93 protein-coding genes (2 of these 93 only partly in view) are annotated in these 115,343 nt (G+C 53.3%); 38 read left to right on the top strand and 55 right to left on the bottom strand.

What is annotated here, in order from left to right; all coding sequences use genetic code 11:
• Positions 1 to 223, bottom strand: partial view of an MBL fold metallo-hydrolase gene (locus A6X21_RS20930; RefSeq protein ID WP_068852174.1) — the 5' end (the start) only. It extends 1,175 nt beyond the left edge of the window; the window shows 223 of its 1,398 coding nt (coding positions 1–223); its start codon is at positions 221 to 223; its stop codon lies off the left edge, out of view.
• Positions 224 to 729: 506 nt separating this feature from the next.
• On the opposite strand from A6X21_RS20930, the gene rsfS reads away from it, so the two are divergent.
• Positions 730 to 1,164 (top strand): ribosome silencing factor, encoded by a 435-nt coding sequence (gene rsfS, locus A6X21_RS20925; protein WP_083233786.1) that lies wholly within the window; start codon positions 730 to 732, stop codon positions 1,162 to 1,164.
• An 87-nt stretch (positions 1,165 to 1,251) separates the two neighbouring features.
• The gene (gene argS / locus A6X21_RS20920; protein WP_068852171.1) at positions 1,252 to 3,234 is read left to right on the top strand and encodes an arginine--tRNA ligase; all 1,983 of its coding nucleotides are present in this window, start codon (positions 1,252 to 1,254) and stop codon (positions 3,232 to 3,234) included.
• Between the two features lie 18 nt (positions 3,235 to 3,252).
• Here argS and A6X21_RS20915 read toward each other — a convergent pair whose 3' ends face one another.
• Both A6X21_RS20915 and A6X21_RS20910 read right to left on the bottom strand, forming a co-directional pair.
• Entirely contained in the window at positions 3,253 to 3,768 is a 516-nt protein-coding gene (locus A6X21_RS20915; protein ID WP_068852168.1) for a hypothetical protein, read from the bottom strand.
• A gap of 42 nt (positions 3,769 to 3,810) precedes the next feature.
• Entirely contained in the window at positions 3,811 to 6,168 is a 2,358-nt protein-coding gene (locus A6X21_RS20910; RefSeq protein WP_068852165.1) for a DUF2079 domain-containing protein, read from the bottom strand.
• 232 nt (positions 6,169 to 6,400) lie between these two features.
• Between A6X21_RS20910 and A6X21_RS20905 the strand changes: the two genes are divergently transcribed.
• Positions 6,401 to 7,153 carry a nucleoside 2-deoxyribosyltransferase gene (locus A6X21_RS20905; protein ID WP_068852162.1) on the top strand — a complete coding sequence of 251 codons (753 nt, stop codon included), beginning with the start codon at positions 6,401 to 6,403 and terminating at the stop codon, positions 7,151 to 7,153.
• Here the strand turns inward: A6X21_RS20905 and pdxA are convergent.
• The gene (pdxA, locus tag A6X21_RS20900) at positions 7,143 to 8,168 is read right to left on the bottom strand and encodes a 4-hydroxythreonine-4-phosphate dehydrogenase PdxA (RefSeq protein ID WP_068852159.1); all 1,026 of its coding nucleotides are present in this window, start codon (positions 8,166 to 8,168) and stop codon (positions 7,143 to 7,145) included. The genes A6X21_RS20905 and pdxA overlap by 11 nt on opposite strands.
• 260 nt (positions 8,169 to 8,428) lie before the next feature.
• Here pdxA and A6X21_RS20895 point away from each other — a divergent pair, with 260 nt between their 5' ends.
• From A6X21_RS20895 to A6X21_RS20875, 5 genes are all read left to right on the top strand, one after another.
• Positions 8,429 to 8,959, top strand: a complete 531-nt coding sequence (locus tag A6X21_RS20895; RefSeq protein WP_068852155.1) for a 4Fe-4S binding protein — start codon at positions 8,429 to 8,431, stop codon at positions 8,957 to 8,959.
• Between the two features lie 316 nt (positions 8,960 to 9,275).
• Positions 9,276 to 9,920: a DUF2203 domain-containing protein gene (locus A6X21_RS20890; RefSeq protein ID WP_131818475.1), complete on the top strand. Its 645-nt coding sequence runs from the start codon at positions 9,276 to 9,278 to the stop codon at positions 9,918 to 9,920.
• A 101-nt stretch (positions 9,921 to 10,021) separates the two neighbouring features.
• Complete coding sequence (locus A6X21_RS20885; protein WP_068852150.1) at positions 10,022 to 10,567, top strand: NADH-quinone oxidoreductase subunit A; 546 nt, start codon at positions 10,022 to 10,024, stop codon at positions 10,565 to 10,567.
• Between the two features lie 30 nt (positions 10,568 to 10,597).
• The gene (locus A6X21_RS20880; protein ID WP_068852147.1) at positions 10,598 to 11,119 is read left to right on the top strand and encodes an NADH-quinone oxidoreductase subunit C; all 522 of its coding nucleotides are present in this window, start codon (positions 10,598 to 10,600) and stop codon (positions 11,117 to 11,119) included.
• Between the two features lie 63 nt (positions 11,120 to 11,182).
• Complete coding sequence (locus A6X21_RS20875) at positions 11,183 to 12,433, top strand: NADH-quinone oxidoreductase subunit D (RefSeq protein ID WP_068852144.1); 1,251 nt, start codon at positions 11,183 to 11,185, stop codon at positions 12,431 to 12,433.
• Between the two features lie 378 nt (positions 12,434 to 12,811).
• Here A6X21_RS20875 and A6X21_RS20870 read toward each other — a convergent pair whose 3' ends face one another.
• The 6 genes from A6X21_RS20870 to A6X21_RS20845 all read right to left on the bottom strand — a co-directional run bounded on the left by A6X21_RS20870 (position 12,812) and on the right by A6X21_RS20845 (position 19,755).
• The gene (locus A6X21_RS20870; RefSeq protein WP_068852142.1) at positions 12,812 to 15,412 is read right to left on the bottom strand and encodes a polynucleotide kinase-phosphatase; all 2,601 of its coding nucleotides are present in this window, start codon (positions 15,410 to 15,412) and stop codon (positions 12,812 to 12,814) included.
• Positions 15,409 to 16,188, bottom strand: a complete 780-nt coding sequence (locus tag A6X21_RS20865; RefSeq protein WP_068852139.1) for a nucleotidyltransferase domain-containing protein — start codon at positions 16,186 to 16,188, stop codon at positions 15,409 to 15,411. The genes A6X21_RS20870 and A6X21_RS20865 overlap by 4 nt, the downstream gene beginning before the upstream one ends.
• Positions 16,185 to 17,135, bottom strand: coding sequence for a nucleotidyltransferase domain-containing protein (locus A6X21_RS20860; protein WP_068852136.1), 951 nt, complete (start codon positions 17,133 to 17,135; stop codon positions 16,185 to 16,187). The genes A6X21_RS20865 and A6X21_RS20860 overlap by 4 nt, the downstream gene beginning before the upstream one ends.
• Positions 17,128 to 18,525 carry a 3' terminal RNA ribose 2'-O-methyltransferase Hen1 gene (locus A6X21_RS20855; protein WP_068852133.1) on the bottom strand — a complete coding sequence of 466 codons (1,398 nt, stop codon included), beginning with the start codon at positions 18,523 to 18,525 and terminating at the stop codon, positions 17,128 to 17,130. Before A6X21_RS20855 ends, A6X21_RS20860 begins: the two co-directional genes overlap by 8 nt.
• A gap of 116 nt (positions 18,526 to 18,641) precedes the next feature.
• A complete protein-coding gene (locus A6X21_RS20850; protein WP_083233785.1) occupies positions 18,642 to 18,809 on the bottom strand; it encodes an SEC-C metal-binding domain-containing protein in 168 nt (55 codons plus the stop codon).
• A 271-nt stretch (positions 18,810 to 19,080) separates the two neighbouring features.
• Positions 19,081 to 19,755: an SOS response-associated peptidase gene (locus A6X21_RS20845; RefSeq protein ID WP_068852127.1), complete on the bottom strand. Its 675-nt coding sequence runs from the start codon at positions 19,753 to 19,755 to the stop codon at positions 19,081 to 19,083.
• Positions 19,756 to 19,872: 117 nt separating this feature from the next.
• Between A6X21_RS20845 and A6X21_RS20840 the strand changes: the two genes are divergently transcribed.
• The 3 genes from A6X21_RS20840 to A6X21_RS20830 are packed head-to-tail and all read left to right on the top strand — an operon-like array spanning position 19,873 to position 25,164.
• Positions 19,873 to 20,631 carry an ImuA family protein gene (locus tag A6X21_RS20840; RefSeq protein ID WP_068852124.1) on the top strand — a complete coding sequence of 253 codons (759 nt, stop codon included), beginning with the start codon at positions 19,873 to 19,875 and terminating at the stop codon, positions 20,629 to 20,631.
• Positions 20,546 to 22,081 carry a Y-family DNA polymerase gene (locus A6X21_RS20835; protein WP_240490350.1) on the top strand — a complete coding sequence of 512 codons (1,536 nt, stop codon included), beginning with the start codon at positions 20,546 to 20,548 and terminating at the stop codon, positions 22,079 to 22,081. The genes A6X21_RS20840 and A6X21_RS20835 overlap by 86 nt, the downstream gene beginning before the upstream one ends.
• A gap of 2 nt (positions 22,082 to 22,083) precedes the next feature.
• Complete coding sequence (locus tag A6X21_RS20830; RefSeq protein ID WP_068852121.1) at positions 22,084 to 25,164, top strand: error-prone DNA polymerase; 3,081 nt, start codon at positions 22,084 to 22,086, stop codon at positions 25,162 to 25,164.
• Between the two features lie 36 nt (positions 25,165 to 25,200).
• Here A6X21_RS20830 and A6X21_RS20825 read toward each other — a convergent pair whose 3' ends face one another.
• From A6X21_RS20825 to A6X21_RS20760, 14 genes are all read right to left on the bottom strand, one after another.
• A complete protein-coding gene (locus A6X21_RS20825) occupies positions 25,201 to 26,364 on the bottom strand; it encodes a 5-(carboxyamino)imidazole ribonucleotide synthase (RefSeq protein ID WP_068852118.1) in 1,164 nt (387 codons plus the stop codon).
• A complete protein-coding gene (gene purE, locus A6X21_RS20820; RefSeq protein ID WP_013109588.1) occupies positions 26,361 to 26,858 on the bottom strand; it encodes a 5-(carboxyamino)imidazole ribonucleotide mutase in 498 nt (165 codons plus the stop codon). Before purE ends, A6X21_RS20825 begins: the two co-directional genes overlap by 4 nt.
• Before the next feature lie 248 nt (positions 26,859 to 27,106).
• Positions 27,107 to 28,411, bottom strand: a complete 1,305-nt coding sequence (locus tag A6X21_RS20815; protein WP_068852115.1) for an aminotransferase class V-fold PLP-dependent enzyme — start codon at positions 28,409 to 28,411, stop codon at positions 27,107 to 27,109.
• A 91-nt stretch (positions 28,412 to 28,502) separates the two neighbouring features.
• Positions 28,503 to 28,931 carry an iron-sulfur cluster assembly scaffold protein gene (locus A6X21_RS20810; protein ID WP_083233784.1) on the bottom strand — a complete coding sequence of 143 codons (429 nt, stop codon included), beginning with the start codon at positions 28,929 to 28,931 and terminating at the stop codon, positions 28,503 to 28,505.
• Positions 28,932 to 29,129: 198 nt separating this feature from the next.
• Entirely contained in the window at positions 29,130 to 29,876 is a 747-nt protein-coding gene (locus tag A6X21_RS20805; protein WP_068852110.1) for a 2-phosphosulfolactate phosphatase, read from the bottom strand.
• 71 nt (positions 29,877 to 29,947) lie between these two features.
• Entirely contained in the window at positions 29,948 to 30,943 is a 996-nt protein-coding gene (gene glsA / locus A6X21_RS20800) for a glutaminase A (protein ID WP_068852376.1), read from the bottom strand.
• A 180-nt stretch (positions 30,944 to 31,123) separates the two neighbouring features.
• Entirely contained in the window at positions 31,124 to 31,903 is a 780-nt protein-coding gene (locus tag A6X21_RS20795; RefSeq protein WP_068852107.1) for a MinD/ParA family ATP-binding protein, read from the bottom strand.
• 81 nt (positions 31,904 to 31,984) lie between these two features.
• Entirely contained in the window at positions 31,985 to 32,491 is a 507-nt protein-coding gene (locus A6X21_RS20790) for an FHA domain-containing protein (RefSeq protein WP_068852104.1), read from the bottom strand.
• Positions 32,492 to 32,735: 244 nt separating this feature from the next.
• Positions 32,736 to 34,088, bottom strand: a complete 1,353-nt coding sequence (gene glmM / locus A6X21_RS20785; protein ID WP_068852101.1) for a phosphoglucosamine mutase — start codon at positions 34,086 to 34,088, stop codon at positions 32,736 to 32,738.
• A 39-nt stretch (positions 34,089 to 34,127) separates the two neighbouring features.
• Entirely contained in the window at positions 34,128 to 35,597 is a 1,470-nt protein-coding gene (locus A6X21_RS20780) for a polysaccharide biosynthesis protein (RefSeq protein WP_068852098.1), read from the bottom strand.
• Positions 35,598 to 36,070: 473 nt separating this feature from the next.
• Entirely contained in the window at positions 36,071 to 36,331 is a 261-nt protein-coding gene (locus A6X21_RS20775; RefSeq protein ID WP_131818474.1) for a hypothetical protein, read from the bottom strand.
• 29 nt (positions 36,332 to 36,360) lie between these two features.
• On the bottom strand, positions 36,361 to 36,657 hold the full coding sequence (locus tag A6X21_RS20770) for a hypothetical protein (RefSeq protein ID WP_131818473.1): 297 nt from the start codon (positions 36,655 to 36,657) through the stop codon (positions 36,361 to 36,363).
• A gap of 401 nt (positions 36,658 to 37,058) precedes the next feature.
• Positions 37,059 to 38,870, bottom strand: coding sequence for a hypothetical protein (locus A6X21_RS20765; RefSeq protein ID WP_068852088.1), 1,812 nt, complete (start codon positions 38,868 to 38,870; stop codon positions 37,059 to 37,061).
• Between the two features lie 305 nt (positions 38,871 to 39,175).
• On the bottom strand, positions 39,176 to 39,961 hold the full coding sequence (locus A6X21_RS20760; RefSeq protein WP_068852085.1) for a glycosyltransferase family 2 protein: 786 nt from the start codon (positions 39,959 to 39,961) through the stop codon (positions 39,176 to 39,178).
• 599 nt (positions 39,962 to 40,560) lie between these two features.
• Between A6X21_RS20760 and A6X21_RS20755 the strand changes: the two genes are divergently transcribed.
• Complete coding sequence (locus tag A6X21_RS20755; protein WP_068852082.1) at positions 40,561 to 41,223, top strand: hypothetical protein; 663 nt, start codon at positions 40,561 to 40,563, stop codon at positions 41,221 to 41,223.
• Here the strand turns inward: A6X21_RS20755 and A6X21_RS20750 are convergent.
• A complete protein-coding gene (locus A6X21_RS20750) occupies positions 41,208 to 42,089 on the bottom strand; it encodes a CPBP family intramembrane glutamic endopeptidase (RefSeq protein ID WP_068852079.1) in 882 nt (293 codons plus the stop codon). The genes A6X21_RS20755 and A6X21_RS20750 overlap by 16 nt on opposite strands.
• Positions 42,086 to 43,324 (bottom strand): hypothetical protein, encoded by a 1,239-nt coding sequence (locus A6X21_RS20745; protein ID WP_068852076.1) that lies wholly within the window; start codon positions 43,322 to 43,324, stop codon positions 42,086 to 42,088. Before A6X21_RS20745 ends, A6X21_RS20750 begins: the two co-directional genes overlap by 4 nt.
• 466 nt (positions 43,325 to 43,790) lie before the next feature.
• Between A6X21_RS20745 and A6X21_RS20735 the strand changes: the two genes are divergently transcribed.
• The gene (locus A6X21_RS20735; protein ID WP_013109572.1) at positions 43,791 to 44,726 is read left to right on the top strand and encodes a serine O-acetyltransferase; all 936 of its coding nucleotides are present in this window, start codon (positions 43,791 to 43,793) and stop codon (positions 44,724 to 44,726) included.
• A 60-nt stretch (positions 44,727 to 44,786) separates the two neighbouring features.
• On the opposite strand, the gene A6X21_RS20730 is transcribed toward A6X21_RS20735, so the two are convergent.
• A complete protein-coding gene (locus tag A6X21_RS20730; RefSeq protein WP_131818472.1) occupies positions 44,787 to 48,242 on the bottom strand; it encodes an FHA domain-containing protein in 3,456 nt (1,151 codons plus the stop codon).
• A gap of 284 nt (positions 48,243 to 48,526) precedes the next feature.
• Here A6X21_RS20730 and A6X21_RS20725 point away from each other — a divergent pair, with 284 nt between their 5' ends.
• The gene (locus A6X21_RS20725; protein ID WP_068852068.1) at positions 48,527 to 49,780 is read left to right on the top strand and encodes a hypothetical protein; all 1,254 of its coding nucleotides are present in this window, start codon (positions 48,527 to 48,529) and stop codon (positions 49,778 to 49,780) included.
• The gene (locus tag A6X21_RS20720; RefSeq protein ID WP_131818471.1) at positions 49,777 to 51,366 is read left to right on the top strand and encodes an OB-fold nucleic acid binding domain-containing protein; all 1,590 of its coding nucleotides are present in this window, start codon (positions 49,777 to 49,779) and stop codon (positions 51,364 to 51,366) included. Before A6X21_RS20725 ends, A6X21_RS20720 begins: the two co-directional genes overlap by 4 nt.
• 15 nt (positions 51,367 to 51,381) lie before the next feature.
• Here the strand turns inward: A6X21_RS20720 and A6X21_RS20715 are convergent, their stop codons facing one another.
• On the bottom strand, positions 51,382 to 52,695 hold the full coding sequence (locus A6X21_RS20715) for a phenylacetate--CoA ligase family protein (RefSeq protein WP_068852062.1): 1,314 nt from the start codon (positions 52,693 to 52,695) through the stop codon (positions 51,382 to 51,384).
• 309 nt (positions 52,696 to 53,004) lie between these two features.
• On the opposite strand from A6X21_RS20715, the gene A6X21_RS20710 reads away from it, so the two are divergent.
• Positions 53,005 to 54,000, top strand: coding sequence for a DUF1559 domain-containing protein (locus A6X21_RS20710; RefSeq protein WP_068852059.1), 996 nt, complete (start codon positions 53,005 to 53,007; stop codon positions 53,998 to 54,000).
• Positions 54,001 to 54,105: 105 nt separating this feature from the next.
• On the opposite strand, the gene A6X21_RS20705 is transcribed toward A6X21_RS20710, so the two are convergent.
• Both A6X21_RS20705 and A6X21_RS20700 read right to left on the bottom strand, forming a co-directional pair.
• Positions 54,106 to 54,639, bottom strand: a complete 534-nt coding sequence (locus tag A6X21_RS20705; protein WP_165603889.1) for a nitroreductase family protein — start codon at positions 54,637 to 54,639, stop codon at positions 54,106 to 54,108.
• Positions 54,640 to 54,761: 122 nt separating this feature from the next.
• Positions 54,762 to 55,586: a glutaminyl-peptide cyclotransferase gene (locus tag A6X21_RS20700; protein ID WP_083233782.1), complete on the bottom strand. Its 825-nt coding sequence runs from the start codon at positions 55,584 to 55,586 to the stop codon at positions 54,762 to 54,764.
• Positions 55,587 to 55,885: 299 nt separating this feature from the next.
• Between A6X21_RS20700 and A6X21_RS20695 the strand changes: the two genes are divergently transcribed.
• The 4 genes from A6X21_RS20695 (at position 55,886) to hemA (ending at position 59,868) form a co-directional block, all read left to right on the top strand.
• Positions 55,886 to 56,182, top strand: coding sequence for a hypothetical protein (locus A6X21_RS20695; RefSeq protein ID WP_068852053.1), 297 nt, complete (start codon positions 55,886 to 55,888; stop codon positions 56,180 to 56,182).
• A gap of 339 nt (positions 56,183 to 56,521) precedes the next feature.
• Positions 56,522 to 57,562, top strand: a complete 1,041-nt coding sequence (locus tag A6X21_RS20690; protein ID WP_068852050.1) for a PIN/TRAM domain-containing protein — start codon at positions 56,522 to 56,524, stop codon at positions 57,560 to 57,562.
• Positions 57,563 to 57,697: 135 nt separating this feature from the next.
• On the top strand, positions 57,698 to 58,594 hold the full coding sequence (ccsA, locus tag A6X21_RS20685; RefSeq protein WP_068852047.1) for a cytochrome c biogenesis protein CcsA: 897 nt from the start codon (positions 57,698 to 57,700) through the stop codon (positions 58,592 to 58,594).
• On the top strand, positions 58,591 to 59,868 hold the full coding sequence (gene hemA, locus A6X21_RS20680; RefSeq protein WP_068852044.1) for a glutamyl-tRNA reductase: 1,278 nt from the start codon (positions 58,591 to 58,593) through the stop codon (positions 59,866 to 59,868). The genes ccsA and hemA overlap by 4 nt, the downstream gene beginning before the upstream one ends.
• Before the next feature lie 126 nt (positions 59,869 to 59,994).
• On the opposite strand, the gene A6X21_RS20675 is transcribed toward hemA, so the two are convergent.
• Positions 59,995 to 60,780 carry a cytochrome c gene (locus A6X21_RS20675; protein ID WP_068852041.1) on the bottom strand — a complete coding sequence of 262 codons (786 nt, stop codon included), beginning with the start codon at positions 60,778 to 60,780 and terminating at the stop codon, positions 59,995 to 59,997.
• Between the two features lie 183 nt (positions 60,781 to 60,963).
• Here A6X21_RS20675 and A6X21_RS20670 point away from each other — a divergent pair, with 183 nt between their 5' ends.
• Complete coding sequence (locus A6X21_RS20670; RefSeq protein WP_240490348.1) at positions 60,964 to 61,989, top strand: type II secretion system F family protein; 1,026 nt, start codon at positions 60,964 to 60,966, stop codon at positions 61,987 to 61,989.
• A 37-nt stretch (positions 61,990 to 62,026) separates the two neighbouring features.
• On the opposite strand, the gene A6X21_RS20665 is transcribed toward A6X21_RS20670, so the two are convergent.
• The 5 genes from A6X21_RS20665 to A6X21_RS20645 form a co-directional block, all read right to left on the bottom strand.
• Positions 62,027 to 64,438, bottom strand: coding sequence for a transglutaminase TgpA family protein (locus A6X21_RS20665; RefSeq protein WP_068852035.1), 2,412 nt, complete (start codon positions 64,436 to 64,438; stop codon positions 62,027 to 62,029).
• Between the two features lie 232 nt (positions 64,439 to 64,670).
• Positions 64,671 to 65,573 (bottom strand): radical SAM protein, encoded by a 903-nt coding sequence (locus A6X21_RS20660; protein WP_240490347.1) that lies wholly within the window; start codon positions 65,571 to 65,573, stop codon positions 64,671 to 64,673.
• Positions 65,574 to 65,700: 127 nt separating this feature from the next.
• On the bottom strand, positions 65,701 to 66,282 hold the full coding sequence (locus tag A6X21_RS20655; RefSeq protein WP_068852367.1) for a thioredoxin family protein: 582 nt from the start codon (positions 66,280 to 66,282) through the stop codon (positions 65,701 to 65,703).
• A 138-nt stretch (positions 66,283 to 66,420) separates the two neighbouring features.
• Positions 66,421 to 66,945, bottom strand: a complete 525-nt coding sequence (coaD, locus tag A6X21_RS20650; protein ID WP_068852032.1) for a pantetheine-phosphate adenylyltransferase — start codon at positions 66,943 to 66,945, stop codon at positions 66,421 to 66,423.
• 32 nt (positions 66,946 to 66,977) lie between these two features.
• Positions 66,978 to 67,847: a hypothetical protein gene (locus A6X21_RS20645; protein WP_131818470.1), complete on the bottom strand. Its 870-nt coding sequence runs from the start codon at positions 67,845 to 67,847 to the stop codon at positions 66,978 to 66,980.
• Between the two features lie 472 nt (positions 67,848 to 68,319).
• On the opposite strand from A6X21_RS20645, the gene A6X21_RS20640 reads away from it, so the two are divergent.
• From A6X21_RS20640 to fae, 3 genes are all read left to right on the top strand, one after another.
• The gene (locus A6X21_RS20640; RefSeq protein WP_068852026.1) at positions 68,320 to 70,158 is read left to right on the top strand and encodes a hypothetical protein; all 1,839 of its coding nucleotides are present in this window, start codon (positions 68,320 to 68,322) and stop codon (positions 70,156 to 70,158) included.
• A gap of 215 nt (positions 70,159 to 70,373) precedes the next feature.
• On the top strand, positions 70,374 to 71,687 hold the full coding sequence (xylA, locus tag A6X21_RS20635; RefSeq protein WP_068852364.1) for a xylose isomerase: 1,314 nt from the start codon (positions 70,374 to 70,376) through the stop codon (positions 71,685 to 71,687).
• A 483-nt stretch (positions 71,688 to 72,170) separates the two neighbouring features.
• The gene (gene fae, locus A6X21_RS20630) at positions 72,171 to 72,668 is read left to right on the top strand and encodes a formaldehyde-activating enzyme (RefSeq protein ID WP_013109550.1); all 498 of its coding nucleotides are present in this window, start codon (positions 72,171 to 72,173) and stop codon (positions 72,666 to 72,668) included.
• A 569-nt stretch (positions 72,669 to 73,237) separates the two neighbouring features.
• Here fae and A6X21_RS20620 read toward each other — a convergent pair.
• The 4 genes from A6X21_RS20620 to A6X21_RS20605 form a co-directional block, all read right to left on the bottom strand.
• Entirely contained in the window at positions 73,238 to 73,936 is a 699-nt protein-coding gene (locus A6X21_RS20620; RefSeq protein WP_165603888.1) for a hypothetical protein, read from the bottom strand.
• Positions 73,937 to 74,148: 212 nt separating this feature from the next.
• Positions 74,149 to 75,543: a Gfo/Idh/MocA family oxidoreductase gene (locus A6X21_RS20615; protein WP_068852018.1), complete on the bottom strand. Its 1,395-nt coding sequence runs from the start codon at positions 75,541 to 75,543 to the stop codon at positions 74,149 to 74,151.
• 373 nt (positions 75,544 to 75,916) lie between these two features.
• On the bottom strand, positions 75,917 to 76,375 hold the full coding sequence (locus A6X21_RS20610) for a TraR/DksA family transcriptional regulator (protein ID WP_013109547.1): 459 nt from the start codon (positions 76,373 to 76,375) through the stop codon (positions 75,917 to 75,919).
• A 378-nt stretch (positions 76,376 to 76,753) separates the two neighbouring features.
• Positions 76,754 to 77,872 carry a glycosyltransferase gene (locus A6X21_RS20605; RefSeq protein WP_068852361.1) on the bottom strand — a complete coding sequence of 373 codons (1,119 nt, stop codon included), beginning with the start codon at positions 77,870 to 77,872 and terminating at the stop codon, positions 76,754 to 76,756.
• Positions 77,873 to 78,202: 330 nt separating this feature from the next.
• Between A6X21_RS20605 and A6X21_RS20600 the strand changes: the two genes are divergently transcribed.
• The 3 genes from A6X21_RS20600 to A6X21_RS20590 all read left to right on the top strand — a co-directional run bounded on the left by A6X21_RS20600 (position 78,203) and on the right by A6X21_RS20590 (position 81,751).
• The gene (locus A6X21_RS20600) at positions 78,203 to 79,162 is read left to right on the top strand and encodes an alpha/beta hydrolase (protein WP_165603887.1); all 960 of its coding nucleotides are present in this window, start codon (positions 78,203 to 78,205) and stop codon (positions 79,160 to 79,162) included.
• A 213-nt stretch (positions 79,163 to 79,375) separates the two neighbouring features.
• Positions 79,376 to 80,356, top strand: a complete 981-nt coding sequence (locus A6X21_RS20595; RefSeq protein ID WP_068852013.1) for a metal-dependent hydrolase — start codon at positions 79,376 to 79,378, stop codon at positions 80,354 to 80,356.
• Positions 80,357 to 80,521: 165 nt separating this feature from the next.
• Positions 80,522 to 81,751, top strand: coding sequence for a CvpA family protein (locus A6X21_RS20590; RefSeq protein ID WP_068852010.1), 1,230 nt, complete (start codon positions 80,522 to 80,524; stop codon positions 81,749 to 81,751).
• Positions 81,752 to 81,813: 62 nt separating this feature from the next.
• Here A6X21_RS20590 and A6X21_RS20585 read toward each other — a convergent pair whose 3' ends face one another.
• The 6 genes from A6X21_RS20585 to A6X21_RS20560 all read right to left on the bottom strand — a co-directional run bounded on the left by A6X21_RS20585 (position 81,814) and on the right by A6X21_RS20560 (position 88,223).
• The gene (locus A6X21_RS20585; RefSeq protein WP_131818468.1) at positions 81,814 to 83,613 is read right to left on the bottom strand and encodes a hypothetical protein; all 1,800 of its coding nucleotides are present in this window, start codon (positions 83,611 to 83,613) and stop codon (positions 81,814 to 81,816) included.
• 159 nt (positions 83,614 to 83,772) lie between these two features.
• Positions 83,773 to 85,083 carry a hypothetical protein gene (locus A6X21_RS20580; RefSeq protein ID WP_131818467.1) on the bottom strand — a complete coding sequence of 437 codons (1,311 nt, stop codon included), beginning with the start codon at positions 85,081 to 85,083 and terminating at the stop codon, positions 83,773 to 83,775.
• Between the two features lie 11 nt (positions 85,084 to 85,094).
• Positions 85,095 to 86,186 carry a prenyltransferase/squalene oxidase repeat-containing protein gene (locus tag A6X21_RS20575; protein ID WP_240490345.1) on the bottom strand — a complete coding sequence of 364 codons (1,092 nt, stop codon included), beginning with the start codon at positions 86,184 to 86,186 and terminating at the stop codon, positions 85,095 to 85,097.
• Between the two features lie 25 nt (positions 86,187 to 86,211).
• The gene (locus A6X21_RS20570; protein ID WP_068851997.1) at positions 86,212 to 86,700 is read right to left on the bottom strand and encodes a hypothetical protein; all 489 of its coding nucleotides are present in this window, start codon (positions 86,698 to 86,700) and stop codon (positions 86,212 to 86,214) included.
• A 419-nt stretch (positions 86,701 to 87,119) separates the two neighbouring features.
• The gene (locus tag A6X21_RS20565) at positions 87,120 to 87,341 is read right to left on the bottom strand and encodes a hypothetical protein (RefSeq protein ID WP_013109537.1); all 222 of its coding nucleotides are present in this window, start codon (positions 87,339 to 87,341) and stop codon (positions 87,120 to 87,122) included.
• 366 nt (positions 87,342 to 87,707) lie between these two features.
• Complete coding sequence (locus A6X21_RS20560; protein WP_068851994.1) at positions 87,708 to 88,223, bottom strand: HU family DNA-binding protein; 516 nt, start codon at positions 88,221 to 88,223, stop codon at positions 87,708 to 87,710.
• Positions 88,224 to 88,568: 345 nt separating this feature from the next.
• Here A6X21_RS20560 and nadB point away from each other — a divergent pair, with 345 nt between their 5' ends.
• From nadB to A6X21_RS20545, 3 genes are all read left to right on the top strand, one after another.
• Complete coding sequence (gene nadB, locus A6X21_RS20555; RefSeq protein WP_068851991.1) at positions 88,569 to 90,206, top strand: L-aspartate oxidase; 1,638 nt, start codon at positions 88,569 to 88,571, stop codon at positions 90,204 to 90,206.
• 255 nt (positions 90,207 to 90,461) lie between these two features.
• Positions 90,462 to 91,229, top strand: coding sequence for an FkbM family methyltransferase (locus A6X21_RS20550; RefSeq protein WP_068851988.1), 768 nt, complete (start codon positions 90,462 to 90,464; stop codon positions 91,227 to 91,229).
• Positions 91,226 to 92,416 (top strand): glycosyltransferase, encoded by a 1,191-nt coding sequence (locus A6X21_RS20545; protein ID WP_068851985.1) that lies wholly within the window; start codon positions 91,226 to 91,228, stop codon positions 92,414 to 92,416. Before A6X21_RS20550 ends, A6X21_RS20545 begins: the two co-directional genes overlap by 4 nt.
• A 56-nt stretch (positions 92,417 to 92,472) precedes the next feature.
• Here A6X21_RS20545 and dnaE read toward each other — a convergent pair whose 3' ends face one another.
• Positions 92,473 to 96,003, bottom strand: coding sequence for a DNA polymerase III subunit alpha (gene dnaE / locus A6X21_RS20540; protein WP_068852358.1), 3,531 nt, complete (start codon positions 96,001 to 96,003; stop codon positions 92,473 to 92,475).
• Between the two features lie 230 nt (positions 96,004 to 96,233).
• Positions 96,234 to 97,841, bottom strand: coding sequence for an amidophosphoribosyltransferase (locus tag A6X21_RS20535; protein WP_068851982.1), 1,608 nt, complete (start codon positions 97,839 to 97,841; stop codon positions 96,234 to 96,236).
• A 764-nt stretch (positions 97,842 to 98,605) separates the two neighbouring features.
• Here A6X21_RS20535 and A6X21_RS20525 point away from each other — a divergent pair.
• Positions 98,606 to 99,739, top strand: coding sequence for a WD40 repeat domain-containing protein (locus tag A6X21_RS20525; RefSeq protein ID WP_068851977.1), 1,134 nt, complete (start codon positions 98,606 to 98,608; stop codon positions 99,737 to 99,739).
• Positions 99,740 to 99,795: 56 nt separating this feature from the next.
• On the opposite strand, the gene A6X21_RS20520 is transcribed toward A6X21_RS20525, so the two are convergent.
• On the bottom strand, positions 99,796 to 101,202 hold the full coding sequence (locus A6X21_RS20520; protein WP_068851973.1) for a DUF1501 domain-containing protein: 1,407 nt from the start codon (positions 101,200 to 101,202) through the stop codon (positions 99,796 to 99,798).
• An 887-nt stretch (positions 101,203 to 102,089) separates the two neighbouring features.
• On the opposite strand from A6X21_RS20520, the gene A6X21_RS20515 reads away from it, so the two are divergent.
• Positions 102,090 to 103,916: a DEAD/DEAH box helicase gene (locus A6X21_RS20515; RefSeq protein WP_068851969.1), complete on the top strand. Its 1,827-nt coding sequence runs from the start codon at positions 102,090 to 102,092 to the stop codon at positions 103,914 to 103,916.
• A gap of 128 nt (positions 103,917 to 104,044) precedes the next feature.
• Here A6X21_RS20515 and A6X21_RS20510 read toward each other — a convergent pair whose 3' ends face one another.
• The 6 genes from A6X21_RS20510 to A6X21_RS20480 form a co-directional block, all read right to left on the bottom strand.
• Positions 104,045 to 104,683, bottom strand: a complete 639-nt coding sequence (locus tag A6X21_RS20510) for a hypothetical protein (protein WP_068851966.1) — start codon at positions 104,681 to 104,683, stop codon at positions 104,045 to 104,047.
• Positions 104,684 to 104,928: 245 nt separating this feature from the next.
• Complete coding sequence (locus tag A6X21_RS20505) at positions 104,929 to 105,423, bottom strand: hypothetical protein (protein ID WP_068851963.1); 495 nt, start codon at positions 105,421 to 105,423, stop codon at positions 104,929 to 104,931.
• 115 nt (positions 105,424 to 105,538) lie between these two features.
• Positions 105,539 to 105,910 carry a hypothetical protein gene (locus A6X21_RS20500; protein WP_068851960.1) on the bottom strand — a complete coding sequence of 124 codons (372 nt, stop codon included), beginning with the start codon at positions 105,908 to 105,910 and terminating at the stop codon, positions 105,539 to 105,541.
• Positions 105,907 to 106,629 carry an RNA polymerase sigma factor gene (locus tag A6X21_RS20495; protein WP_083233780.1) on the bottom strand — a complete coding sequence of 241 codons (723 nt, stop codon included), beginning with the start codon at positions 106,627 to 106,629 and terminating at the stop codon, positions 105,907 to 105,909. Before A6X21_RS20495 ends, A6X21_RS20500 begins: the two co-directional genes overlap by 4 nt.
• A 298-nt stretch (positions 106,630 to 106,927) precedes the next feature.
• Positions 106,928 to 108,592 carry a DUF4332 domain-containing protein gene (locus tag A6X21_RS20485; protein ID WP_068851954.1) on the bottom strand — a complete coding sequence of 555 codons (1,665 nt, stop codon included), beginning with the start codon at positions 108,590 to 108,592 and terminating at the stop codon, positions 106,928 to 106,930.
• Between the two features lie 125 nt (positions 108,593 to 108,717).
• A complete protein-coding gene (locus A6X21_RS20480; RefSeq protein ID WP_068851951.1) occupies positions 108,718 to 109,290 on the bottom strand; it encodes a gamma carbonic anhydrase family protein in 573 nt (190 codons plus the stop codon).
• A 169-nt stretch (positions 109,291 to 109,459) separates the two neighbouring features.
• Here A6X21_RS20480 and A6X21_RS20475 point away from each other — a divergent pair, with 169 nt between their 5' ends.
• The 6 genes from A6X21_RS20475 to A6X21_RS20445 all read left to right on the top strand — a co-directional run.
• Entirely contained in the window at positions 109,460 to 110,662 is a 1,203-nt protein-coding gene (locus A6X21_RS20475; RefSeq protein ID WP_068851948.1) for a phosphoglycerate kinase, read from the top strand.
• Between the two features lie 219 nt (positions 110,663 to 110,881).
• Complete coding sequence (locus A6X21_RS20470; RefSeq protein WP_068851944.1) at positions 110,882 to 111,706, top strand: sugar phosphate isomerase/epimerase family protein; 825 nt, start codon at positions 110,882 to 110,884, stop codon at positions 111,704 to 111,706.
• A gap of 112 nt (positions 111,707 to 111,818) precedes the next feature.
• Entirely contained in the window at positions 111,819 to 112,172 is a 354-nt protein-coding gene (locus A6X21_RS20465; protein ID WP_083233779.1) for a hypothetical protein, read from the top strand.
• 58 nt (positions 112,173 to 112,230) lie between these two features.
• Complete coding sequence (locus tag A6X21_RS20460; RefSeq protein ID WP_068852350.1) at positions 112,231 to 112,902, top strand: SRPBCC family protein; 672 nt, start codon at positions 112,231 to 112,233, stop codon at positions 112,900 to 112,902.
• A gap of 461 nt (positions 112,903 to 113,363) precedes the next feature.
• A complete protein-coding gene (locus A6X21_RS20450) occupies positions 113,364 to 114,908 on the top strand; it encodes a POT-type proton-dependent oligopeptide transporter (RefSeq protein WP_068851937.1) in 1,545 nt (514 codons plus the stop codon).
• A gap of 97 nt (positions 114,909 to 115,005) precedes the next feature.
• On the top strand, positions 115,006 to 115,343 hold the 5' portion of the coding sequence (locus tag A6X21_RS20445) for a peroxiredoxin (RefSeq protein ID WP_083233801.1). It continues 253 nt past the right edge of the window; 338 of the gene's 591 nt are visible here — the first part of the coding sequence; it begins with the start codon at positions 115,006 to 115,008; the stop codon falls past the right edge of the window.

Raw genomic sequence — 115,343 nt, 5'->3', positions numbered from 1 at the left:
TATACAAACCGGGAAGATTTCCACAGTGATCGATATGGGCGTGCGAAAGAATGACAGCATCAAGCTCTTGGGGTCGGCAATGAAAATGACTGTTCTTCGCACGGGACTCGGCGCGATGCCCCTGGAAAAGACCACAATCGAGCAAAAGTCGTCTCGTCGAAGTCTCGATCAAATGCTGGCTGCCAGTCACTTCACCAGCAGCACCAAGAACAGTCAGCTTCATAAGAGAGTTTTCAAAAGGCGAAAAGATTGAATGTTTGACAGGAGATCTCTCCCGAGCCCATGAATCATATCAATTGGTGACGCCAGGAGTGATCGTACCCGAAGTTTGACGAACCTGTTGGATTTGGACAGTGTCCTCAAGATCCTGTCGACCTGAGTTTGGCCCGCTAATCGGATTTAAAGTGTCATGCGGATTCCACGATTCAATTGCGATTTGCGCGCCATGCTTGCGGCTTGGAGCAAGCATGCTTGATGGACTCTCCACCGACATTGATCTCTGGGACAGGTGGCATCAGGTTTTCAGGTAAAAGCTTTGTTTTTAAGCCCTTTATTGGCTGTTGCTTGCATCAACATGACAGATCAGCGACGATATGAGGGCAAATGATTCACATAAGAAGCCGTTGATTATCCTGCCAGCTATCGAGAAATAACAACGATCACTCGTATCGATCTGCTGCCAGGATTGACCAATATTCTGCCTTTTCGCCTCTGCAAGAGCTTGAGTTCATGACATCCACGAAAATCTATGACGAGACCACCTATCAGCAGGAACTCGTACTACAGCAGCAGGATTCACTGAAGAATGCCTGCCATTGTGCCCGTCTGGCGGAAGAATTCCGTTGCAAAGACGTCGTACTCCTCGACCTGACCAAAATCACGCCGATTGCCGATTACTTCGTCATTGCCACTGCCACAAATCTCAGGCAGACAGCGGCACTTATCGAAGAAGTCAGGGGCATTTTCAAAAAGCGTTATCAGGCACTTCCGGCCCTCGAAGGGGGCGAAAGTCAGTCGTGGATGCTGCAGGACTTCGGTACAGTCATTCTGCATGTCTTTGTCGCTGAGGCTCGTGAACTGTATGACCTCGAAGGTCTCTGGGCTGATGCGCCGCGACTGGACTGGAAAAAGCTCCTCTCCAGTGGTGCCGTCCAGATCTCTTAAATGCCATTTTGAAGACATGAATCGTTGCCTGTCGAAAATTGCTCGATCAACAATGATGTCAGCCTCTCAGTGAAGTGAACCTTCCCCGTGAATCTGCTCCAACTCCTCCGACAGCGACTTCGCGATGCTCTGGTTCCTTTAACACCCGAGCCCGAAAACTTTGTCGACATGCTCCGGTCAGCCGGAGACACCCGCTTTGGCGACTTCCAGGCCAACTGCGCGATGCCGATGCAGAAATCGGTCGGGAAACCCGCGCGCGAAATTGCCGAGCAGATCGTGCAGGGGCTGAAGATCGATGACATCTGCGAACCTGCGACCGTTGCCGGGCCCGGGTTTATCAATCTGAAGCTGAAAGAGTCTTGGCTCGAACAAGCAGCCACAGAATGCGCCCATGATGTGCAGTTAGGACTTGAGCCAGCCTCACCTTCACGACAGTACATTGTCGACTTTTCTTCGCCGAACGTCGCGAAGCCAATGCATGTCGGCCACCTGCGCAGCACAGTCATTGGCCACGCTCTTTACAAAGTGCTGAAAAAGCTGGGGCATTCCGTCCAGAGTGACAATCACATTGGTGACTGGGGCACTCAGTTCGGCATGATCATTTTCGGGTACAAGAACTTCCGTCATGAAAAGGCGTTTGAGGCCGCTCCTGTAGCCGAACTCGCCCGGCTGTATCGACTGGTGAATCAACTTTCGGATTATCACGCCCTGAAATCGACTTTCAGCGAGATCGAAGCCCGAATTCCCACAGCGACAAAGAGCCTCGCAGAAGCTCAGGAATTGTTGTCCAATGCCGCGAAATCGGGAGTAAAAAAATCTCCGGAACTTCAGCAACAGGTAAAAAAGGCGGAAGCCGAGCTCAAAGAAGCGACAGAAGCCCTGGAGAGCGCTACCAGGAAAATCACGGCTGTCGAAGCTGATCCAGAACTCCTGAAAATCGCCGCCAAACATCCCCGCATTGCCGAAGAAGCCCGATTAGAAACGGCGAAGCTGCATGCTGGAGATCCTGAGAATCTGGCTCTCTGGAACCAGTTCCTGCCCGATTGCCTGAAGGCTCTCGAAGGACTCTACGCCCGGTTTGATCTGAAGTTTGACATGACACTCGGTGAGAGCTGGTACAATCCCATGCTCCACGGAGTGCTTGATCGACTCGAAAAAGCCAAACTGCTGACCTCCAGCCAGGGTGCTCAGTGCGTGTTCATTGAAGGATATGAAGCGCCATTCATTGTTCGCAAAAGCGACGGCGCCTTCACGTATGCCACAACCGATCTCGCCACCATTGAGTATCGTGTCGATTCTTTGCAGGCCGATGCCATTCTCTACGTGGTCGACAGTCGTCAGAGCGAGCATTTTGACATGCTCTTTGCGACAGCTCGCAAACTTGGCTACGACAACGTCGAACTGACACATGTCAAGTTTGGCACCATTCTGGGTGAAGACAAACGGCCATTCAAAACGAGATCTGGCGACACTGTTGGCCTCGAAAGCCTGCTCGATGAAGCGGTCTCGCGCGCTCGACAGATTGTCAATGCCGGGGATGACAGCAAACCGACGGGTGCTGAACTCGATGATACCACCCGGCAGGCGATTGCCGAGATTGTGGGCATTGGTGGGATCATTTACGCCGATCTGCACCACAGCCGCGAGAGCGATTACACCTTCAGTTTTGAAAAAATGCTGGCCACCAGGGGAGACACTGCCACCTACATGCAGTACGCCTATGCGCGAACTCATGGCATCTTTCGCAAGGGTGGCATCGACATCGAACAGTTGCGAAAGGGTAAACATCCGATTCGACTGACACAGCCATGCGAGCGCATGCTTGCTTTACAACTGGTTCGATTCGGTGAAGCCCTTCACGACGTGGCTGCCGAATATCGACCCAATGTGCTCACGCAGTATCTGTTCGAGACCGCCAACAGATTCAGCACGTTCTTCGACGAATGCCCGGTCCTTAAAGAGACCGACGAGTCGATCCGTCACAGCCGGTTGTTGCTATGCGATTGGACAGCCCGAGTCATGAAAGAAGGGCTTGGTCTCCTGGGAATCCGCGTTGCAGAAAAGATGTAGTCGTCGCCCCGAAGGTGATTAACGATCTGTCTCTTTTGTCGTGTGTTTTGCTGCCAGTCGCCGGTAGATCTCTGCAACCTTGGGCTTTCCTTTCGCCTCAGCTTCATCGGCCTTGCGAAGATAGTCATTCGCTGTGAACGCTGGCTTGGGAGCATCGGGCTCAACGGCTTCGGAGCTTTCTGCCGGGGACAAAGCCAGGATCTGACGATCCATCTCGTGAAGATCGATGATTCGCACACTGGCCGTCATCGAACCACCACTCAGTGAACGACCGTAGGCCGGGCCACCAAACAGCGGATTTCTGGTCACAGGCCCGCGGGAAAGGGGAAAGGTCGAGCGGGAAGGCATTGTGGTCAAACCACGGGAACTTCCACCAATCAGAGTTTGGCCACCATCCGGCACACTGATGGAGGTTGCAGCACTCGACTGCCCCACCGAAGGAAGTTGGACAGCCTGATTCTGAGCGAAACCCACCTCGGCACAGCCGATGATGATGACCGCCAACAGGCCCGCTCTTCGCAAAATGGCAACCATGAGTGGCTCCTGGGAAAGACTTTCAGGCAGTGAAAAGCTGGTTTATGGAGACTCCCATCGTCTCTTCAAAACAATAAAGTAACCATTTGTCGTGTCCGGGAGGAGTTCCCATTTCTCAGGATGCTGAGCATATTCGGGAATTTGCGAAGGCTCGTGGATCTCACTGTATGGGCCACGCGCGTCAATCACGATGTAATCGGTATCCTCAGGAACACGCAGTTCGTACCCACTCACCTTTCTCGGATATTTGCTGTAATCATACGATCGCTCATGATGAGTATAACGCGGATGGACATAATCTGTTGAGGCAACTTTTGCAGTCGCTGGAATCAGATCTGCAATCTTCGAATACGCGGCTGCCCGTTCCGTCGGACGATAAAGCTGCTGCCAAGACCAGTTCGAATTGGCATCCCAGAACGTGACTCCCCAAGGAGAAAGCGAAAACCAGAGACCGGTTTGCAATGCACAGGCCAATCCCCAGACCGCGAGTCCGTCGGGTTGCCAGCCAGCGTAATTCTCATCGGGACGGATGGGGATCGACCAGTCTCCGGACGCTGTCAGTCTTACTCGGATGCGTTGAATCCACTCGCGACCGAAAACAATCCCATAGGCACTCGCCCACAAAAGAATTGCCACCAGTGGTGCATGAAATTGATGGCGAGGATCTTGAGCAATGTTGTTCAGGCACAGCAGTCCAAACAACGGGACCCCCACCAGCAGGCGGCTGAGCGATAACAGAGGAAGAAACCCCAGTGGGGCTAAGAGAGAAATCGCAAACATCAGGGTCTGCAGGTTCAAAAGCCGCCCCAACACTCGATCGGGACGAGTCGCCATATTCCAGGCAATTTCGGTAAATGATGAGCCGAATTCCGCATAATACCGGGCGTAATGGACGCCTTCTCCATCGCGGAAGAATGGAATCGCCACCTTGACGGCAAAGAGGAGGTAAACCACAGAGCTTACCAGCAGGATCCCGCCAGCAATTCCCTGAGGGGTTTTGACCATTCTCCAGCACGACTGCTGGCAACGCTGCCAGAGACTGCTTGTTGACTCTTGAGGAGTAACTACCCCTGACTGCCAGCCCCCCGTCACCATGAGCCACAGACCCAGCGGGCCGAAAATCAGTGAATAGTCTTCTTTAACAGTCAAAGTGATCAGCAGGCATATCAGCCACCGCCATAAAGGTGCCTTTTCAAGCCGCCATAATTCCAGTTGCCAGAGTGTCAGCAACAGGAGCGGGATACCAAATGCTTCGGGCCGGAAAGTTTTGAGGTCGATTTCAATATCTAAAAATTGCATGGGGAAATACATCAGATAAGCCAGCCCCAGCCAGAACCCCGCGCGACGGCCAGCTCCTGAAACCAGGCACAATTGAAAAACGATCAAAGCACCACTGGCCAGTGCGAGCGTCTCACACATTTCCAGCAAAAGGTGCGATTTCCAGATCGAATAAAAAGGCAATAACCCCAGATGGATCACCTGCAGATGTTCACCAAGAAAAAGCCCTTGATCGAGGTAACTGCGGAAGCCTTTTCCGTGCAGAATGTTCCACAAATGCTCTTCGTACATGGCAGAATCGCCATGTGGAATTCTCAGATTGAACCAGAGAGCCCAGTTCATACTGATAAAGACCAGGCTGTAGGCCAGTGTCAAAGCCAACAACGAACGCCAACTCGATTTCTCAGCAGATGATGCGAGCGAAGCAGAATCGTTTGGCGGCACGGCCGCTTGTGCCAACTGTTCATGGCCCTGAGACTGCTCAGAACCGAGTGACCACCAGGCCCACAGGGCACAGGCCAGCGAGAGTGCCAAGGTCATGGAAGCATTCGCCTCGACCACCCCAACCAGACTTTCCCAACCCGTCAGCAGGCCAACTGTCCAGCACAATTGCCACACGAGCAGCCACGATAAACTTTGACCGAACTTTTTCCCCCAGAGTGAGTATCTGCCGGGCTGGGAATCACCTGTCGATTTTGCCAGTGGTAAACTTGTCTCTGTTCCTTGCAGATTCTGAGGCAAGAGCCAGCCACCCACCAACCAGCCCGTCACGACAAACAGACTGCTGATGATCATTGTCGAGGCAAACGGCACATCATACGAGACTTTCAAACCACTGTGATCAATGAATCTTTGCAGGCTTCCTCCCAGCGCCAGACTGATTTTCTGTGCGGTCGCCAAACTGACAAATTGACTCGCCATCTGCTGGCTGCCAAGCCAGTCCCGCAGGCACATGGCCAGGCCAATCATCCCCAAGCCCAGCCAGCCCCCTGCACTTCGCCAAGGCATACGCTGCCAAGTGGCTGCCCTGCCCGAAGATCGGGAGGAATCGACAGATCGCGCCGGTTGAGGCGAGCGTGAACCACGGTTTTTCTTCGACATTCGCTCAATTGCCTCGGCCATCGCAGGCTCTACTCTTGCTGATACAAGACCGCCCGCCAACAATCGTCATCAGTTTCAAAAACATCTCTGTTTGCACCAACAGGTGTTTTACACAGGATAACGACTTGCCACTCCAGCCAACATCACCAGATGAGAATCGCCGTTAGACTTCAACCCAGGTTTTCAATTCACGCGAGGTGTTGAGGTCATCATCCTGTATTCTCATCAGAAACAATTTGCGAAAAGTCTGTCGATGAATGTGCTCCCGCGAGTTTATTGTGCCGGCCCGCTGTTCAACGGTTGCGAACGCGAGGAAATGACCTCGATTGCCAATCGACTGAACGCCGCTGGCTATCCGGTCTATCTGCCTCATCGCGATGGCATGGAATTTCGCCTGGTACTGGATGTTTTGGTTGCTCGCGGTTACGAAAAGGCTGTCGCCGGTCAGTTTTTGCACAGCGCGATCTTTGCGCTTGATGTCTATCAACTGGTCTTTGCCTGTGACGCGGTTGTGTGGAATCTCAATGGTCGCGTTCCGGACGAAGGTGCGGTTTCGGAAGCAGCAATGGCGTGGATCCTGGGCAAGCCAATGATTGCCTTCTCGGATGATGCCCGCTCCTTGATCGAAGGACGCATCAACCCGCTACTGTATGGTCTGGTCGATTTCCAGAAAGTGACTCTCATTGACGAAATTGTCCCCGCTCTTCAAGTGGCTCTGCAAAACCATCGGGCTGCGGGCTGGATTCCTGCTGCAGAAAAGCCTTTGCACAATCTGCCACCACGAGTGAGCCGTGCGGTCTCGGATGGGGCCGCGTTGTGGAGCCTACTTGAAAACAAGCCCCTCGAGGTCAGTCAGGCACAGCACCATGTTCCTGATGAACAGCCAAAGTTTGCGGTGGGCGCTCAGCCGAGCTCGGCAGTTGATGAGATTGATAACGAACGCATCGCCGACTGTGTCATCAAACTCTTTGCTCCGGAACGAATGTCGCCGACGATCACATTTTGAGCGATTTTGTCGCCAGCCTGTTTGCCAGTCGGATGGCTGAATAGAGGCTGCCAGGATTCGCCAGACCTTTCCAGGCGATGTCCAGCGCCGTGCCGTGATCAACACTCGTGCGAACAATCGGCAAACCCAGTGTGGTATTGACTGCCGAATCAAAGGCCAGTGCCTTGACGGGGATATGTCCCTGATCGTGATACATACAGACGACTGCGTCAGAAGTGCGACGCCGCGAAGGAACAAAAGCGGTATCGGGCGGAAGAGGTCCTTCGACCAAAATCCCTTGCTGCTTCGCCAGTTCGACAGCCGGTGCAATCACGCGTTCTTCTTCCCTCTGCCCAAATAATCCATGTTCGCCGGCATGCGGGTTCAAGCCACAAACAAGGATTTTCGGCACACGATCACGAATTTTCACCAGGGCTTCGTGCGTGAGTTCGATCACTTCCAGAATTCGCTGAGTGGTCAGCAATTGAGGTACTTCAGAATACCCACAATGCACTGTTACGAAAGTGCACACGACTTCTTCTGAATACTGCATCATGCACCAGCGATTCGATTGAGTTTTGCTGGCAAAAATCTCGGTATGGCCGGGAAAGTGATGTCCCGCCAGATGAAGTGCCTCTTTGCTGATAGGAGCCGTTGTAATGGCCGCCACCCGTCCAGCCAGGGCGGCATCGATTGCTCGCTGAATGTACTGAAAGCTGGCATTGCCTGTGGCCGCATTGACAGTTCCGGGCGTGAATTGATTCAGCTCAATGGCACCACAGTCAATAACGGTCGGCCCGCTGACAGACATGCCCCTGGCAAAATCCGACAATGAAATGACAGGAGCTGCCAGGCTCTGCCCCGTACTCGCAGCAGCAGCCTGCAGCACCACAGCATCTCCCAGGATGATTGGCAGACTCTGTTCAAGAGCTGAGGGCTCAGCCAGCAATCGGACACACAGCTCCGGGCCAACTCCAGCCGGGTCACCCATCGTGACGGCAATGAGAGGTCGCGAGGTAATTGAGTGCTGATCCATGACCTGTGCCAATCATCGACTTCAAAAAGAGCTGCGGAGTGACTCCTTCGTCAACTGAGGAATCTATTGTGCTGCAATATCTTACGGCATAGTCGCACTTTTGGCGATTTGTCGCAAATGTCGCGAACTTCAGGTCAGTGAGAAATCTCATCATTGACAACAGTAAGAGACTGGGGGAAATGATCCTGAGCTTGCGACAGTTTCTTGCTGGCCTATAATCGTTAATGAGCGATGGCTTGTCTGGCTCAAGGCGGCGATGGATGCGAATCTGGTTACAAAATGTCTGGCTGGCTGTCAGCAGTGTGATTCGGGGACTTTGGCTCACGTTGCGAGTGTGGCTGAAGACTTACCGTCGCCCCACCTTCACTGAAGTCTATGAGTATCCCGAGCAACCTATCCCGCTCAAGGCACGGTACCGGGGCTTTCATCGTTTCGATCTGACGACATGCATCGGCTGTGATAAATGTGCCGTGGCATGCCCCGTCGATTGCATCTACATCAACAAATCCCGCATTCCGGGAAGCAAAGGCTTTCAGGTTGATGGATTCGCGATTGATTACACAAAATGCATGTTCTGTGCATTATGTGTGGATCCGTGCCCGGTCGACTGTATTTTTATGGGCTCGAATCACGACTTGAGTTGCTACAACCGAGACGGTTGTGTGGTCGACTATGCCAAGCTCCCCCTGGAAATTGCCTGGGGAAGAGCCACCCTGACTCCTAACGCCGTGGCGGCCTCAAAAGTGATCGATGAACCCGTGTGGATCAAAGGCGAATCTCCCACAACTTAGCAGAAACAACTTTGCGAACTTGCTTAAGCAACAAGGCGATCAGTGGCATTCGGGTCACTTTTCAAGCGAAAATCTGATTCCTTATCATTTAATTGCTTTATCGAACATTGCGACATTCTTGAAATCTTCCACAAATTGGCTCATGCACAGCCGACGACACGGGGAGACTCAGGTACAATTCCAAAAAAGCGTTTCGAACGAATGAACATTGATCGAACTGGCTCGTTGGACATTTTCGGGCATCTGATCAACAAATGAATTGGACGACAGACGACCTTTCCGGTTTTCCCACTCCCTGTTTTTAGAGGGTTAGCCCGTGCAAGCACCCGCCACACGTTCCCGGCGATTTACATTCGCATCTGCGAAGAAGTCGATGCCGCTGGTGCAGGCCATCACGAAGGACATTGTCGAACTTCATCGAGATCTGCTGGCTCGACATAGCCGACTGCAGGAGATGAAGTCGCGGCACCGCAGAGCCAACTCCTCGGCTCCGCTGGCCTATCGGGAGGAAGTCGAACAGATCCAATATCACCTCGCTCAGGATGAACAACGCCTGGAGGGCTATGTTGCCGAACTGGAAGCGCTGGGTGTCGTTGTTCGTGATCGCTCAGTGGGTCTGATTGATTTTCCTACGAAAATTGATGGTGTCGATGCCACTCTCTCGTGGAAAATCGGTGAACCCGAGATTGCCCACTGGTATGGCGTCGGCCACCTGGCGGACGTCCGTTCTCCACTCTCTGCGGAACAGAAGGGAGACCCTCAGACTGATGATAAAACCGCCAGTCCCTCTCTATCCACCGGACTCGCAGATGCCACAGTCGTACCATCAGCAACAGGAATATCGCCATCAGGCATTTCCTTACCAGCTCAGGATGCGTTGATTCCTGAAACTCAGCCAAACCCGGAAGGTCATGGCAAAACGGGTGCAGGCAATAGTGGCTCGGGTGATGCCTCTGTTTAGTTCGAATCCGGCTTAGCTTGAATCCGGCTCAGGTCGAATCCGGCTGAAATCCTGCAGTTGATGACAGGTAGTTTCTCTACTGACGAATGTTTGTATCTGATATGACCGACGTTGCTGGCCATTTACTGATCTTCACACTCTGCGGCGTTGTGCTCTTTGTCATCCCACTGGTTATCGGGAGATGGATTCGACCTGCCCGACCTTCGGCAGCCAAAGACGATATCTACGAATGTGGTGAACCAACCATCGGATCGAGCTTTATTCAGTTCGATCTCAGATTTTATGTCGTCGCGCTGCTGTTTATCGTGTTCGATGTGGAACTGGTCTTCTTTTTCCCCTGGGCACAGGTGTTCGGCTCAGCCATTCATCTGGCGGACACTTCCATTTCAGCCGATGCTGCCAATCATCTCACTTCGACACTTTTTCCAGAGATACATTCTCCCGCTACCTCTGACCAACATTCTGCAATCTCAACAACCAGCCTGCATCCGAGGGCCGCACTGGCATTAGGCTGGATGTCATTCGTCGATGTCATCATCTTCTTTGCAGTGCTCCTCGTTGGGTTTGCCTACCTCTGGAAACGAGGAGACCTGGATTGGGTGCGGGCTGACGAACTGAAATCCATTGCCAATCCATCCCACAGATAATGCACGTCTTGAATGTGGTACGAGTGACCGATGTCCAGTCCGACTTTTGAATTCTCTCTGCTAGAGCAACAACTCCCCGGTGGTTCGGTCCGCCTGGTTGAAGCAACCACCGGCGACTCCTGGATCGAACTGAAGAGCCATGCCCTTCGCGAGGCCTGCCAGATACTGCGAGATCATCAGGATTGCCAGTTCAATGTTCTCTCGGATCTGACAGCCGTTGACTGGTTCAGCCCGGCAGGAAAAAAGCCGGTGATTGCGGATCCACGATTCGAAGTGGTTTATCATCTGCTCTCGCTCACTCGGCAAAAGACACTGACATTGAAAGTGATCTTGCCTCGACCTGATCGCGATGAACTCTCTGAGATCCCGTCGATTGCCGACCTTTGGCTGGCGGCCAATTGGCACGAGCGAGAAGCCTTCGATATGTTTGGAATTCGCTTTACTGGCCATCCCGATTTACGGCGGATTCTCTGCCCGGAAGACTGGGAAGGGTATCCACTTCGCAAAGATTATGAGTTCCCTCTGGAATATCACGGAATTCGCGGACGATGATCCGTCCAAGGCTCGTTTTTCGATTCACCGACCATTTGCATGACATGAAATAGACGATAAGCCATGCCTCAATCTGCCGACCAGAGGATTATCGAACTTGACGTTCGCACCGACGAAATGCTGGTCAATATGGGGCCGCAACACCCCAGCACGCATGGTGTTTTGCGACTGGTTCTTCGCACTGATGGCGAAATTGTTCACGAAGTCATTCCTCACCTGGGATATCTGCATCGCTGCGCCGAAAAAATTGGCGAGCATCTCGCACCTCCCCAGTGGGTCCCATACACAGACCGCATGGATTATCTCGCCGCCATGAACATGAACCTGGGTTTCTCACTCACAGTGGAGAAACTCATGTCGCAGGTGGCTCCTCCAAAAGCTCAGTTAATCCGGGTCTTTGTCGCTGAACTCAACCGCATTGCCAGCCATCTTCTCGGGATGGGTGCCTACGGGCTCGACCTGGGTTCATTTACGCCTTTCCTTTATGGGTTTCGCGAGCGAGAAATCATTCTTGACCTGCTGGAAGAGGTTTGCGGTGCTCGACTGACTTACAGCTACGTCACTCCAGGCGGAGTCACTCACGATCTCCCCGAAGCCATCCCGATTCCACCCGGTCTGGCGATGCTCACCGGCAGGCCTGCAGGTGCCACGATCTCGTGGGTCGACGCCGTGATTCTCTTCCTCGATTGGCTGGGCCCCAGAATCGATGAATACCATACACTCCTGACAGAAAATCACATTTTCGTCCAAAGGACAGCCGGCCTGGGAGTGTTGACTCGCGAGAAAGCCATCTCTTACGGCTGCTCAGGGCCCGTGCTTCGCGGGAGTGGAGTGGAGTTCGATCTCCGTCGTCATGGAGATAAAATCTATACCTCTCTCTACGAAAAGTTCGAGTTCGATATCCCCACCGCCCCTTTTCGCAATGCTCCGCGTGAAGTCATTGTGGGAGATAACTGGTGTCGTTTTTATGTCCGCATGCTGGAAGTCACACAATCGATGCGCATCTTGAGGCAAGCAGCCGACCTTTGGACGATTGGCGGAGTTGCTCACGATCCCGCAGGACACAAAATCCCTTATCGGCTGACAACGAAACTTCCTGCTGCCGAAGTTTATCTGGAAACAGAATGCCCTCGCGGCCAGATGGGATTCTATGTCATCGGCAATGGCTCTGCCGAACCTCTTCGGACTCGAGCAAAAAGCTCCTCGTTCTGCAATCTCTCTGTGATCAGCGAACTCTGCCAGGGAGTTCTCCTGGCCGACATCCCCTCAATCGCCGGCTCGCTTGATATCGTCATGGGCGAGATCGACAGATAAGAAAATTGACACCAGCTTAATCGATGAAGAGACTCTCAGACCTTTCAACAGAGACGCGCCAGCCACTTAACCGATGGTATTGATAGGATTTAAGATGCATCGAGAGTGCATCATTTCGCCGTCCTGGACACTCGGAAGCCGACCCACTTGCTTGTTTTCAGACAACGGTAAAAGTTGTCTGAAGTCTTTTCGGTGGAACTCCCTGTGGAAGCATGCAGGGAGCGCGACCTTATCGTTCATCGTTTCGCTGGAAGACGCGAAACTTGGCTTCATTCGTTCACAGGTCTGCAGCGGCTATTTATCAAGCTGAGCTTCAATACTGAGGCGGTTCTCCCTTATGCCGCTGCGCAAGACCAGGGTTAGATTTCAGCCTGCAGGTTAGAGTCGGGGATCGACTGGCTCGCTCTCCAAAGCCAGCACACCGAAGACGCATTCGTGAATACGCCGGAGCGGCTCTTGACGGACGAACCGATCCAGAGCTTCCAAACCCAGGGCGAATTCTCGAAGTGCGAGCGACCGTTTACGACCGAGGCCACGGCTGCGAAGTCTCGGGAGGTTTTCGTCCGAGTCGTAATCCGGGCCATAGATGATTCGCAGGTACTCCTTGCCACGGCATTTGACCGCCGGTTGCACCAGTCCCTTCCTGCCCCGATTGATCCAGTTCAGAGGTTTTGCCACCATCCCTTCGCCGCCGCGAGCAGTGAGCGACTTCCACCAGTCGACCCCTCTGGCGGTGCTATCGAGATCGGTCACATCAATCATTTGATAGCTTGTTGCAAGCATCAAGTCTGTGTCTTCCCGACAGAGACGTGCCACGGTTTCCATGTGCCAGACGTGGTTCTGATCAGTATAGACCTTCCCTTCCGTTGCCAGCACATGGAACGGAGCCAACTTCAAGTCGCTCAGTGATTCCACGTGCCAACAGTACTGACGATAGGCTGTTACGAATCGCTCGATGGCTGATTGCCGATCGCCGAACCTTACTCTGAGAGCATCAAGAATCTCTTTATCACCGATGTGTCGCTGAGCCGTCTGTTCAAGCACCGACAGGACTCGTTGAAGCGAGGCTGATCCTGCAGATCCAACTGCCGCATACTGTGATCGCAGCAGCTCCTGGGCCTTGACCGACCAGGGCATGAGTTCACAGTCAAGGCACGCCCAGGTCGTCTGGAACTCTTCCCAGAATCCCGCTTTGGTCATCGCCAAACGCAGACGTTCGAGAAAACTACGTTCAAGATCGGCGTTGTTGAAAAAACGCCGTCCAGTACGGGTATAGACGATTCCGATTTCATCCTCTCGGATGCCGAATCGGTCCCGCGTTGCGACCTGGTCACGACAGATTACCACGACCGCTCTCGATCCCATGTGCTTCTCTTCGCACACGACCTGAGGAACTCCCTGACTGCGGAAGTAGGCGAAAGCTTCCGCAGGGTGTTCAAGCATCCCTGGCTCGTTCGAGGTCTCTGAGGGAGACATCGTGGGCGGGAGATAGATCAACCACTTAGGATTAGCCGCATACCGACTCATGACTTCCAGAGCAGCGGTGGCGTTCTCTTCCCGAATCGTGACCGTTCGATCCAGCTTTGTGGAGATGATTCGTTTGCCCAGGACATCCGCAGCGTCCAGCACATCATCCTGCTGATGCTGGGCCGACAAGTTGGGTGCCTTCTGACTTTCCGAAAGAAACGGTCGAGCTGGTTCGCAATACGTTTGTTTCGCGGGAACAGAGACGAACTCCTGCTCGGGATAACGCAGAGACGTCAGCTTGCCCCCAAAGACGCAGCCGGTATCGATGTTGATTGTCCGATTGAGCCATTCCGGTTCTGGAACGGGAGTGTGGCCGTAAACGACCAATGCCTGCCCCCGGTACTCTGCAGCCCAGTTGTAGCGCACAGGCAACCCGAACTCGTCCGTTTCTCCCGTCGTTTCGCCGTAGAGCGCAAAGTCCCGCACCCGCCCCGAACCTCGTCCCTGCATTTCCTCCTTCATCCCGGCATGGGCCACCACGAGTTTTCCCTCATCGAGAACATAGTGACTGACGAGGGCGTCGAGAAACTCTGCCAAGTCCTTTCTGAATAATTCTCGAGTCTCATCCGGTAGAGCTTCAATCTCCGCCCAAGTGTCTGCCAGGCCATGCGTGATCTGGACGTTCTTACCGTTCAGCTTTTTCAATAGTTTTATGTCGTGATTGCCGGGAACGCAGATGCCACTGCCATACCGCACCATGTTGCGGACAATCCGCAATGTATCGAGGATGCGGGGGCCACGATCCACAAGGTCACCAAGGAACACCACTTTACGGCCTTGCGGATGGACATAATTGACATCACCCCACAGCGAGGATTCATCGCTCGTTGTGTGCTTCACGTACCCCAGTTCCAACAGTAACTCTTCGAGTTCATCGCAACAGCCATGAATGTCGCCGATGATGTCGAACGGCCCATGTTCATCTCGGCGGTCGTTCCACAGGGGAACCTGTTGAATCGTTGCGTTCTCGATCTGATCGACAGAATCCAGAACGAAGACATGCCGGAACCCTTCCCGCTTGAGTCCTCGCAATGAGCGGCGAAGCTGCGAATTCTGTTGCCGGATGACGTGAGGGCCGAACGTGCGGTCACCCCGCCCTCGATTCCGTTCGTGGCACACATCCTCCGGGACATTGAGCACGATTGCCACCGGCAGGCAGTGATACCGGCGGGCGAGTTCGACCAAGGGCTGGCGGGCTTCGGGCTGAACATTCGTCGCATCGACGACCACGAGCTTGCCCCGTGCCAATCGCTTCGCCGCAATGTAGTGCAGCACGTCGAAAGCATCTGTGGTCGCCGCCTGATCGTTCTCGTCATCGCTGACCAACCCGCGGCAATGGTCCGACGATAACACTTCTGTCGGGAAGAAGTGCTTCCGTGCAAACGTGCTCTTACCCGATCCGCTGGGACCAATGAGGACAACAAGCGAGAGTTTGGGAATGGTGATCTTCATGTTGCGGGCACTCTCTGAATATTGGCCTCCTTCAAGCGCAATCGCACCAGCAGCTCATGCAATGCTTCCGCTGCAACTGGTGCTTCGGGCAATCGGCTCTGCTCGAACGCGGATTGCAATTCCCGGCGCAGTCGCTCGTACTCGGCCTCGTGAAAACTGAGATCGGCAGTTTCCAGCTTTCCTAGTTCTGGACCACCAGTCTTCTGGGCGATCAAATCAGGAATCTGCGGCAACCGCACCAGCTCATTGAGTTTCACGAGATTGGCCTCAACTTCGCCCGTTCGCATCAGGTGAATGCCGGTGAGCAGTACACGGTACACATATAGCAACGGCTTGACGTGGGGCGGATCAGCCTTCTGGAACAATTTCCACTGGGTCTCGGCAAATCCAAGGTAGTGGTGAGCGTGATGTCTTGTGACGCAACTGTCAGCAAGAGCCCGCAACTCCTGATGTTCGGGAGTCGTGTAAACTACGAGTGGGGAGAGAAGTTGTTCCAGCACATAGCCGTTCTTCTTGAGCATCAGGCCGAAGAACTTCCTGGCGTCGTGCGTCACGAGGTCGATTTCCAGGCCATCGTGAAGCCCTGATCTCTCGATGGTCTCCTCGGTCTCACGCATGCCGACAATATCCCGCAGAGGCAATAGATGCACACCCCTGAGGTCAAAATCAGAATCGGGTGACGGAAAACCGTAGAGATGCGCTCCACTGATCGTAGCGAACAGGAGGGGATATGGATGTTCGGCGATATGTCGGTGCAGACGAGGGTCAATCGTCATGGGAGTTCCTCCGATAATGCCGCCCGACGGGCTTTCACGAGCAGTGCGTTCGCCTGTTCATAATCAGGACGTTCCGGTAACTTCGAAACGGATAGTGCTCGATCAAACTCAGTGTGCAGACTCAGCCGCCACTTTTCGGTCTCTTGCCAGGGAAGTTCGCCTCGCTTCACTGCCAATAGCTGCTCTCGATGTTCCTCGACTCTCACTGGCACAAAACCGTTCCGCAGCACGGCAATGCCAGAGATCAAGAGGCGAATCAGGTGCATCACATGCTTCCACTTCACCTGACCATGATTACGGATGTCCGCCTGCATCTTTTTGAACTGCGACATCACGTAGCCATTGTAGGTTTGGTAAACCAGACGAGAGAGGAATACTGACCGGATTGCCAGAAGTTCCTCGGCAATTGGCGTTGCCTTCTCTACCAGTGGCGTGTAAAGGCACTCGAGGACATTCGGGTTGGCCTTGAGGGCGAGGACAAGGAATCGTTGAAGTTCCCAATAGTGTTCCTGGGTCTGGTGGCACTCGATCTGTTCTGGAACGCCGTAAAGAGACCACTGCAACCCGGCTTGTGGCAGGAAGATTCCCCGGTAATCGGTGTCGGACTCCTCGTCGTCCAGCCCATAAGCTCTCGATCCGATGATACAGCGAAAGATCACCCGGTCGAACAGATTGCTCCGAGCGGCAGCAATTTGCGCATCGCCGATCTTGCCCTCCTGAAAGTGAGCCAGCACCACTATATCCTCTCGCCGCAACGATTCCTCAACACCATCAGGGAATCGCACTCGATACGAATGATCGAGATCGGCGGGAGCACGAACAATCACGCCAACCGCTCCTTGTGGTTGAAGCGTTCTTCCTCCTTGTCCCGTAACCGCTCTGAGTGCAACAACTTGCGTTCCCTCAGAGAAGATAAGACTCGGGTTCTGGTGAACTCGCTCAGACACGCTCAAATACTCCCATTTGCGTCGGTGGCCCAACCGTTTCGTCTTCCGGGCCTACGGGAATGAATCGGACAGCGTAACCGTACTGTCCGGAGACTCGATTGGCCCACTCCTGAAACTCATGGCGGGTCCATTCGAAGCGATGATCGGCATGTCGGAAACTCCCCGCTGGCAGAGACTCCCACATCACGTTGTACTCCCGGTTGGGTGTGGTCATGACGACCGTCGCCGGTTTGGCGAATTCGAACAGCACTCGTTCCAGAGCTGCCAACCTGGGCTGATCGAGATGCTCGATAACTTCCACAACAGCGGCTGCATCAAACCCTTCGAGACGTCTGTCACGATAGATTAACGAGCCATGAATGAGTTGCAGTCGTTCAGCTTGACGGGGAGGAAGACGGTCCAGTTTCAATCGACTGCTGGCGACTTCCAGCGACCGGACCGACACATCCAGCCCCACAATCTGCTCGAACTGCCGGTCCTGGAGAAGTTCTCGCAGCAACTTCCCTTCCCCACAGCCGAGATCTAACACCTTGCGAGCACCACTGGCCCGCAAGGCGGCCAGAACCGCTCCGTGACGTTGATCGTTGAGGCTTACTGGCCTCTCCAAAGATTCCTCTTGCTGCTGGGGTTCAGGGAGTTCTTCGATGTCGATGAGGCGTTCTTCTTCGACAAGGCGAATGAGAGCTTCCCGGTAGAGACTCGACTGATGTTTGAGAAATCGCCGAGTAATCTGTTCCTTCTCCGGGTGCTGAGCGAGCCAGCCAGTCCCTTTGATGAGCAGCTTGTCGAGTTCGTCTTCGCCCACAAAGTAGTGCTTCTCATTGTCGAAGACGGGAATCAGGACATACAAGTGCGTCAACAGTTCCGAAATCGTCTTCGTGCCCATGACAGTGACAGAGTAATACGGGCTGTCCCCCCATTCTGGGAATTGATCATCGAGGGAGTGGCACGTCGCCTCGACTGTATATCCCAACGGCTCAAAGACCCGGTGCAGAAATCCCTCACCAGCCCTCACGGGAAGCACGTCAATTCTTACCGAGAGCGGAATTGGAGTCGTCACCAGTTCGGGGCGATCCTTGCATCGGCCACCCAAGGCAGTCCCAAAGACCTGGGAAATCGCCACACTCATGAACGATGAGGCGACATAAGGTCGGTCGTTCACGTAGCGATCAAATAGTGAGTTCTGCTCTGCCCCTCTGCCCCGCACCATCCCCACCGGATCAATCTCAAGTAACAGCGCAACCGTCGTGCGTTCAGTGGAAACTTCCGGGTAGAATACACGCGCAGTTCCGAAGCTCAGGTCAAAGCTCTGTACTCGATCCGGGTGCTTGTGAAGCAAGTAACTCAGATCGGTCGCAGGTTGATGGGTGGTGGTAATGGTCAAGATCATGCAATAGGCCTAATTGATGTTCGCGGCACTCAATTATGCAGCAACCCATCCAGCGGATCGACCACTGGATGGGCTGCTGAGGTCAGTTCCTGAAGTAGTGGCGACGGTTTACGCCTTCAAAAGCAGCCCTTTGGAAGGCAGCACTTCTTGAATCTTAGTCCTGAGCCGCACGGACAGAGGTCGTTCCGTCCCAGCTTTTCTTCCAAGACCTTGTTGCCATGAACGATCCGCACCCCGCGCTTCACCTGAGTTTCCGAGGGATAGCCTCGACGCCGCTTGCTCATCGTTTCGAAAAAAATGGCCGCTCTTCAAAGTGTTTTTGGTTTTCATGTCGCATGATGCACCTTCGTTTCTGAAAGAGTTTGTGGATCTGTTGTCGCTGACACCACGGCAGAAGAAAAGGTTCACCTGCGTTATGGATAGCGTTTGTATCACTTGGGTTTCTCGTTGAAGCTGTTCGCCGCAGTTCGCTACAGCAGCCTTGTGCGTTTTTGTGGTCGCTTTTCACAGGATGGCAAGTGATCACCATGGCGAGCGTGCTGGTTCAGACCGCGGTTACTTCGATGCGATAGGCACGATGCATTCGCTGGATTCATTCTTCGGCGAATTGACCAGCGTGCTGACGGGATATGCCTCCATCTCATCGTCGGGATAGGGGCCGAGCAACGAAAGCAGCAGTTCCGGTTGTTCGATCTTCTGATCCAGCCAGACATCAGCAGCGGCTGGGGAGAGGATCACCGGCATGCGGTCGTGCAGTTCCGACATGAGAGTGTTAGCGTTCGTCGTAATGATCGTGCAGGTCTCGATGGGCGAGCCGGATTTTGTCCAGCGTTCCCAAAGTCCGGCGAATGCAAACGGTCTTGCATCCTTCATGCGAATGCAGAAGGGCTGTTTTGATTGGCCTTCTGTCCTCCATTCGTAGAAGCCGTCCGCCAATACGAGACAGCGGCGGCGTCTCAATGCGGTCTTGAATGACGGCTTCTCGGCGAGTGTCTCCGCTCTGGCATTAATCATGCGACTTCCGATTTTGGGGTCATCCGCCCAAGCCGGCACCAGCCCCCAGCGCAACAGAACCAGTTCCCGGGAAGTCGAATCAGGGAGGGAACGGACCGCAGCAACCTGCTGTGTGGGAGCAATGTTATAGCGTGGCTTCCACTCGACCTGCGACTTAGCCGCATAGAGTTGGAGCAGTTGGTTGAGATGAGTTCTGAGGGTGTACCGACCACACATCGCTTCACGTCATTCCGATTTCTCAACCGAACATTCCCAGACTACGGTCGTACAACGAGCAACCCGCCGCTTGACAAAAAATATACATGCGTATAGTTTTCAAGCAAGGAGCGGAACATGGGGACACTGAATCTTTACGATACCCAGAAGCAGAGAATTGTCGAACTCCAAAGCCGGATTCGGGCTTGCGAGCGAGGAGCATTTGCCCACTCAACACGTTATCTCACAACAGGTTGTGATGCCTTAGACACTCTGTTTCCCGGCCAGGGAGTGCGTCAGGGGAGCCTTGTCGAGTGGTTGGGAGAGAGTAACGCCAGCGGTGCTGGCACGGTCTCTCTGATGACTGGTCGGCGGGTCTGCCCTGCAGGACGTCCGCTGGTGCTGATCGACACTCGCCACGACCTGTTCCCACTGTCGCTTTCGCTGCTTGGCTTTGATCTCTCCCGGCTGATCCTGATTCGACCAGCTTCCGAGCGGGAGGCTCTCTGGGCGTGTGAAGAGGCGCTCCGATGCGAAGCAGTCGGGGTCGTCTGGGCGAATATCGAGCAAATCACCAGCACCAGTTTTCGACGTCTCCAATTGGCGGCGGAAGATTCCGCAGGGATCGGCTTTCTCGTGAGATCCACGAAAGCCGTGCATCAACCTTCATGGGCAGAAGTTCGGTTCAAGGTGCACCCAAGTCCTTCTCTGCGTGGCTCACCCGGCTTTCAAGTGGAAGTTATTTCCCATCACGGGAAACCCCATCACACCACGGCGGACATCATGATCGACAACTGGAAGGGAACGCTTTATGAGAACAGGCACTCAGCGAATCCTCTGCCTCTGGTTCCCCGAATGGACGTTGCAACGACTCGTCGTCGCTCAACCGGAACTTGACCGATGTCTCCTCTTGCTGACCGAGCGGTTGCAGCGGGGAGAGTTCGTTCGCTATGGCAATCGACTGGCTCAAAAACGTGGCGTGCGGGTGGGAATGCCGGTCTCGGAAGCCCGGACGTTTTTCCGACCTCGCGACCGCATCATTGTGGAAGCGGTCCAGCCTCCACAGGATCGACAGGCACTCATTGAACTCGCTCTGCGTTGCGAGCGGTTCAGCTTTCGTATTGGACTGGAAGAGACCGACCACCCCGAAAGTATTCTGATGGATGTGACCGGGGTTGCCCAATTCTTTTCCAGTGAGCAGGGACTCGCCGAAGAATTGGACCGGGCGCTCTCAAACAACCGTTACAACGGTCGCATCGCCATCAGCGAGACCATCGGCTCAGCCTGGGCAGCGGCTCATTTTCTGGCAGGTTCGCATCAGCCGGTCGTTATCCCTGCAGGAGAACTCCACCGGCTGGAACCGCTGCCTGTGATGGGGCTGCGGTTGGATGACTCCACGCTGACGAAGCTGGAGCGGCTGGGCATCCAGACCATTCGTCAGGTGCTCGCACTGGATCGTGCTTCGCTGACACGCCGCTTCGGAGCAGAAATTGTTACTCGCCTTGATCAACTCAGAGGACAACGCCCAGAGACGATCACCCCTTGCCATCCGCTGCCAACGTATCGGGTCGAGCGAAATCTCGAAGAGGGCATATCTCACCCGGAAGCCATTGAACAACTCTGGTCTCTGCTGCTGCGACAACTGCTGGACTTGCTCACCCCGAAATGCCTCGGCACCCGCCATCTGGAATGCCGGTTGATCATGGAAGACCGTACCTCACAGTCGCTCAGCCTTCGTCTCTGCGAAGCAACCAGCGATCAGCAGCACATCGCCGATCTGCTGCGGTTCCAACAGGAAAAACTGCGGCTTTCATCTCCGGTTGTCGCTCTGATGATGGAAGCGCTGGACGTGTCCCCTCTCGAAACCAACCAACAGGAGTTGTTCGATGGAGGCACACGAGGTCATGCACGGCAATTCTCGATGCTCGTGAATCGTCTCAGCAGCCGTCTGGGGGCAGAAGCAGTTCTCGTCCCCTGTTTGCTTCCCGATCCTGTTCCCGAACGGGCGGTGCAAATGCATCAGGTATCCGATGCAAACTCTGCGGAGTTCACCACGTTCCCCGCACGATTTCATGGGGTTGATCGTCCCACGGCCTTGTTTCCTGAGCCAAGACCAGTCGAGGTCATCGCCATGTTGCCAGACGGGCCTCCCGCTGTGCTGTTCTGGCAGGGAATACGGTTCGACATTTCCTATTCGACAGAACCGGAGCGAATCGAATCCGGCTGGTGGGATGGTGAATACGTCTGCCGGGACTACTACCGCGTCGAAACATCTTCAGGCCAGTGGCTGTGGGTCTTCCGACGCCTTCAGGATCATCTCTGGTTCTGGCATGGGGAATTTTTTTAACCATGTCCTACGCCGAACTGCATTGCCTGACCAACTTCTCGTTTCTGGAAGCAGCGTCTCATCCCGACGAGATGGTTGCCCGTGCTGCCCAATTGGGCTACTCCGCACTGGCAGTCACTGACATCAACTCGCTCGCGGGCGTGGTACGAGCCAACACAGCCACCAAGGATCATCCACCGCTCAAACTGATCGTCGGCTCCGAAATCCGCCCAGTCGATGCCTCGCCAATCGTGGTGTGGGTCAAGGATCGTCGAGGTTACGCCAACCTCTGTCGGCTCATCACGACTGGTCGACGACGGGCACCGAAGGGAGAGTGTCAGCTCACTTTAGACGACATCGCTCAGCACGCTGCTGGGCTACTGGCAGGTGTGGTTCCCCCTTCGCACTGTGAAGAGTTTCCCATCAACGACGCCTACCTTTATCGAGACATCTTCGGTGCAGCATTTCTGCTGGCGGAACTGCATCGAGGTCCGCACGACCACTACCGACGTGACTGGCTGCAAGACCTGTCTCGACAAACGAACCTCCCGCTTGTGGCAGCGGGAAACGTACTGTTTCACGTCCCTGACCGCAAACCGCTGCATGATGTTCTGACAGCGATCCGGCTTGGCACGACGGTTGCCCAAGTCGGGGAAGCCCTTCAGACCAACGCCCAGCGTCATCTGCGTCCACGTGATGCACTCAAGGCGATCTATGGCGACATACCAGGGGCATTGGAACGGACGTTGATGATTGCCGAACAGTGTACGTTCTCGCTCGATGAACTCCGCTACGAGTACCCTGAAGAACTCACTCCACCCGGCTTCTCACCGATTCAATACCTGCAACATCTGACGTGGCAGGGAGCCGAACAGAGATATCCGCACGGGTTGCCGGAGAAGATCCGACATCTTTTGGAACACGAACTGAACCTGATTGAAGAACTCCGCTATGAGCCGTACTTCCTTACGGTCTGGGATATCGTGCGTTTTGCCCGATCCCGTGACATTCTCTGCCAGGGACGAGGATCGGCAGCAAACTCGGCGGTCTGTTATTGCCTGGGAATCACTGCCGTCGATCCCGAACGGATCGACGTGCTCTTCGAGCGGTTCATCAGCCGGGAACGGGACGAAGCTCCCGACATCGATGTCGATTTCGAGCACGAACGCCGGGAAGAGGTCTTACAGTACCTCTACGATAAGTACGGAAGGGAACGAGCGGGGATCGCCGCGGTCACGATTACCTACCGCCCCCGCTCTGCGATTCGGGATGTGGGCAAAGCATTGGGATTTTCGCTCGATCTGGTCGATCGACTGGCTAAGAACGCCGACCACTACCGGGCTTCTGACGATTTCCGTCTGCGGTGTCAGGAGGCGGGACTCGACATCCGGTCAATCACCGGTCGGCAGTTCGTGCATCTTGTCGGAGAGCTTCTCGGCTTCCCTCGGCATCTCTCACAGCATGTCGGCGGGATGGTCATCACACGAGGTCCGCTGCATGAACTTGTTCCCATCGAGAATGCGGCGATGGATGGACGCACGGTCGTGCAATGGAACAAGGACGATCTTGACGACCTCGGCATCCTCAAGGTCGATTGTCTGGCGTTAGGGATGCTGACCGCTATTCGCAAGTGCTTCGCTCTTATCGAATCAACGACCGGCAAGACGCTCACGCTGGCAAATATTCCCGAAGGAGATGAACGTGTGTATGACATGATCTGCCGTGCCGACACGATGGGAGTATTTCAGATTGAGAGCCGGGCACAGATGTCGATGCTCCCCAGGCTCAAGCCACGCTGTTACTACGATCTCGTGATCGAGGTCGCTATCGTGCGTCCCGGTCCCATTCAAGGCGACATGGTTCACCCGTACCTGCGACGACGTTTCGGTGAAGAAGAGGAAACGTATCCCAATGAAGCGATCCGGAGAGTGCTGAAGAAGACGCTCGGAGTCCCGCTCTTCCAGGAGCAGTGCATGCAACTGGCGATTGTGGCGGCGGGATTTACTCCGGGGGAAGCCGATCAATTGCGTCGAGCCATGGGAGCATGGAGACGCCCCGGTGTGATCGACCAGTTCCGTCAAAAGCTGCTCGATGGAATGAAACAGCATGGACTGGAAGGGGAGTTCGCCGAACGGGTCTTTCAGCAGATTCGTGGTTTCGGGGAGTACGGCTTTCCAGAAAGCCATGCAGCCAGCTTCGCCTTGCTGGTCTACGTCTCGGCATGGCTCAAGTACCACTTTCCCGCGCAATTCACGGCGGCGGTCATCAACAGTCAGCCCATGGGATTCTACGCTCCATCTCAACTGGTGCAGGATGTTCGTAAACATCATATCGAGGTTCGACCGGTGGACGTGAACTGCAGCGCGTGGGATTGCACGCTGGAACAAGAGAGTATTCGTCTTGGTTTTTGTCTCATCAAAGGATTACAGGAATCTGCCGCTTTGACCGTCGTAGACAGCCGACTTGATGGCCCTTTCACGTCGATGCATGATTTCCTTCGTCGCACATCAATCCCGCAAGCTCAGGTCGAACGACTGGCGGAAGCCGACGCTCTGGCCAGCCTGAATCAGACTCGCCGGGAAGCGATCTGGAATGCGTTGTCGGTCTCGAAAAAACCTCGTCAGAGAACCCTTTTTGACGATCTCGAACCGGAGGAGGAACCAGAGGCGAGCTTACCGACAATGGCTCCCGAAGAAGAAGTTCATGCCGACTACCGGATGACGGGGCTCTCTTTGCGTTCTCATCCTCTGGCGTTCCACCGAGAGCGGCTTGAAACGCTGGGCGTCATTCCGGCAGAACGTCTCGCTCAAGTTCCTGATGACACGCTCGTAAAAGTCGCTGGGATCGTACTGATGCGGCAGCGTCCCAGCACTGCCAAAGGAATCACCTTCGTGACGATTGAGGATGAGACCGGCACGGCCAATCTCGTTGTTCACATTCAGACATGGGAACGCTTTCGAAAGATCACCCGCCATTCTCAAGCCTGGATTGTCCACGGACACGTCGAATGTCAGGAGACCGTGATTCACGTCATCGTCCGACGGCTCGAAGACCTTTCAACTCGACTTTCTTCCCTGCCGTTGAAGTCACGGGACTTCAGGTAAAGCCCAGGTGGTGCCGATTCGATGATCAAGGATTGATCAATCGTTGGTCATCAGATTCTGCCGAGCCGTAATGACAGCCTGCCTCGCTTCAGCGACGGATGTACCTACCGTCGTGAGATGCCCCATTTTGCGGCCCATTCGAGCTGCTTCTTTGCCATAGAGATGCAGCTTGATGGAGTGGTTGGCCAGAGCTCTCTCCCAGCGAGGTGTCCCCTTCGCCTCAACCCAGACATCACCCAGCAGATTCGCCATGGCACATGGGCCGTGCGATGCACTCGACCCCAGGGGGAGACCACAAATCGCCCGAACCTGTTGTTCAAACTGGCATGTCACATGCCCGTCGATCGTGACATGACCCGAGTTATGCGGCCTGGGTGCCACTTCGTTAATTAACACATCGCCCGATCTGGTGATGAAGAACTCAATACAAAGAATGCCAACGACATCCAGAGCCAGAGTCGCCTGCACAGCGACCTCAATCGCGGCCTTTTCGATTTTCTCCGAAAGTGCCGACGGGAAAGTGGTGATATCCAGGATGTGATGCTGGTGCTCGTTTCGCAGCGGGCCATAAATGGCCATCTCACCATTGAGTCCCCGGGCAACGATGACAGAAGCTTCACATTCGTAATCAATAAACGCTTCGAGAATCCCTTCATCCGTCTTCAGCGAATCCCAGGCTTGGGGCAAGTCGGAATTCTGGCGCAGAATCACCTGGCCTTTGCCATCGTACCCCCAGGATGCCGTCTTCAGTACCGCTGGTAACCCCAGCTCAACAGCCGCTTGTTCCAGATCGACTAAAGAACGAACGGCTCGGAAAGGCGTGACAGGCAACCCGCGTGAGGCAAAAAAGGATTTTTCCCTCAGGCGATGCTGGGTGGTGTGCAGGACATGGCCACCAGGTCTGACTGGACAGATCTTGTCAATCGCAGCCGTTGTGGCCGATGGAACATTTTCAAACTCAAACGTGACCACCGAAACACCACGCGCGAAAGCAGCGACCGCATCGAGATCTTCGTAAGCTCCTTGAATCTCCAGATCAGCGACCTGGCCAGTCGGCGTGTCATCATCGGGTGAGTAGACATGCACTCGATAACCCAGCCGACGGGCAGCGATGGCAAACATGCGTCCGAGTTGCCCGCTGCCGAGAACTCCCAGGATAGAGCCCGGCTGAATGATTGAAGTCGACGGCGATGCACTCATGGAAGCGTCTCAGAGAGGACTTTCGTCCGCTGTTCGTGATGGAATTGATGCAGGCGTTCTGCCAGCGAAGAATCGTAAATTGCCAGTATGCGGATTGCCAATAAGGCGGCATTGCGTGCTCCCGCTTCGCCAATCGCTAATGTTCCCACAGGAATGCCACCCGGCATCTGCACGATGGAAAGTAGTGAGTCCAGTCCTTGCAGCGACTTGCTCTGAACAGGAACTCCCAGCACTGGCAATATGGTTTGGCTGGCCACCATTCCGGGAAGATGGGCAGCACCTCCGGCTCCGGCAATGATGACCTTGATGCCGCGTTCCTCGGCCGACCTGGCATACTCGCACATCCACTCCGGAGTACGATGGGCAGAGACAATCTTCGATTCGAACAGTACACCAAAACTCATGAGCACTTCTGTCGCGACCCGCATGGTTTCCCAATCGGAGCGGCTCCCCATGATCACGCCAACCAGTGGAACTGAAGGAGGTGTCTGCATGCCTGGTTCTCTCTTTATGCGTGGCGTCGTCTGCCGGCCGATCATTGCCTGGAACTCATCAGTCATGATGATGAGCTGATCGCCATCGGGAAGATTGCTCAACCCGTTACGCCGTCAACCGTTTCAAATCGTAACGGCGACAATCGGTCTGTCCAATCGAACTCCCTGTGCGATTCGAGGAAATTGACCAATCTGCTGGACAATTTCTCTTCACGGTATGAGTTCAGGGGCTCAAGAATGCGCCATGATCAAAGGGATCGATTGGCACGACGAAGAGAGCGTCGTTGGAAGACCTCAATCGCCTTTTCGATGGCAGAAGCGAGTTTTTCCACTTCATCTGGCGTGTTATAGAAAGCGAAACTGGCCCGTGCTGTCGCAGCCACACCAAAGAGTTCATGCAAAGGCATCGTACAATGGTGGCCGGCGCGAATTGCCACGCCTTGCCTGTCCAGTAGATCGGCCAGATCGTGTGCATGAATCTGCTCGTGGACCATACTCACAATCGCCCCTTTGTGGGCCACTTCGGGACCAAAGATTGTGAGACCAGGAATCTGACTTAAACGAGCATGTGCCAGTTCGAGGAGCGAATGCTCGTATCTGGTAATTGACTCCATACCGATGGATTCCAGATAGTCAATTGCTGCACCCATCCCTGCACATTCGACAAAGGCCGCTGTCCCCGCTTCGAGACGCGCAGGAAGATCCGCCCATGTTGAACCCGACTTTGTGACCTCACGGATCATGTGCCCGCCACCAAAGACCGGTTGAATCTCTTCAAGAGCCTCTGGCTTCCCATACAGAATGCCGAGACCTGTGGGCCCGAGAAGTTTGTGGCCTGAGAACGCTAGAAAATCGATGTTTCCATCTTGCACATTGGTCAGGCCATGGGCAGAACTTTGAGCGGCATCGACAAACACGCGTGCTCCCACAGCATGGGCCGCGGCCGCGATTCGGGGAACATCGTGAACCGTCCCAGTGACATTCGACATCCCCGCGACAGCGACAAGCCGTGTTCGGCTGTTGATAAACTCATCCAGCCGGGACAAATCGAGCTGCCAATCTGCTGTGAGAGGGAGAAACCTCAGAGTGGCCCCAGAAGCTTGTGCTGCCATTTGCCAGGGAACAAAGTTCGCGTGGTGCTCCATCTCATTGAGCAGAATCTCATCACCGGGCCGTAGATGCTTCGCTGCCCATCCGTGCGCAACCAGGTTGACAGACATCGTCGTCCCGGAGGTAAAAATCACCTGCTCGGCTGTTGAAGCACCGATGAATCGAGCAATCTTTTCGCGTGCCGACTCCATTTCGGTCGTCATGCGATCACCCAGGGCATGAATGCCCCGGTGAACATTCGAATTGTATTTCTCGTAGGCTTCAACGATCTTATCAACTACACATTTTGGCTTCTGGGATGTCGCGGCTGAGTCGAGATAAACCAGTGGCAGATCGCCATGCACCAGCTCGTGAAGAATGGGAAAGTCTCGTCGAACCTGCTGAATTCGATCAACGTCCAGGATTTCCGGCTGCTGCCCAGTGGAGGTCGGAGAGACCGACATAATCCAATACCTGATTTCTATCACAAAGAAAATGCCGACAAAATCAGGCCGGCATCTGTTTCAGAACGTGGGAGAGTGAACAATCTCCAGCCTAGCGAGGATGGATCGACACCGGACGACTCGGCAGATCGCTTTCATGTTCATCCTGTGCGTAAACCAGAGTCTTGAGAACTTTGAAGGCCAGCAGTCCGCACTTCTGGCGACTGGCGGTCAGTGGAACTTTCAGAAGGTCAAGCATGTCCTGACCTTGCATGTCCCGCAGTTCTTCGAGTGTCTTTCCCTCGATGTGCTCACAAAGAATTGACGCACCCGCCTGGCTGATGGCACAGCCGCGTCCTTGAAACCACGCTTCTTCGATGGTCGATCCATCGAGCTTCAATTCCAGCCTGATTTGATCGCCACAAAGCGGGTTCTTATCGGCATGGGCGCAACTGGGACACTCGAGTTTCCCACAATGATAGGGCGACTCAAAATGATCGAGAATATAGTCGTCGTACAACTCATCCAGTCGATCCGCCACAGTTCACCTCTTAGAAAATCCCCACAAGTGTCTTTTTCACATTGTAGAATGCGAAAAAGTGGCGTCTAGGGTTCATCGGCACTTTCTCTTGGATTCAGAACCAGGAATTCAAGATTTTTCAGAGAACAGCCCTTGCGCGAATCATCAAATCAATGGTCCTGACGATCGGCAGGCTCTGCAAAACCTTGACTACGATCCCTAAATCGTTATACATCCAGTTGTTGCGTCAAACACTGGCACGCTCTTGAACAGATCAATCGTGGCTGCCCGGTCGATTTGCAAATCAAACCCCAGCCGGACGCAATTGCGGCCACCAAAACTCGATCTCATCGCTCTGCGAAATGTGGCCGAATCTTTTGTACGATTCCGGTACGCATCCAGCACAAGTTGGAGTTGGTCATCGGTCCGGTCAAACAGATCCTGCTGATCTTTTTCCAGCAGCTTCCACGCAATACCACCGGCACACAAGGCATCTTCAAGAGTCACCTTCCCTCGAGTTCCGGCACAGACAAGATGCACCGGCCCGGTGGTCGCAAAGACCTTGTCGACCACGGCCGACAAATTCACAAACGCTCCGATCAATATTTCCCGGGCAGCTTTCGCATGCTCCAGTGCGGCAGTGCCGTTGGTGGTTGTAAAGACAATCTTCTTACCTGTCACAACATGACGGGTGTAGGCTAAAGGGTTGTTATCAAGGTCAAACCCGGGAATCAGCAACCCCTCTCGTTCTCCCCCCAGAAGAACCAGTTCGGCGGTCAACTTGGAAGCCACCAGGCGAGCCTGCTCGACGTCAGCCACAGGAATCACTCCCTGGGCCCCATTTTCTAAAGCATGAATGATCGTCGTCGAGGCACGTAAAATGTCGAGAATGACAACGACACCCCCTTGAACCTCTTCAGGATCAAACAACTGCGGCACAAGATGAACAAAGAGTGATCGAGTCATGCAGAGAGTCTAGGCAACTGACCAGAGTTTTTCATCAACAGGCCTAAGACTTCCTACAAAAACTCAGACACTTACCGCTTCTTGAATGAGAAGAGTTCAAGAATCTTTGAAGCCGCCGCTGATGACTCAAAGGCATGGAGAGAAAATTTTTGCGAAAGCTCCTGACAGGCTTTCACACCACGCACGCTGTTCCCCTTGATATCCAGCAACGGCGAATACAGCCCGATGCCCAGCACTCCAGGAACCACTGCAACGATGCCGCCCGCCACGCCGCTCTTGGCGGGAATCCCTACGCGAAAGGCCCACTCCCCCGCATAGTCATACATTCCACACGACATCATGATGCTCAGCAGATATTTAACATTTTCACTCTCAATGGCCCTGATCTTTGTGAGCGGATTCAGTCCGCCATTGGCCAGTGTGGCCCCCATCACCGAAAGATCATGCGCATTAACGAGAATCGAGCACTGCTGAAAGTAGAGTTCCAGTGCTTCCTCGAACTTCTCACTCATCATGTCAAAGTTACGCATGAGATGGGCCATCGCCCGATTTCGATGACCCGTCATTCTCTCCGACATAAAGACCGTGTTATCAACAAAGACTTCACGCCCGCAATACCGACTGAACATCTCCACCATGCGTTTAACACGCTCCGGGTAATCTTTTCCTTTGACGAGATCGGCCGTAGCAATGGCACCCGAGTTCACCATCGGATTGTACGGCCGATTCGAGACCTCATCGAGCACAATTGAGTTAAAGGCTTCCCCGGTTGGTTCGACGCCCACTTTCGACAAGACATGATCGAGGCCATGATCACCAATGGCCAGACCAAACATGAACGGTTTCGAGACAGATTGAATCGTGAAGGATGTTTTGTAGTCGCCATATTCGACGATCTGTCCATCCGTCGTACAGAGTGCAATTCCAAAGGAATCTGGGCTGGCTGTCGCCAACTCTGGTATATAGTCCGCAATTCTTCCTTCATAGTTGGCCACGAGCCTTGTATGAAGATCCTTTAAAACATCGCGAATCGGTGCTGCGGCAGATTTCATCCGCCCCAGCAGCATGTCGATTTCCTGTGAAGAGTCACCAGACACAGCACAACCTCTTTCATCCACTTGTGTCACATGAACCATCAGGACTGTGCTATCACTCACACAATCAACAACGTGAGATCACAATGATGGAACGGAATTCCACCGGTTGAATTGTTTCCGCAGCGATAACAATATGGCGATGAGTTCTATTTACTTCTGCGATTTGATAATTCGCTCAGCAAGTGATTTCAAACCTTGAGTAAAGGGATGGCCAGGATACTGATTCGTAAACAGCCCGCAGCTTCCTAAACGCGACATTTCATTATTCAGTGGCAGCATCACAGCCACCTCGGCCTGATAGCCATTCTCAACCTGCTCGATGATCAGATTCTCATCGACACCTTCGGGAACTTTATTCACGACGACGAGCAGTTCAGGGATATCCAGACGCCGAGCGAGCTCGACAGTCACTGCGGTTCCCTGAAAATCCTGATTATCAGGGCGGAGGATCAGTACCAGCACATCCGAGATTGCAATCGATAATAAAGTCTCTTCGTTCACACCCGGGTGGGTATCAATGAGCAGGTAGTCCAGATCAAGGGTTGAAATCAGCTCCTGCAACCCATCATTCAATTTGGCGACGTCGTATCCTTCTCTCAAGATACGGGCAATCTCACCACTATTGAGGCTCGATGGAATGATAAAGAGCCTTGGTCGGTGGGCTCCGGGAACAACATTTCCAATACATTGCTCGGTGATATCGTAAGCCGCATCGCGAATAGCGCAGCGTCCCCAGAGATAGTCATTCAGGGAGTATTTGGCCTTCTTCTGGTCGAACTGGAAGACAACATGAATTCCCGGCGATTGAATATCAGTATCAATCACACCCACCCGATACCCTGCTTTGGCAATTAACGTGGCCAGGTTCGCTGTGGTGTTCGATTTGCCCGTGCCTCCGCGGAAGGAATGTGTCGAAATAATCTTTGCCAATCTGAATTACCTCCACCTGCGGCGACTTCTAAATCATGTTCGTCACTGACTGCTCAAGCCTGTTGCTGACCTGCTGAGCTTTCATGAACTGCCGGAGGATGCCTGCCGGCCTTGTCGGCGGGCTCGCAACTCCTTGGCCTTTTCGTTCAATTTCTGAAAATAATCTGTCGATGCGACATTCTCGGCTTCGTCTTGCACCGCCTCACGATCAAAAGAGAGGACAATGATCGACTCAGGATCGAAGCTGAGTGTGGCCTGAGCTGTCACTTCCTGAGCCTGATCAAAGCGAAATTGCGGCCCATTAGCACCCAGCCGAAATGACATCCCGGGTTCGAGACGAATCTCAGTGATGCTTTTGCCATTCACCAGGATGCCGTTGCGACCTCTGGAAAAGAGCTGCCAGACACTCCCGGCACGAACAAGCTCCGCGTGCGTGCGGGAGACATAAGGATCCGACAACGAAACATCCTGCTGCGGATCACGCCCGATGGTGATGCGTGGTGATTCAAACGACCAGGTTTGCAAAGTGCGGCCATCACTGGGATCAACCAGATGGATCTTTACAGCAATTTCATTGACCAAAGACACAAAACATCCCAACTCATAAGTCTACTGCTGCGCGGCCCTCTGGCAACCAGAGACACGTCTGCCAAATAAATTTGCAATGCTTATGCCAACATGTCGATTTATTGATCGCAATCAGCGAAAACATACTGACATTTCATTCCCAACAATCTCCACAGCAACTCTTGTGCTCACATGGAAAGCACGACTGCCTGAAATTCGCGCAAAACTTTTCGAGTCGCGAAACCGTGGACATCAAGGAACCGTCTTAACCATTGACGATTTGCGCCACCACAGACTTGGCCCGATCGACCAACTGTTGAGCATCGGCAGCCTGGGGAGCTTCAGCAATCATCCGAATAATGGGTTCGGTATTGCTGGCACGCACCTGCACCCAGCGATCAGACCAATCGAGCCTTAAGCCGTCGCCTTCGACAATCGATGCGTCGGAAAAGATTTCCTTAAGACGGTCGCAAGCCGGTTGCACTGATTCACGACCACAGGTGATCTTGTCTTTCACAATCGTGTAACTGGGAAGGGTGCTGACCCACTCGGAAAGCCGGCACTTTTTCAGAGCCAGCGCATGAAGCACGTAAGCCATACTGACCAGGCTATCGCGAACATAGCCGACCTTCGGCTCGATCACACCGCCGTTCCCTTCGCCTCCAATCAGCGCATGGACTTCGATCATGCGAGCAACCACATTCGCTTCGCCCACAGCTGATCGAATGAATTCGCAACCATATCGGGCCGCAATATCGGCTGTTGTTCTGCTGGTCGAACCATTGACTACCACCGCCCCTTTGCCTCGAGAAAGAACATGATCGACACACAAGGCCAGAGTCAACTCTTCACCTATGTAATGGCCTGCTTCATCGACAATCGCCAGTCGATCGGCATCAGGATCCTGAGCAAACCCGACATCCGCATGATGTGCTCGAACAGCATCCATGAGTGACGTGAGATTTTCCCGCAATGGCTCAGCCGGATGTTCAAACCGGCCATCAGCCACGCCGCCCAACACCACGACTTCACAGCCTAGCGATCTCAGCCAGTCGGGTGAGAGGATCGAGCCCGAACCGTGAGTGCAATCGAGTACCACTTTGAACTTTCGGGATTGAACCACGGGCAGATCAATCAGTGCATTCACCCTGCTCAAGTGACACAGGGCGGCTGAAGGATCCTCGACGACAGATCCCACAGTTTCCCATGACCGATAAGTCGGGCCCCGCTTTTCGAGAATCTCCAGAAGTTCCTTTCCTTGAGTGGCATTGAGTACGGAACCACGCGCCGAAAAGGGCTTCAACCCATTCCATTCAATCGGGTTATGACTGGCGGTGATCTGTAACCCACCAGCGGCCCCCAGTTGTTGAACAGCGACTCCACAAGTCGGAGTGGTCGCAATTCCCAGATCGGTGACTCGACAACCGGCAGCTGTCAACCCGGCAATGGCCGCATGCCGCAGCATGTCGCCTGTGGTTCGACCATCTCGGGAAAGCACCACATGCCCACCTTTGAGCCATGTTCCCAAAGCCGCAGCAAAGCGAACAACATACTCCGGATCAAGTCCATCCCCGACGACTCCACGCAAGCCGGAAATACTGAGAATCCGTTCTCCCATAATGCTCACTCCCTTGGCTGTGATTGATCTTCGATGTTGTTAAGTGGATTTGCTTGAGTCTGATAATGTGACGATTGGTTCTAACGATGCTTGATGAATTTTACGGAGACATTCCCGCTGCAGCAGAATGATCCAGGGCCAGATCATGACCACCAGAGGGATCAAGTATCCGAGGACGGCACCAGTTTCTCCAAAATAACTGCCCCACATCCAGATCAACAGTCCCGAAACCGGATGCGAAACAAAGCTGACCTTGAGGAATGGATCGTACATGTGACAGCGCACGAATAACGTGGCCGATGCACATTGATGATGCACGAACAGTGCCATCGCCAGGAGTGATGCTGGCAAAAGTGGTGGCAATCTTGGTTCGAGCTTCTGTGCCAGCCAGCCGATCGTCCAGGGACGCACAATTTCGGGTGGATCGGCCACTACAGGTACCAGCCCGATCGCCACCAGAAACAAAAGCATCACGGCTGCTAGAAAGAGATTGGACTGCCGGAATGAGCGAGAATACAGCTCTCGGAAAGCGACAAAATTCTTTTGCGTTGCAAGAGTCGTGAGTACGGGAATTCTCGTCTGTAACCAGGCTGCTGCAGCCGAATTCATGGAACTGAGGACTGAGTGTACCAGCCCCAGTCTTCCCGCTGCAGCCGGTCCCGTGTAGGCAAACACCACAGGAATGAGCGGTGCTGTCGATAATGTGACCAGTAACCCCTGCAAGCCGGCTCTCAGTTGCAAAGGCCAGGCAGCACTCCACCAGTCGTACCGGGTCGTGAGCTTTTGCCGGAGGATCATGAGCAGGAAAGCCCGCTGTACAAAAGCAAGATAACCGAACTCAAAGACAACGCGGGTCATCGCGACGGCAGCAGCACACCAGAGTCCCAGTTGAAACCACAACGTCAACCACATGCTCGTTGTACCAGCAACTGCCATCAGAAACCGCATGCGCTGAATGGGCAGGACTTCTCCGGCACCTTCGAGATATGTCAAGGGAATAGCCTGTACCTGAGAGCATGCCGCACAGAAAACCACAGCCAGCCAGGGGTAAAACCAGTTGATCGAATGGGAATCGGCTTCCATTGAAAAAAAATAGATTCCCAGACCTGACACCATGACCAGAAAGAGACTGGCTTGCACCAGACTCCACCACAAGCCTTGATACAGCAGACTGGCTGCTCTCGATTTTTCTTCCTCGGCACCATTCCATTCCCAATCGGCATTCACAGGACTTCGTGAAGGGCGACAGTTCGCAAAGCTATGGCTGGAAAGATTGAGAAACACGATCGTCAATCCCAGTTCAAACATGTTCTGGAGATTGAGTAAACTGCTGAAGGTAAAGAAGTACCCCTGTTCGTCCTCGGTCAGTTGCGAAGCCACCAGCAAAACAGTGACAGGGCCCGTCACCAGTTGCCATAACCTGGAAGCGACAGCAAAAGCCACAGCCCGGCTCACACCCCATTTACGGGCGAGCTTTACCCACAGGCCTGCACTTGTCTGCTGCGACATCCTGTCCCATCCTTCGACGTCACCACGTCCCCATTTCGAAAGTAAGCGTCCTAATCGAAATCAGGGATCAGTGTAAAGCTCAGGGGGGGAGATTAAAGGTCAAGACGTCAACGCCTTACGGATTCCAGCATGAAACATCACTTTGCAGGCCATACCTGCGGCTCCCAGCCAGCATGCCAAAATCACCAGTCCATGACGCACATTTCTACTGCATTGCTGATGTGATGTTGAATTGCATAAAGACGACGCCCTATCGCACTGTTTTGATTTTTGGGGACTCCAGGGTCATGCCACCCAACAGGGCGTGCTAGCAGGCACCAGATGAAGAGTGGTGGCAGGGCATACGCATGGCGCGGCGTCTTGTTGTCGTGCAGAGTCACGACAACAAGACCACCCGTTGGCCGGGCTACTCTGCGGGCCGATAACAAATGATTGTGTGAGGCATGATGAGGGCGTTTATCGATGGTGGGTGATCACCAGACAAGATCTTCCGCTGCAGGAACCGGTGGGGCCGCTGGAAACGAGAGGGGCAACGGGGCCTGATAAGGTGAAAGATACTTCAGGGCTGTGGATCCGACTGCCGGAAGTGTGTAGGCATCGCTCGACCATCCCGTTGAAGGAGCAGGAAGCTCACCGGCATGGACGGCGTTCCCCGGCTGTGAACAGACAGCGGCTGGAGGCATGACAGATACCGAAGTTCCATCCCAATCAAAAGTTACTGTCCCTGCTTGCACAGAATCATTCCAGTTCACTCCACCATAGGTCACTCCGTCAAGAGCTTGCTGACAACCGACGGGACTCCATTCGGGAGCACTGCAGGCCAACGGTTCACTACAAACAAGCGGGCGACGGGCATGATGCCTGCGGCGACCACTGCAACTCTGACATCCAGAAGTCGATTCCCACACCGGCGATGAGCAGACACTTCCTGAACATGCAGGCCCAGAACAAACGGGCCCAGAACAAACGGGGCCAGAGCAGACCGGCTGAGCACAGGTGTATCCAGGGCCACCATTGGCCCAGACCAGTCCAGTTCCTCCCGAGAAGGAAGAGCCCGCACAGGTGGCTCCGCTGCATGTTGGAGCAGAACATCCCGAACAATTCGTTCGATGCCGATGGCCCGCTTGTAAAGACTCTGAGGGGTGAAAAGATAACGACAGCAAAAAAGCACTTGCCAAAGTCGAGATGGCAGCCATGCGAAACATTTCAATTCCCCCAATATGTCATTCAAACGTGTTGATGTCGGCCGTCGCGAAAACTAAAGGCACGGCTCAAGCCTCACATTTTGAAGACTTCGTCACCATGCCTTGTGGGAGAATACACGCAATCGAGGGTTTGGCAAGATGCCCGTCATGCTCTCTGGTTCAGAAAAGGGCAGGCTCTCACCAGCAGATTTTCAAAGTGTAAAAGACTTTGAACACCGCGTTGCGATCTCACATCAAGATCAGCCAGACCCACCACTTATTTTTGAATAGCGAGGTCTGCGGCCACCTGGATTTGAGTGACCAGTCGGTGGAGAAGTTCGACCGGAAACAGGCACCACGGATATTCGCGCGACTTCAAAATTTTGTTCGCCGCCACTTCCTGACGAAGAGTTTCGATATCCTCACGAACCTTTTGGATCTGCGGAGAAACGATCGTGAGTAACTCGCTGCGTATCTCATTCAATCGAAGATAACGCTGACGATTTCTTTGGCGGCGCGTTCTTCGCGGTAAGTTTCGATCTGCTTTTTGATCACAGATCTTCTGCTCCATCAGTAGTAAATCCCGCTCCTGGCGAAGTTGGGCCAGTTGCCTGCACAGCATCTGGTGATTGAGATCTGCCCGCGACGAGAGTTCTTCACACGAAGGGAGATGCCTCCACGGATTCTGCTGCAAATCTCTTAATAATGACTGATGCCTGCGCACATCGGCCATCGTGGCCGAAAAGCCTTCACCCAGTGGCAGATGTAATGTGGCTGTAACAACAAGAAACTGTGGGATGTGCTGACGATAGATGGTTTCAATGAGCCGATCGGTAATCTGATCATAGATTGCACCACCGATCCCGTGAATAAACAGATCGCAAAGATAAAGTCTGGCAAACAAAGTCGTCGTCAATGCTCGGGAGCGGATGCGCAGCCCCTCTTTTGCCCAGACGCTGAGTTGTTCGATGGCCGCCTCTGCATCATCGGGTGACGATGGCAGGTAGCCAATGACTTTTCTGGACGTAGAGAGTTCGAGCTGCTGGTCAACATGCCGCACAAAGAGTCGCTCACGTTCGACCGATGCCGCCGCTTCGGGCTGATTCCATACCCAGAAGGGGACTTCCACCCTTTCGACAGGTAAACGTTCCGGAGATGCTGAATCATCAATCGCCGGTACCACTAAGAGATTCGGGACGGGGCGCTGTTGCCCCTGGATTCCATATTCATCCCGGAACGCCTGAACGATCTGATTATAGGCATGACAACGACTGACTGCATTTCGCATCCAATCGAGCAAAAAGCATTGAAACGACCTGGTACTGGTCACCTGAGAGAGGGGAGTCTCCAGATTTTCGATCTGCTCGCTGCGTTCCCATTGCAGGCGGACGGAGGCAATCAGATCACACAGCCGGGCATCATTCTGGCTGAGCGAAACGTGTTCATTATCCTCCAGGTCGGCATGTATTGAGGGATGATCTGCCGACGGCATTTTTAGAGCAGAGATCGCTGGAACAAATTGCCAGGGTTTCAATGTCTCAATAATGTTCTGCGAGAACTGTTCCAGCTTGAGATGATTCTGAGTACGAACTTCTTCCCAGGGGGTTCGTTTCTTCAAAGTGAAGAACGGCAACGGAATGATCTGCGGAGCTTCCCGGGTTCCAGAGGGAACGGGAACTGTGACATCATCCAATTCGTCACTGTCGACAATCAGATTGATTGCGATTGCACTTTTTCCCGATTGACAGAGCTTTTGAGCAATAGCATGTGCTGCAATGTTTTTTGCCAGAACGCCCGGATGAAACCACTCCGGTTGATGGCCCGTCGCAATGATCAGATCAGGATTAAGTTCCGCCGACTTCAACTTTGCTGAGATCTGACTCGCAGGCACCCCTGCCCACTGTGCGAGCTTTGTCGAATATTCGACTGCGAGGGCCAAAACTTCCTGCCGGGCGAAGTTCTGCCCGGGAGTTCGATACGCGGGGCTGCGCTGAATATCGTTAAGCAAAGAGTGGATGACCGAGCTGATTGAGGGCTCAATCAGAAGCTCGCCATCCCCTTGCGGGGCACGATAGCGACGAACGGTCATGCGAGTTTTCTCCGCTGCTGAAACTCTCGTTGTCCGATCTGCAGTTGGATCGGTCAAAGGACGACTGGAAACTGGCATTGGCCTGACCCTCTGACACTTCCCACGAGTCGTGCATGAATCACTCTTCGCCACAAAAACCCACAATGCATCTTAGCTGTCCGCTCCCACTGGCAACAATCAAACTGGCATAAAGCCCCCAAAAGTGTCCGCAACGGCCTAGCGAGCTTCTATCAGATCGGGTTCAGCAGCGCTCAAGCAGGATGTTTTGAAATCCTTACGCTGGCATTCGAAAGCAGCCTCGACGTTCAGATCTGATTCAAAACGATCTGCTGATGATCACTGACACCCATTTTGAACAGTCCCGTCTCGATCAGCGCCTGATGAATCACTGCCTCATAATGAGCTTTCCTGCGGACGGAGTCATCCAAAGATCCACCAAACGAACGCTCTTCTTCGAGGTACACTAAAGGTACTGGAAACTCCACGATCCTCATTCCAGCAGCGGCCGCCTGAACCCAGAGCTGCAGGGGCATGGCATACCCCAGATCCGTGATTTGGAACTTCTTCAGCGAAGGAACCCGATAAGCTTTGAAACCGCAGAATGTGTCTGTCAGATTCCAGTGGAGAATTTCATTCAGGTACGCAGTGATCTCCCTATTGATCCGTCGGCGATCAGCGGGAGGCAGGCTATCACCAGGGAATCTCTGCAGATACCGACTCCCGGAAACAATATCGACGGTGTCTCCGCTCTCGGGATAAAGCGCCGCAACCAGTTCTGGGATCAAACGGGGTTCATGCTGCCCGTCACAATCAATGGTCACGAGGGCATCATAATGGTGAGCTAAAGCATAATCGAAAGCTGTCCGCAAACCTGCTCCATAGCCCTGATTCTGCGAGTGATGAACGACGTGAATCCCAGCCAACTCCGCGAGAACCTCGGCAGTTCCATCCGTGGAGCCATCGTTCACCACGAGAATGTCATCACTATACTTTCGAACGACAGAGAGCACCTCGTGAACGTGCCTGGCTTCGTTGTAGACGGGGAGTGCGGTCAACACGCGATACTTCTCGAAAATTGCTGGCTTCACCATTATCGTCTCGATCTTGAAAGCAGGTTTACCACGGGAGGTTTGCCACGGGCATGTTCAGGACTTGTGACTTCGCTCAACGGTCATCAGATGCCCATTGGCTTTGCCTGAAAATGACGTTGACCACCAAAATCTTATCCGGCCGGAGCAGGACATCCCCATTCGTGATGATCATGTCCCCCCCGTATGACTCCCGTGTTTGAAAGCGGCCATGTACCACGTTCGTTCTTCCACGGTGGTCAAGAGAACAAAATCAGCACATCTGTCATTACCCCAGCCTGTTAACGAATCTTACGGATGGCGGCCAACCGAACGCCCTAGATGTAAACACGAGAACACTACTGTTTGTGCAGCTAAGTTGGCCTGGAAAACACCGATTCTCACGGTGGGACGGAGACCACGACAGGGCAGAGACGCTTTTTCTAATCAAATTGAAAAAAATTCCTCGATTCTCGACTCAATTCTTGACCATTCCCAAAATGTCGCCCTAGTCTGGAGGGAGAAAGACTTCGCAGAAGTACCAGGTTCACCAAGACGTTACTGGCTTCAGGCTTCAGCCAGTTCTCAACTGCTGACACATTCACTGACGGCAAAGTGCCATTATGAGATTGATCCACCATCTGCCACTGCGTGCCTTCTTCTGGGGAGCTCTGATCGGCTTTACTCTCCTGGGCTCTGTGCCTGCCGAGGCCGGAGGCATTGCCAGCACAGCCAGTTCATTGGCCGCTTCCTCAAGTAACACATCTTCGGCCGCGACCGGCTGGTACTGGGGCTGGGGTCGATATGGTTACCGCGGCTATGGCTGGGGTTACAACCATCCTTATCACCGCACACCTTATCTCAACTTCGCCTACAGCCGATATGGCTGGGGCAACACCTATGGCTATGGCCCCTTTTACAACTACTACGGTTACGGCTTCAATGGCCGTGCCCCCTACGCCTGGGGCTGGCCCTACCGATACACCTATGGCTGGAATGCAGCCATGTACGCACGCCCCCTGGGCGTTTACTCCCCAGGGTATTACTCTTACCAGGGAATCAATGGTTACGCTTACACGGCCTCAAGTGCTTACTACGCTCCTCCGGCGAGTGGCATAGCTATTGTGAACACCGGTTTCGCAGGTGATTATGCACCTTATGTCTATTACGGCGAATCTCAGTACGCTCGCCCGGCACTGATGGGCTTGCAGGGCATCAACAGCCCATGCTGCCAGGATCAAGGCACGCCGGTCATCAACACTCCAGAACCTCAACCCATCCAGTAGCCGACAAACAGGTCGTAGCCAATGTGGCAACCTGCGGCGATGCCAATGCCGCGAAAGACCAGCAACGCTCCAAATAAAATGCCTGCCAGGCAGCGAAAGCTGAATGCGGACCAGACATCGCGGTGCTGGATGATGTAGTCGGCTGTCCCCAGCAGCGAGATTTTCCCGGTCTCAAGATCCACCTGCAGATAGTGGGCGGCAGCAAAAAGTAACGAGCTGCCTCCAATGGCAATCACCAGTGTGATCACCCGCGGAATCCCCAACATACGCACAAGCCCATAGAGAACTGGGATCAGGCCCAGCCGGAAGAGAAACTCTTCGTAGATTCCCGCACCGAGGCAGGTCACCCAATGCAACCTGGGAGATGGGTTGGGCCATGCATCCGCCACAGGCGTCGCCAGCTTGCCAGCGATGTTTCCAACAGTGTTCTCAGAGAGCAACAGAGCTTCTCGTGAGTGAAGCAAATCCATTTCTTGAGGAAACTGGGGAATGTTGGTGGAGCTCCAGGGAATTAACTGACCAAGAATCACCAGCAGGGCCGCAAACAACGCCGCTTCGGCCACCATGCCTCCGATGACTGAAGGTCGAATATTCCAGTCCTGGCAGGACAGAATGTGCCTGCCTGCCAGTGTGAGGAGGACTAATGCCGGTACACACCACTCATGATCGAAACCCAGCCATCCCATCTGGGTGCGGAGCCAGATATCGACACCGTTACGCAGAGTGATCACTGCGGAGGAATCCTGCCAGGCCGCATGCCATTCGTAGATCAATAATAACGGCGAAAGCAGCACCAGACCTGCCAGTGGCCGGGAGGCTTCATCCCAATACTCTCGATGGGAAACCGCTTCTTCTCGGGAGTTCATGAAGCTTCAGCCTCCATAGAGGCCGTCATTTTCTGCTTCCACTTCCGCATCGCGTGCAAACCGGCATGACGTCGCCTGAGCTGTTTTCGATTTAGCCAGTGAGGCCCATTCAGCAACGCTGCGGCAGTCTGTCCCTGATCGACCCGATAGCGTCGTCCTTCGAAGGAGACCGTTCGCAACTCTCCGAGTTCTGCAGGTGCCAGCAATTGTGCCATCGTACGAATCAGATCTTTGGAAAGCTTGCCCCTCAAAGCATCTTTCCAGAGAGACCGGATCCCCGCTCGCCAGGGATGACTTTCTTTCCCCAGATCACTCACAGCATTGACATTCTGACAAACTTTCATCACAGCCATCAGATGGTCCATCCCTGGTGCAATCGTCAATCCCGCATCGCTTCGGTGAGACTCGTGAGTCACTCGGTTTCGATGACGATCCGACGTCCATTCATGGCCTGCAGGAACTGCATCCTCGATGCCATGCTGACTCACCCACGAGCGAACACTGGGAGTAATTGACTCCACTGACATCAGCATGGCGGCACTGATCTGCCCATGCTGATGCTGGTAGGCTGGCCATTGTGAGGGCTGAATTTTCTGATGTTGGAATTGAACAGCCAGTAAAGACCAGTCACAGACCAACAGAGCCAGTGCCAGTTGAGACTGATCTCGCCTGGTGAGTCGGACTTCCCGCTTGGCGAGTTCGCATAACAACTGCCCACACTGCATGGCAGAGAGAATAATGCGGACTGATTCTTCATCCTGTTGAAAACAGTTTTGAAGCCCGACATCGGCATGGAGACGATTGAGCATCAACAGCGGTAATCGACTTTTGGGAATGGCAGGGCTGGAAATCCATTCCGCGACAATTTCGCTGGCTACCTGCACATACTTATGAATCGAGTACCGGGCCGCATTGAGGAGTTCCCGGCACCAGCCTTCGCGTTTTGCCCACTGGACTAAAAGTGCTCGTCCGGCCTCCAGTTGCAGTGGTAATGACTCTTGAACTGTCAGATGGCGAATGAGTCGGAAGGCGGGAAGCATCGAAACTGGACGAACAGCAAATTGATCCATGGCAGAAAAGAACTCCTGCCGTTCCATATCAAAGGCTTCCTCGCGATCGTTCGAAGCCTGCACATTTTTGGGGAGAGTATTCGGAGTGAACGGACGAGCATGCCAGTGATCATTCCCTTTGGGCTGTGGAATTTCATTCCAGGGCTGGTCAGATCGTATGGGCATGGCACATCATTTCCCTCGGGAAAACTTTCGGTGTCAGCTATCTCCCAAAACCTTTCTGCAACAACTGAACGGTCAGGGCTGTATGGCTGATCTCCTCAGGTTTCATCGACGGATGGCCCGGCTGCTCCAAGAATCAGGGCAATTCTGTAAAACGACAGTAAATGATTTGCTCATTGTGACTTACAACACACAAAGTGTGTTGGGTGCGAAAATGAGCATCCGATTTTTTGGCAGAAAATGCGGGAGGTGAGTTTTACGCGAACTTCTCCAGCAATAAGCAATCTGACACTGGCAGGAATTTTTCACGTCCGGAAGAATATGTAGCCGACCTAGCATGGTGGTAGATGCAGATTGTATGGGAGAATCATTCGACCATTCCGGATCGAATGAAACCCAGGTGTCCCTGACGGCAGCAGAGACTGAAGTTGCTGTGGATGCATTTCCGGGAAGTATTAGGGACTTTGTTATGGCTACGGATCTTCGACTCAAAGACCAGTTGCCGGAAATCACTGATCGGATTGTCGAATCGTATCGCGATTTTGCGACGACCCACCATCTGGGACATTGCCCATTGCCCAGCAGTGAAGCGGTTTACGAAATCGCGCAGGATCTTCAGGAGATTCTCTTTCCGGGATATCGTCGTCGGCAGAATCTGCATATGGGCAATGTGACGTATCACGTCGGCGATCTGGTCGACAGTCTCCATGATCGCCTGACCCAGCAGATTGCCCGTGCCTTAAGGCATGATTATCGTCGCCAGCATGGGATTTCCTGTGCTGACGAAGTTTCACACGATTTTGAAGCGCTGGCCCAGGCCAAAACCATCACGCTACTGGAATTACTGCCGCGTTTGAGAAGAACACTCGCGCTGGATGTACAGGCGGCATTTGATGGTGATCCTGCAGCCGGAAGTCTCGATGAGATCATCTTCTGCTATCCGGGACTGCATGCTGTCACGATTTATCGCCTGGCCCACGAATTGTATCTGCTCGATGTCCCGTTGATCCCCCGCATGCTGACGGAGTGGGCCCACAGCCAGACAGGAATTGACATCCATCCCGGTGCCACCATCGGACATTCCTTCTTCATTGATCACGGGACTGGGGTCGTGATTGGAGAAACCTGCGAGATCGCCAATCATGTCAAGCTATATCAGGGTGTGACTCTGGGGGCACTCAGCTTTCCGAAAGATGAACAAGGAAATCTGCTCCGTCGGCACAAGCGGCACCCCACAATTGAAGACCATGTGGTCATTTATGCCAACGCGACTGTCCTGGGAGGCGAGACTGTCATTGGCTCGCATGCCGTGATTGGATCAAGTGTTTCGCTCTCGCACAGTGTGCCGCCGAACACGATTGTGACCATTGAAAAACCATCGCTGCGATATCGTGAAGCGAGTTGAATTCGATCAGTGGGAGAGCCGCTGGCATGGATTCCCACCAGCGGCTTACCCTTTCGATGCCTACTCCTGGCGGGCTTCTGGCGCAGCGCTTCGGCCCTCAAGTTCCGCAGAATGGGCCAGAGCGAGTTGTAACTGGGCCGATGTCTGGACTCGACGAACTCCCTTGATTGTTTCCAGCAACAGGTAAATCCCGACGACAGTTACCACCAGACCTTGCATCAGTTGTGGCTGGCCATTCGCAAATTTTCCGAGGAGCAGCACACTTCCTGTGGCCAGCGCCCCTGCAGCAAGCATCCCCTTCACCAGCACCTGCATGCGTGAACGCTTCCAATGACTGCTCTTAACGGCAGTTCGAGCAGAGACATTTGCGACTTGCCGCATCGATTCCAGATGAGCACGGAATTCATCTTTATCGACTTTATGCCGGGGTTCTTCACTCCAGGTGACGGGGACTTCGGGGACTGTGGTCGCGACTTCCTGCACCAGTTTATGACTTGCCTGTGATGAGGCTGAAGATTCCACCGGTCGGCTTGTTTTGACAGGTGCTTCGGCCTTCTGTCCGTAGCGCCCCAGCAATCTGGCCATGTACGAAGCGACCGAATCTTCTTCTTCATCTGCGGTCTGCGCGGCGTCACTCGGAGTTGCTTCGCGACTTACGGCATTGGCCGAATGAGCATCTGCCGTGGCCATCGACTCACTGGGGGTGGTCGATGATTCTGCCGAGAAACGATGTGCTTCTGGCTCCTGCACGCCCCCATTCAAACCTCGCTCGGAAAAAGTTGCGGCTGAATCTTCTGCATGGGCAGCCATCGAGTCCCGTGGTTCGTGGGCGTGAACAGGTTCTGGACATCCAGCGGCTGAATCGTCGTAGCTTGCAAGCTCTGCTTCCTGCGATTCAGACTCTTCCACTGAAGGTCGACTGGCACCCAGATCCTGGATTCCAAAGAGTTGAGCCAGTTCTGCCCGGAGGCTAAGTGCCGGATCTGACACGGCAGAATCATTCGCCAATTGGTCATTCTTGCTCAACGAGGTGAGACTCGCAGGTTTCGCTGCCGGGATCTCGTCTTCGGGCTCATTCCACAGGCGGCGACTGGCGAGAGGTTCTCCGAAGGTCGACTCAGCAGGTTCTTCAAATTGCGACGCATCAGCCACGACTTCATTGGCCCAGGGGTTGATACTGGAAATATCAAACGCCGGCAAACTGTCCGCCTGATCTTCTGTTTCAAAATTGCCATCCAAAGATTCATGCAAACCCGAGGAGTGACCAACCGGAGTGAACTCATCTGTCGGGTGATAAGGCTCCAGAGGACTCAAATTACCAACAGGCGAGAATTCCTGTGAACCGGCAACTTCCAAAGCTGCAGCCGGGTCGACTGGCGTGGAAATCGTTTCTGAATGATCGACTTCAGGAACATACGACTCGCCGGGAGTTACCGGCAGCCAATCGACAGTACCTGGCATGATCGTCTCGGTATCACTCTCGATCAGGGCGTTCGGTTCGATCATCAAGTTCTCTGAAAAAATTTCAGAGTGATCAACAAGAGTGTCTTCCGCCAAGGCAGGCTCGGCTGAATGGCCATTAATCTCAGTATGATCAATGCCAGTGTCCTCAATCTTTGAATGAGATTGTGCTTCTGCTGTCTCTGCATACTCCGCAGGTTCATCCGAGATTGAGGGAGCTTCAACTGCTGCTGCAATTGTCTCCAAGGCAGTGGCAGCCTGCTCAGACGCAGGAACATCTGTCATGGGATCCAAAGTCGATGCGACGATCGCAGGTTGATTTTCAGCCCGGGTATCGATGTTTCCATCAAACGAATCAACAGCCGCTGGCACAACGGAATCAAGTTCTGAGGACGGAGAACTCACAACTTCTGGCGTCAACTGCGGTCCAGAGGCCATAGCTTCCAGCGAAGCCCGCTCCTGTTCGAGGGCTTCCATTTGCGCGCGGAGATCGGCTGTCGCCTTTCTCATCGATTCATCCCAGCGACTCCAGGTCTCTTCCTGTCGGGCCTGCTCTTCCTGAAGCGAAATTCTGGCAGCTTCAGCAATTTGTTCAATGCGGTTTTTCTCGCTGACTAACGCCCGCTCGCGAAGATCTAAAGCCTGATGACGCTCGTCGATCGCTGCTTCACGAGCGGCCTGTTCACTTTGTTGAATGGCCAACTGCGCCAGATCGTGCGCGAGTGTCGACCGCTGTAAGTCCATTTCATGCCGGGCACGCTGAAGCTCCTCTTCCTGCTGGACGAAAGCGGCTTTCAACTGTGACAGTTCAGAGTCTTTGGATGCGACTTCGGCTTCACGTCGGCTCAACGACTGCTCCAGGAGCGCTAACGCTTCACTGCGTGACTCCATGTCGGCAAGCTGCTTTTCGATCGCTTCCGCTTCGCTTTTCTGTGCCGCAAACTTCACCTGCCAGATCGCTTCGTCATCGCGAAGTTCTGCTTCGCGCCGTGCCAGTTGCAGCTCAAAATCAGTCAATGCCTGTTTCTGGATCGCCAGACTCTCGACTGCCTGAGCATGTTCGGCCTGGCTTTGCAAAAGGTTCCGCTCGAGTTGCTGTAGCGAGACCGTTTTCTCTTCGACTTGCTTCTGAAAAGTTTGTTCCGCTTCAGCCAGTTCGACTTGCCGCTGCAGCAGCTTGATCTGAGTTCTTTCAAGTTCTTTGCGCAAGGTCTGCTGGGCAGACTCTGTCGTCTCAATGGCCTGCATTCGCAAAGAAAACTCGGTCTCTCTGCGGACAAGTTGAGTGCGCAATCGCTCCAGTTCGGTACGTTGCTCAACGAGACGGCTGTTTTCTACAGCCAGCGTACGGGTTTGATCGAGGGCCGCTTGTTCAAGGTGCAACCTCTGTTCCATGACAGAGGCCAGCGTACGCTGCAATTCCTGTTTGATCACTTCCCGATCTGCGACTGCTGACTCTGGTTTCGGCTCGACTGAAGGTGAATTTTCGGCGGACTGAGTGACGTCGCTCGCGAGATCTTTTTCCAGCCGATCATCGGAGATCGACAGACTCGAAGCTGAAGAGCTGGCAATTTCCGAAATGAGATTTGTTTCTGTGGCTGGCAATGAGACGGCTGAAATTGCTGTCACTGGCAAAACTGTCGGTGCGTCACTAACGACCGATGGATTGGCTACTGGTCCGTTGGACGCAGAATTTTCGGGTACAAACTGGAGGAGTTCATCAGCCGTGGCCGATCGAAAGCGGAATGTCCATGGCCCGATGGTGAGCCGATCATTCGGCTTGAGTGTCGCTTCCCGGACGGGCCCATCATTGATCCAGGTTCGGGAATCCCAGGCTTTTACGATAGCCGATGAGGGCCCCACAATCAGCAGGCAATGCTGAGCACTGATCCCTTCATTCGAGAGCTGCAAGGTGGCCTCTGGTCCGCTCCCGAGTACATGTCGCCCTCGACGAAGAATCCAAGGTGCCCCACCTAATGTCGGCACGAGCACAAATGCGCCAACAGTTTCCGCTTCACGAGGTTGAAATGCGATCGGGGCCATCAATGTCGTCACTCTGGAACTCCTCAATCAAGAACCGCTGGGAAGTATGCGCAATACAACCCACCATGAGCCCTATAGCTTCTGGATGTCTCACTGCGCGCGTCATGTTGCCCGTAAGCAACATTTCCAGTTTCAGCCAGAATGACTTTTCCAGTTGTTCCGATTTTGACGATTCATAGATCGGCCATTGAACCACGGACCTGGTCGCCTAATAATGCAGCTAGTGAATTGATGACATGGCGACTCAACAGGTGGAACGCAAACTGGGCAACCCAGCCTTTTAAGAGTGTGAGTCTATGGCAGGCTGGTTCAGCCAATCTTCGAAATCTGCTCAATCGGTTCCACCGGTCGCAGTCCCCTTTGAAATTGCCTGTGGATGTGGCAACACAATCACGGGAGAACGCTCCGCTTCCCATCAGTTCATCCCTTGTGTGCAATGCGGACAGAAAGTCTTTGTTCTCCCGGCGAATGTCTATCCACCAGTGGCGACGACAAAGACTCTCTCGAAAGCCCAGCCGGTGAGTTCGCAAAACTCAGGTGATGATCCGGAACTGAACGAAGCCTTAATGGCTTCGACCGCTGGTGAGGCCCCCATCGTCAAAGGTGCTAAAGCGATTGGCCGGAAGGTGAAGCCACCTCCAGTGCCGATCACCTTACCTCAGGATGCAGCACCACCCGAACCTTCGGCTGTCGAAAAGTTGATTGCCAGTTGGGGGAAACGCCTCCATCAGCTCAAATCGTCCTGGCGCATCTGGCACTCGATCGTGAGTGCCACGGCACTCGTTCTGGTGCTGACAGGATTGGTACTCTGGAGGCAGTCGGCCATTGCCTCCGCCAAACTGCGAGTTGATGTGGCCACTGAAGCGGGGATCAAAGCACTCAAAGAAGGAAATTTTCCTGAAGCCAATCGACAACTGACGGATGCCGTCACAGCACTTAACCTTTTGGGAATTCAAACAGACACCTCGCGAATGGTGCGGCAATATGCTGCCGAGGCCCGGGCTGCTGCAAATCTGGTGGAGATTCCTTTTGAGGAGGGATTACCAGACCTTCGCGGGCCGCAGTTTTCTAGAGAACTCAAGGATAGTGTCCGTCGAAACTATGCCGGAAAGTGGCTGATTTTCGACAGTTACGCAGAACGTGACCGGTCGGAGCCTGAGACAAACGGCTGGAGATTTGATCTCCCGTTACAGGTTGCCGGCCGAAAAACGATTGTGCTGCTCAATCCAGATCGGATGAGATCAAGTTTTCCCAGTGGCGATGAATCGCAGCGAATGATTGTGGCTGGGCAGATACAGGAGATTGAAGTTCCCGCAGATCGGCCTGAACTGCGTATCCGACTCAGAGGCGATACTTTCTCACTGTGGGCGCATGAGGAAGTGCTGCAGACGCTGGGGCTCGATTCCATTGATCCAGATCTGAAAAAAGAAACCGCGGAGATTCTTGAACGTCAGATGGCAGCGATGGGCTTCAAGAGCACCGGGCAGACGCCTCCCGGAGCTGATCAAGCTGGCGAGAACAATTCCGGTAAGAAGGCGTCATCGCCATGAGAATCGCTCATTTCATGAAGGCCAGACGTACCATGGCAGGATTGATGGGATCGTTACAGGCTCCTCGACTGTCCGTTGTGTTTGCGATTGGCTTGCTTTGCCTGGCCACGACATGCCAGATCGAAGCCAGCGAAGAAGCCTGGTCTACGCAGCATTTCAATGATCTGAAAGATCGCTGGGATAGCCTGGTTGATGTTCCGGTAACGATCGAAGGGAGAATCACCTCGCTATCGAAAAATTCAATGCGACTGGCTCGATGCGCGATGCCATTTGTTCTCAAAGAAGAAGATGCCCGGCAGGTTTCCAGTGGCAAGAGTGTGGTTGTGCGAGGGACGGTCCGCAAAGAGAAAAACACGGACAAACTTCTGTTTGATGTTTCCAAAGTCAGCGTGGTTGCGGGCGATGGCGAAAAGTATCGCATTCGAGCCGGAGAGATTCGTGCCGGCGAAGCTCAGCCGTGGTATGAACTGGCTGACTGGGCAGAAAACCGAGCCACTTTCTTTGCTGATACCGAGCTTAAGGTATTGGCAGACAGTGCCCGCATGCGGGGGTTGCAGACAGAAGCTCGAATTCTCAACCCGCGAACCCCTGAAGCCCTGGAAAGTTTGGCCAAGAAAGCCCGCGAATTGAAGCTCGATGAACGCTTCGCGATGGAATTGCAATTCGAAGGAATGTGGCTCCAGGTCACGACCATGATCCGCGATGGACAGCCAGATCCGGCTGCATTGGCCAGCACTGTCATGCAGATCAGTCGCAAGTTTCCCGGGGCGGAGACTCCCTTAGCGAAATGGATTGCTGTTGATCTGCAGAAAGCCGAAGTTCTCAATGAATATGCTGCCGCCGACGATGCAAACCGAAAGTTGTGGCATCGCCAGTTGATGATCGCAGCGACAGCGGCGGAAATTCAGGCACGTTTACTGTCTGATGGCAGGAATGGGGTCGAGCTGGCAGAAGAATGGCGAATCCGTCTTCCGGAAAGGGCAAATGAAAGCCAGAGTTTTCTCGACCGCTACGATGCATTTCGAATGGCCCGGCTCAAGACGATGACTCGCGAAGAACTCCTGGCGTTTACCAAGGATCTCGAAGCGCGGAAAAAAGCCGACATCGCCACTCAGGCTCGCCGGGCATGGATGGAACATCGTGCGGAACTCTCCATCCCGCAAGGTGGTGCAGGTGTCGTCCGCATGGCTGAAAATCACCGCGCGATCTACAACGATGAACAAGGTGCGATTGCCATCCTGCAAAATGGCTGGCTCAAGTTTCCTGAGGACAAAACCCTTCGCGAAGCATTTGAAGGATTGGGTTATCGGCTCAGTGGAAATCGCTGGACGCGAGAACTCTCAACAGCCAACTCAGCCGCAACGACTTCAGCGAAAGCACCAGCAGAATTAGCGCAGGGCATGACGATGGAACAGGCCAAAAGTCTGCTGGGTGCTCCACCTCGACGAACACGGCTGATTTTAGGCAGCGGGCCGATTGAACACTGGATTTACGGCGAAGGGGCGAATCGACTGATTCTTGAATTCAAATCGGGGCCCGGTAATTCACTGCGTTTGAATTCCTTCTATACCGATACGAATCGATAGTCGTGTCGTTTGAAATCAGTCAGCCACAATCCGTTTGGCCTTCATCTCGAATCGAGGTAGAACACCCGGTTCGACCAGTTCGATCGTGGCTTCAAAGTGATGCCGCTCTTTGATCCGCTGGCGGATTTTCATGGCGCAACTCTGACATGCTGCCTCACTGAGACCGCGCCGGCATTCGATCCGTATACTCACTTCCTGCATCTGCCGGTGAGAATGAACTCGAAGCTGGAATTCTTCCACTTCTGGTATCGAGCGAATGATTTCTTCCAGACTGGAAGGGAAGACGTTGTTGCCACGGATAATCCACATATCGTCTGTGCGGCCCTCGATTCCACCAATGAGCCTGACGAAAGGGGGATCGCCTTCGACGCGCTGCCACGATGGTGTGACAATATCTCCTGTGGCGTAACGCAGCAGTGGCGAGCCGACTCGTCCCAGATTCGTGATGACCAGTTCTCCGGATTCTCCTTCGACAACAGCTCGGCGAGTCTCGGGATGGAGGATCTCGACGATGCATTCTGTCTCAAGCACAGATAACGAGCCGGGATCATGTTCGGTCTCCATGGCCAGCGGGCCCACCTCAGTCATGCCCCAATGATCAAAGACTCTGGCATTCCAGGTGGATTCGATCAATTGTCGGGTCGCTGGGATATTCCCACCGGGTTCACCGGCTACGAGAATCGCGCGAATCGACGATTTTGCTAGGTCGATCCCTTGCTGTCTGGCTACTTCGGCTAGCCGGAGTGCATAAGTCGGAGTACAGGCGAGGATGGTGATCTGATTTTCATCGATGAGTTTCAGACGAGCTTCACTGCTCATACCGCCGGCTGCCAGACACAGATTTCCCATCTGGGTAGCCCCTTCGAAGCCTGCCCAAAAACCTAGAAACGGCCCAAAAGAAAAGGGGAACATCAAGCGATCTGTCACTCGAAGCCCCATGAGCGCATAAATCTGCTTCCAGCACGACATGATCCAGGCCCATGATTCTGGCGTATCGAGCCAGCGTAATGGTTTCCCTGTGGTCGTGCCGGAGGTCTGATGTAACCTCGCATAGTCCGAAAGTGGAAACGAAAGATTGGTGCCATAAGGAGGGTTCTGTAACTGATCTTCCACCAGCTCGGCTTTGCGAACGATGGGAAGTCGATCCAGCAGGGCTCGCAAGTTTTCCGCAGTCGGAGGGATGGACGAAATGTTGTCCGATGTCCACTCCGCTGATTTGAGCCTGGGCTGCCAGAAGACATTGCGCTCCAATCGACCGACAAGTTCGGCCAAACGCTGGAACTGCTGGTCGAGAAGTTCTTGCCGATTCGATGGGAAGGAGACATTCATCCGCTGGGACCTTTTCACGGTTGTCAGACGATGGGCTTACCAATCTTTCACAGGAATCTTGCAAAGATCTACCACACAGTCTGGTTTCATCGTGCGTAGCCTCTAAGTGAGGGATTCAAACCCGCCCAAAGTCACTCTCTCAAAGCGCCGGCCAACACTTTCACATTCCTTCAATTATACAAACACTGAAGTTGCTTTTGCTCTCAGAAACCTCTTGCAAGCCTATTGCATTAAGTGTGTTGCTTGGTAGGCTAATGTTGTTGAAGGATTTGTCCTTATCATTTCGGATTACCCACTGAGAGTCAGCCCATGTTCACGATAAATGCTGCAGGCTTATCAAAGATTTCGCCTGCAAAACATCATATCCGCAAAGGATTTACCCTGATCGAACTGCTGGTGGTGATTGCGATTATCGCCATTTTGATCGCTCTCTTATTGCCAGCAGTCCAGCAGGCTCGCGAAGCGGCCCGTCGGTCACAATGTGTCAACAATCTTAAACAATTGGGATTGGCACTGCATAACTATCATGACACACACGGTGTTCTGCCACCGGGCTGGATTGGAGTGGATGCAGCCACTCGGCAGCCGCATGCCGAAGATGGTGTCTCCGGATTTTCGTGGGGTACCATGATTCTCCCGATGCTGGATCAGACACCGCTTTATAACCGTATCAACTTTTCTGACTCATGCATGAGCACTGCAGGTAATAATAACCAAGCGCTGCTCCGTACGATTCTGCCAGCCTTCCGCTGCCCCTCGGATAGTGGCCCGCAAACGTGGCAGATCTTCGATGAAGCGACTGGCGCCACTCCATTGGCAACTCTGGCAAATGCCAACTATGTCGGAGCTTTCGGTAATTCAGTCCAAGGATATACAAACTACTCATGGGAAGATGACATTGAAGACAACGGGCCAGACCATCAGATTCGCGGGAATGGAATGTTCTGGCACAACAGCAATGTCCGCTTCCGTGATGTCAGCGATGGACTCAGCAACACAGTTTTAGTGGGTGAGCACAAGACCGACTTGCTTCCAGACCCTGCGGAACCTGACGAGCAGTGGTTCAGCACCTGGGGAGCCGTGATTCCTGAAGGGGCCGAAGCGATTGCCCGCGTCCTGGGTCTGGCCGACCATACGCCAAACCATCCGTCGACTCACCTGGATGATTTCAGCAGCCCGCATGTGGGCGGGGCTCACTTTCTCTTCGGAGATGGTCGCGTGCGATTCCTGACCGAGAATGTCGATCTGGGGTTGTTTAAAGCCATCAACACCCGCGCCGGTGGTGAGGTGGTTGGCGAATTCTAATCGCCCAATAATGGCATTCGACATAGCGATGATCACCAGGAAACAGACCATTTGTGGTCTGTTTCCTGCATTTACGGCTATGCAATAAGCATCAAAAACAGTGCTTCAGGGTAGTCTGGTGAGAATCTGATCAACGGTACGCTGGCGACTGCCAGTTGGAACCTTGGCGGGAAAGCCGTACCAGATGAGGCCCACGATGCGGTGGTTTTCTGGGTCTAGACCGCAAGTCTTGGCGAACTCTGCTTGCTTCGTGATCTCGCCAGTGGACCATTTGCTGGCAATCCCGCGTGACCACAGGCTCAAAGTGAAATTTTGAATCGCACAGGCACAGGCCGCATAATCTTCTTCGGCAATCTCCGGGTTGTCGGCGATTTTGCAACCAACGACCAGCCAGCCGGGAATTTCAGCCCACTGTTTTCGCTTGGTGGCAGCAAATTCGGCCCCTTTACTGGCTGTGAGAATCTGATCGTTCAAGGTCAGTACTTTTTCAATCGTTTCAGGCCCCAGATCGACAAACAGCCATGGTTCTGTCCGCCGATGGTTCGGAGCCCAGCGGGCCACTTCGACCGCTTCGAGCAGAGCTTCCTTAAGCCCGTGGGACTCCGGCAAAAACGCACCTATTGTGCGACGAGTAGCCATGAGTTCCTGAATCGACCTGGACACATCGGATGGGGGCAATAAAGACTCAGTCATAACAAACGCAAATCCTGCAAATAACGGGAGAACCTCATGCCCTACCAACAAGCAGCAAGGTCACCGGCTCAGGGCTTTTTCACGGCTGGTTCCGGGAGTGAGGCGACTCGAATCTCAAACAATTGAGGCCAGTTCTTCCCGGTGACAAACAGCCGGCCTTTCACAGGATCATAAGCGATTCCATTAAGAACTGCCTCCTGGTGAGGACGACGATTGGATGGAAACAGATGACTCAGATCGATCCATCCAATCCCCTCCCCGGTGCGAGGGTCAATTCTCAGGATGAGATCACGATGCCAGATATTGGCCCAGATTTCGTTTCCCACGGTCTCCAGTTCATTGAGATCGGAGACCGCTCGACCATCGGCACGGACCGAGATTTTTCTTAATACTCGAAATGTCTCAGGTTCCAAAACCTTGAGCACAGAGGAACCATCACTCATGACCAGATGTTCGCCCCAGCGAGTGAGACCCCATCCCTCACCGGCATAACGGATCGTCGTTTTGTATTCGAGAGTTGCTGCGTCAAACACAAAGGCTTCGCGATTTTTCCAGGTGATCTGAATCAGTTGGTCACCCCGTTTGGTGAGCCCCTCACCGAAATACTGATCGTTCAAGCGAACAATCTTTTGAACTTTCCCGGTTTCCAGATCCACAATCCGCAACGAAGAACTTCCAAACAGGCCGGTACTTTCGTAGAGAGTACCGCCTTCGACCACCAAGCCCTGGCTGAAGGCTTCTGGATCATGTGGGAAAGCGGCCACAACCTCGGCCTTTTCGACAGGCAAGACTCGATCTCGCGAGTGAGCCGTCGAGTGATCGCAAGCGACCTGAGTCCACATGCAGCACAGGGCAACAATGAGCGACCATTCCCTGGAAAATTTGATTGGCATGTGAGCTCTCATTGCTGCCGCCAGTTGAACCTAAAATCTGCTTTTCCTCTTTGGTCATACCCGAAACCCAAGGATCAAACCAGACGAACTGAGGCTTTGAAATGGCCAAGGTGTGATCGACGACACAGTCATCCAGGCAATTGATCTGAGAAGAGATGAATGTTGACTGGCTGAAAACTACTGGTCGAGTTGGCGACTGAAAATGTAAAATTCAGCAGTAACACGTCTTCTCAACAGAAGTAAACTCGAATATTTCACGTCCGTCGGTTCATTTTGACGGACGACAAAAAGAGAACCTGATGGCTGAACTTGACGCAACGATGCTGACACAGGGTGAACTTTCACACATGCTGGGTGAAAATGTCGTCCTCGACACAGTGGCCAATTATGTGATTGCCGGTCGCCTCGTGAGTGTGAACGGCGTTTTTGCGACATTGGCCGATGCTGATGTTCACGATCTGCGAGACTCGAAATCGAGCCGAGAGTTATATGTGATTGAAACCCGAAGGTTGGGAATTCGAGTCAACCGCAAACAGGTCCTCGTTCGGTGGCAGGAGGTGGTGGCTCTTTCCTGCCTGGCAGACGTTGTAATCTAGCCAGATTCCATCTTCACAAATGCACAATACGCAGAGATTACCGGGTTCGTTTCTGTTCCTGAAGTCCGAGGACCGCATAAGTTTGATTCTAGCGATTCAGAGGCCACGAATTGCGGTAGAATTCAGGCATCGACACCCCACGACTGGCAAACCTTAGTCAACCGAAATACCATAAGTGGCAGAAACGACGAAGAGATTGGCTATGGCGGAGCGATTGTTTCCATCACGGAAAGAAGGTCCGTTTGAGACAATTCTGGTCAGCACGATTGGCCATCATCGATCGTTGTATACACCATGTGGCATCCCTGACGAATTCCATCCTTTGACGACACCAAAGCTATGCTGCTGATCATTATTCGAATTCTGTATGCGGTCATCTGCGCGGGAGCCATTGCATCCTTCGTGGCACCTTCCAGCAATCCACCGTCATTTATCGGGGATTATCCATTCCTCTGGTTTGTCGGCCTGATGCTCTTTACACAGGCCTTCACGCTGGCCGATTTACTGATCCCCCGCAAACGACTGGATCTGATTTCTTCGATCTACTTTGGACTGCTGATTGGTGTCCTCCTCTGCTATCTCCTTTCGGTGGCACTCGAACCACTCAGCCTGTTGCCCTATGTGAAAAGTGCAGTGATTGGCCTGGGACTGATTGTGCTCCCTTACGTTTGTATTTCGCTGCTGTTGCAGACACGCAACGATTTCCGTTTTGTGATTCCTTACGTCGAGTTTGTGAAAGAAATCAAAGGGGGCCGGCCTCTGGTGGTGGATACCAGCTCGCTGATTGATGGCCGCATTGCCGATCTGGCAGAAACAAAACTCTTCGACACAGAGATGATCGTCCCGAGCTTTGTTCTGGAAGAGCTTCAGGAAATTGCCGACAGCAATGACAAATTGCGACGCACACGCGGGCGTCGCGGCCTGGATGTGCTGACCCGTCTGCAGCAGAACTCAAAGGTCGACATTCGAGTCGAAGAGGTGAAAGAAAAAAACCCCGAAGGTCTGACAGTCGACCAGAGAATTGTCGGACTGGCCAAACAGCGTGGTGGCCGTGTGCTGACCAACGACTTTAATCTGAATAAAGTTGCCAGTGTTCAAGGTGTGGATGTCATTAATCTCAATGATGTCGCGAATGCATTAAGACCCAGATACCTCCCAGGCGAGCAGTTGCGAATCAAGATCATCCGTGAAGGTGAAGCTTACGGCCAGGGCGTCGGGTATCTCGATGATGGTACGATGGTGATCTGCGAACAGGGGGCAGCATACCTGAACCGTGATATTGACGTTGTTGTCACGAGTGTGCTCCAAAACAGTGCAGGGCGAATGATTTTTGGTCGTATGCAGGGCACCCCTGCCCCCGTTCCTGCGAAAAGCGTCTAAAAGATTCCACGTGTGGTGCGAGTCCGTCTCAAACCACCTGCAATCAGGCCAAATGGTTGGGGATCTGCTGGATATCAATCGGTGTCGGATGAAAACAGGATACTCAACATTTGCAGGATGTGATCCAGGCTCGCCATGCTCAATGTGAGTGTTTTCTGCATCTTTGCCAGCTATCTTGTGGCCTTTGGCTTCGAGTTGACACGATTGCGTGGCCAGGGCTGGTTGGCGCGAACACTGACTCTGGGCTTCGCGACTGCCGGGCTTCTGGCTCATACCCTATATCTGCTGGCAAGAGCCAGTGCCGAGAATTTGCCACCATTACTCAGCTCTTCGCATGACTGGCTGCTGGTTCTGGCCTGGCTGCTGATGGTGCTGTATCTGGTCCTGACAATTGTCGATTCGCAACTGGCTGTCGGAATCATTTCGTTTCCGTTGATTATTGGCCTCGTGGCCACATCATGGCTGCTCCCAGAGACATCGGCCCGGAGTTGGGATCCTTTAAGATCGTGGGCCATGCTGCATGCCAGTTCGCTGGTACTAGGGACAGCAGCCGTCCTCGTCGGATTTGTCATCAGTCTGCTCTTTTTGTGGCAGAATGAACGCCTCAAACAGGGGGCCATTGCCAAACGCAGTTTGAGCTTACCAAGCCTCGAACAACTGGCGCGACTCAACTTATGGGCGATTTCGACAGCCGTTCCACTGTTAAGTGTGGGAGTCCTTTCAGGCATCATCCTCACGAACTGGACCTCCGAAAATGTATGGATCGACCCTGTGGTTCTCGGCGGCACGATCGGCTGGGCATTGATTTGCGGCTTGCTGACGTGGCAACTCTCTCGAACACGCACGCCGGGCCGGAAGGTGGCTGTCGCCACAGCGTGGTCATCGGGGCTGTTACTGCTCGCTTATGTTGGATTGCAGGTTCTGACATCGGCTGCCGGTGTGAGTTCAGTGCATGGAGCAAAACCTGTCAAAGTGGCTCCTCAAGCAGTAACTCTTCCCACAAAGTCTGCAAACGAGGAGGGACAGAAATGAACCTCCATGTCGTCTCCTGCAACCATCAATCCTCAGGATTGGCGATTCGTGAAAGACTCGCTTTTTCCAGTGCCGAAGATATCCAGCGGGCTTATCAGGAGTTCCACGAGCGGTTCCCGACCTCCGAAGTCGTGTTCCTTTCGACCTGTAATCGTGTGGAAGTCTATGCAGCGAACACCGAAGAAGATCCTGCCGTCGTCAGGCAGAATCTGGCATCGTTTCTCTCTGAGTTTCATCACGTTCCACTGGAAGAGTTTTCTGAGGAACTGACCGAACATACTGGCCCGGAAGCGGTGCAGCATTTGTTTCAGGTCGTGTCGAGCCTGGACAGCATGGTGCTCGGTGAGCCGCAAATCGTGGCACAGGTGAAAGAGGCTTATCGTAAAGCAGACGAAAACGGAAGTTGCGGCGCTTTGACGCATGCTCTGTTTCAAGGTGCCATCCGCACATCCAATCGAGTGCGTACAGAGACCAGACTTTCCAACGGTCGAGTATCGATTGCCAGTGTCGCTGTCGGGGAATTCGGGAAGAGCATCTTTGATACGTTTGCCGACAAACTCGTCGTCGTGATCGGTGCCGGCGAGATGGCAGAAGAGACGCTCCGATACCTGGCCGATGAAGGTGTGCAGCAGGTCATTGTCGTCAACCGCAGCCGAGATCGTGCCGAGCGTCTGGCAGAAAAGTACCGGGGGCAAGTCGCCGACTGGCAGCAACTGGACGAATGGCTGGGGAAAGCGGACGTGATTGTCAGTACCACGGGTGCCGATGAACCGGTGGTGACGATGGCACGTTTTGAATTGGCACGCAGCAAGCAGAACCGCTACAAGCCCGTGTTTATCATTGACCTGGGAGCTCCCAGAGATTTTGACGCGAAGATCGCTTCGCTCGATGATGTTTATCTGTATGACATTGACAGCCTGCAGAAAACCTGCGACCGCAACCGCAAACTGCGTCAGGCCGAGGTGGAAAAAGCAAATCGCATCATCGAGGAAGAAACTCAGCGGTTCATGAGTGAGTTTTACAGCCGGGCGGGCGGTGCGATCGTTAAACGCCTGCGCGACGACTGGCATTCGATCAGCCAGCAGGAATTGCAGAAGCTGTTTTCAAAACTTTCGCATCTGCCTGCCGAAGACCGAGATGCGATTGAACGCACAGTCGCCAGAATCGTGAATAAACTGCTGCACCCGCCGCTGGAAGCGCTACGCGACGAATCAAAAGGTGGTTCGCCAAATGGCCTGCTCGATGCTCTATCGAGGCTCTTCCGCTTGCGGTGAAGTACGATGTCCTCTCGTCAGAGCCGGGTGGCGTAATGATCGCGACCCGGCTCCGAAATCACGGCGAAAGGCAGCCCACTCATGAGTAAGGCTCAATAAGCCTTACCCATTTTTGCGTCAAAACGACTATTCGTTGTGGAACTTCTCATGACAGGCTTCGCAGCGTTTCATCCCTTCAGCGAAGACTGTTTTGGCTTTTTCGAGATCCTTGGATCGCATGGCGGTCGCAGTCTCAGTCATTTCCTTTTGGAAGTTCCCCGCTAATTCCTGCCAGTAGGGTTTATCGGCTGCGTTTTTCACTTCGTGGGTATCTGCATAAGTGGCCACAGCCAGTAAAGCCAGAGCAGTGGCATCACGGGCCTCTTCTTCGGGCTTACGGAGTCTTTTCAGAGATCGGCGGACGGCGGCAGCGCGCGAGTTCATTTCTTCCATCGAGGGATGCATTTTGGTGAGCTTGCCCCAATCGGCCTCGGGTTTGGCATCGGCTACCAAGCGACCAGCGACAGCTTCTGTGATCATTTTCTGGCCTGCTTGAGCTTCCGCCAAGGTTTTGCTGCGAGCCACTTGTATGGCCCCCTGACGAATGGAAGGTGCTGCCGACTTCAGTGAGCTGGCCTCGGGATGTTCGACAATCGCTTGCGAGACGACCGCCAACAGGCTGGCCCCCTGCTTCCAGACTTTGGCATCTTTCTTGTAAGTTTCTTCCGATTCCAGAGTTTTACCGATCGTAGCGATCAGAGCTTCAGCTTCGGCATTGAGATCGCTAACGGGAGCAACATTCGCGATGGGGATCGGGCTCTCTGCTCGAGCGACGCTGGAAACGCCTGCGATGCAGGCCAGAGCCATCGTGCTCTGAAGCAATCGACTGGCAATGATTGAAACCACGGGGTTCGAGAAAGATTTCGGCAGCACGGGTGTTCTCCTCAATGCGAGATTTCTTAAAGCGGTTGGTTAAAAGAGTCTCAAACTCGACTAAGATTGTGGGGGTGTTAGTGCATGTCCGCAAGTGCCGGTCAGAGAGTTCAACTGAAAAGTGAATTTCCGTTGATGGCGTAACCCGCAGGGATACCGAACGAGATGATCTTCGGAAGACAAATGCCACTGAATCTTGTCGCCGTCTGGTGCAGATCACTCAGTACACTCCTGCACTCGGGTGTGGCTCTGATTCGAGCGTTGGAACTTGCCGGCAAGCGGGCGGGCGATCAACGTTTCGGGCCTGTCACTCAACGATTGATTCAGGAAGTGCGGTCTGGCAATGGATTATCCGAAGCCTTGATCGCTGAAGGCTCCACATTTCCGGCTCTGCTGGTGGATATGGTCAGTGTGGGTGAACAGACGGGGAATCTTCCCGAAGTTCTGACGTCACTGGCTGGGCATTTCGATCACCAGGTGCAAATGCGACGCACTTTTATCGCCGCCATCACCTGGCCTCTCCTCCAGGCTGTCGCTGCCATACTGATTGTGGCCATTCTGATCGTCGTCCTGGGGATCGTCGCTCAGGTCACCGGTTCATCACCACTCGATGTTCTCGGTGTGGGGTTGACGGGAACAACCGGTGCAGTGGCCTGGCTGAGTGGTTGGGCCATGCTGCTGGTGGCCGGTTATATCGGCTGGGAGATGATCAATCGCATGGGACAAAGAGGGGCCTTTGACCGATTACTGCTGACGGTCCCTGTCGTGGGCCACTGCCTGAGATCGTTTGCTTTGTCTCGTTTCTCCTGGGCGTTTGCCATTACTCAGAATTCGGGCATGATGATTGGCCCGAGTATCACGGCCAGTCTCAAAGCCAGTGGTAATGGCGCTTTCGCTGCGACTGCACCAGAAATCAATGCGATGGTCATGTCGGGAGAGGAGTTATCGGATGCCCTGCAGGCCACGGGGTATTTTCCCACGGATTATCTGGAAATGATTCGCGTCGGTGAGTCTTCGGGAACTGTTCCCGAAGTGCTGGAGAGAATGGCCCCTCAACTGGACGATGATGCCAGACGCAGCCTCGCTCAATTGACGATGGCCTTCAGTTCAGCCATCTGGGCCACTGTGGCGATCATGATCATCGTCCTGATCTTCCGCGTCTTTTCGATCTACCTGGGTTTGATCAATGGCGCACTCAAGGATATCTAGGCTGACCAGAGATGGTCGATGCGCTTTCGACTTCAAATCAAACCTTGGAAGCGTGGTGACGCTGCCGGTTTGTATCGAGCAGGCTTTCAAGACGATCCAGCCGGTCATCTAATGACTGAGCCGTTGCGGCATCAACGACATCGTCCCCGAAGCGAACTTTATAGAATAACTCGGTCAGTTCTTCAGGGAGTTTCAAGACAGATTCGTCATGGAGTCGCTGCGACAGTTTGTGAGTCACCTGCAGTGCAAACTCTCTCTGGGTCTGAGCTTCATCCCGTTTCAAGCCAGCCTGAGCGATGACTTTCTGGAATCGCTCGTAAAATTCGACAACTTTGCGTTCGACTTTTCGCTTCTGGGAATACTTTGAGAACCCCTTCAGAGAAAGTTTGATGCCGTATTTGAGGACATACAACAGTCCCGTGAACAAGACGAGAATAATCAGCAACCTCAACATACCACCGACAGTGAGCCACTCCTTGGGTGACGCCAGAATCGAGAAGAGGCCGTACAGAAGGCTCTGAATGCCACCAGTGCGATCCTTTAACTGACCACCCAGCGATGCCACCCAATCGCGCAGCGGGCCGTAGACCCCCTGCTCCTGGTCATTCAGAGTGACATTCACCACATAGCGAGACCAGAACATGGAAATCTCGCTCGACATGGCCTGCCAGAAAGTCATTTTGCCACCGATGGTCTCCAGTTCTGTATTCCGCTCTGCGACAGGCGTGGCATCAAAAGTGCCCCAGAAGAACTTGCCATTCGGTTCAGTGAGAAATGCCTCCACCCAGACGTGAGCATGCCGCTGCTGGACTTCAAATCGGCCATTGAGAGGGTTCGTATCTCCTCCTTTGAACCCACTCACTAAACGTGAGGGAATTCCGGCAGCCCGCAGCATGAGTGCGAGGGCTGTATTGAAGTATTCACAATGCCCTTCCTTGCGGTTGATAAGAAAATCGATCACGGGATCAACCGTCAGATCCACGCGGGCCTGTTTGAGTGTGTACTTGAAATTCCCACTGTCGCGCAACCACGATTCAAGTGCGACCGCCTGCTGGACAGGAGTCAGTTTGCTGCCCACCTGTCGGGTTTTTTCTTCAAGAATGCGTTCGACAATCGGACGAATCGCGGCGACATCGTCATTGAGAATCAGCAGGTCTTCCAGATAATTGCGCGAAAGATACTCCTGCCAGAGCCTCGACGAAACCGGCATGATGGCAAAGGGCTGCACAACAGCGGGCATGGGTGCCGAGTACGCAGTATAGCCAATCCGTTCCGCACTTCCCGAACGTCCCACGCTATCGCGTGTCAGCACAGAAGTTGTGGTATGCTTCACAACCCGACGGCGTTCGGAACCATCAAGATCGCAAGCCCTCACATCGCCAATGACAAAGAGTAGATCAGTCCCAACTGGCTCCAGAACATACTCCTGACGCACTGCCGGTTCCGCGAGAATGCGTGGTAATGGATCCTGGGAAGAAAAGACCACATCGGCCAGCCATTGGCTTGATTCGTAGCGGCTCAGCACAATGCCTCGAAAGAGGGGTTCGGCATAACCAAGTCGCTCACAATACTGATTGACATCGATTTCCCGATCTGTCTCGGAATCGAACAACCTCACCTGAAGCACAGGTGTTGAATTTTCCAGAATCTCGCCCAGTGAGCCCAGTTTCACCTGAGACGTAAAGCCCGTCATCGTATTGCGGCCCAGACTTCCCACTGGACCATCGGCTTCATCACCCAATGATAAGCGAGGGCCAATCCATACTCGCGGCACAAGCGTAAAGAACACTCCACTGAGCATGAGCGACATGCTCGCAATGGTCATGACGCCGAGGATGAAACGCGGAGTGACCCACCTTGCCGAACCATCGTGACGAATTGTGCTCCAGGTTTCACTGGGCATGATCACGGAAGCAGTCGTGATGGATAGGGAAGAACCTGCCAAAGGAGTTCGAGCCACTGGTTCGCGTCGTCCGGATTCAAATTGCTGATTGGCCTGATGCAAAGAAAAAATTGCCAGCGACCACATCGCCACTACGGAATAAAGGACGAGCATGCCACCGTACCAACTGTCGTTCGTCAGAACGGAGGCGACAGCCACCTGCAATAAACTCAGTGCCGCCATAGCCCAGTATTGTCGATTGGTTTTCTTTTGCAGCAGCACGATCCAGTTGAGATAAACCACCAGATGAGCACCAGCCAGAAGCTTTCCTTCGCGGTCACCAACGGTGAATTCAATAGCTGCAACCAGAAAGGCCACGAGCCCCAGAGCATTAGCGACGGGAACAGTGACCATCCATTTTTTGTAATGCTCAGTCAGCATGTAGCCGACCATGGCCACAAGAATCGTGAGATAAGGGATAAAGTTGCCCTCAGCTCGGCCCAGAATAAAGCCCGCCAGACAGATCGTGCCATACAGACTGGCATGAAAGACAGTTGTCAGCGGCATTGAAACATCCTTTGCAATCCCTGCGGAACGTTGTGCAATACTGATACGAGAAACAGATGGAAAAGGCGTGTTAAAAAATGAGAAAGCCGGTTTGTCCAAAGCGGCAGGCATGGCGCAAATCGAGACATACCAACAATCAGCCGGCCACCATTTCCGACGGATTTCATTGCGAGAACTCTGTTACAGAATGCACAATTTCCTGTGTGTAATCCATCCTGTTTCGGTGAAGCCATCAGGATGATGCGCGGGAGCCGTAATATCCCTGGGCAGTCAGCGATGTTTCCTGCTGCACACGCTTCACAATGTGATCAACCTCGGCATCCGAGAGTGGTGTGACAATCGCTTCGGCAGGTGGTCGTGCGACTGTGTAAACCTGGACCAGAGAAATCTGGCCACCTGCGGCAAGAATGCCTTTTAAGCGGCCCAGCCAGGCAGATATTTCTGCTTCTGTCGGAGGCACACCGGCCACATTCATAAACAGGGCCTGAATCACGACCGGCCAGCGGAGCGAGACATCGAGAATGTTCTCCAGAATTCTCGCAAAGGGAATGCGAGTTCTTTCAATCAGGTGATAATACTCTTCAGTCCCGGCATCGAGCTTGGCCCAGATCTCTCCCTGATGAGCCATCAGCACCGCCAGTCCGCGCTGGCAGGCTGGTCGATGGAACATACTGGCATTGGTGATCAGCACCATCTTGACCTGATCGAGCCCGGCACTCATCTTCCTTTGAGCAACTTCATTCACAATCAAGTCGAAGTTTCGAAACGTGGTGGGCTCTCCATCACCGGAAAAGGCAATGTCATTGAAGCGACGAAACGCCTGAGGGGTGGCTCCAAATTTTTCATCGTCCCAGAGCCTGCCGCTGGTCACCAGTTCAATCACTTCATCGAGTTCGGCCAGAAGGTGTTCAGTGCCAACAAAAGTGGTTTCGGCTTCACTTCGCCGATCCACCTGACAATAGATGCAATCGAAATTGCAGACCTTATCCGGATTGAGATTAATCCCGACAGAGATACCACCACTTCTTCTGGAAACAACCGGATAAACGTAGCGATTCTGATGAAACAACCTTGAATGGTCGCGATGCAGTGGAATGATTTCAGCCATCAGCAAGCCTGTTTGTTCGAAGTTCATCGCCCATTCGAGACCTACACAAATCCGGCGTGGACTGAAGGCCACGCCCTTTCGCAAAGCCTGCAGGGCGTGCCACCCTCTTGTTAGCCCACTCGGTTGGGGATGCCAACAGATCAAGATTCAAAATTCAGCCGGGGAAGTAATCGGGATTGTTGCCGGGCTTCCACTTGATGTTACAACCGATGGATGGTGTCTGTTCTGCTGCAGGGCTCTGACCTTTGAGAACCGAATCGATCGCTGCCCGCAGATCGCTCCCGGTCACGGGGATATCATTCCCCGGTCGAGACGCATCAAACTGGCCCCGGTAAACCAGCCGGTGGGCTGCATCAAACAGGAAAAAGTCTGGCGTACAGGCCGCCCGGTAAGCTTTGGCAACTTCCTGACTCTCATCGAGTAGATAAGGAAAGGTGTAGCCCGCTTCGGCTGCTTCGCGTGTCATGGCAGCGAGATCATCCTGCGGATAGGCCACGACATCGTTTGAACTGATGGCCACAATTTTGAGTGCTGTTTTCTGGTAGTCACGTCCGAGTTGAGCCAGTCCACTTCGCAGATGTTTCACGAACGGACAGTGATTGCAGATGAACATCACCAGGAGAGGTGCATCGCCAGCCAGAGCACTTTTTTCAACGATTGTGCCATCGATGTTGGGCAGTGAAAAACCGGGAGCAACTGTTCCCAAAGGGAGCATGGTCGAAGGGACACGAACCATTTTTGCCTCGCTGAAGTCGATACCAATGAATTGCAGAGCCAATAAACGACTCTTTGGTTATAGCGAGGTCGAGGCTTGCCGACACGCGTCGAGAGCAGGGAATCTGATGCCAATACCTGTCAGTCACCAATCACATGGTCACTTTCGCTGACTGGCCACCTGATGGACTTTTTCCAGAAGCGGTTGAATCACTGCCTCGGGAACAAACTCAGAGAGTCGATCTGCAGAATTACTATTCCCCAGAAGTGCAATCTGCTTGATCAATGAACTCGAAATGTGAGCATACCGCTCCCCAGCCATGAAGAAGATCGTCTCGAGCTGTGGTGCCAGCACTTTATTGGCGAGCCCCATCGTGAACTCGGATTCGATATCGGAAAGGGAACGAATCCCGCGTAGGATGGCACTCGCCTGACAACTGCGGGCGAAATCAATGGTCAGGCCGGAGAAGCACTCGACGGACACATTCGGGAGTTCGGCCACAACTTTGCGGGTGATCTCCAGCCGCTCCTCGGGTGAGAAGAGAGGTCGTTTATCAGGATTAACGCCGATCCCGACAGTCAGATGTGCAAAGAGCGATGCACCCCGACGAATGATATCCAGATGCCCCAGCGTCAGGGGATCAAAACTCCCCACATAGACCACTCGCAGTGGAACAGAGGTCATTGGTATCCATCCGTGAAATGACGAGTGAGAAGTCAAGGTTGTCGGCTGGCAGTTTCCTTGGCTGCACTGGGCAATCGATTCACCAGAGAGACGTTCTCTTCCTGAGTTTTGCCCAGTTCACTTGAAACCTGCCGTAATTGCTGGCGGAGTTGATCGACATCAATGAGGAGCTGGTTGCGCATTTCTTCCACTTCCTGAAGTGCTGCTACCAGACCGGCCTTTTCTTCAGTGGGTCGAAAATCTTCTTTGGGCAGGCTGGGGCCACCCACGATTTCTTCTCTTCGTCTGGTCAGTTGTGCGGTGGCTTCTTTCAGGAGTTTCTGCTGCTCGGTGACATTCGCCGTGCGATCGACCAGGAGTTCGTCGTTCTTGACGAGTTGGAGCTGGAGATCGCTGTGGCGAGCAGGAAATGCAGCAGGAATCAGCGTGCGCCAACGCCAGTTACCACTTTTGAGGCTGGCGATATCTTCCGCACGCAGACGGAAGGTCGGCACAAGTGCTGTTTGGTTATCACCCAGTTGGGCAATCTCAAAAGCTCCTCGATAGACAGGTTGTCCGTCGGCATTGAGTTCAAAACCATAGAGCCATTGTTTGTCTTTAAGGCCATTGGCCCGACCGAGATTGACAGTAATCCGCCCTTGACGAGGATCAATCACAGAAGTGTCGCCCTGCAGTGGAGCACGATCCCAATTGAGGAGTTCCCGCGCAAGCTCGGCCTTGAGTGAATTCAGTTCTGCCTCGGCCTTACCGAGCTGATTGGAAACACGAGCGTAGTCCGCATCAAGTTTTTCGGCCTTGCGAGTGTGGCTGTTACGCACTTGAATCAGCTTGGCAGTCAAGACGGTTCCTGCACCTGCAGCCAGCACAACCAGCCAGATCAGTACTTTACCAACTGTATGCATGAGCACGCCTCTATCGGCTTCCTGATCGAAATCCGTCAAAAAGACTGATCCGATCACGGTTTATCAAATGAAGAAACAAACGAGACTGACCCCGCACAACTTTCGGAGCCGCCTGAGAATAATGATCGGCAATGTTCCCTCGACTGGCAAAACTTCCTTACCAGTGGAGGAGTCAGTGCCCCACACCTTTCTCAGACTTCCAGTCATACCGGGAATAACTGGAAAAAACGGTCAGCGATCCACGCAATCCTCTGTGCAAACTGACCTGCCATGAGCGTAAACTGCCTCAGGGAGTGTGGTCAACATGCTCCGGCGAGGATTGCACTGAACATCAGAAATTCTCCCATCGTTAAACTCATCCTCAGTCAGCGATCGTTTGAATAACAGAGCTTTGGATCGATCATATCACCAGCATAAGGCCTGATGATGCGGGTGATTGCAGCGAATGTATGATTTCGGCAGGAAATAGCGGATGTTTTCGCGAATCTGGCAACAACTGTCAGTGGCTTCACCGGTTGCGAAGGTCACAGCCACATTGTGGCTCTGCCTGCTCGTACTCCTCGAACTGCTGGGGCGAGAGACAAAGTCGGACTGGTTTGACCTCGCCTCATTCGTCGCTTTGGTGGCAGCGTTCATCCTGACAATTCGAGTTCATCGCAGGCAGCCACTGGCGATCGTGACCTGGCTGGTACTGAAAATAGACCGGGGGTTGAAACAATTCCGAAAAAGCCTGATGAACTTTGGCGTCGACTTTCGCCCCCCGGCCCAACACAGATTTTATGGCCTGCCTCGACTTTGGGGAGCCATTGCGATCGCCACATTTCCACTCACGCTGCTGGCAATCATCACTACATTTTACCCGGCTGCCTTCTTAAGAGAATTTGCCGCGGGAAGTTTTTACCTTCCGTGGCTTGGCCTGTGGTCACTGGTCGTGATTACTGGCATTTCAGCGATGCTGATCCATGGGGTGTTTTTCTATCTGGGTCTGCATGACATGCTCATGGAGCATGCGGGGAAACTGTTGAATAATCCCCGTCAGGCAGATGCCGAGGATTACCAGATCCGCCGCCGAATTCATCAACTTTCGTGCCTGGCGGTGGCCTTCGTGTTCGTGGCTGCACTGGTACTTCCCTGCCGATGGGGAGTGAACCTGATCCTGGGTATGTATGGGCTGATTCTGCTCTCGATTCTCTGCTGCGGGCAGGGTTTACTTTTCACATGCCGACAAGCCCCCGGAACACGACTGATGCATATTGATGGCCGCTGGTTAATGACGATTCAGTGGTCATTTCCCATCTCTTTAGCTGTTCCGGCACTCATTTTTGCAGGGACGTTACCCAACGCGACAGCACATCAATTGCCGGCCCTGCATCTGCTGCAAGGATTGATCACATGGGTTGCCTGCTTAGGATCCATGATGATCACTGTCATCAATCTCAGATATCTGCTGCTGGCAACAGTATTTCACCCAGCGAGAGTTCCTCACGAACTGTCTGTAAAGCCTGCCGCGACTGTTCGCTGGAAACGATATGTACAATCAACTGCACAGTTGTTTTCTGCGACGTTAGGACGAATTCAAAAGCTGGTCATTCCCCAGAGGGTCCACACAGCATCAGCAACCAGACCAACAGACTCTGCAGGTAGGGCGGAGGAGAATTCAAGTCTTGTTCCAACAGCCAGTTTATGGCATGACTCGGAGGCCTTTCTGCGTGTGAGACGATTTGAAATCGCTGCGCGTCGAGAGCTTGTCCGTGGTCTGGAGAAGCTCATGAAACCACTTGCCAGGCAGACCGAATCGCCGCCCACCGGGATTCTGGTGGGATTGCAGCACTGGTTCATGCTGGGTCTGGCTGCGGATGGTGACCGGGAATCCCGATTTCTGCGGGATCGGACCATTCTTGACCCGATTTTATCGTGGCCTTTTTACCGGGCCATTTCTTTGCGCGCGCGACATCATTACTACCTGCTGACGAAAGCCCTCGATATCGATCTGATCTATCTTGAGAAGGGAATTTCCTTTCGAAAGTTTGTCAAAGTCTTGCGGGTGATGTTCGAAACTTACGATATGCATGGGGGCAGGCAGCGTGCCGAAGAACACCAGTTTACCGGGCTGCGCGGGATTCGCGTGATCGTTGCCGAACTTGATATTCATCGCTCCCCGAATCTTGGTCGGAAGAACTATCCCGAGCCGGAGTACGATGAAATCAGCCGTGCCCGGATCCTGCATGTTTTTCGAGACCGGGGGATGGACGAAGCTTTGGAAGAGGTGCCGACAGATTTTGAAGGGGCCCCCGTCTTTTCGGGCTGGTAAGTTTTCTCTAATCGGTGAGCCAGACCGGCTGGACGATTTTCGGCATTTCCTAGAATTACTGCTCAACCTGACCAGTAAAAAAACACGAATCCTGCGAGAAATATTTCATCAATGCTCGTGGATCTGTTTTGTCTCCAGCCTCAGTGGTAAACTTCGCGCACTGCAGAGCGATGGCCGCTCGCACATTCACTCATTCATGCCAAGAAGCACTGCTCATGTCGTACTTTCCTGAAATCTCGAAGATCGTCTACGAAGGCCCGAAGTCTAAAAATCCGCTGGCTTTCAAGCATTACAACGCGGACGAACAGATCGAAGGGCAATCCATGAAGGATCTGCTCCGGTACAGCGTGGCCTACTGGCACACCTTCCGCGGCACCGGAAGTGATCCATTTGGTGGAGCCACTTTGCAAAAGCCCTGGGATGACGGCACAGAATCAGTGGCTAACGCCATCAAGCGAGTCGATGTGGCCTTTGAATTTGTCGAAAAGCTGGGAGCCCCGTTCTACTGCTTCCATGACCGCGATGTGGCTCCCGAAGGGGCGACACTGGCTGAGTCGAACAAGAATCTCGACGCGGTGGTCGCCAGGCTGAAAGAGAAACAGCAGGAAACCGGGATTAAGCTTCTCTGGGGCACTGCCAATCTCTTTTCGCATCCTCGATACATGCACGGTGCTGCAACCAGCCCCAATGCGGATGTTTTTGCGTATGCCTGTGCACAAGTGAAAAAGGCTCTGGAAGTCACCCATGAACTGGGGGGTGAAAACTATGTGTTCTGGGGTGGTCGCGAAGGCTATCAGAACCTTTATAACACCGATATGAAGCGAGAACTCGACCATCTGGCCAAGTTCATGCATCTTGCCGTCGAACATGCCAAGGCCATTGGCTTTAAAGGTCAGTTCCTGTTTGAACCCAAGCCGAAAGAACCCACCAAGCACCAGTATGATTTCGATGTGGCAGCCTGTATGAACTTCTGCCGGGCTTATGGCCTGACGGATTATGTCAAAATGAACATCGAAACGAACCACGCCACGCTGGCGGGCCACACGATGATGCATGAGTTGGCCTATGCCTCAATGCAGAATGCACTGGGAAGCATTGATGCCAACACTGGCGACCTGCTGCTGGGATGGGATACGGATCAATTCCCGACAGACATTTACCTGACGACACAGTGCATGCTGGTGATCCTCGACCAACAGGGACTGGCACCTGGTGGGATCAACTTCGATGCCAAGGTTCGTCGTGAAAGCTTCGAGCCAGTGGATCTCTTCTATGCTCACATTGGCGGAATGGATGCTTTTGCCCGTGGTGCAAAGATTGCGGCCGCCATTCGTAAAGATGGCGTGCTCAAGGATTTCGTAAAGAATCGTTATGCCACCTGGGATGCAGGGATCGGCAATAGCGTTGAGTCTGGCAAGATCACCTTTGCCGATCTGGAAAAGTACGTTCTGGAAGGTAAGGCGGTTGCCAAGAATCAGTCGGGGCGACAGGAGCTGCTGGAAAATATCATCAATGATTATATTCAGTAGTCTTTGGATCTGAACGTCGGCATCAAAAAAGAGCTTCGTTCCCTGCAGGACGAGGCTCTGTTCTTAATCCGGAACGTCTTATACGGTTCCCAGGAAACAAGTGTGCGTTGTTGGTAGCGAAGACAGGCTTGCACAAGGCTGCAAGCATGGCCCACGGAGCGCTGTTCTCTCGTGGAAAGCGTAGTAGCAGAAAGATGGCGGGCCTGGACTGTCCGGGAATCCTCCCGATGATCCTTGCCTGCTGGCTTTTGCACTTGGGCTGTGTTAGAAACACTCTCGAAGCGACGGGATGAGTGGCTCTGGCAACTCACTCCTGACTTGTAGCAAGCTTGGATGTTGAGCAGGTTGTAAACGTATTGACGGGAGCGTTAAGAGAAGGTCGAGTCGTCAGGCTCGCTGATCTCTCGATCTGGCTGCTCCCCGGAACCGTCCTGCTTTGATCATATTCCTTCGAATGCGAAGAACGGACGAAAGGCACATCTCATGTCATTTTACATCGGTGAAGCACTGGCTGGCGAAGGCAACGAAATTGCCCACATCGACCTCATGATTGGTGACAAGAACGGCCCCGTCGGCGTGGCCTTTGCCAATGCTCTGGCTGATCAGAAAGCTGGACATTCGAACCTGCTCGCTGTCCTCACACCCAATCTGGCTGTCAAGCCAGCCACCGTGATGATCACCAAGGTGACGATCAAGGGTGCCCGACAGGCTGTCCAGATGTTTGGTCCTGCCCAGTATGCAGTCGCCAAGGCTGTGGCTGATTCTGTTGCCGAAGGGGTGATTCCTAAGGATCAGGCGGAAAAGCTCGTGATTGTTTGCGGCGTGTTCATTCACTGGGAAGCTGCCGATGATCGCAAAATCGTCGACTACAACTACGAAGCCACCAAACTCGCCATTGCTCGAGCCATGAAGAACGAGCCCAGTGCCGATGAAATGATTGCCAAGAAGGATTCCGCCAAGCATCCATTCTCTGGCATCTAGTTTTTCTGTGCCTCAAGCACAATTCAAAAGCAGCCCTCGGTTCGAATCAAAGGATTCAACTGAGGGCTGTTTGCTGGATTGATCAAGCTGGATTGTTCAAGAAGAGATGATCGACCGAGATCTTCGGTCATTTTCACACAACATTGCTTGTATGCTGAATTGAGTTGATGGCGAACATGCTCTCAGCCGAGGAAAACATGTGAGGATGCATTTGTGCTGGCTGCGCTGAAGGACTGGGGGCAGGTGAATACATCTGACCCCAACCACGCAGGCAAGAACCACGCCCTTCCACACTGGTTTGATCTTTGTGGCTCGGAGGGTTGTGCCATCGAAGGGTGTGTGAGACGTTGTATTGCAAGGGTGTTCTCATGGCGCGGCTTCTTGTTGTCGTGGCTTTGCACGACAACCCGGCCACGAGTTGGCCGGGCCACCCTTAGGTGACGATGAAGCCATGATGTATGGAAAATACAGCCCCCCAAACTGCCAGCATGGCACACATCTTTCAGGCTCATTGATTGATTCGCCTGATTCTCCCGTACAGGGACATTCGTACTCAGGGTTTCACATTGTTATGGGAGATAGGGCAGCGAAAATCGGCGGTCCGGAGGCAGATAACCGGGGTTCGTCGTCCCTTGCTGGTTGTTCCATGAATTAAACGCCCAGGGTGGAGCCACCTGATAAGCCGCATCATTACGCAAGAGTTGCCTGGCGTAGCCCGCTTCCAGTTGGGGAATCCCCTGCGGATACCAGCGCGCTGCCTGTTGTCCATACGCTTCCAGCGGGTCCTGTCGCACACCGACGACCACTCCTGCTGAAGGCCAACCGGCAAACTGCTTGATGCTCTGAGGTGCCTGAGGACTTCCGACGAGATACCCCGGTTGCTGAATCAGCATGCGATTTTCCATCCGGAGCACCTGTTCAATGTCTGGCTGGAATTGCCGTGGATCGATGGAGGGACCAGCCTGTGGCCGAATTGAGTCTGCTGCAGGCTCGATGACTGCTGCGGAGGAGACGGCCACTTGTCCCGGCGAGGGAACATCATCCAGTTCCAGTTTAACGACTGTTGATCGATTCAAGGTTCGCCGAATGACCAGACCATCGCGTGTGGCTTCAAGAATCAGACTCTGTCCATTTTCAGAGAATTCCGCAGTATCAGCCTTCAAAATCCGTCCATCGACCAAAGTCACCACAGCGCCAGCTTGCGTAACCTCTGAACATCCCCAGAAGCATGTTGCCAGAATGCCACATATGATTCGATGGTTGACCATGGCGTTGCCCTTTGTCATCAAAATGAGGGGTCGTCTCCCCTGAATGACAACAATCGCAAATTGAACGCCGGTCGAAAGGAATTCGTGGCTGGTGAGAACCTGTTTTCTGAGAACGATGGTCCAAGTCACCAACGGGGGAAAAATAAAAACCTTCTCAACAGCCGTTGTGTTGAGAAGGTTTCTGATTCAGTCAGTATCAACTGACGAAAGCATCAGACACTCACGTTGATCTCATAACCCTTCCGCTGTTCGCGCGAGAGCCACTGGTTCAAAGCGGGGTCGTTCGTGATGGTTTCTGATTGTGAATCCCACTCGATCTTCTTGCCGGTACGAATCGCGATGTTCGCCAGATGGCAAACCGTCATGGCCCGATGATGCGAGTAGACATCCGAGATTGGATCTGTTCGATCCTTGATGCATTCAAAGAAGTTCCCCATGTGATTGCCAGGAACCTTCCCCTTGTAAATCTTGACGAGTGCTTCTTCGGTAATCGGGTTATCTTTCAGATCTTCCACGGGTTTGCCCTTCATGGCACCCCGGCTGACGTGGAAGCGACCTTCAGTTCCTTCAAACAGAATTCCGTTGCCGTCTTTGGACTTGCTGACGATGTGCATTTCGACATCGTTCGGGCACATGACCTTCACATTGAATTCCGTGGCTGCGTTGTAGCGATCGACCTGCTGAGGCCAGCCATCTTTCATTTCGCAAGGATGTGTGGCGGAAATGCCTTCCACTGAGGTAGGGCCGCTGGAATCCATTTCGATGGCCCAACTGGCAATATCGACGTGGTGAGCACCCCAGTCGGTCATCTTGCCGCCCGAATACTCATACCACCAGCGGAACTCATAATGGCAGCGGCTGTTGCCCCATTTGCTGCCTGTCTGTTTGAAACGGAAATCAACCATTGGTGCCTGGCCCAGCCACATATCCCAGTTGATATCGGCGGGAGTGGGAACAGCCGGAATTTCTCCACTGGCAGGAGCACCACCAATATCGCAGGTAATTTTCTGCACTTTCCCAATACGGCCATCACGAATCATCGCGACCGCCTTGAGAAAGTTCAGCCCCATTTCACTGCGCTGCTGTGTGCCGACCTGGAAAACACGCTTGGTCTCTTTGAGCACCTTAACGATCTGCTTGCCTTCCTGAATTGTCAAAGTGAGTGGTTTCTCACAGTAGACATCTTTGCCAGCCTGCATCGCTTCAATGGCAATTTTGGAGTGCCAATGGTCAGGAGTGACAATCGTGACGACATCGATATCCTTGCGGTCAAGAATTTTTCGATAGTCTTCGTAGGCGTCGACATCTCGTGTGAGATTTCGTTTGCCGTGGATTTCGAGAACCTTTTCGCGCCCCTTACCCACGTGGGATTTATCGACATCACATACTGCGGCACCATCGGAATAGCGGAGTGCTCCACCCACAATCTGGTACCAGCGATCCCCTGTCCCGATACAACCCAGCACTGGTCTTTCATTCGGGCTCTGCATGGCGCGAACTGAGTTCGTCATCGCCCAGTAGGGCATCGTGGCACCGGCCAGAGCAGCCGTGGTTTTGAGGAAGTCACGACGATCGACGCCGGTTTTCTGAACGGAACGCTGAGTCATAAAGAGGTTGCTCCACAGGACAGAGGGGTACAGACGAGGGCGACAGTATGGCCAGTTCAATCAACATCACCAGATCACACACGTCGTTGATCAATGACTCCTGGAATGGTGTCAAAAGAATCATAACGATCAACGATCATTGATGTAAACAATCTCTGTTCTGTTTGGATGAAGATCGAGACGGGATTCTTTGCCAAGAAGATTTTCGAGGAGAAGGGATTCTGCTGTGCGAAATCAGGCGACGCGAAAGCTTGTCATCAGATAGAAAAATCAAAGGGCAGGACATCGCCTGGATGTCCTGCCCTTAAAATGTTTCACGGTTATGTCTTTAGAAAACGTCCCAGGTCACTGAAGACGCTTCACGATTGATGGATCATTCGGAAGCGAGATCGAAATCCTGAACACTGTATTCGGCTGTGTTCGAGCGCCGCTCATGATCGTATGCTTTCCGCCAATCGACCGAGTAGGCATCTTCGTCGTTGTCACCCAGATCTTCCTGGCGACGTTGACATTCGACACAAACCGTCGTGAATGGGACCGCCTGAAGTCGGGCCAGAGGAATGGCTTTGGAGCATTTCTGGCAAACTCCGTAATGACCTTCTTCAATCAGTGCCAAGGCGCGGTTGATTTGCATCAACTCACGTGTTTCCAAGGCGGCTAACTGAGTATGAAGCTCGGACTGCTCCACCAGTGCAGCGGTTTCACCTAGGTCATTAATGCCATCGTCCGGCGAGTAAGCCAGACCCATTTCTTCCGCAATTTTCGACCTGAGATCTTCACGTTGCAGGAGCAGGTGCTTCTTGATCTTGGCGACAGCGTCATTGCGAGACATGATGCACCTCCTGCTAAATTAAAGCTCAATACCACCCGGGCACGAACGAACACCCGGTTCCTTCTTACCAACGCAGTTATCATGCCAGTCGATTTCAGCATTCGCCTCAATTATTTCGCTTGGCGAACAATTTTCCGCTGAAACAACATTTACAAGATGTACCTGCGTAAAGCATCTGCCTTTCAGGCAATCTGGTTGAAAGCTCGTTGAATACTACGACCAAGACCAGAAAAGCGTGAGGAAAACAGATTTGTGATTCATTTGAATTTGCAAGTTTTTATGTTTCTCGCTGGATTTTAGAGAATCTTCCACTTTTTCCACTGGCTTTTATGGACCGAAAAAAGCCCTCGCAACCAGGAGTGGTCACGAAAAACAGACCTAACCATTGACTGCAGTTAAACTTCTGTAAACAGATTCCCAGCGGTCAACCATTTGGGGGATCGTAAACTCCCTGGAAACTCGCTGCCGCGCCTGCTGGCCCAGTTGATGCCGCAGCTCGGGCTCGTCAATGAACCGCCGCAGCCCTTGCATCAATCCCACAGCATCCCCCGCATTGAACAAAAGGCCACTCCTGGCGTTTTCGATCAATTCGGCATTCGCTGGAATCGCACTTGCCAGGCAGGGGACTCCCCAGGCCATCGCTTCTAACAGGCTATTGGACATCCCCTCAAAGCGACTCGGCAAACAAAATGCATCGATATGTCGATAGATTTCATCTGTTTTGCTCACATGTCCCGCAAAATGGACATGGGCATCAGCATGCACGGCATGTACCAGTCTCTCCAATCGGCCTCGTTCCGGACCATCTCCCGCAATGTAGAGGTGACATTGAGGACGAATCTGCCTCAAGGTTTCAATCGCCCAGATCAGGTCTTGAATGGCTTTCTGCGGGGCCAGTCTGCCGACATAACCCACCACAAAACTCTCTTTGGGAATCCCCTGCGCGCTTCTCCAAGATTCTTTGGAAGCCAGCGAAACGGGTTCGATCACGGGCAACTCTATGCCATTGGGAATACAACCCAGCTTGCTCTCTGGAATGCCCAATTGACGATAAAATGCCACCACACTTTGCGAGTTACCGATGAGTTGATCGGTCCGGGCGATGAGACGCCGATCAAGAAATGTCTGCCAACCCGCTTTCCAACTGTCGACGCAACGCTCCGAAACCACCACCTTGGCGCGGGGAACAGCTCTGGCAGCCAGGCGACCATAAGCGTTGGCAGCAAAAAGCCAGGTATGGACAATATCAGGATCAAACTCGATCAATTCCTTTCGAAGCCTCAAGTAAGCCCAGGGATCGAATTTCCATCGCTTGTTCAAGACACGCACTTCAATGCCGTGCTCTTGCAGGATTTTCTTATAAGGGCCGCCTCTGGTGAGAGCCAGAACTCGACAGGAAAAATCCGCTTTCGACAAATGGGTTGCTAACAGCGTGAACTGCTTTTCAGCCCCTGACTGATCCAGCGTCGGAATGATCAGAGCAATCCTTTGTGGCACAAACACGTCCCTTAGCAAACCTGGCCGTCAATTTCCGAGAAACGAGCGTCGATTCCACTCGTTTGGCTTCAATTACTCACACACAAGATCATCTTTCACTGGAAAAGTTGCAACGACTGGCTCCCTAGATCACCTGTCAAATCCATCTGTTCGACAGCCCGGAACACAGCTATCTTGCCGACGAAACAGCAAATGGCAAACCTCAACAGGTTTTCATAAAAGCTGATCGGCTTGTCGCGACTTTTCCGTTGGGCCACATTCCCCCTGCGACCCGAAGATCATCACCCGGAAGTTATGACCTGAGCATCGAGCAAGACAGGATTGATGAGCATGCTGCCAGGCCATTCGATGAGCGATCCGCAACCGGCACTTGCCTCTCTTCCCGAACCGCAGCAACTGGTCATGTCCGATGGCTATGTGCTGAATTATCGCCTCTGGCAACCCAACCAACCGACTGGTCGTGCTCTGATTCTGCTGCATGGCATACAAAGCCACTCGCTCTGGTACTATCGATCCTGCTCCTATTGGTCTCGTCAAGGCTGGCTGGTCATGGCCCCTGATCGACGAGGATCGGGAATCAACACCTCCCATCGAGGTGATGTGCGACATGCTGATCGCTGGTTATTCGATATTTCGGCATGGATCAACCTCGCCAGAAGACTCACAACAGGCTCACTGAAGCCGTCAGTTCCTGACCGAGCAGTTGAGTCATTCCAGCCTCAGATTGTGCTGGCAGGACTGAGTTGGGGTGGTCGGCTGGCAGCCGCCTATGCAAGTTTGTGGCCTGAAAATCTATCAGCCTGCATGCTGTTGTACCCTGGGATCTGTCCTCGGATTGAACCCAATCGATTGCAGAAATTACTATTGAAATTCGTTCAAAGCACCTCCATGGGACAAAAACTCAAAAAAATTCCCGGGCTGGAACCTGAGCGATTCACCAGAAACATCTCAGCTCAGGAGTTTATTGCGCATGACACTCTCGCCCTCAGAGAAGCCACATTACGATTCTTCTGGCACCACCATCAATTGGGGCCGCTGGCCATGCAGGGGCTGAGTCATCCTCAAAGACCGGTCTTTCTCGCTTTGGCAGGCCAGGATCAGATTATTGACAGTCATCGCACTCAAGCTCTTTTCCAGAAAGAACTTCATCGTTCGCAACTTCCCCACGAACTCCAGTGGTACAAAGAGGCGGCTCACACCATTGAGTTCGAACCTTGCCATACGTTGTTCCTCGAACAGAGTACGAACTGGCTCAACCGTGTCTGCCCGGCCTTCTCTCCGAGCGTATGAAGCCGGTCTTCGGCCGCACCTCACCACCGGCACAAATTGCCGATTGTCGCCATAAACCCCTGAATTGGCAAAGAGTTGCATTGACCCACTCCAAGCGACCGGCATATATCTTGCATCTCATACCCTGTGCGAGAAGGAGTCTTGCACGATTGCTCGACGGGCCACCTCCACTGGCTCAAATTCTCGATCTGGTGTCTCCAACGGAATGGCTCCATGGCGGGCTTTCAGACACATATTGGCGTCGCAGCGGCCGTAGGCACGGGGTATGCCTATTGGGGCTACTACACACTGCAAATGCCAGTTCCCACCTGCCTGTTGGCCGGTGGGTTCGTCACCATTGCGGGAATGATGCCCGATCTCGACAGCGATTCGGGAATCCCTGCTCGGGAAACGATTACCTTTGCAGCCGCCATTATTCCCATGATTTTGATGAATCGCCTGATCTCATCAGGGCTCTCAGCCGAACAACTCGTTCTCGTGGGCATACCTCTCTATCTGTTTATTCGCTTTGCCATCGGGACACTTCTGAAGCGTTTCACGATTCACCGGGGAATGTTCCACAGCATCCCCGCGATTGCCATTGCCGGAATGATTGGTTTTTTGATCTGCGATGCCGACATCCATGGGGCTCGTATTTATAAAACCATCGCCGTCATGCTGGGCTACACCACTCATCTGGTGCTGGATGAAATCTGGAGTGTCAATCTGAATGGCGCTGTCCCGACTCTCAAAAAGTCCTTTGGTACCGCACTCAAATTCTTCAGTAACGACCCCACTGCAACATCAGCCACTTACGGCATGCTCCTCCTCCTGGGACTCTTTGTCCTGCGCGATGCGTCTCCCGAAGTGAAACAGCGCATGGCTGGCTTTGTCCCGTCCATCTCGGCCTTGGCAACCAACGAGACAAGTCAGAAATCTGCGGCGATTCCCCCCAGAAATTCTCCACAGGGGAAGAGTTCACGCGAAACATCTCCAATCATAGAGCCACCACCAGTGAGAGACTGGGCCAGAACCCCTTCTCGATCCACCGGGGATCAGCCAATTGACCCGTGGTCACAATCGGCCCCCCTGCCTCCATCCCAAAGATGGATCCCTCCCCGCGATCCAACAAAAAATCGAAGTTCGGACACCTGGTCAGAAGTTCGCAAGTCTGATGAATTCGCTCCAGATCATTTCAGTAACGGTTGGCGCTGAAACTGCTGTAATTGGTGCAAACTGCTCTGTATCAGAAGGACAAACTCTGTCAGATTCCCCACAGATTCCAGCTTTCAGATTCATCGCCGATAACGGGCGACGACTCCTCGCTGCAAACCAGCAACGAAAGCTGGAATTGATTCGCCAGATTCAAGGGCATTGCTCATGACCACTTACGACATCGTGATGCTGCTGATTGTGGTCGGTATGGCCATTCAGGGTGCCTGGCGCGGTCTCGCATGGCAGGTGGCTCCCGTTGCCTCTTTAATTCTGGGCTACATGGTCGCGGGGCCAGTTTCTCCCTCACTGGCACCGCTGTTTGGTGACCCACCTCTGGCCGATGTTCTGGCACTCATTGCCGTTTACGTGGCAGTCTCACTGGCCGTCTACCTGATGATTCGCTCGGTCAAGGAGTCACTTGAGAAACTGAAACTGGCCGAGTTCGACAAGCACCTGGGATTCCTGCTGGGAGCCGTCAAAGGGGTGATTCTCACTGTGGTCGTTACTGTCCTGCTCATCACGGTTTCACCCGCTGCTCGACAAATGATTCTGCAGACAGAATCTCATTCGATTGCTCGACTCATTATCGGGGAAGCGTTGCCTCTCATGCCCGAAACTTTTCGCAATACCCTTTCGCCTTATCTTCGCGAATTTCAGACTGACTCAATTGCGTATCGAAATGATGACAACAGTGCCTATTCTGGAAACAGATCACGCCCTGCAGCTCGTCCTTCACCGGCCCGTCCAGAGCCTGGAGAACTGACGGATCGAGGCCGCAGATCTTCCAGTGACGTACCCACGCAACCAGTCTCTCAAGGATCATCGAGCAGTCGGTTGACCCAGATGTGGGATCAACTTTGGGGACAGACTGCTAATCCTGGTTCTGAGACTCCTGCTGCCCGACCCAGTCAAAACACACCCGCCAGCAATTCCCGGGATCGCTTCCGGAATTACGATCCTTATGGCAGTTCGAATAACACCCGTGAGAACCCCTACTCGGCCCCCACTCGAAGTTCTGCAGATGATCGCTTTGCACCTCCTCGCAATTACGAATCATCAACTCAGTCGAACTATCGCAGTGAACCAGTCCGACCTTACTCGCCCGTTTTGTGGGGCGATAATGCGGAAGGTGGCGATGCCCCCCTGTTCGATGCCTCCAGTGTGACTCGCGATTTTGTCCGCGATCAGGTGATCGCTCCTGCTGTCGGCCGGATGCGTGACGAACTGGATCGCAGCATTCGGGAAAGCTGGCCCGATTCCTTCAATCGCCCCACCTCGGGCAACTATCCCAGCAGCAGCTATCCGAGCGACAGATATCCCAGTAGCAGCTATCCTTCCGGCAGCAACTCGACCGCGAGTCCGGCACCAAGGCGACCCTCCTCGGGTGGCTACTAGAACCATTGAAATTCACCGGGAATGGTTCGCTTCTCGGTATCAACCTGTTAAGACATTTCGCTTCAAAGCCGCGGCGTGTAGCGATAGACCACAATCCCAGCCTGTGGATCCTCAAAGCAGAATTCGGTCTGATCTCGAAACAGGGCCATCTCTTTCCATTCGTTGACTGGACAGACACTGGTATCGATCACCAGATACCTCACTCCCGCCAGAGTCAGCAGCCGCATCGATTCATCGCTGGGGAAAGTCTCCATGGCATCGCGCAATTCCAGATAGGCATCCGGAAAGAACCCTGAGTAACCATTGACCATGGGACGGTGATGCCGGGTTTGCCAGTACATCCACAGCGTCGTGGATTCATATGCACTGGCATCGCTTCCATTCGCAAATGGTAAGCAGGCAAGAACTTCATGCGGCTCCGTCTTTTTCCGGAGATCATCAATCCACTGAGGTGTCGGATGAACTTGCGGCACAGGCTGACAGACCTGTGGCATCGGCCAGACCTCATAAACAGCCAATCCAAGTATGAGGATGGCTGGCGAAGTCAGCAGCACCTGCAGGCTCCGCTGTCGCCAGCCGACATTGTGATCTGGCCCGCTTTCGACCAACCTTCGGAACCATCTCCAGCGATCTAATGAAAGAGCTTCCGCCCCTTGAATCGCCAACAAGTGCCAGCCCAGTTGGACAAAGGCGCCAAATCGAAAAGGGCTGCGCAAATGGGAGAATCCGGGGTAATGATCACGTAGCCATAACGATGGTGACCAACCGAAAATCTCGTATTCCGGCCCGAAGGAAAGGAGCAACGAAACCACACTGAATGTCAGCACGGTACAAGTCAGCAGCCTTCGATCCTGTCGATAGAGACCCACCAGCAATCCCCATGCGCCGAGGATCGTCACAACAGCACCACAGCCCATGCGCCAGATATTCTGCCGCGCTGGCTCAATCGCTGTGGGATAATCTCCGAGCCGGGTTGTGAGTGACCACGTGTAATCACTCCATCGGGCCGAGAGATTCTGCACAAGTTCTAACGGCCGCTCAGCTTGCCACTTCTCTTCGCGGGCGGCTTCCTGCTGAACGCGAGCCATCGGCCCGATCAGACAGGCCGCCAAAATCGCTGCTGCCATCAGGCTGGCCCAGACTTTCCAGCGTCTCCAATCGGGGAGCAGAAACCAGCCAGCGGTGAACAGCAGCAACCCACTGATCCCAATCGATAAACTCAGAAGCAAGCCAAAATAGTTACACGACCAGTACGTCAATCCAAAACTCAAGCCCAAACCCAAAGAGGCTCTCCAACCTGGCTCCCGGCAACATTTCAAAATCCAGTAGATCGTCCAGAGGGGCCCCGCCAGTGCCAATAACTGCAACACCCCCATTTGCCAGAACAAAAAGGGAAGTCGCTGGATGAGTAAACCACCCAATAGTGCCAGAGCGGGCGAAACATGCACCAGTCGAAGCAATGACCAACTCGCATGTCCACACATCGCCAGTAAAATCAACACAGCGAGGTTGTAGCAGAGAATCATGGAATCTGTGACGACATAGATGGGGGCCAGTAGCATCGTAGTGGGCTGTGGCTCCGAAAGTGCGAATGTGAGCCGCGCAGGAGAGAAAATCGGCGCATGCCAATACTCTGCAAATCCGTGTCCTAACCGATTAATGTTCCACCAGATGGTCCAGAGATTAAACAGCGGTACTGTGGACTCGCCTTCCAGTCCGATCGGGATAGCCGTCAAGAGCGTTGCCGACATGGGCCACGTCAACCAGATCGCCGTCAGAAGAAAAAACAGACCCGGCCACAGCTTGAGCAGCCATGGGAGGAGTTTGAATCCCACTTGTAAGGAAAGTTTTTTTTCAGTCACAACGAGGTCTGTCTGAGAGGCAAATTTCGAGGCAAACAAACTGATGATCTGACTGAAGCATAACCAACGGAGTATTCTCCATTACGATCATCCAGCAATCAAAGCCATTTCAAGATGGCAGTCACTCAGGCGATTTACCAGTAACGGTTCAAGTTCCCGCTACTTGACCCGCAGCGAAACATCGCTCCAGATCAGTTGAATCCCCTGATCGCCCGCACGGCCACTCATCGCTCTGAAGGTCAGCTTTTCTTCTGTCGGAACCGTGAGGTCTACCTGGAAGGTTTCCGATTTGTTTTCGAGGTTTAGTTCCTGGCTGCCCCAGAGAGTTTTTCCATTCAGCTTAATACTGGCCCTGGCAGCAGCCGAAAGTGTTGTGGCACCAGAAACCTGGACTCGCCCAGAAAGTTGATATCCCCCTTCCGCTAACCGCCAGGTCACCTCGGCTTCTGGAGACATACTGAGTGACCAGAAAGCGGTTTGGTCAAATCCTTCATGAATCCCCGTGAGACGATTCCTGCCTGTCTGTCTGGTGAGCAGATTGATTCTGCTCGTTGAGGAGTCTTGAACAATCGCAGGGAGCCAGGGGTTCCAGACCTGAGATTCCAATGGCAGATCGTCGAGCCATTGGAGCGAATCGGAAGCAAATTCAATGGTGAGAATATCCTGCAAAGGAACAACCAGTCGAGTTCCCGTCATGAGCAGAAATTCGAGTTTTACATGAGGTTCCTTTTCGCCACTGACAGTTCGAAGCTCTCGAACCGTAAAGGCTGAGCCGTCATTGGTCACCACTCGCCAGCGTTGCCTGGCAGCCTGAGGTGCGACCAGAAGTTCTTCATTAAAGACAATTGCCGCCATTCGAAAACGAGGAACCTGCACCGATTCTTTCGAACGCATCAAGGTCGCCTGCTCGGGACCAAGTTCTATGAATTCCCCCGGCAATTCATCACCATTGGAGAGAAGTGCCACATCGTCCTTGCGAGCGGCGGTGACTCTCAATGATTGGATTCGTCTGCGAAAACTGCCTCTGGCAAAGGAACTGGTCGGAGCTTTCAAAACAGCCACTTCGACCGATTCCAGGGGGATTGGCTCAGCCTGCCAATCGGTTTGTTCGACCCAGCCAATCTGAAGCTTTTCATTTTGTATCTCTTTAACGAATGCGGCAATCCGGTCGCCATTGGTCAACCAGATTTCGTGTTGTGGGACAGGGAGCCCATCGAAAGCTGCTTTTGCCTCAGAACGAAAATCGATGCGAGAGATTTCTTTCCATGGCCAGCGAGATGAAGTTCCATCATCCGCAGTGATTGCCAACTCATTTCCATCCATTTGAACCCGATGCGCTGTCATCACCTGCGCACTGACGAGTTGAATACGAGCTGGCAAAGCGGGTTCGTGATCAGCACTCCAAACTGGTATCGAGCCCAGCAGATAAACGGGCATCAAAGCACAGTAGATCAGGAGTCGAGTGTTCACAGAGAGGCCCGTTATCGCTGAAAGATTGGCAGATAGTTATTGGGCATTTGCAGAATCAGACAGGCCATGGCGGTGCCATACTCGGCACAAATCAGCGAATCGGGCCAGCTTCCGTCGGGGAGTTGCCGCTCGACCAGTTCATCTCGAATGCCAGAATACCAGTTTTCCCATCCTTCACCGCCGCGATGCCACATGACCTGAACTGCGTAGTAATGACCGTAATAGAAATGATTCTCATAGCGAAAGAGTTCTGCTCTCGGTGAAAACCGCAGCAAATACTCAATCCCACTTCGAATTTCTGGCCCCTCATAGATGCCGGCACTGTTCAGAGCCACCAGTGCTGCAGCAGACCTTGGAAACTGGCTTTGTGGTCGGGGCTCAAGTCGATACCGGAATCCGCCATCACCATTCTGGCACTTCTTCACATATTCGGTACAACGATCAACAGTTTCCCGGGGGACGGCAATCCCTGCATTTCGAGCTGCCCTCAAGGCCATCATCTGACAGACAGTCACCGAAATATCGGCATCCTTTCCATCCGGGTCATAACGCCATCCTCCTTCGGGATTTTGTGAGCCGACAATCAGATTCACGGCATTTTTCAGGGCCGTACGCACATTTTCCTGAGGAGTCATTCCATAGACTTCCGCCAGATAAAGTGTCGCGAAGCCATGCCCATACATGGGCCCATGCGAAGGACTCTCCTCGCAAAGAATGTAACCTGAGGGCTTGGAGTGCTTGAGAATGAAGTCGATCGACAGCTTGATTTCTGTCGCATACTTGCCGCGACTGGGAGTACTGCCGGCAGCCAGCATCGACATCCCTGCCAACCCGGTAACGGCCACGTTCCTGCGGTAAATTGACCCGGAACCAAACGAACCATCGGTATGCTGGCGGGCAGCGAGAAAAGCCAGTCCTTTATTGATGCTGGCGTCGGTCGCGGGTGTCAGCAGCTTACGGGCATCGATCTCGATGGTATCGCGACGTGGGAGAGGTTTTTCAACCTGCGCATCCGCTGGCGATCTTTCAGGCACTTGCGCTGAGGCGATTCTTCCCCCAAAGACCAATGAAATCACCAGCAGAGTGATCATGACTGCCGGCAAAATTTCTCGCTTCCCGCCATGCCCATCAGAATGGATCGACGGCCATACCATTCGCAGTTGTCGCCACAGGCGGAGCAGCAACCATGGCCGCTCGACTGGACGGAAAACCACCATCAGGCCGTGCGACCATCGTGGCGGCACCATCAGGCCCGGGAAACTGCCTTTGTTCGTAGACCAATTGAGGAGTTGCTTCTGGTTTCTGATAGGGGACCGGCTGCTCGGCAAAGGGAGAGCCTGGACGTGCCTGACCAACGGTCGCCTGGATTGAACGGAGATCGAATGACTGGCGTTCGTCGGTGCGCGGAGCAATGAATGCTCTCGGGCGGTTAAAAGTATCGGGGGCGACATACTTTTCGGGGTAAGGGTCATGTATTTCAGACGCCTTCCGTTCTGTGGCGACAGGCCTGGGCATCAGCGTGAGATAGCGGCCTTCACCAGCACAACCAGAGAAAAGTTGTCCTGACAGGATAAGTAAACCAATCGTCAACATCGAAAACAGGTGCGGGCAATCCATCGGGCAGTTCCTTCTGCACAGGGCTTCCTGCCATCTCCCTGAAGAACCGAGAAAGCCTGAATTCGACTATAGGCAATTTCTGCCGCTTTGCCTAGAACGGCTTTGTGTCGAGATTTTCCGGGAGCATCTGCATCAGGAACGCTTGCCAACAGCCACAGGCCACCAGCGAAAATGGAATATGCCCGTCACGGAACAATTCCGAGACGGGCATATCGTGTTTTCATAGTCTGAATGGCGCAGCAATGCCGGAAAAGGCAAAGCGATGAGCCATGCTGATTCACTGCAATTCATCAAAAACAGCACAACTGATGGCGTGTGGCTGATTCTGTGTCGCAGGCTGCTTGATGGTGAAAGCCGTCGCGTATGCAAGCTGAGGCCATGGTGGCCTTCAGCATCCGGCAGTCATCAGCGGAGCAACTTTAGAATATACCGCCATGGGTGCGATAAGGTGTCGCCAGATCAGGCATATCGAGGCCCCAGACGCGATCCCAGATTTCCGGAATATGGCGATAGCCTTCCGAAACGTAGATCAGTTGGCGGGCTCGAACGTCTGGTGAAGACGAATAAATAGGAACTATGCATCCCACCTGAAAGGTCGTGGCTGCAAGCAGTAAAAGTCCGGCAAACAATCGAGTCCGCATGTTCCCCTCCCTGGGAAATTGTCCGATACAACGCGTGCATCAGACAGCCTGCAGGGCAGCTCCTTACCGCCCTGAATGGCTCTCGTTCTGCTGGGAGTTATCGACGCAATTACCCGTTAACTTTGGAAAAGTCGTCGTATTCGCGCAAAACGTTTATCTTTAGGCATTCTTTGCTCTTACGTTTTCACATTGATGCAGTTTCTGCCTGTTGGAAGCCAGTTTCGACACACGCCCCCATCGGCATCAGTGCTCGAACGCCACTCGCCGCTGTGGCTGGATCAGAAAACAAAAGAACCGCTCTCTCGAGCGGTTCTCTGTACTGATGACAGGATAAGGCAGGAAACGTCGGGCGTCGTTAAGAACGCATCAGACCTGCCCTGAGTCTAGGGAAGTGCCGGGAACTGCGGTCTCGCCGATACCCGATTCATGCCCATTGACGGAAGGCAATGGGGCTGGAACCGGGCTGATGGCAGCAGCAGGTTCGGAATAGCTCTGTGCAGGAGTTGCTGCGACTGGAGCAGGAATTGCCGCCGCCTGCTCAGCAGCGCGTTCAGCGGCCTGTTCCTGTTCGTGGCGAGCCATGGCTTCACGGGCAGCAGCTTCTTCCAGTTGCCGCACCTTCTCTTCCATCTCTTTCCCGGGCTTGAAAGTGACCACAAACTTTTCGGGAACAAAGACCTTATCGCCCGTCCTGGGATTTCTAGCCTTACGGGCTGCACGCTTTTTCACTTCGAAGACACCAAAGTTGCGAAGTTCAATGCGTCCGTCCGCCACCAGAGTCTCCACAATGGCGTCGAACGTCTTCTGGACAATCTCTTTCGTTTTGAGTTGGGTCAGCCCAATCTCGTCGGAGATCGCTTTGACAATTTCTTTCTTTGTCACGTTCGAGGCCTCCCGAAGCTGGAAACGGCTAATGTGAAGCGGTTGTCAGTCCATGACACGGACGCTCAAAATGTAGTTCGCATTATGACGTAAAGTCAAGTGGTTCTTGAATCTGCCGCTTCTTCGAGGTTGACTTATGTCAAATTCACCACTTCCTGCCTATTTCGAAGTCCCCAAAGATATCTTCCCGGAAACCCCCGTCTGGAGTCGGTCAACTCCTCTCGATCCGTTAAGATTCTGGAAACAATTCTTCGGGCTAAGAGAACATTCATCGTCGTCGAGAACCTGTTCCCCGCGGGGATCTCTACATGGAAACCAAGCTCTCAACGAACATACTGGAACGGCATGCGCAACATCGGCCCCATCGAACTCGAAACCAAGCGGCGGTACCTGGTGCAGTTCGATCCCAAACGAATCCCTCACCTTTTCACCGATGTACTGATCATTGGCGCAGGCATTGCCGGCATGCGGGCGGCTTTGGCCATCGATCCCTCGTTACAGGTTGTCGTGGCGACCAAAGACCAGGTCTACAATTCAAATAGTGCCTGGGCCCAGGGTGGTATCGCCGGCGTATTCGATCCTTACGACGACATTGCCAATCATGCAGCAGACACCATGACGGCTGGTAAGGGACTTTGCGATTCCGTCGTTGTCGATACAGTTGTCCAGGAAGCTTCTGAGCGAATCCTCGAACTTGTCGGCATGGGTGCCAGGTTCGATGAAGTGGCCGGTGGTGGGATTGCCCTGACTCAGGAAGGTGGCCATAGCCACAGGCGCGTCGTCCATGCTTTAGGAGATGCGACCGGAAAAGAGGTGATGCGAGCACTCATTGATCGTGTTCGTGCCTTACCCAACGTCGATATCTGGGAAAAGACCTTTACGATTGACCTGCTCACCAGAGATCGCGAATGCCGCGGCGCGCTGGTTTGGAACCCAAATCACGGTAAAACCTTCGTCTGGGCCAAACAGACAATTCTTGCCACCGGCGGTGCAGGAAGACTTTTCCGCGAGACGACCAATCCGGATATCGCCACGGCTGATGGACAGGCCATGGCCTTCCGAGCCGGTGCTGTCCTCCGCGATATGGAATTCATGCAGTTCCATCCCACTGTGCTGTACATTGCTGGTGGTTCACGCCATCTCGTCTCGGAAGCGGTTCGTGGTGAGGGGGCTTATCTGCGGGATTGCCATGGCTATCGCTTCATGGCCGATTACAACCCGCTGCTCGAGCTGGCACCACGCGATGATGTCAGTCGGGCCATTACTCGACAGATGGAAAAAACGCGTCACCACTGCGTCTATCTCGATTTGAGTCACCTGCCTGTACAACTGGTGCGTGAACGGTTTCCGCACATCAGCCAGGTCTGCTCTGATTTCGGACTCGATCTGGCCAAAGATCAGATTCCTGTTCGTCCCGGTGCCCACTATATGATTGGCGGTCTGAAAACAGACCTCGAAGCGAGAACATCTTTACCCCGGTTGTTTGCTGCCGGAGAGGTTTCCAGCACGGGTCTCCATGGAGCCAATCGATTAGCAAGCAACAGCTTACTGGAAGGACTGGTCTTCGGCCTCAGGGCTGGGCGTAACGCCTCGAATGCTGCCCTGTCTGAGTCGGATGTCTTCACGGCCCATACGATTGATTCGTCTCCTCGTTCGCCGGCGGAAAATATCGAAGAACCTCTTCGTATCGACGACCTGCTGAATTCACTGACCAGTGAAATGTGGCGTAACGTGGGAATTGAGAGAAATGCGACCGATCTGCTGGCGGCTTTGCATCAGGTCGATTTCTGGGATCGATACGTGGGCCGCAGGGAATTCTCGACGGTCGCTGGTTGGGAACTGCAGAATATGCTTCTGGTGGCCCGGACAGTGATTCATGCTGCCATGAAGCGAGAAGAAACCCGCGGCACACACAGCCGCAGCGACTTTCCGTTGACTGATCCTGAACAGGCCAACCACATTGAATTGGTGCGATCAAGTTAATCAACTCACTCAAGCCTGCGGGTGGACCTTTTGCACTGAGCACCTCACAACAGAGTGGCATACAGAAACCCACCAGTGTATGCGAATCGATCCGTTTCACTTCAAATCTGTCGCTTGCGGTTTAGCCAGAATATCCTTGTTTGAAATGAAAACTTTCAGTCAACTTCTGTTGATGTTGATCGTTGAGATCAATCTCTTTCTGCTCATTTTTGATTCCCGTTATCGTTGCAAAAACTCACATCCTAAGTTGTCGACATGTCTGCCAAAGCACGAATGTTTCTCAAACGTCTATTTGACTGGTGTGGCCTGAAAATCCGGCGTACCGATAACGAGCAGTTCTTCGATTTTGAAGCCTTGTTGTGGCATAGAATGCACCGTTCCAAGCCCTTTCGTTTCATTCAGATTGGCGCTTGCGACGGAAAGCGTTTTGACCCGATTCATGATTTCATCAAAGCCAATTCGTCCGCAGTTGAGGGCGTGGTTGTTGAGCCTTTGCCCGATCTTTATGCCGCATTATGTCGTACTTATGCAGCTTGCCAGGGAATACAGCCAATCAACTGTGCGATCCATAATTCGGCCGCAACCATGCTGCTCCACCGAGTCCGCAGCAGCAGTTTAGGAACACTTCCCGAATGGGCGATCGGGATTTCATCTTTTGATCGTTCTCATTTGCACCGACTGGGCGTTCCCGACTCTGCGATCGAAGAGGTTCCTGTTCCCTGTCAGACATTAGCTCGACTCATTGAGATCACTGGATTCTCCTCTGTGGAACTCCTGCAGATTGACACCGAAGGCTACGATGCCGAAATCATCCTCTCCATTGACTTCTCCAGTTTTTGTCCCACGGTGATTCGTTTCGAACACAGCCGAAACAGCCAGGGCATGCCGGACGAGACCTACCATCAGGTCATCGACCATCTGCATGCTGGTGGTTATGAGGTGATCCCAGTCGAGTCGGATGCCATCGCATTTCAGCGATCAATTCTTGAAACTTCATCGCCCCCTGGGAATCTCCGGGTATGAGCAGAGAACAATCGCGAATTCGTGTTCTGTCAGTCATCGGCTCCATGCATGGAGGAGGAGCAGAGAGGCAACTCTTCGAGATCCTGCATCGACTGAACCGAGATCGATTTGAACTCGAACTCTACCTCTCGCACCGCGAGGGAGAGCTCCTGGATAAGCTTCCGACCGATAATCCGATCCACTCGTTTTGGGATGGGTATGCAGGCACAATCCGCTCGAAGTGGGATCATCTCCTGGGAAGAACAAACCAATCAAGAATCGGCCACCTGGCTCAAACAATTCATCGCAGGAAAATTGATCTCGTTTACGATCATTGCTATCTGGCGACACTTGATGCAGCACAAGCCACTTTCAAATCAAAAGTTGCCCGCGTTTCGGTGGCAGTCATTGATCCTCAAAGTGAAGTTCACTTCTACTCAGGCGGTCACCCCGCTCACGAGTTGCAGAAAGCCAGCCGGGCCTATGCGACTGCCGATGCTGTCATTGCCGTCTCAGACGGAGTGAAACGTGGCTTAATCGCTGATCTCGCGGTTCCTCCGGAGAAGATTGAAGTCATCTTTAACATGATCGACGTCGAGAAGGCTCTCGAGTTATCGCTTGCCCCCGGGCCAGATTTTGAGGTCGAGCATTTTCATATCGTGACTGTCGGACGCCTTGTCGAACAAAAAGGAATCGACCTTGCGCTGGCCGGACTGAACATTCTCGTGAACCAACGGGGGTTGAAAAACTTACGTTGGCATTTTGTGGGCGATGGCCCGCTGAAAAAGGACTTGCATCAACGCGCTGTCAGCCTTGGTCTCGAACAGTACACCAGTTGGCATGGTTATCAATCAAATCCCTACCCGTTTTACCGTGCGGCCAACCTGTTTGTGCTCCCCTCACGGTATGAAGGTTTTGGGTGCGTGCTCATCGAAGCACTTGCCTGTGGAATTCGAGTTGTGGCGACCGATTGCCCCAGTGGCCCGAGCGAAATTCTCGAAGATGGGCAATACGGCACTCTCATTCCTGTCGAAAGCCCTCTCGATATCGCCGATGCTGTTCAGAAAGCGGCCACACGTGCTCGATCGCCAGAAATAGAAGCAACCTCACTGCGAGCCTATGTCCGCAGCAGATTCTCATACGAAGCAGGAATCCCCCGCATTGAGCAATTGTTCGAGCGTGTGATCGCCAGCCGACGATGCATCTAATATCTCAGGTGCTCAGCGGTTCGCTTCAGAAATCGCCACGACAGTTCCCGTCATCCCTATCTTCCAATACTTCCGGAACGCGAGACTCCCCGACGTTCGGCCACGAGCGAGACACTTCCTGCGCCCAGTGCGTCATTCAGCCCTTCGCGTAGATCCTGATTACACGAAACCTTGATGGGCAAGGGCTTAAGGGCTGTGTATCTCAATCTCTGATCAGGGTCGGCTTCATCAATCGTATCCACGACAATGATCACTTCGGATTTGCCGGGATATTTGCCCAGGAGATCTTTGACTCGCTGAATCACAGCCGCATCGTGAATTCCCCGCTGGAACTTGATCGCCAGGGCTTTGGTAAAATCCCGCTCGACTTCGGGCATCGTCCAGATCTGGTCAATCACGACATTCGGCTCACGGCTCCGCTTATCGACTTTTCCCTTAACAAAGCGAATCTCATCAGCAACGACTTTTTCGCCCGCCACCGCATACTGCTCAGGCCACATGATACACCGCACCACACCAGACGGATCTTCCAGATCGAAGTTCACATACCGGCTGTGCCCATTACGGCTGGGCTTTTTTGTGGTGGCCTTCTTGATGGAGGAAACCATCCCTCCCAGCATCACCTCGACACCATCCTCAAGTTCGGCCAGTTGCATCGCCTGATGAGACGTGTACCGGCCAATCGTTTCGGCTTGCTCTGTGAGGGGATGAGAAGTGAGATAAAATCCCAATACTTCTTTCTCGAATGCGAGCTTTTCGCGATGCGACCAGTCGGGAACATCGGGCAAAGTGGCCGACGAAGTGCTTTCTCCTGGCTGAGAGTCTGCTTCATCACCGCCAAACAGATTCTTCTGCCCCCGGGCTTTGTCTTTCTGCAGCGACTGGGCTGCCTGCACAGCCCGCTCAATACATGCCAACTGGGCAGCACGCTTCGGCGAGATGCTATCAAGTGCCCCGGCCTTTACGAGAATTTCCAATGAACCCTTCGACAGGCTCTTGGCATCGACACGTTCACACAGATCAAAAATACTGGTGAAAGGGCCTTTCAACTGTCGAGCTTCAACAATTGCCTGCGTGGTTGCCTCACCGACACCTTTGATGGCTCCTAAACCAAACGCCACCTGACGTGGCCCGCGAACCGTGAATTCCACATCGCAGTGATTGATATCGGGCGGCACAATTTCAATGTTCATCCGCCGGCAATCATCAATATGCTCGTTAATCCGGTCGGTGTCTTCCATTTCGCACGAAAGCAGCGCTGCCATGAACTCTGCGGGATAATGCGCTTTCAAAAAAGCGGTCTGGTAGGCGACTGCGGCATAGGCCGTACTGTGCGATTTGTTGAAGCCATAGCCGGCAAACTTCTCGATCATTTCGAACAGTTCGGTGGCTTTCGCCTCCGGCAGGCCGTTCTTCTGCGACCCTTCCACAAATTGGGCTTTATACTTGGCAATTGTCTCGAGTTTTTTCTTGCTGATGGCTTTGATGCACTGATACGACTGAGGCAATTCGATGCCACCCAGCCGGTTCAAAATTCGCATCACCTGTTCCTGGTAAACCATCACGCCGTACGTTTCATCCAGGATGGTATCCATGATGGGATGAACACGCGGCAACGGTGCCCGTTTATGCTTCACTTCGACATACGTCATCACCATGCCACCTTCCAGTGGCCCGGGGCGATAAAGTGCCGATGTCGCAATGATGTCATTAAAACTATCGGGCTTCATTTTGGTCAGCAGGTCGCGCATGCCGCCCGATTCGAGCTGAAAGATCCCCTTGGTTTCACCACGCTGCAGAAGCGCGTAAGTCTCCTTGTCATCGAGTGGCAATTTCACCGGGTCGATGGTGACTCCCCGATGAAGAGCGACGTTCTTGACGGCCTTATCGAGAATTGTGAGGTTTCTCAGACCAAGAAAGTCCATTTTGAGCAGACCGGCCTTCTCGACGGTGGGTCCTTCCCACTGCGTGACAAGGTCTGTCTTGCCACTAATTGTCTGCAGTGGCACGTAGTCAGAAATGGGACGATCAGAAACCACCACTCCCGCAGCATGAGTGCCCGCACTGCGGGCCAGGCCCTCCAGTTGAATGGCATAATCAAACAACTCGCGGATCTGGGGATCCGTGTCGTAGGCCGCTTTCAGATCACTGCTTTTTTCCAACGCCTCTTTTAACTCAATGCCCAGTTCTTCGGGGACGAGTTTGGCAATTTCATCAACCCGCTTCAGAGGAACTGCCAACACCCGGCCGACATCGCGGATCGCGGCCTTGGCCTTCAATGTTCCGAAGGTGCCAATTTGCGAAACGTTCGCCTCGCCGTATTTAGCCTTGGTGTAATCAATCACATCCTGCCGTCGATCCCGGCAGAAGTCGATATCGATATCAGGCGGCTCGGTACGACTGGGATCCAGAAAGCGTTCGAAGAGGAGATCATATTTGATGGGGCAGACATGACTCAGACCCAGCACATACGCAACGAGAGCACCGCAGGCCGAACCTCTGGCACTGGCGGGAATCCCTTTTTCAATGGCAAATCGAACGAAATCCCACACAATCAGGAAGTAGCTGGGATAGCCCATCTTTTCGATCACACTCAGCTCAAAATCGAGTCGATCACGATGTTCCTGGCGGATATTCTCTTCGCCATAACGCCATTTGAGACCTTCTTCGCAAAGTTCCCGCAGATAGTCGATATCCCGTTTGTTGTCGGGCGTCGTAAAGACAGGAAAGTGCCTCGTCTTGAGATCGAGATCGATATCGACCCGATCAGCAATCTGCTGTGACATCGCGACGGCATCTTCGAAACCCTCAAATGCCGCGTACATCTCCTCTGGTGTGCGAACGAAGAGCTGGTTCCCTTCCATCTTCATCCGCTTGGGGTCGCTGCGTTCGGATTTCGTATTCACGCAGAGCAGGACATCCTGAACAGCGGCGTCTTCGGTATTCAGATAGTGGGCGTCATTGGTGGCGACGAGTGGTAATCCCATCCTCTTCGCCAGATCAACCGTGCGTTCGAGACAATCCCGCTGGATCTGATATCCCGCGTTCTGAATCTCCATAAAAAACCGGTCGCCAAAAGTCTGCGAATACCAGTGACAGAGCTTCTCAGCCTCCTCGAATCGCTCGCCCAGCAGAAGCTGTGAAAGTTCACCAGCCGCACAACCGGAAAGGCAGATCAATCCTTCGCTGTGAGCTTCCAGAATTTCTTTATCGATGCGGGGCTTGTAGTAAAAACCTTCAATAAAAGCCTTCGAGGAGAGCTTGACGAGGTTCTGGAAGCCCACCCGGTTCATGGCCAGCAAAGTCAGATGGTAACTGGCCTCTTTCATACGGGAGGCCCCGGATTTTTCCAGTCGTGACCCGGGAGCAATGTAAGCTTCCATCCCCAGAATGGGATTAACCCCGGCCCCTTTGGCCATCAGATAAAAGTCGAGCGCGCCATACAGATTCCCATGATCGGTAATCGCAACGGAGTTCATCCCCGAAGCTTTAACTTTCTTGATCAGACCATCGAGTCTCGTCGCACCATCCAGCAGGCTGAACTGTGAGTGGCAATGCAGGTGTGCGAAGGGGCGAGATGAAGTCATGATTCGGACACTTTCCAATTCGAAGGACAGGCCCCAGCCTGCTGATTCCTCAACGAGAATACACAGTTTCAAAACCTTGAAACATTCTCATCGAAAGAAAGATCACTCGCCGACGGCAAGAGACAACAGGCCCAGACAGACGGAATTCAGCCACTCTGTTGATCGTCTCCCTCGTCAGGGAGAAATCTGCTCCCATTGACGTGTGGCGATGTCAATCAACAAAGCAAATTTCAGTTGGTCGAGCAAGCAACCACCTGGGTCTGTTCGTAAGTTCTGCGAGGGGCGACATGAATCCCCTGTCGCTTCTTGGCGGCATCATCCACAGCCAGTTGATAGAGCTGCTCACCCATGGGTGTAGGGTATTCTCCCGTCAGGCAACCCCGGCACAGCTTCCCTTCCGACATCCCCAGGCTGCGAGCAATGGCAGGCAATGGCAGATAACGCAAAGAGTCTGCACCCAGCACGCGTGCCATCTCTGCCTGAACTTCCGTGGTCAGTTCGGCATTCGACTGAATGAATCGGGGTGCAAAGAGCTCGCTGATCGATGACATATCGATCCCGTAGAAACAAGGCGCCACAATCGGTGGGCAGGCGACGCGAACATGCACTTCCCTGGCACCACCACGCTCACGCAACTGCGAAATCAGCACCTGCATGGTCGTGGAGCGAACAATGGTATCTTCGACGAGGAGGACCCGCTTCCCTTCGAGAACTTCGCGAAGAGGCGTGTACTTGAGCCGAGCTTTATCGGCCCGATCTTTGCCTTCGATAAATGTCCGACCGATGTATCGATTACGAATCAGCCCTTCAAGACTGGGCACCCCCAGTTTGTAAGCCATTGCGTCGGCGGCAGCCTTTGAGGTATCGGGAACAGGAACCACAATCAGGTCATCACCACGCTCGATATCTTCGAGGGCTGCGAGTTCTTCGCCGAGAGCTTTCCGAGAAAGATAAACGCTGCGATCATCAAGCGTACTGGCCACGTTGGCAAAATAAATCCACTCGAAGAAGCAATGTGCCGTCCTGGGTGATTCGGCAAATTTTTTCACTTCGATCTGATTGTTTTGAATAATGACAGCATGTCCAGGGGCCAGCGTATGAATGTTCTCATCGCGAAAGCCAAGATTCGACAACGCCACACTTTCACTGGCCGCGGCGAACATGGGCCCTTCGATGGCGTAGCAGAGGGGCCGCAGCCCCAGTGGATCACGGGCGACAAACATTTCACCCAGTGCGTTCAGAAAGACAATATTGTAGGCCCCATCCAGCTTTTTGGAGAGTTCGGTCAACAACTCGACCAGCGAGGGGCGGCGATCACCTGAAAGCTGCTGCGAAATCAGATGCATCAGAATTTCAGTATCGGTCTGCCTGGCGAGATGAAACTCCCGCTTGGCCTGAATCTCTTCCATCAACTGCGTGTAGTTGGCAATCTGCCCGTTGAAGGCAAACGAAAACCACTTGTTCTTCTCGATATGCGTTCGCTCGAAAGGATGGGCATAACAGCGGTCTTCTTTGCCACAAGTCGCATATCGAACATGCCCGATGGCCGCTGGTCCTTTGAGTCTTTGCATCAAGGGCAAATATCGATCCTGATGCTGAATGTCGAAAACCTCTGAGACAGTCCCCACATCTTTGTGGGTTTCCAGAATCTGGGCACTTTCGGGATCGTATGACGTCATCCCGGCGGCCAGTTGTCCGCGGTTTTGAATCTCCAGCAAAAGTCGCGGCATATGCCACGAGGTATGACTTGCTCCCTGTCGCGGTGCCAGCGGGCTCTCCACCAATCCAGGCAAGTGGTAGATCGCCGCCACACCGCACTCGTGATGCAATTCCGCCATGTCGCTGGATTCCCGTTAGAAGTCAACCAGACATTTCGAATCATCAGGATTATCCACACTCAATCGAACGATGACTGAGCTGACAAACCTATTACTGACAAACCTTGTACCGTCAAAACATGATCACAGTCGAATCTCGAAGCATCCGAGCAATCTTTCCAAATCACAATCGAATTGTCATCAAGAAGATCGCTGCTTCGATCCATCGTTCAGGTTCAGCGACTGCCGTGTTCAACTCATCAAGGATATGAATCGAACAACTTTAGTCTTTGAGCATGATCCAAGCTTCATACAGCCTTCATCATTCCGATCTTACAGGAAACCTGCAATCACTTCAGCCATGGTTTTTCCCGGAAATGAACTTCTGGCCATGCAGGCGATCCCTTTCAGTTCTTTTGAGAGTAAACTGCACACTTGCAGGGTCAAGTCGCTTCAGCATCACATGCATGGATATCGATATTGCCGGAATTCTTTGACATTCCTGACTGCATCTTGCGTGACGGTGGACGCGAAATCAGTCGGGATGTGATTTGACTTTCGAGTTTCTGATGATGTGAAAATCAAGCCGATAAAACCTGATCCGGTGAAATTCAACTTGCAACTTTGACCATGTCGGCTTGAAGTACAGATTGCCTGTCATTCATTCATTGACCATCCGCCCAACGGCAATTTGGAAAACTGGATTGCAGGAAAGACGCCGGATATCAACCCCTTATCGTTTCTCATAAACCGATAATTGCCACACGAAAAGGATTCCCTTCGTGATGACCTATCAACGCTGGCTGTATTCGCTCATTGCCGGTTTCGGTGTGATCCTTTGCTCTCTCCAAACGCAGGCTCAGGATCTGCCCACGGTTAAGCTGAAGTCGGTCAAATCGGTAAAACTTGATGGGCCAGCCTATTCCGTCGCGGCACATCCACACCAGCCGTGGATCGCAGTGGGACTCGATAAATCGATCCTGCTCGCCAATCTGGATGGTTCCAAACTTCACACATGGAACTGGCCGGCAGGGCAAGTGCGCGGACTCGCGTTTTCACCAGACGGATCCACACTGGCGGCTGGGAGTTACCAATCCGTACAGTTATTGAAAGTTAACGCAGGGACAGATGGAAACCCCACTCTGGAACCGCTGAAAACACTTCCCGGCCACCGGGGTTATGTGCTGGATCTGGCATGGAGTCCGGATGGAAAACGACTGGCGACGGCCTGTGACGATGAAGCGGCCCGAGTCTTTCTGGTGGAAACGGCCCAGCGCCAGTTCATGCTGATTGATCACGGTTTTCCGATCACCAGCGTGGCCTGGTCTCCTTCTGGAGAATGGTTAGCGACAAGTGCTGGCGATGAGAGTCGAGCCTTCAAAGCGGGCGAGGTGTTTCTCCGAGATGCGGCCACTGGTGAGGTGCTTCACAAGCTGACGGGATTCGAACGCCCTGTCCTGGCGATTCAATTCACGCCTCAAAGTGATTTTCTGATTTGCGGTGGTCTCGATGAAAAATGCTTCGTCTTTCAGACCAAAGATGGACAGCCATTAGGCTTTTATGGTGGCCATGCCCGACCAGTTCGAAGAATTGTCACCGCGACCAGTCAATCTCCCCGACTTCCCCTTGCCATTACAGGTTCTGGGGGGCGATTTGCTGGTAAGAACGAAACCCACATCTGGACTGTCGATTCCGGCGATCAACTGGCCCTTGATGAATCCCACACTTCCCAAATTACTGGAGTGGCACTGAGTCCATCCGCCAATCGACTGATCACGGTCAGCAAGGATCAATCGCTATCGGTCTTTGAAGTGCAAGGCCTGGAAACTCAGCCTCTGCCAGCTTCTCCACAAGAAAACGATGCTACTCAGCCTGCCCCCAGGACCTGGCCACCGGCACCGGGAATTCCACGCGATTAATGACGAGCCGATCTTTTGCCAACAGTGGACGCGATTGTTGTGAGCTGACCATCTTTTCAAGTGAAAAGTTCCATCACGGGTTGGGCCTGGGCATCGACCAGAGGAAACGACGATCCATCTGGCCCTGGAAGTGGATGCTCAAGATCAATTCCCAGACTATGATAAATTGTGGCGAGAATTTCTGGCGGTGATACGGGCCTTTCGATGGGAGACCCGCCCAATGCATCGCTTTTTCCGACAATCCTTCCGCCCTGCACTCCACCACCGGCAAAGCCCACGCTCCAGCAGTTCGTCCAATGATCGCGCCCGCCAGCCGAGTTGATCAGAGGCGTCCGGCCAAACTCTGCCAGATTGCAAACCAGAGTGTCGTTCAGCATGCCCCGTTCTTCGAGGTCTCGAATCAGTGTGGCATAGCCTTGATCGTACATGGGAGCAATCAGATTCTTCATCCCCTCAACAGAGGCAAACGGGTGAGTGCCGTGAATATCCCACGTGATTTCCGTGTCGATATTCAGAAACGTGTTGATAGTGACAAAGCGTACTCCCGCTTCAATCAGGCGACGGGCGAGCAGGCACGACTGCCCGAAACGATTTCTGCCATACTGGTCTCGCACCGAGTCTGGCTCACAGGCCAGATCAAATGCGGCCCGAGCTTCCGAACTGCTGATCAATCGAAAAGCCGCTTCGGCATGGCTGCCCTGCTGAATGGCCGATTCACTTTTCTCAAAATGAGAAAGCGAACTTTCCACCACGGAACGCAGCTTCTGACGACGATCCAGTTTCGCAGTTCCCAGCGATGGAGGAATGCTCCTATCGGCTCCCCTGAAATGAGGAAGCGAAGGATCATCATTCAAAACCAAGGGATCATCAGCTTTGCCTAGAAAGCCACCCATCTGTTGATCAGAACGAGGTTCTCGACCAGCATCCATCCGTTCGGGAAGTACGACAAATGGCGGTAAACCAGCCCGCTTTTCCTTCAGATAACTGGTCACACTCCCGACGTGTGGTGACTTGAGCCCACCTGCAAAATATCGTCCGGTCTGCACGTATTGCCAACCAACATCGTGCAGGGCAGGTGCGGTGTGATAACAACTGCGGATGATCGAAAACTTCTCTGCAATCGCGGCATGCTGCGGCAGAATCTCTGTCAGAAAGATCTCGGGAGAAGCCGTCTGGATTGTGGAAAATGGGCCGCGAATTTCGCGTGGTGCCTCAGGTTTTGGATCGAAGGTATCCAATTGACTGGGGGCACCCAGGTTGCAAATCATGATCACGGATCGTCGATCACTTCTTCGAAGACGCTCGTCGCGAGAAGCAACTTGATCGTTGCAGGATATTGCTTCCTTCGAGATCAGATCAGCGAGGGTAAAACCTCCAGCCCCGAGAGATCCCACCTGGAGGAAGTCGCGGCGGGTGAATTCGATACCAGGCCGGTCGTATTGATCGTCCGTTACGGTAAGCATTAATGACTCCTGATGGATCGATTCCGCTCACGATCAACACTGCGACTCAGGGCGTTTGCTCCAAGTCAAAATTCGAAGCAGTCGTGAGAATAATCAAAACTCACGAGGAGCACATCAATTTCTGTTGATGCCAAAAGAATGCCTGAGGGCTCGATATTTAAGAATACTCGTTAGATGTCATGGAATTCCGCCGGGGTGAACCGCCTGAACCTTGTTTTGAAACCGAAAAAAGTACTGGAAAACGGAAACGTCAATCCAAAGAGTGTGAAACTTGGCAAAACGGAATCTTTGTGACTTCCCTGAACGAAATGTCTCTGCTATGATCTCTGTCGAAAGAATGCATGCTGGGCAAGTCTCAGTCTGACCTCATTAGAGGTGAGTTACCTTGATTGGTAACAATGTCTCGTGGTTTGGCTGTCTTGGGTTTGGTGATTTGCTCTCATTTGATGAGAGATTCCCAAAAATTTGGAAGGCGGCCTCCAGTTTCGCACATCATTTTGACGTGTTTTCTATTTAGAGCACCAAAACTGATGGCGAGGTGTAGTCCTGAGCAGTTCCTGCCGCGTTCGATCGTCCCCTGCCGTTTTCGCTGGTCATTATCTGATTCCTGAGTGAAGTTTTCCTTCATTTTCGAAATTCAGATGTTGTATTGGCTCAGAGCGGTATCGGTTCGAATGATGGTCCAGACGAATGCTCCCGCACTCGATGCAACACATGATGTTGCCATCGCTCAATCGTAGTGTGGTTTTGGCATTTTCTGTGGGCAACATCGAGTGGGTCGTTATGTGTTTTCACATTTGCGGTAGCAATTGTGGATCGCCAGGGGCCTGAATTTTTGTGAATTGTCCAATCTTTTTGACAGAACTTAACTTTCGAAATCGAGACACATGACTGAATTGCCCGCTGACATCGAAACCACCACGACTTTTGCTGATTTGAACATCAGCCCGCCGATTCTCTCGGCTGTCACTGCCTCCGGATATGTTAATCCGACTCCTATTCAGGCTCGGACGATTCCCCTGTTGATCGAGGGCCGAGATGTCCTTGGTATGGCTCAAACCGGGACTGGTAAAACCGCTGCTTTTGCCATCCCCATGCTCCAGGCCATTGATCTCTCGTCATCGGCCACGCAAGTCCTCATTCTGGCACCGACTCGAGAGTTGGCGATGCAGGTGGCTGAAGCCTTTGAAAAATATGCTGCCAACCTCAAAGGGTTGCGTGTGGCCGCCATCTATGGTGGTCAGGATTACCAACTCCAGTTCCGCCAGTTGAACCGTGGAGCCCATGTGATTGTGGGAACCCCTGGCCGAGTGATGGATCATATTCGCCGCGGCTCACTCAAGCTCGATTCACTCAAAGGGCTCGTGCTTGATGAAGCTGACGAGATGCTGCGCATGGGGTTCGCCGAAGATGTCGAGTGGATTCTCGAACAGACACCTCCCCAGCGTCAGATTGCACTCTTCAGTGCCACCATGCCTGATTCGATCCGCCGAATCGCGCAGAAACACCTGAAGAATCCTGCCGAAATCACCATCAAGCGTCGTACGGCGACTGCCGAAACGATTCGCCAGCGGTTTATCACCGTGCCACCGTTCCAGAAGGAAGCAGTTCTCGCCCGCATTCTCGAAACGGAACCCATCGACGCGGTCATTATCTTCGTCAAAACCAAGAGTACGACGGTTCCTCTGGCTGAGTTTCTCGGCAGCCAGGGCTATCGAACAGCGGCCCTTTCGAGCGATGTTCCTCAGGCTCAACGCGAGCGCATTGTGGAACATCTCAAGTCCGGCCGGCTGGATATCGTCATTGCCACTGATGTGGCTGCCCGCGGACTCGACGTCCAGCGCATCACACACGTCATCAACTTCGATCTCCCTTCGGATAGCGAAAGCTATGTGCACCGCATTGGACGAACAGGTCGTGCGGGTCGTCAGGGCGATACCATTCTGTTCCTGCATCCCCGCGAACGTTTCCAACTACGCCGCATCGAACAAGTGACTCGCCAGCCCATTGAACCGATGCAGGTGCCTGCTGCTGCCCAGGTCAATGAGCGACGGATTGAACGTTTCAAATCCAAAATCAAGACAGCACTCGATCACCGAGATCTGGAAGCGTTCTCTGGTATCATTGAAAGTCTGAGGAAAGAATCCGACACGCCGATTGAGCAGATTGCCGCTGCCCTGGCTGTGCTGGCAGCGGGCGATGCACCGCTGCTGGTGAAGGACGACATCCGGGATTTCAACTCGATTGAAACTCGAAATCGTGAACCGGCACCCGGGCGTGGCAATCCGCGGTTGGCACGTGCTCAGGATGCCGATCGCAGCATGCGACCTCGTGGGCGTGAAACGGGACGCGAAGAACGTGCTCCCCGTTCGGAAGGTCGCTCCTTCCGCCCGATGGAAACCTTCCGCATTCAGGTCGGGCAGATCCATCAGGTCAAGCCTGCGAACATCGTGGGTGCCATTGCCAACGAAACAGGTCTCGACAGTTCATGCATTGGACGGATCGAGATTTACGATAACTACAGCACTGTTGATCTGCTGGCAGGTATGCCAGACGATGTGTTCCACTCTCTCAAAGCCGTCGAAGTGCTGGGCCAGCAGCTCAACATTTCCCGGGCCACAGAACACCCTGCCAATGAAGAATTTTCCGCTCGGAAGTCCAAAGGACGCTTTGACTCCAAGCGAAATCTGAAGCCCAATCAGCAGCGATCGTAGAACATCGTTTTGCAATCGATGACGATGATGTGATCCTGCTCACTATGAAGAAGACCGGCCTGGCACTCCGCCCAGCCGGTCTTTTTTCCATTGGTCTTTGAGCGATAAATGAACGCATCGGCGATCATTCAATTCGATTTCAGTCGGATCGACTTCGCAAATTCCAGAATCGCGTCACGATGCTGTTGAATGGTGGCCTGGGGCCCAGTGGCTTTAATAAAGAAGTTGGTGTTCTCCAGCGGCAAGACGATGCCAACCATCGCTGCGTTGGGGATCACGGCATTCTCTTTCGCGAAACCGTCAGTGAACGTTCCCGCCAGATCGAGCACTATGGCCTGTTTGCCGGCAATCTCCATTTCCGTTCGCTTGGGGCGTACATCGCTACCGGCAGTCTGGAATTGTCCTCGCCAGCGATCCAGATTCATTTCGACATCGCCACCTGCACCGGAACAGGTTAATCGCCCGACCCCTTCCTTTCCGGGAAGCTGGAATTCGGCCATGAGGACATCGTTTCGCGGAGGAATTTCGAACCAGCCTGTGGGGACTGTGATTTTGAGCAGTCCCAGATCTTTTTCGTAGGGCTCGATGATTTCAACCTGATCACTGGCTGGTGTGGCATCGCTTGTAGCTGTTGCATCCGGGGGTGTTGCCACCACCGGCGGAGCCTTTTCACCACAACCGGAGAGCAGGATTCCGGCCACAGGCAAAACGGTGCAAACCACCCGGTTCCATCTGGAAGGCAGGACATCGTCAATTCGCGTCAACATGGTTCCCCCTGAGGACAGATCTCAAAGTTTCACTCCCGAAGGATCAACTCTCTGCGAGTACTCAACCATTGGGAGTCACATGTTATACCTGCAAATCGCTATTTGCCCTCTATGATCTCTGGTCCAAATTTCCAGACAATCGCTGAGTCCGAATCGGCCTGCATCGTCGAACAAAATCACTGTTGCAACCAATGGGCAGCACAGCTTTCGATCATCATGCAGGAAGGGGATGCACGAACCAGCTCTTAGAGCCCACCCCAGATCAGATTCACTTCGCGGAACTTCTTTTGAAACTGCACGAAGTCCGATGGCTTCAGAATCTTTGACATCTTCAGTTCCAGTTCGGCATTCCAACTTTCCATGATCGGTGCATGTTCACCGCGCAGTTTCTGTACCCGAGCATGATGCTCAGAAATGATCTCCAGCACAGTGGCTTCCTGCGCCGGAGAGAGCCCGTAGTCATATGCGATCATTTCTGCAATTCGCCTCGGCATGTCATCCGGCTTCTGCTTCATCTCCAGCAACGTTGCCCGCAGCCAGTAGGCATGAATGACCGCCCCGGTCACGCCCCCCGCCAAAAAAATACCGAGCCAGATCACGCTCATCAACAAAAACCGCCAGCCAGATCGCTGGCGCGATGATGGCTGTTTACCACTTATCACTAGCATTTCCGCTCGATCGTCTGAACGGGCAGAGACATCTGCTGAAATCGCAAGGTCTGCGGATACTGGAGTCGTCATTGGGTCTTATTCACTCTGGATTTTGTCACGTTCACTAGGCTCGAAGAATCCAATGTTTCGCCCGATCGGGACGACTTAGCTCATCGTGAAACGAGGACACTGGGAAATGAGGACTTCAAATATCAATGGCACGCCACGCGAGGCTGGGTGAACGAATCCACATTCCCGTGGGATCAGAGAGCAATTGCAGCGAGGAGTAACCCCACCAGATGCTGAACAGCATCAAGGCTGCCGAGGCCGCCGCAGCCCAGATCCCACTTCGCAGACCCGCATCGATCCGGCCCCACAAGTTGTCAGTCTGTCTGCTCAAAACGGCGGTCACATTTTCAAAGGTGTGACGGCTGGCGAACTCTTCCTGATGGATCTGCTCCATCACGGCGTTCACCACCTCAACCTCAGGAAATTTCTCAGCTCTGGCCAGGTGCAGCAGGCCTTCGAATTCTGCGAGCCGGGATTCACTCCCGGAGTTGGAACGATCGGGTTTCATGATTGAGCCCTCTCCAGCACCTGGGCCAGTTTTCGGCGTGCCCTGAATGCCTGCACTTTCACCATGGCCAGCGACCAACCCGTGAGCGCTGAGATTTCCTTCAGCGAGCGCTCTTCCAGATGCAGAAGCGTCAACACCAGCCGATCTCGTGGTGGCAAGGTAGAGAGCACCATGTGAACTTTGGTTGCGGCATCGTGGGCTGCCTCAGAATTTTCTTCCCTGGCGACTGGCTCTGGAAGAGCCTCCAGGCGTGCATGGCGTTGCCTCTGTTTGGCCTGTTGCTTCCAGAAACGGTACCCAGTCCGAGTGCTGATCACCGTCAGCCAGTGAAGAAAAGGAGCTTCGCCACGAAAGTTATGAATCTGCCGCCACGCTTCGATAAAGACCGTCTGAACGAGTTCTTCCACAACTGCCGGATCGCGCGTAAAGCGGCTCATCAATCGTGTCACAGACCGTTGATGCCGCTCGACAACCGCCCGATAAGCGGCTGAGTCTCCCTGCTGGACTCTGCTGACATCCGCCCAATCCAGAGCCGAATCTGCCGTATTCTGCACGTTTTGAGCAGCGACTTCGGCAACTGGCAACCAGACCCAACTGCGAAGTTCCCGGGTGATGCTTTGCAACCAGAGAGGTGCACGTCGGCGCACAACAAGTCGAGACTCGATAAGAAATCGACCTCTCCACGATTCAGCAAAACCATTGGTGGCACACGACGGCATGCTTGTTTCCCAGGCTCACATTTTGCGGGAAGTTGAGACGCTGGCAGAGGGAGGCTCCTCTTCTAAGGAACAACGGATTCCTCTCGCTGACAAAAATCTCAAATTCCACGTCGAATTCTACCCTTCTTGTGGGAGAACATCGACAGGAGGTTACAGCCCTAAGCGACCATCGACAATTTTTCACGTCAATTCAACGGGAATCATACTCTGCTCAGATGGTCCGAAGTTCCTGCGATCGGGAAAACAGGGCTGCCACAAGTTCCACCTGCCCGCTGATTTCTGTCATCAGAATTGACGATCAGGCAGCCTGGGACTGGCTCGAATTCTCACTGTTATGAGCCTTCGCACGAGTTTGCCACTGGCGCAAATCCTCAAGATCTGGTGGATGCGAACCTCGCAGGAGCCTCTCGGCTTCAGGGGTTGTCAGAAAGTTATCCACGAGATCCCAGAGCGTTTCGATCTCGGCTTCGACAAATTCATCTTTCGTCTGAATTCCAATGGCCGTCAGAATCTGAGCCATATAGCCCCGGAACTTTGGAATCTCGCAACAGAGCCGAGCCTGACATTGCCATTCGTAAAGAGTGACAGAATCAAGCGATTTCTGGCTCAGTTTTCTGGCGAGTTCATGAGGTTCGGCATTCACAAACTCGCCCACCGTCCGAATCCCGGCGCTTGTGAATTTTTCGGCTGTTTTGGGCCCAATCGAAGGTGCTTTTTCCAGCGGCATACTCATGGACAAATAGAATTGCGACTCATGGTCTTGAACCACTCGCCCGGTCGCTGGTTCTGAAACTGTCTGAACTTTTCCTGCTGTTGGCAAAACTTGAGCCTGAGGTTGAACACGATTCGCCGCGGGAGGTGGTGGTGGAACCAGAACGGGTGGATCGGCATGGATGACAGGTTGTGGCAGAGGTTTTGCCGTTGGCTTTTCACCAACTTCCTGAGATTTCGTCTTTTCTTGTGGCTTGGGTCGTTCTGCCTGGATCTTTAGGGCCTCTGCATGCTTCGATCCCGCTAAGGCCACCGATTCCTGCCCAAATGTCTCGACAGGAACTTTGCAGACTTCAGTAGCGTAGGCTTCGCGAACCACTTTCTCGTCAGCCGAAAGTGTCTTCTCACAGCGACCAGTTTTTTCGACTTCCTTCGCAATAGCCAGCACAGCAGCTCGCTCACTGGCATTGGCCATTTTCTTAGTCACAGCGAAAATCGGAACTGTCATGGCAGCCAGCACGCCATAAATCGTGACAGGGCTCGAAGGTGGTGTCACTCCTGATTCCTTGAGGCATTCCCCCAGGACCAGTGCGTACCCGCGAATTGTTTCTCCAAGGATGCGGGCGATCGCTCGCTTGCCCGTTTCGTCATAACCTTCAACCGGTTTCTTTGAACCAATTGCCAGCGAGTAATGCGAAATGGCCAATTCATACGACTGATTCGCGAATTGTGCACCCTGACGAATGATCTGAGGCAGCCACTCGCCCCCCTGAGGGATGCTTTTTGCTGGTACACCCCCCAGTTCCTGGTCGAGCAAGAGCCGCAATTGATCGTAAGAGCAGGCAATGGTCCACTCGGCGGCCCGGTGAACAATCGTCTCAGCTTCCGACTGCCCCGTATGGAATGGTTGAAACGGATCGGTTACGTAATGACTGAGGACACCCGCACTATAGACCCCTTGTGACCAATCTTTCTGGCGAAAGGCTGTCACTGATTTTTCATACCAGATTTGTGCCGTCTTGATCGCACCGCCCCACTCCTGATCCCGCACATGCAGCACATGATTCTGAAAGTCTTTAAATTTGTCGTCGGGAGCTTTCGATCCATCGAGATACTGATCGATCCGCGTCAAAAACAGATCGCTCCACTTCTCTGCATCCGGTATTTCAAGATACTTCAGCGCATCAAGAGCCAGCTTATGGTGCGTGTTCTTGCACTTGTAGGCAAAGAGGACTGAAAACAAGAGGGACATGTCAGCCACTTCCCGATATCCGGCGAAGAGTTCAGGCTTCGCCTTTTGACCGATCTGCTTCTCAACCTGTTGTTTTCGCAGATCGAAGGCATGCTGACGAGCAATCTTCTTTCGGCAGATTTCGCTTATTGAGTGAAGCGAATCCCTTGCTTCTGGGCTGCCCGGTGAGCAACAGAATTATTGGCATAGTGCTTCCATGTTCGTTCAGTCCGCCAGGCCAGTTCCGGAGAAACTTCCCGGATCTGCCGTGCGGGAACTCCGGCCCAGAGTGTTCCAGGGGGCACAATCGTTTCTTCAAGCACCAGAGCACCAGCCGCAATGAAAGCCCCCCGTCCGATGACAGCCCGACTCAAGACGTTCGCACTGATACCAATGAGGACATCGTCTTCCACGGTGGCTCCATGCACCAAAGCGCGATGTCCCAGCGAAACCCGGTTTCCGATTTTACAGGGAGAATGTGGATCCACATGCAGAATGGCTCCATCCTGCAGATTGCTGTCTTCCCCAATGTCGATGCGTTCGTGGTCGCCGCGTACGACGGCTCCGAACCAGATGGAACTGCGAGCCCCCACAGAAACCCGGCCATAAAGTGTTGCCCCCGGGGCAATCCACGCGGTGGGATCGATCTCTGGATTCTCGGTAATTGCCGAAAAATCCCAGTGAATCTGTGGAAAAGGGACTTCAGGGGGCTGGAACATTCAAAACCTCTTCAAGACGAAGGCTTCGGAAACTTGGAAGTCGCACGCAACTCCTCTACTCTATCGGCTGACTCCGTCATTATCGAAACCGGTGATGAAACCACATTTCACAGGGCGACAGTCGGCCAGACTGACGCACCGCATTGTTCCTGGATCAGGGTAAATTTTCATGGCCAAAAAGACCATTGCCGATGTCGACGTTCAGGGAAAAGCCGTTCTCATGCGGTGCGATTTCAACGTCCCGCTCGATGATAATCTTGTCATCACCGATGATCGCCGTATTACGGAGGCTCTCCCATCGATTGAATCCGTCCTCAAACGAGGTGGTCGTGTGATTCTCATGAGCCACCTGGGACGTCCGGAAGGGGTCGATCCTGCGGCCGATGCCAAATACAGCCTCAAACCTGTGGCTGCCCGCCTGAAGGAACTACTGGGAGTTCCCGTTCACTTTGCCAGCGATACGGTGGGTGCCGACGCCGAAGCCAAAGTGAAGGCTCTCAAGAACAATGAAGTTCTGCTCCTTGAAAACGTACGTTTCAACAAAGGAGAGAAGAAAGGCGAAAGCAGTTACGTCAACATTCTCGCCACCTTTGGCGACATCTACTGCAACGACGCTTTTGGCACTTGCCACCGTTCCGAAGGTTCGATGGTCGGTGTCCCCAATGCGATGGGGAACAAGCCCAAGGTTTGCGGCTTCCTCGTCGAAAAAGAGATCAAGTTCCTCTCTGATGCCATTTCGAATCCCGCCCGTCCTTTTGTGGCGATTGTCGGTGGGAAAAAGGTCGACGACAAAATCAACGTCATCAAGAACCTGCTCTCCATCTGCGATACGGTGCTGATTGGCGGGGCGATGGCCTTTGCTTTCTCAAAGGCTCAAGGGGGCCAGATTGGCAAGAGCTATCTGCCGAATCCGCCCGAAGCCAGCCTCGCTCTCGCCAAGGAACTGCTGACAATCGGTGGCGAAAAACTGCAGCTTCCTGTCGATACCCATTGTGGTGATGCCTTCAAGGGTGACTGCAACAAGATGATCGCCAAAGCCGGCCAGATTCCCGAGAACTTCGAAGGCTTCGACATTGGTCCGGAAACTCAGCAGAAATATGCCGAGATCGTGAAAGCCGCCAAGACGATTGTCTGGAACGGACCAATGGGTGTCTTTGAAATGCCTCCTTTTGATGCCGGGACTCGAGCGGTCGCCGAGGCGATTGTTGCCAGCGATGCCACCAGTATCATCGGAGGTGGCGACAGTGCTTCTGCCATTCAGCAGTTCGGTCTCGCCGATCAGGTCACGCATGTCAGCACGGGCGGTGGTGCCAGTCTCGAAATGCTTGAAGGCAAAAAGTTTGCTGCCGTCGAACTTCTCGACGAGAAGTAAAGTTTGTCTTGATTCCGTCGCGTTTCATCAAGCGAACGATGGCTCTGCAGAATGCTCGAACCCGTCCCCCTTCTCCCATGCCGATGGGAGAAGGCCGGGATGAGGGCGAACCTGCAGAACGTCATCTCCTCCCAAAAACGTTCGTCGTTGACCTGAGCGCCTGAGGCTCTTTCGCCTTCCTTGCACTGCTCAATCCATCGTTTCCAGAGAGCCGCCGTCATGCCAATTCTCTCAGCCGTTACGATCAGTCTGGTCGAAGAAGCACGTGGCGGCCCCTTCGTTTTCTGGGACGATGTTGAGGCCAGTTGCCGGATTGCCAGTGAACTGGGCTTTGATGCCGTCGAACTCTTTGCTCCCGAACCGGGATTCGTTCCAGTCAAAAACCTTCAGGAAATTCTCTCCCGATATCGGCTCAAGCTGGCGGCTGTCGGAACAGGAGCCGGCTGGCTGAAGAAGCAGCTCTCACTGACCAGCCCGAATGCGGAAATCCGTCAGGCCGCGAAAAAGTTTATCACCAGCATGATTGAATATGGTGGCCAGTTGGGTGCCCCGGCGATCATTGGCTCGATGCAGGGAAAGGCCGCTTCATCGGCTGCTGTTGCCGAGTGCCGGATGTTGCTGGGAGAAGCTTTGGCGGAACTTTGTCATCACAGCCATAGCCGATTCGGCCTGCCACTCATTTACGAACCACTCAATCGTTACGAAACCAATCTCTGCAATACTCAGGCCGATGGTGCTCATCTTCTGCAGACCTATGGCGCTCCGGACTGCAAACTTCTGGCCGACCTTTTCCATATGAACATCGAAGAAATCAATCTCCCGCAGGGACTTCTCGATGGTGGCTCATGGATCGGCCACATTCATTATGTTGACTCCAATCGGAATGCGGCTGGAATGGGTCACATTGACTTCGCCGAGGTGATCGCGACATTGAAAAAGATCAACTACGAAGGCTACCTCTCAGCAGAGGCGCGCAGTCTACCGGATGCGCGGACAGCCGCCCAGGCGACGATTGACAGCATTCGCCAGCATCTTGGCAAATAGCCCGGCTCCCAGATTGCTCCACGAAAATTCGCGATTCATGACTCTGCCGGATATCCTTCTCAGTAGGAAGAAACAGTGTAACCACTTGTGAGCCATCTCTTGAGGACTCCCCATGACTGAGGAATTCCCCATCGAACCGCCAGCAGACTCTCTTTTGGCCGAATCTCTGATCATGCCTCAAGAGACAGCCGCCAGCTTTCGACCAGCTCCAGAACCCGATACCCGGCTGTATATTCCTCAACATGAAAACTGGCAGGCTCGCATCAAAGCCGACACAGAGAAAATCTACTGCTACGCCAAACTTCCCGGAGAAGACTTCTTTCATCTCATTCTCAATGGTGAAATCTACCTGGTCGGGGAAACCGAAAAGTACTGCCTCCGCTGTGCTTTAAGGGTTGGAATTGCCACACAAGACCGACTTTTCTGGCAGAATCGAGTGCTTAAACGGTCTGCGACCAGTCTCTAAACGAGTCTCACAATGCCGAAGTCCGCGTTTGCGACTTCTCACAAAAGGATCCATGGCCATGAAACAAAGACTGCTGATTGTGCTGGCGGTTTTACTGTGTCTCGCAGCTTTCTTTGCTGGCATTGTGGCCATTCAGCCCGAAGACTTTTCGATCACTCGCTCAGCCGTGATCAAGGCGACACCTGACAAAGTGAGTGACCGAATCGACAACTTCAAAGCGTGGGGAGACTGGTCTCCGTGGGCAAAACTCGACCCGAATGCCAAAGAAGAATTTAAAGGTCCTGAGCGTGGCCCGGGCGCTATCATGAAGTGGTCGGGAAATGATGAAGTGGGCGAAGGTCAGATGACGATCCTCGAAACTCGTCCCGGCGAATATGTGAAGATTAAGCTCGACTTTATTCGCCCCATGGTCGCCACCAGCCTCGTCGAATTTCAGTTGGAACCTCAGGGCGATGAGACGAAAGTCACCTGGGCCATGTCAGGCAAGAACAACTTCGTCGCCAAAGCCTTTAATCTCATTGTTGATTGTGACAAAATGGTTGGTGGTGACTTCGAAAAGGGTCTCGCCAGTATGAAGGCCCTCGTCGAAGCTCCACCGGCACTCACTGAGGAACCGCAGTCAAAAGCCCAACCAGACGCAGAGAGTGCCCCGGAAAAACCTGCTGAAGTGAACAAACCCAGCGAAAAATCAGCCCCCGTTTATGGCACGACCACTTCTCCTGCTCCCTAAATTCCAGACGTCTGAGTTGCGGGAGTCTGTGTTGCCGGGAGTCTGAGTTTCGGGATTCTCAAGAACGTTCGGCGACGATCAACGATTGATCAAGCATAGGCAGATCCCGATATGACGTGGGCTAGTGCTAGAATTGTATGCGGGATTCGTCTAATCGATTGATTGCTGGTCACAACTTGACTAGCCTGCATGAGCGTTTCTGGAGAAGCCAAGTCGCCCCTGACGATTGAAACGATCGCAACAAGATGTGTGAAGTTTCCACCTGCCCCGGCAGTTCCCCATGGAGGATTCGAGCCAAGTTCTGACCTGCTCTCGGGTCGATAAGCTCTTCGGGATGAGGAAAACTGATTGGAAAGTTCATACATCCCATTCACTTCGCCTATCCAGTCTGCGATTCTCTGTATTCGAACCGGTTCACGACCGGCCATTCGTCACTGCCATTTTGACTTGCGGGATTGTTCATGACGGCGGCTTATCGCACAGCACCAGATCAAACCTTAACCACCATGCCTCCGGGCATTCCGTATATCATCGGGAATGAGGCCGCCGAACGGTTCAGCTTCTATGGCATGAAGGCCATCCTGTATCTGTATCTCACCAAATACATTGTCGATGCAGCGGGAGTATCGGCGGTCTACGACAAAGAGGACGCAACGGCCCTGTTGCATCTGTTCGTCGCTGCGGCTTATCTGTTCCCGATTGTGGGCGGCCCACTGGCCGATTTTTATCTCGGCAAATACCGAGTCATCCTGTGGCTCTCCTGGGCCTATTGCCTTGGTCATCTTTCACTTGCAGCCATTGATGGGCGAAATGGCCTCTGGCTGGGACTGGCACTCATTGCCATTGGTGCGGGTGGTATCAAACCCTGCGTTTCTGCTCATGTCGGCGATCAATTTGGTCAGGGTAACCAGCATCTCATCAGCCGCATCTTCCGCTGGTTTTATTTCGTGATCAATGTCGGCGCTTTGACAGCGATGTTCTGCATACCCCGCACACGAGACATCTTCCTCTCACCGGAGAATGGCCGGGATTATCTGCAATACATCGTTCCTGCCGACTGGCTGAACGCGATTCTGCCTCACTTCAACCCGACATTGGCCCACCATGTGGCCTTTGGGATTCCGGGAGTCTTGATGTTTCTGGCCACCATTGTCTTCTGGATGGGACGCAAAAAATTTGTCCACATTCCTCCTTCGACTAATGAGTTTGTGGAAGAGCTTGGCCCGATCTTGGGAAGTCGTTATCGATTCCTCATGTATTTTCCACCAATTATGTTAGCCGCCATTTGCAAGGATCGCGAGAACCGTCGAGCGATCTTGAAGCTGCTCCCCCTCTTTGCATTCATTGTCGTGTTCTGGGCGCTGTTCGATCAGACGATGTCCACCTGGGTCGAGCAGGCGACGCACATGAATTTAACTGTTCTCCGCTGGGGCGATTGGGAATGGAAAGTTCTGCCTGATGAAACCCAGACGTTAAACCCACTTTTCGTGCTGATGTTCATTCCACTGCTCGATTTCGTCGTTTTTCCAGCCCTGGCAACTGTGGTTCAACTTTCGGCATTACGCCGCGTCTCGGTCGGATTGTTTCTCGCCTCGATGGCCTTTGCTGTCAGTGGCTTTATCCAGATGGAAATCGATCAGAAGTTCACGCCGTGGGTGCTGTGGCTCGTGTTTCCTTATGCCATTATCACAGTTGCCGAAGTTCTCGTGTCGACAACCTGCCTCGAATTCTCCTACACCCAGGCACCGAATCGACTCAAATCGATCATCATGTCGCTCTACCTGCTCTCAGTGTTCGGTGGCAACCTGCTGACCTCCGGCGTCAACTGGATGATTTCCAGAGATGATGGAACCTCCATGCTTCCCGGGGCCAGCTATTACTGGTTCTTCTCGATTCTCATGTTCGTGACGGCGGTCTGCTTTATCCCGTATGCCGTCTTGTATCGCGAATCGCGATTTATCCAAGGTGAAGACGCGCCCACTGCTCCTCCAGGCAAACGTAAGTGATGCCTCAACTCTTTCTTCAGCCACTTGAATGACTCACTTCCAACCTGTTAGGTTCATGGGCTGGAAGTTTGTTTCAATTCGACTGGAGAAACGCCTCATGATCACCTTTAACCGTACTTTGGCCTTGTGCCTCACCCTTTGCACCTTTGGCCTTTGGGGAATCTCAGCTTCCGCCGCAGAACTCAAGGTGGGAGACAAAGCTCCCGAGTTCGAAGCACTGGATACTCAGGGCCAAGCGTGGAAGTCGACCGATCATGTGGGCCAGAAGCTGATTGTCGTCTACTTCTATCCTGCCGATATGACGGGTGGCTGCACGAAGCAGGCCTGTGCTTTCCGCGATGATCTTTCCAAGCTGGCTGGGCAGGATGTCGAGGTCGTCGGTGTCAGCGGTGATTCTGCCCGCAATCACCAGTTGTTCGCCAAGAAGCATAACCT

This window comes from Planctopirus hydrillae (assembly GCF_001707835.1).
GTDB classification, from domain to species: Bacteria; Planctomycetota; Planctomycetia; order Planctomycetales; family Planctomycetaceae; genus Planctopirus; species Planctopirus hydrillae.
The sequence above is the reverse complement of the archived record's forward strand: the minus strand, read 5'-3'. Positions and strand labels throughout refer to the sequence as shown.

Bases quoted from the DNA above. Each gene is read 5' to 3' on its own strand.
- A6X21_RS20505 (WP_068851963.1), bottom strand. From the start codon at position 105,423: ATGACGACTCCAGTATCCGCAGACCTTGCGATTTCAGCAGATGTCTCT.
- A6X21_RS20710 (WP_068852059.1), top strand. From the start codon at position 53,005: ATGTTCACGATAAATGCTGCAGGCTTATCAAAGATTTCGCCTGCAAAA.
- A6X21_RS20535 (WP_068851982.1), bottom strand. From the start codon at position 97,841: ATGGCGGAATTGCATCACGAGTGCGGTGTGGCGGCGATCTACCACTTG.
- ccsA (WP_068852047.1), top strand. From the start codon at position 57,698: ATGCTCAATGTGAGTGTTTTCTGCATCTTTGCCAGCTATCTTGTGGCC.
- A6X21_RS20600 (WP_165603887.1), top strand. From the start codon at position 78,203: ATGCTGCCAGGCCATTCGATGAGCGATCCGCAACCGGCACTTGCCTCT.
- A6X21_RS20545 (WP_068851985.1), top strand. From the start codon at position 91,226: ATGAGCAGAGAACAATCGCGAATTCGTGTTCTGTCAGTCATCGGCTCC.
- A6X21_RS20870 (WP_068852142.1), bottom strand. From the start codon at position 15,412: ATGAAGATCACCATTCCCAAACTCTCGCTTGTTGTCCTCATTGGTCCC.
- A6X21_RS20525 (WP_068851977.1), top strand. From the start codon at position 98,606: ATGACCTATCAACGCTGGCTGTATTCGCTCATTGCCGGTTTCGGTGTG.
- glmM (WP_068852101.1), bottom strand. From the start codon at position 34,088: ATGGGAGAACGGATTCTCAGTATTTCCGGCTTGCGTGGAGTCGTCGGG.
- A6X21_RS20725 (WP_068852068.1), top strand. From the start codon at position 48,527: ATGGCAGGCTGGTTCAGCCAATCTTCGAAATCTGCTCAATCGGTTCCA.
- A6X21_RS20500 (WP_068851960.1), bottom strand. From the start codon at position 105,910: ATGAAACCCGATCGTTCCAACTCCGGGAGTGAATCCCGGCTCGCAGAA.
- A6X21_RS20595 (WP_068852013.1), top strand. From the start codon at position 79,376: ATGGCGGGCTTTCAGACACATATTGGCGTCGCAGCGGCCGTAGGCACG.
- A6X21_RS20660 (WP_240490347.1), bottom strand. From the start codon at position 65,573: ATGAACTTCGAACAAACAGGCTTGCTGATGGCTGAAATCATTCCACTG.
- dnaE (WP_068852358.1), bottom strand. From the start codon at position 96,003: ATGACTTCATCTCGCCCCTTCGCACACCTGCATTGCCACTCACAGTTC.
- A6X21_RS20760 (WP_068852085.1), bottom strand. From the start codon at position 39,961: ATGGTGAAGCCAGCAATTTTCGAGAAGTATCGCGTGTTGACCGCACTC.
- coaD (WP_068852032.1), bottom strand. From the start codon at position 66,945: ATGACCTCTGTTCCACTGCGAGTGGTCTATGTGGGGAGTTTTGATCCC.
- A6X21_RS20495 (WP_083233780.1), bottom strand. From the start codon at position 106,629: ATGCCGTCGTGTGCCACCAATGGTTTTGCTGAATCGTGGAGAGGTCGA.
- A6X21_RS20745 (WP_068852076.1), bottom strand. From the start codon at position 43,324: ATGCCCATACGATCTGACCAGCCCTGGAATGAAATTCCACAGCCCAAA.
- A6X21_RS20690 (WP_068852050.1), top strand. From the start codon at position 56,522: ATGCTGCTGATCATTATTCGAATTCTGTATGCGGTCATCTGCGCGGGA.
- A6X21_RS20715 (WP_068852062.1), bottom strand. From the start codon at position 52,695: ATGAATGTCTCCTTCCCATCGAATCGGCAAGAACTTCTCGACCAGCAG.
- A6X21_RS20865 (WP_068852139.1), bottom strand. From the start codon at position 16,188: ATGACGATTGACCCTCGTCTGCACCGACATATCGCCGAACATCCATAT.
- A6X21_RS20905 (WP_068852162.1), top strand. From the start codon at position 6,401: ATGAATGTGCTCCCGCGAGTTTATTGTGCCGGCCCGCTGTTCAACGGT.
- A6X21_RS20620 (WP_165603888.1), bottom strand. From the start codon at position 73,936: ATGGTCAACCATCGAATCATATGTGGCATTCTGGCAACATGCTTCTGG.
- A6X21_RS20450 (WP_068851937.1), top strand. From the start codon at position 113,364: ATGACGGCGGCTTATCGCACAGCACCAGATCAAACCTTAACCACCATG.
- A6X21_RS20815 (WP_068852115.1), bottom strand. From the start codon at position 28,411: ATGTCGGTCTCTCCGACCTCCACTGGGCAGCAGCCGGAAATCCTGGAC.
- A6X21_RS20470 (WP_068851944.1), top strand. From the start codon at position 110,882: ATGCCAATTCTCTCAGCCGTTACGATCAGTCTGGTCGAAGAAGCACGT.
- A6X21_RS20665 (WP_068852035.1), bottom strand. From the start codon at position 64,438: ATGCCGCTGACAACTGTCTTTCATGCCAGTCTGTATGGCACGATCTGT.
- xylA (WP_068852364.1), top strand. From the start codon at position 70,374: ATGTCGTACTTTCCTGAAATCTCGAAGATCGTCTACGAAGGCCCGAAG.
- A6X21_RS20765 (WP_068852088.1), bottom strand. From the start codon at position 38,870: ATGACCGTTCGTCGCTATCGTGCCCCGCAAGGGGATGGCGAGCTTCTG.
- A6X21_RS20840 (WP_068852124.1), top strand. From the start codon at position 19,873: ATGGGGACACTGAATCTTTACGATACCCAGAAGCAGAGAATTGTCGAA.
- rsfS (WP_083233786.1), top strand. From the start codon at position 730: ATGACATCCACGAAAATCTATGACGAGACCACCTATCAGCAGGAACTC.
- A6X21_RS20465 (WP_083233779.1), top strand. From the start codon at position 111,819: ATGACTGAGGAATTCCCCATCGAACCGCCAGCAGACTCTCTTTTGGCC.
- A6X21_RS20565 (WP_013109537.1), bottom strand. From the start codon at position 87,341: ATGCGGACTCGATTGTTTGCCGGACTTTTACTGCTTGCAGCCACGACC.
- A6X21_RS20515 (WP_068851969.1), top strand. From the start codon at position 102,090: ATGACTGAATTGCCCGCTGACATCGAAACCACCACGACTTTTGCTGAT.
- A6X21_RS20850 (WP_083233785.1), bottom strand. From the start codon at position 18,809: ATGAGCAAGCGGCGTCGAGGCTATCCCTCGGAAACTCAGGTGAAGCGC.
- A6X21_RS20460 (WP_068852350.1), top strand. From the start codon at position 112,231: ATGAAACAAAGACTGCTGATTGTGCTGGCGGTTTTACTGTGTCTCGCA.
- A6X21_RS20610 (WP_013109547.1), bottom strand. From the start codon at position 76,375: ATGTCTCGCAATGACGCTGTCGCCAAGATCAAGAAGCACCTGCTCCTG.
- A6X21_RS20720 (WP_131818471.1), top strand. From the start codon at position 49,777: ATGAGAATCGCTCATTTCATGAAGGCCAGACGTACCATGGCAGGATTG.
- A6X21_RS20750 (WP_068852079.1), bottom strand. From the start codon at position 42,089: ATGAACTCCCGAGAAGAAGCGGTTTCCCATCGAGAGTATTGGGATGAA.
- A6X21_RS20645 (WP_131818470.1), bottom strand. From the start codon at position 67,847: ATGCATACAGTTGGTAAAGTACTGATCTGGCTGGTTGTGCTGGCTGCA.
- A6X21_RS20520 (WP_068851973.1), bottom strand. From the start codon at position 101,202: ATGCTTACCGTAACGGACGATCAATACGACCGGCCTGGTATCGAATTC.
- A6X21_RS20755 (WP_068852082.1), top strand. From the start codon at position 40,561: ATGAGATTGATCCACCATCTGCCACTGCGTGCCTTCTTCTGGGGAGCT.
- A6X21_RS20875 (WP_068852144.1), top strand. From the start codon at position 11,183: ATGCCTCAATCTGCCGACCAGAGGATTATCGAACTTGACGTTCGCACC.
- A6X21_RS20570 (WP_068851997.1), bottom strand. From the start codon at position 86,700: ATGGATTGCCCGCACCTGTTTTCGATGTTGACGATTGGTTTACTTATC.
- A6X21_RS20510 (WP_068851966.1), bottom strand. From the start codon at position 104,683: ATGTTGACGCGAATTGACGATGTCCTGCCTTCCAGATGGAACCGGGTG.
- A6X21_RS20485 (WP_068851954.1), bottom strand. From the start codon at position 108,592: ATGTCCCTCTTGTTTTCAGTCCTCTTTGCCTACAAGTGCAAGAACACG.
- A6X21_RS20845 (WP_068852127.1), bottom strand. From the start codon at position 19,755: ATGTGTGGTCGGTACACCCTCAGAACTCATCTCAACCAACTGCTCCAA.
- A6X21_RS20915 (WP_068852168.1), bottom strand. From the start codon at position 3,768: ATGGTTGCCATTTTGCGAAGAGCGGGCCTGTTGGCGGTCATCATCATC.
- glsA (WP_068852376.1), bottom strand. From the start codon at position 30,943: ATGCTGCTGGGGCGGATGAAATCTGCCGCAGCACCGATTCGCGATGTT.
- A6X21_RS20885 (WP_068852150.1), top strand. From the start codon at position 10,022: ATGACCGACGTTGCTGGCCATTTACTGATCTTCACACTCTGCGGCGTT.
- hemA (WP_068852044.1), top strand. From the start codon at position 58,591: ATGAACCTCCATGTCGTCTCCTGCAACCATCAATCCTCAGGATTGGCG.
- A6X21_RS20640 (WP_068852026.1), top strand. From the start codon at position 68,320: ATGTTTTCGCGAATCTGGCAACAACTGTCAGTGGCTTCACCGGTTGCG.
- A6X21_RS20895 (WP_068852155.1), top strand. From the start codon at position 8,429: ATGCGAATCTGGTTACAAAATGTCTGGCTGGCTGTCAGCAGTGTGATT.
- purE (WP_013109588.1), bottom strand. From the start codon at position 26,858: ATGCAGACACCTCCTTCAGTTCCACTGGTTGGCGTGATCATGGGGAGC.
- A6X21_RS20550 (WP_068851988.1), top strand. From the start codon at position 90,462: ATGTCTGCCAAAGCACGAATGTTTCTCAAACGTCTATTTGACTGGTGT.
- A6X21_RS20590 (WP_068852010.1), top strand. From the start codon at position 80,522: ATGACCACTTACGACATCGTGATGCTGCTGATTGTGGTCGGTATGGCC.
- A6X21_RS20655 (WP_068852367.1), bottom strand. From the start codon at position 66,282: ATGGTTCGTGTCCCTTCGACCATGCTCCCTTTGGGAACAGTTGCTCCC.
- A6X21_RS20880 (WP_068852147.1), top strand. From the start codon at position 10,598: ATGTCCAGTCCGACTTTTGAATTCTCTCTGCTAGAGCAACAACTCCCC.
- A6X21_RS20480 (WP_068851951.1), bottom strand. From the start codon at position 109,290: ATGTTCCAGCCCCCTGAAGTCCCTTTTCCACAGATTCACTGGGATTTT.
- A6X21_RS20700 (WP_083233782.1), bottom strand. From the start codon at position 55,586: ATGCCAATCAAATTTTCCAGGGAATGGTCGCTCATTGTTGCCCTGTGC.
- A6X21_RS20670 (WP_240490348.1), top strand. From the start codon at position 60,964: ATGCCACTGAATCTTGTCGCCGTCTGGTGCAGATCACTCAGTACACTC.
- A6X21_RS20910 (WP_068852165.1), bottom strand. From the start codon at position 6,168: ATGGCCGAGGCAATTGAGCGAATGTCGAAGAAAAACCGTGGTTCACGC.
- A6X21_RS20615 (WP_068852018.1), bottom strand. From the start codon at position 75,543: ATGACTCAGCGTTCCGTTCAGAAAACCGGCGTCGATCGTCGTGACTTC.
- A6X21_RS20825 (WP_068852118.1), bottom strand. From the start codon at position 26,364: ATGAGTGCATCGCCGTCGACTTCAATCATTCAGCCGGGCTCTATCCTG.
- A6X21_RS20695 (WP_068852053.1), top strand. From the start codon at position 55,886: ATGGCTGAACTTGACGCAACGATGCTGACACAGGGTGAACTTTCACAC.
- A6X21_RS20735 (WP_013109572.1), top strand. From the start codon at position 43,791: ATGGCTACGGATCTTCGACTCAAAGACCAGTTGCCGGAAATCACTGAT.
- A6X21_RS20475 (WP_068851948.1), top strand. From the start codon at position 109,460: ATGGCCAAAAAGACCATTGCCGATGTCGACGTTCAGGGAAAAGCCGTT.
- pdxA (WP_068852159.1), bottom strand. From the start codon at position 8,168: ATGGATCAGCACTCAATTACCTCGCGACCTCTCATTGCCGTCACGATG.
- A6X21_RS20705 (WP_165603889.1), bottom strand. From the start codon at position 54,639: ATGGCTACTCGTCGCACAATAGGTGCGTTTTTGCCGGAGTCCCACGGG.
- nadB (WP_068851991.1), top strand. From the start codon at position 88,569: ATGCGCAACATCGGCCCCATCGAACTCGAAACCAAGCGGCGGTACCTG.
- A6X21_RS20835 (WP_240490350.1), top strand. From the start codon at position 20,546: ATGAGAACAGGCACTCAGCGAATCCTCTGCCTCTGGTTCCCCGAATGG.
- A6X21_RS20805 (WP_068852110.1), bottom strand. From the start codon at position 29,876: ATGACTCGATCACTCTTTGTTCATCTTGTGCCGCAGTTGTTTGATCCT.
- A6X21_RS20780 (WP_068852098.1), bottom strand. From the start codon at position 35,597: ATGTCGCAGCAGACAAGTGCAGGCCTGTGGGTAAAGCTCGCCCGTAAA.
- fae (WP_013109550.1), top strand. From the start codon at position 72,171: ATGTCATTTTACATCGGTGAAGCACTGGCTGGCGAAGGCAACGAAATT.
- A6X21_RS20855 (WP_068852133.1), bottom strand. From the start codon at position 18,525: ATGATCTTGACCATTACCACCACCCATCAACCTGCGACCGATCTGAGT.
- A6X21_RS20830 (WP_068852121.1), top strand. From the start codon at position 22,084: ATGTCCTACGCCGAACTGCATTGCCTGACCAACTTCTCGTTTCTGGAA.